The organism is Actinomyces sp. W5033 (assembly GCF_051303165.1).
The window spans coordinates 1-115343 of record NZ_JBPPGD010000009.1; the positions used below are offsets into that span (position 1 = coordinate 1).

A 115343-nucleotide genomic window follows, 5' to 3' on the forward strand; every position below is an offset into this window, starting at 1 on the left:
GACCGGCGCGCCCCGGACGCGCCGGTCGCACCGCCCCGTAGGCTGAGCAGGGACCCCGCGCAGGCCGGGGCAGAACCGGAGGAAACGTGGCACGCAGCGCTGAGAGCGTCGATCTTCTCAAGTGCTCCTTCTGCGGCAAGAGCCAGAAGCAGGTCAAGAAGCTCATCGCCGGTCCGGGCGTCTACATCTGTGACGAGTGCATCGAGCTGTGCAACGAGATCGTCAACGAGGAGCTGGGTGACTCCGGCGCGGGGGTACCCCTCGAGCTGCCCAAGCCGCAGGAGATCTTCAGCTTCCTCAACCAGTACGTCATCGGCCAGGAGAGCGCCAAGCGCGCCATGAGCGTGGCCGTCTACAACCACTACAAGCGTGTCCAGGTGCGTGAGCGCGCCGTCGCCGAGGGCGACGGCCTCGAGCTCGGCAAGTCCAACATCCTCCTGCTCGGTCCCACCGGCACCGGCAAGACGCACCTGGCCCGCACCCTCGCCCGCTACCTCGACGTTCCCTTCGCCATTGTTGACGCCACGGCCCTGACCGAGGCCGGCTACGTGGGCGAGGACGTGGAGAACATCCTCCTCAAGCTCATCCAAGCCGCCGACGGTGACGTCAAGCGCGCTGAGAAGGGCATCATCTACATCGACGAGATCGACAAGATCGGGCGCAAGAGCGAGAACGCATCCATCACCCGCGACGTCTCCGGTGAGGGTGTCCAGCAGGCCCTGCTCAAGATCATCGAGGGCACCACGGCCTCCGTCCCGCCCGGCGGCGGGCGCAAGCACCCCCACCAGGAGTTCCTGGAGATCGACACGACGAACATCCTGTTCATCGCCGCAGGGGCCTTCGCCGGCATCGAGGACATCGTCCGCCAGCGCCAGCGCAAGGAGTCCGGCGCCTCCTCCCTCGGATTCGGCGGGGTCCTCGCCCAGAGCGGCACGGAGGCCCTCACCTCCCAGGTGCGCCCGGAGGACCTGCACAAGTTCGGTCTCATCCCGGAGTTCATCGGCCGCCTGCCCGTCATCGCCACCGTCCAGGACCTCGGCGTGCCCGAGCTCGTGCGAGTCATGACCGAGCCGCGCAACGCCCTCGTCTCGCAGTACCAGTACCTCTTCAGCCTCGACGGCGTCGAGCTCGAGATGACACCCGAGGCCATCGAGGCCATCGCCCGCCTCGCCCTGGCCCGCAAGACCGGTGCCCGCGGACTGACCAGCATCGTCGAGGAGGTGCTCGGTGAAGCCATGTTCGAGGTGCCCTCGATGCCGGAGGTGGGCCGCGTCGTCGTGGACGTCGATGCCGTCTCTGGGCGCTCACGCCCCCGTTACGAGGCGGGCTCGGGAACCCTGACCTCCACCAGCAAGGGCGAGCGGAGCCGGACCGCATGAGCGTGCCAGCGCCCGGGAGCAGCCAGGAGCAGGAGCGCGCGCCTGCGCGCGGGGCGGAGCGCGTCGAGGGGCCGGCCACGGGGGTGCCGCCACAGCTGGCCGCCTACCGCGCCACCATCGACAACCTCGACGCCGCCCTCGTACACCTTCTGGCGGAGCGCTTCCGCTGCACCCAGCAGGTCGGCATGCTCAAGGCCGAGCTGGACCTGCCGCCCTCCGACCCCGCGCGCGAGGAGCGTCAGGTCAGGCGCCTGCGTGCCCTGGCCGAGGACTCCGGGCTCGACCCGGTCTTCGCGGAGAAGTTCTTCGCCTTCATCGTCGAGGAGGTCATCCGCCACCACGAGGCGATCCGCGACGCCCACGCGTCGGCCTGAGACACGCCTGGGCCATCGCCCGGCCGACTGGCCCTGGCGCTCACCGGCCCTGGGGGCGCCAGGGGTCAGCCGCGCGTGGTCGGGGCCGAGGGCACCTTGGTGTAGAGGTCGTCGATCTCCTGGGCGAAGCGTGAGACCGCCTCGGCCCGACGCACCTTGAGTGAGGGCGTCAGCAGCCCGTTCTCCACCGTGAAGTCAGTCGGCAGCACCGTGAAGGTACGAATCGACTCGGCGCGTGAGACCGCCTCGTTGGCGCGCGCGACCGCCTTCTCCAGGGCGGCGAGCACGCGCGGGTCCGTGGCGGCGGCCACGGGGTCCATCGGCTCCAGAGAGTGGGAGGACAGCCACAGGGGCAGCATCTCCGCGTCCAGGGTCACGAGGGCTCCGATGCACGGGCGGTTGTCGCCGACGACGAGCACCTGGCTCACGAGGGGGTGGGCCCGCAGACGGTCCTCCAGGATGGCCGGGGCGACGTTCTTGCCGCCGGCGGTGACGATGAGCTCCTTCTTGCGCCCGGTGATGCGCAGGTGCCCACCGGGCGCGAAGGAGCCGATGTCACCGGAGCGGAACCAGCCGTCCTCGGTGAAGGCCTCGGCGGTGGCCTGGTCGTTGCTGTGGTAGCCGCGGAACAGCCCGATGCCCTGGATGAGGATCTCGCCGTCCTCGTCCAGACGGATCCGGGTGCCCGGCAGCGGCAGGCCGACAGAGCCGATGAGGATGTCGTCGGGCGGGTTGACCGTGCAGGGCGCGGTGGTCTCGGTCAGGCCGTAGCCCTCGAGGACGACGACGCCGGCGCCACGGTAGAAGTGACCCAGACGCTCGCCCAGGGGCCCGCCGCCGGAGACGACGTGGCGCACCCGCCCGCCCATGAGGCCCCGCAGCGTGCGGTAGACGAGGCGGTCGAAGGCGGCGTGCTGGGCGCGCAGGGCGCGGCTGGGGCCCTCGTGCGTGTCCAGGGCCCGTGAGTAGGCGATGGCGGTCTTGGCCGCCATACGGAAGACCTTCTGCCTGGCACCCTGGGCGCGGGCGTCGGCAGCGTTGTAGATCTTCTCGAAGACGCGGGGCACTGCCACGACGAAGGTCGGGCGCAGGGTCGCCAGGTCAGTCACGAGGTTCTTGACGTCGGGGGAGTGGCCCAGCACGCCGTGGTCGGAGCAGACCACCGTGACCTCGATGAAGCGGCCGAGCACGTGCGCCAGGGGCAGGAAGAGCAGCAGGCGCACGTCCGTGCCGCCCAGGACCTCGGGCACGTGGGCGCAGGTGTTGTAGCCGATGCCCACGAGGTTGCCGTGCGTGAGCTCGGTGCCCTTGGGACGGCCGGTGGTGCCCGAGGTGTAGACGATGGTCGCCAGGTCCTCGCTCGTGAGCCCCGCGGTGCGCGCGTCGAGCTCGCAGTGGTCCACACCCTTGCCCTCAGCCATGAGGTCAGTGACGGCGTTCTTGGACAGGGTGAGGACCTCAAGCTCGTGCAGGCTCGTGCCGGGCTGGGCCGCCGAGGCCAGGGCACGCAGCATCGTCTCCATGGCCTCGTTCTCGACGATGGCCAGGCGCACGTGGGCGTCGGAGAGGATCCACTCGGCCTGCTCGGCGGAGGAGGTCTCGTAGACGGGGACGACGACGAGACCGGCCTCCCAGGCGGCGAAGTCCATCAGCGTCCACTCGAAACAGGTGTGCGCCATGATCGCGACGGTGTCGCCCGGACGCAGACCGCGGGCGACGAGTCCTGCGGCCACCTCACGCACCTGGGCGCGGAAGGCGGTCGCGCTCATGTCGCGCCAGCTGCGGCCCAGGGAGGACTTACGGGCAAAGAGGGTGCCGCGGGGGTTGCGGCGCACGCGCTCCGCCAGGGCCCAGGGGGCGGTCATACCGGTGTGGATGGGAACGAGCAGCTCGGTGGAGTACTCGCGGGCCGTGGTGGGGCGACGCCCCGTCGTCTCGGGAGCGGTGGCGGCAGTGGATTCGGTCATGACAACCAGTGTGGGCCCTGAACGGCTGTCATGGGGGCTGATGACCTGCAAGGTATCGGGGCCGGGTCCTGTGGAATCCACGGGAGCCGTGGCCAGCGGGGCGCGTGCCAGGACACGTGCCCCGCTGGTGCTCACACCTCCTTGGGACCCTTGCGGGTGGAGGCGTAGATGTCCGCCACGGCGTCGGCGTGCACACGCATGACGGCGGAGCGCTTGACCTTGAGCGAGGGCGTGAGCAGCCCGTTGGCCTCGGTGAAGTCCGTGGTGAGCACCCGGTAGGCGCGGATGGACTCAGCACGCGAGACGGCCCGATTGGCCCGCGCCACGGCCCGGTCGAGGGCGGCGAGCACCTGGGGGTGGCGCGAGGCCTCGACGACGTCCATCTGCTCGAGCCCGTGGTTGACGAGCCACTGCGGCAGCATCTCCTTGTCGAGGGTGATGAGCGCGGCGATGAAGGGCTCGCCATCGCCGACCACGACGACCTGGCTCACGAGCGGGTGCCCCCGCAGGCGGTCCTCGAGGACCGCCGGGGCGACGTTCTTGCCGCCGGCGGTGACGATGAGCTCCTTCTTGCGGCCGGTGATGCGGATCCAGCCGTCCTCGTCGATGGAGCCGATGTCACCGGTGCGGAACCAGCCGTCCTCGGTGAAGGACTCGGCGTTGGCGGCCGGGTTGTTGTGGTAGCCGGAGAAGACGCCCAGGCCCGTGACCTCGATCTCACCGTCGGCGGCCACACGCACCCGGTTGCCGCACACGGGCGGGCCCACGGTGCCGATCTTGTTGCGGATGTCGAGGTTGACGCTGGTGGGGCCGATGGTCTCGGTCAGACCGTAGCCCTCGAGGATGATGAGGCCCAGGCCCCGGTAGAAGTGGCCCAGGCGCTCTCCCAGGGGACCGCCGCCGGAGATCGCGTAGCGGGCGTTGGGGCCCAGGAGCGCGCGGATCGTGCGGAAGACGAGCCGGTCCGCCGCGGCGTGCTGCGCCTTGAGGGCCACGGAGGGGCCCTGGGGGGTGTCCAGGGCGCGCGAGTAGGCGATGGCCGTCTTGGCTGCCCAGCGGAAGATCTTGAGCCTGGCGCCCGACCCGGCCTTGGCGTCGGCGGCGTTGTAGATCTTCTCCAGCACGCGGGGCACGGCCAGGACGTAGGTGGGGCCGAAGGCCGTGAGGTCCGGCAGCAGGGTCTTGGGGTCGGAGTGCCCCAGGACGCCGTTGCCGGCCAGGGCCAGGGTCTGGAGGAAGCGTGCGTAGGAGTGGGCCAGCGGCAGGAAGAGCAGCAGGCGGGTGTCCTCGGAGAGCAGGACGTCCGGGATCCACCTCACGCCGTTCCACGCCAGTCCCGCCACGGTGCGGTGGGACAGCTCGACGCCCTTGGGACGGCCGGTGGTGCCGGAGGTGTAGATGATGGAGTAGACGTCCGAGGCGCGCACGGCGGCGGTGCGGGCGTCCAGGGCGGCGCGGCTGATCTCCGCTCCCGCCGTGGCCAGGTCCGTCAGGGCGTCGCGGTCCAGGGACAGGACGTCAACGCTGTGGGCGTCCTCGTGGGCCGTGGAGTAGGCGCTGATGGCCTGGCGGACGATCTCGGCCAGGGCGGTGGACTCGGTGATGATGAGCCTGAGGGCGGCGTCCTGGAGAATCCACTCGATCTGCTCGGCGGAGTCCGTCTCGTAGATGGGCACCGAGATCAGGCCTGCGCGGGCGATGGCCATGTCGAGCAGGGTCCACTCGTAGGAGGTGTGCGCCATGAGGCCGACGGTCTGCCCGGCCTCGAGGCCCAGGCCCATGAAGCCGGAGGCGATACGGGCAACCTCCTCGCCGAAGGAGCGGGCGCTGACTGCGACCCACGAGTTGCCGAGGGGGGACTTGCGCTCGATGATCGTGCGCTCGGGCGCTCGCTCGATGCGGTCGGCCAGCAGCCACGGGACCGTCCAGGACTCCTCGGGCTCCGCGATGAGGGGGCTGAGGGCGACGCCGTCGACCACCTGGGGTGAACCGGCGGCGGAGGGGGTTCCCGTGGACATAGGGGCGCGCTGCGCGGAGGTGTCGGTCATCCGCGCATTGTCTCAGCACCCGTCATGGCTGCGCACGGGGCGCACCGAGGAAAGTCCGTCTGGCTCTTGGAGGAATCGACTGAACGGGGACGGCGGGCGTGAGGCAAACCACAGCGCGCGAGGGGCGCGCCCGGTCCACCCGGGTGCGCCCCTCGCGCGCTCAGAGGCCCCGGCTCACCTCGCCGGCTTGGCCGGCGGCTCGCCCAGGACGTGCTCCGTGACGACGACGGCGGCGCCCGGCTCCTCGCCGTCGGCCGGGGCGGCCGGGGTGAGGGTGAGCGGCCCGGTGACCTTCGCGGCCTCGACCAGGTCCGCGCGCACGGCCTCGACCGCTGTCGCCAGGCCCGCGGCGACCACCAGGGTGACGGACTCCAGCGGCGTCTTCTGCGAGACCTTCGCCTCCGACTTGACCTTGCGCAGCGCGGCCAGCGCCAGGCCGGCGTGACCCACCAGCGAGGCGTCCACGCCGTCGGCCGCCTCACGCAGGGGGGTGGCCGACGGCCAGGCCGAGCGGTGCACGGAGCCGGTGCGGTACCAGGACCACACCTCCTCGGTGACGAAGGGCAGGAAGGGAGCCAGCAGGCGCACGAAGGTGTCCACGGCGACCGCCAGCGTCGTGCGCGCCGAGCGCACCGCAGCGGCCTCGTGCGTGCCCGAGGCGTTGTTGGCCCGCTCCTTGACGAGCTCGATGTAGTCGTCGCAGAAGGTCCAGAACAGGGACTCGGTGACCTCCAGGGCGCGGGCGTGCTCGTAGCCCTCGAAGGCGGCCGTCGCCGCCTCCACCACGTCCGCCAGGGCGGCGAGCAGGGCCCGGTCGATCTCCTCGGTCACCTCACGGGCGTCCAGGCTCGGCGCCGGCACGGCAGCCAGGGCGGCCTCGTCGGCGTCCCAGGGCACCCCCATCGACAGGGCGAACTTGGAGGCGTTGAGCACCTTGATGGCCAGGCGGCGGCCGATCTTGATCTGCGTCTCCTCGAAGGCCGGGTCGAGGCCCAGGCGGGCGGAGGACGCCCAGTAGCGCACGGCGTCGGAGCCGTAGGTGTCCAGCAGCCCCTTGGGGGTGACGACGTTGCCCTTGGACTTGCTCATCTTCTTGTGGTCCTTGTCGAGGATCCACCCGGAGATGCCCGCGTGCCGCCACGGCAGGGCCCCGAACTCGAGGTTGGCGCGCACCACGGAGGAGAAGAGCCAGGTGCGGATGATGTCCTGGCCCTGGGGGCGCAGGTCCATGGGGTAGACGCGCGAGAAGAGGTCCTCGTCGTCGAGCCAGCCGGAGACGAGCTGGGGCGACAAGGAGGAGGTGGCCCAGGTGTCCATGATGTCGAGCTCGCCGACGAAGCCGCCGGGCACGCCGCGCTGGTCCTCGCTGTAGCCGGGGGCCGGGTCCGAGGAGGGGTCCACCGGCAGGGCGGACTCGTCGGGGACGATGACCTCGTCGTACAGGGGCTGACCCTCGTCGTCGAGCCTGTACCACAGGGGGAAGGGGACGCCGAAGAAGCGCTGGCGTGAGATGAGCCAGTCGTTGTTGAGGCCCTTGACCCAGTTCTCGTAGCGCACGCGCATGAAGTCCGGGTGCCAGGCGAGCTCCTGCCCGCGCCCGAGCAGCTCGGTGCGCAGATCCGCACCCGAGGCCGGGTTGGTCCAGGCGGTGCCGCCGTTGCGGATGTACCACTGGCGGGAGGTGACGATCTCCAGGGGCTTGTCGCCCTTCTCGAAGAAGTTCGTCTGGCGCAGCGTCTTGGTGGGCTCGCCGCGCATCTCACCGGTGGCCGCCAGGCGCTCGACCAGCGCGGCGCGGGCGGAGAAGGTCGTCTTGCCGGCCATCTGGGCGTACATGGCGCGGCCGGCCTCGTCGGTGACCCACTCGGGGGTCTCGGTCTCCAGACGGCCGTCCTTGCGCAGGATGGCGCGCAGCGGCAGGCCCAGGTCCCGCCACCAGTCGATGTCGGTGGTGTCGCCGAAGGTGCAGCACATGGCAATGCCCGCGCCCTTGTCCTTCTCCGCGGCCGGGTGGGCCAGCACAGGCACCTCGACGCCGAAGACGGGGGAGGCGACCGTCTGGCCGAACAGCGGCTGGAAGCGCTCGTCGTCAGGGTGGGCGACCAGGGCCACGCAGGCCGGCAGGAGCTCGGGGCGGGTCGTCTCGATGCAGATGTCGGCGGTGCCCTGTGGGCCCTCCTCGATGGGGGCGCCAGCGGCCTTGGCGGCGGCGGCCGCCTCGGCGTCGACGACGTGGAAGGCCAGGCGGTGGTAGTGGCCGGGGTACTCGCGCGACTCGAGCTCGGCCTGGGCGACGGCCGTCTGGAAGGTGACGTCCCACAGGCCGGGGGCGGCGGCCTGGTAGGCCTCGCCGCGCGCGAGGTTGCGAAGGAAGGCCGCCTGGGCGACCTTGCGGGCGCGCGGGCCGATGGTCTGGTAGTTCTGCCGCCAGTCGACCGAGAGGCCGAGCTGGCGCCACAGGGCCTCGAACTGGGCCTCGTCCTCGACGGTGAGGCGCTCGCACAGCTCGACGAAGTTGCGTCGCGACACGGGCACCTGGTCCGCGGCCTTGATCGACTTGCCCTCACCACCGGTGTGCGGGGGCTCGAAGTCCGGGTCGTAGGGCAGGGTGGGGTCGCAGCGCACACCGAAGTAGTTCTGCACGCGGCGCTCGGTGGGCAGGCCGTTGTCGTCCCAGCCCATCGGGTAGAAGACGGACTTGCCGCGCATGCGCTGGTAGCGGGCGACGGTGTCGGTGTGCGTGTAGGAGAAGACGTGCCCCACGTGCAGGGAGCCGGAGACCGTGGGGGGCGGCGTGTCGATGGAGTAGACCTCCGCGCGCGCGGCGGAGCGGTCGAAGGCGTAGGTGCCCTCGGCCTCCCAGCGCTCGCCCCAGGTGGCCTCCAGGCCGTCGGCGCTGACCCTCGCGGGCACGCGGGGGCTGTGGAGCTCGGAGGGCAGGATCCGGGGGGAGTGCTCAGGTGCAGACATGGGCCCGATTCTGTCACGGGCCGACACTGGGCCTCTGGGCGGGCCGGGGCTGCCGCCCTGTGAGGTGGGCTACGGGTGCGAGGAAGAGAACCTCGCTGTGCACAGTTGCGGGAGCGGCGGCAGAAAGGGCGGCCCTCGGGCCGCCCTTTCACTCACACCGTATTGGTGCTTCGGCTATAGGCCACCAAGGCCCACGCGTTGACACAGATCATACTCCACAGTCTTCTCAGGTCTCAAGGGCGGTACTGGTCCCCGGCAGGGGCGTCTGCGCCTCCTTGTGCTGGTAGACAGCGAGTGAGAAGCGGCCGTCAGGTGACCGGAACCCGTCCAGGACGGACGAGGCGCCCATACGTGTGCGTATGTAGGCTGCTAGCAGAGCTTTGTGGTTGCTCGTCGAAGCGAGCCCGACGCTCGCACGGAACTCGAAGGCGGCGGCCGAGGTGAGCAAGTCCACTGCCTGGATGCCGTCAGATGACCGAGAGTCAAGACGTGCGACGTTCGCGACTGCGAGACGGCGCAGCCGGTGGTTGACGTTGTACTTGAGCTGTTCCTCGAACAACACGTGATCTGGGGTTGTGTAGCTGTCAGCGAGAACCGTGGCGATCTCGTGCGGACGGATGAGAGCGACGATGAGCTGCTCCGCCATCTTGAGATAAGCGTCCCACTGGTTCCCGAAGCGCTCGACAGGATCGTGCACCTTGCGGTCGGCGATGAACATGTAGAACGAGCTCTGTCCCTGGTTGAGGACAATATCCGCAAGACCTCGATACAGGTCCTGGTCCATGCGACGCATTCCTCCGAAATGGAACTCGTCGAAGAAGCGCTTCTGTGAGCGGTGCTTCGTCACGGCGCGCAGCATCTCGGAGGGTATGACGAGCTTGAGGGCGCCGATGGCGAAGAAGCGGTCGCCGGAGACAGACCCCGTCTCGTCGAGGAAGATGAGAGAGCACGGATGGTCGGGTGGCAGGCTCTTCTTGGAGGACAACGTAATTCCTGGGTGATGCGGGAGCCCGGGCAGGGGATGATCCTTGCTGGAGCGAAGGCTACCCGGTGTCGTGGGTCATACGTCTGAGATGGGGAGGCGGTTGTCGTCCGTGGAGCGCGTGTCCGCGCCCGGCGCGGGCACCGGCAGCAGCCCGCCCCCGCCGTGGATGGAGCGGCGCGACAGACCCCCCGACGTCCAGGACCGCGGCGGGGAGCGCACGAGTGGCAGACGGCGTTGGTGCCGACGGCCTGCGCCTGCTGGATGCTCGTGCCCAGCACATGGCTCATGGCGTCGAGCTCGTGGCAGGCCTTGTGGACGAGCAGTCCTCCTGAACGCGCCGACTCGGCGTGCCAGTCCTTGACGTAGTAGTCGCCGCCGTGGCCCACGAAGTGGTGGCACCAGGTGGCCTTGACCTCGCCGATCCTGCCGGCGCGGATGATGTCGCGCACGGTGCGCACGACGTTCATGTGGCGCATGCTGTGGCCGACGTAGAGCCTGGTGCCGGTGCGGTAGGCGGTGGTGAGCACGCGGGTGGCGTCATCCAGGTCGGTGGCGAGCGTGAAGCCGGAACGGGCTCCGACGCCCCCGACGCCGACGCGCAGCGTGCGGTGGGGGCCTGAGGGTGGTGGTCATGGTGGTGTGCCGGCTTTTCTCAAGCGTGGACAGGAAGAGTGAGGTGCCCGTGAGCGTGACGGGGAGCGGTCGCGGGGTACCGGTCAGCGCCTGGTCGGCGGCGGCCAGGGCGAGGTGGGTCGCTCCGACGACGCCAGCCGCCCAGCCGAGCGCGCTGACCTCCGCGGCGAAGGAGAGGGTGGAGGGGGGCCTCAGGGCGCTGAGCGCCTCCAGGACCCGGGTGACGGTGCCCCGGGAGGACACGGAGGAGGAGAAGACGATGGCGTCGGGATCGACGACGGCGCCGACGCTGGCGGTGGTGAGGACGGCACGGGTGACCCAGGAGCCGCTCACGTGGGTGTCCTCGTCCAGGTGCAGGGCGAGGAAGTCGGCGATCTCACCGGCGTTGAACTCGTGGCCACGGTGGATGGCACCGCCCAGGACGAGACCGGTGTGCAGCCCGCGGGCGAGCTGGACGAAGAGCAGGACCCCGTTGGGGCGGATGCGCCCCTGCTGGCGGCGGGCATGGAACTCGCCCAGGGCGGCGGCGTTGATGTCGTTGTCCACGACCGCGGGCACACCCAGCTCCGCACTCAGGCGCTCGGCGAGGGGGAAGCCTGTCCACACGGGCACGAGGTCGGTCTGCAGGACGGTGCTGCCACCACCGACCCTTCCGGTGGCGGAGGCTGCGACGGCGCGCAGCGGCCCGTGGCGGCCCAGCCCGGCGATCAGGCACCGGACGGCGTGGTTGACGGCCTCCAGGCGCTCCTGGGCGCGTGAGCCGGGCAGGGGGGACGGGCTGTGAGGCCAGGACGTGGCAGCGCATGCCGGCGGCGGCGACGAGGGCGGAGCCCGGCAGGAGGTCGAGGCCGACGACGAGGCCAGCCTCCGGGCACAGGTCCCAGGTGCGAGCGGGACGGCCGACCGCCTGCTCCTCGGGCACGGACTCGGTGGCGACTCCTGCGGCGGCGAACGCTGACAGGACCGCGGTGACCGTGGGAGGCGAGAAGCCGGTGGCGGCGGCCAGCGCGCTGACGGTGGCGGGCGCGCTGTGGCGCAGGGCGGCGAGGACGGCGTCGGTCTTGTCCGACGGGTCCTGGGGGCGACGGTGGAGGGGGCCGCGGCGCTGCGTGCTCATCCTTGAGCATTCCTCGTGGCCACCTGGGGTTGTGCACGTCACGAGCTGGAGAGGCAGGGGAGCTTTAGCAATGTTCCTTTCGTCATGCAACGTGCTTCGGTGGGGCGGGGTGGCGTCGCACCCAGAGCCCGTCTCAGGCGCCCAGCTCCTGGTCGCGCGCCACCGTCGCCCTAAAGCCCTCGATGACCGCGCTGGAGAACCCCGCCCGCTCCATCGCCACGAGCCCGGCGACCGTCGTGCCCCCCGGCGAGCACACGGCGTCCACCAGGTCCGCCGGAGTGCGGCCGCCCTCGGCCCTCGTGGCCGCCTGCACGGTCAGTGCCGAGCCGAGCACCGCCTGGGCGACGATGTCCACCGCCTGCACCTTGGGGACGCCCGCCAGGACGCCTGCCCGCGCCAGCGCCTCGATGAAGGTGAGGACGAAAGCGGGCGAGGAGCCCGCCAGGCCCACGAAGGCTGAGAAGTCCCGCTCCGCGATCCGGGTGGTGCGCCCCACCGCCCCCATGAGCCCCTCCGCCAGGAGCAGGTCCTGCTCGCCCGCCTGCGAGCCCGCTGCCAGTGCCGTCATCGACGCCCTCACGGCCGCCGCCATGTTCGGCATCGCCCGCACCACGCGCGAGCCCTCGGGCAGCAGCGCCTCCAGGCGGGCGAGGGGCAGGCCCGCGGCCAGGGAGACGACCAGCGCCTGGTGCTCAGCGAGCACCGTGCGCAGCGCTTCGAGCACCGCTGGCACGACGTGCGGCTTGACCGCGAGGACGACGACGTCGCTGGCGCGCACGAGGTCCGGCGCCTGCGCCACGTGCTCGACCCCCTGGTCGGCCAGCTCCTGGGCGAGGGCGGCGGCTGAGCCGTGCGCGCTGGTCACGAGCAGGCGCGTGGCGCCCGGGCCCCGGGTCAGTCCCGCGTCTACCGCCCCGCGCACGATCGCGCCCGCCATGCTGCCTGCGCCGATGAAACCGACCGCCGTGCCGGGCGGCAGCGCCGTGCCGGGGCGGCGGTCGGGGGTGCGGGGTGCTGCGGGCGTGGCTGGTGCTGCCTGGGAGGTCATGGCCGTCAGGCTACCGGCCGCCGTCGCGCCCGCGTGGGCGGCCCCGCGAGGCGGTGCGCGGCGCCTGCCGGCCGCTGCTCACAGGGCGGTGGTGATGAGGTACAGGCAGGAGGCCACCGTGAGCACGGTGACGATCCTGTTGAAGAGGTCCTGGTCCATGCGGGTGGCCAGCCGTCGTCCGGCGAGGGCCGAGGCCAGCACGACGGGCACCAGCACGAGGTCGATCCACAGGGCCTCGGGACGGATGACGCCCAGGGCGATGGAGAAGGGCAGCTTGACGACGTTGACGATGAAGAAGAACCAGGCCGAGGTCCCCAGGAAGGAGGTCACCGCGAAGTCTGAGGCCAGCAGGTACATGCTCATCACCGGCCCGCCCGCGTTGGCCGACATCGTCGTGAAGCCTGCCAGCGTGCCGTAGACCGCGCGTCCCACCCGACCCTGGACCCGCGGCGGCTGCGGGCGCCTCATGAGCACGAGCGTGACGGCGATGAGCACGAGCAGCAGCACGCCGATGAACACCGCGGTGAGCCGGTCCGGGGCCACCGCCAGGAAGGCGCTGCCCAGCAGCACCCCGGTGAGCACGCCGGGCACGAGCCGGCGCAGCGTGGCCCAGTCGGCGTCGCGCCGGTAGGTGGTGATCGCGACCATGTCCGCCACGAGCAGAAGCACGAGGATCGTCCCTGTGGAGGCCTTAGCCGGTAGGACCGCGGCGAACAGCGCCACCGCCAGCGTCGTCACCCCGGGCAGGGCAGTCTTTGACACGCCGATGGCGGCCGCACCAACGGCCAGCAGGACCCAGGCGCCTGGGGACAGGGAGGACAGCATGGTGCCAGCCTAGGTCTCCGCAGCGTCGACATCCTCCGTTTTGTCAGGACAACTTGGCTGTGCGTCCTGCGGTGGCGCCGTGCCCGCGCCTCAGGCGAGCACCGCCCAGCCCGTCGGCGGCAGCACCACGCCGCCGTCCACCGGCCGCGCCGGATCCAGCCCGTGCGCGCCGGCCAGCACCCGCCCCCTGCCGCCGGTGGGCAGCCACGCCTCGTGGTCCTCCAGGCTCAGCACGAGGACGACGCCCCCCGCCTCCTCCTGCGCGGCCACGCAGGAGCCCTCGCGCGGCCGCAGCGCCAGCGACAGGAGCCGGTTGTCCAGGTGCAGGCGCTCGATCACGGCGTCGTGCAGCCACGGCAGGCGCCGCCGCAGGGCGATGAGCTCGGCGTGCAGGTGACGCGTGGGCGCCCCCGGGCTGTGCTCGTCCCACTCCGCCGCGGGCAGCGGCGGGCGGATGGCGTCGTCACCGCCCAGACGCTCCTCCTTGACGGCCTCCAGCCCCTCCTCGTCCCCGTAGTACACCGCCGGCGTTCCCGGCAGCAGGAGCAGCAGCGCCAGGGCGTGGCCCAGCAGGCGCCGGCTGCCGACAGCGGAGGCGATGCGGGTCGTGTCGTGGTTGCCGACGAAGGTCCACGGCACGAAGCGCTCCAGCATCTCGGCGTGCCGCGTCAGCGTCCAGTCCAGCTCGTAGAGGTTGGCGTCCGCCAGCGAGTGCCACACCGCCTGGCGCAGCTCGTACTGCGTCACGGCGTCCATCCCCGAGGCCTGCACCACGCCCGCGTAGTCGCCGTGGATCACCTCCCCGTAGACGTACACCTGCGGGAACCAGGCCCTGACCCGGGGCAGCACCGAGCGCCAGAACACCGGGTCCACCGCGTAGGCGGCGTCCAGGCGCCAGCCGTCCACCCCGCGCTCGCACCAGTGCTCCATCACCCCGGCCACGAGATCGGCCACCTCGGGTGAGGCGTGGTTGAGGGCAGGCAGCCAGTCCTGGCCCTCGAAGCGCTCGTACCCGGGCGCCGTCCCCGGCGCCCACGCCTGCTCGCCGCCCGGCCAGGTGAGCCGGTACATCCTGGCGCCGGCGCTCGAGGGCCCCTCCTGCGCCAGGCGGGCGAAGGCCGGGTGGGCGATGCCGGTGTGGTTGAACACGCCGTCGAGCATGACCTTGACGCCGCGCGCGTGGGCCTGGCCGATGAGCGTGAGCAGGTCCTCCTCCGTGCCCAGCCGCGGGTCCACCCGCAGGTAGTCCACCGTGTCGTAGCCGTGTGACATCGAGTCCAGCACCGGCCCCAGCTGGAGCACGTTGGCCCCCAGCCTCACGAGGTGGTCCAGCCACGGCACGAGCCGCAGCAGACGGTGCTCGCCCGCTGCCGCCCCGGCGGGGGAGGACGGGTCCGCCGGGTCCCCCTCGGGACGCAGCGCCTGGGCACCGACCGCCCCCAGTGGGAACACGTGCCAGGCGATCGCGTGGCGCACCCAGGCGGGCTCGTGCGGAACGAGGGGGACGGCGTCGTCGCTCATCGGGCCAGAATACGGCCATGACCCCTTCCACCACCGCCGCCCGCCGCGCCCTCGTCACCGGAGCCTCCACCGGCATCGGGGCCGCCACCGTCCGCCTCCTGGCCGCCCACGGATGGGAGGTCGTCGCCACCGCCCGCCGCGTGGAGCGCCTGGCGGCCCTGGCCGCCGAGACCGGTTGCCAGTGGGTGGCCGCCGACCTCCAGGAGCAGGGCGACATCGACCACCTCGCCGAGCGGGTCCTCGACGGCGGGCGCCTGGACGCCGTCGTCAACAACGCCGGAGGGGCCCTGGGTGCTGACCTCGTCGCCGACGGCAAGGTCGAGGAGTGGCTGACCATGTACGAGCGCAACGCGCTCGCCGCCCTGCGGGTGAGCCAGGCCTTCCTGCCCGCCCTGCGCGAGAGGGGCGGGGACCTGCTCTTCCTCACCTCGACCGCCGCCCACGGCACCTACCCCGGTGGGGGCGGCTACGTCGCCGCCAAGCACGCCGAGCGGGTCATCGCCACCACCCTGCGCCAGGAGCTGGTCGGCGAGCCGGTGCGCGTCATCGAGGTCGCCCCCGGCATGGTCGCCACCGAGGAGTTCGCCCTCAACCGCTTCCACGGGGACCGGGCCCGCGCCGAGGCCGTCTACGCCGGGGTCGCCGCGCCCCTCGTCGCCGAGGACGTCGCCGAGTGCGTCGTGTGGGCCCTCGAGCGCCCCTCCCACGTCAATATCGACTGCCTCGTCGTGCGCCCGCGCGCCCAGGCGACCAACACCCTCGTGGCCCGCGGCTGAGCGGGGCGCCCGGCTCGGCCGGCCCGCGCCGGGCGTGCCGACGCGGGCCGGGCGTGCCGACGCGGCCGGGCGTGCCGACGCGGCCGGACGTCGCGGTGGCGGTGTGTCCAAGCCGACGCCCCGGCGCGCCGGCCCCGGCTGGCCCGCGCTCGCGGCCCCTGGCTACACTCCCGGCAACCAGGCAGTGACCCGGCCGGGTGCGACGCACCCGGGCATCACCGGCGAGCCTCCCGGAAGAACAGGCCCTTGGTGCCCCACTAGACCCGGGCGGGAGGGGCCCGCACAGCCCCCAACGAAGCGGCCCTGCGCCGCCGCCACCGGCGGCACAGGGCAAGCGAGGTGGTACCGCGGTACCGCCGCCCCACGGGGCGGTCGGCGTCGTCCTCGTGACACTCAGACGTTCACGAGAGGCACACACCCATGGCACAGTCCGCACCGGCCGCCGGCGACTCCTTCCACCCCCGGGGATACCCTCTGCACCGCGACGGCCAGGGCGTCAACCCCTCGCCCTCCTTCCCGGCCATCGAGGAGGACGTCCTGGCCTACTGGAAGGCCGACAACACCTTCCAGGCCTCCATCGACAACCGTGACGAGACCTGCGACGAGTTCGTCTTCTACGACGGCCCGCCCTTCGCCAACGGCCTTCCCCACTACGGCCACCTGCTGACCGGCTACGTCAAGGACGCGGTCGGCCGCTTCCAGACCCAGCGCGGCAAGCGCGTCGAGCGCCGCTTCGGCTGGGACACCCACGGGCTGCCCGCCGAGCTCGAGGCCCAGCGCCTGCTCGGCATCGACGACGTCACCGAGATCACCCGCCCCGGCGGCATCGGCATCGAGAGGTTCAACGAGGAGTGCCGCACCTCCGTGCTGCGCTACACCAAGGAGTGGGAGGACTACGTCACCCGCCAGGCGCGCTGGGTTGACTTCGACAACGACTACAAGACCCTCGACCCGCACTACATGGAGTCGGTGCTGTGGGCCTTCAAGCAGCTGTGGGACAAGGGCCTGGCCTACCAGGGCCACCGCGTCCTGCCCTACTGCTGGCACGACCGCACTCCTCTGAGCAACCACGAGCTCAAGATGGACGACGACGTCTACCAGGACCGTCAGGACAACACCGTCACCGTGGGCCTGCGCCTGGTCGAGCGGCTGAGCGACCTCCCCGCCGCCGACGGCACCGACCGGCCCGAGCTGGCCCTCATCTGGACGACGACGCCCTGGACCCTGCCCTCCAACTCCGCCGTCGCCGTCGGGCCGGAGGTCGAGTACAGCGTCGTGCGTGTGGGCGCCGACCTCGACTCCCCCCTCGCCGGCCAGGACGTCATCATCGCCAGCGAGCTCGTGGGCGCCTACGCCCGTGAGCTCGGCGAGGAGCCCGAGGTCCTGTCCACCCGCCCGGGCCGCGAGCTCGAGGGCCTGGCCTACCACCCGATCTACGACTACTACGACGACGAGGCCCACCGCGCCGAGGGCGCCGCACCCGGCCCCGCGGCCTGGACGTTCCTCCTTGCCGATTACGTCACCACCACCGACGGCACCGGCCTGGTCCACCAGGCCCCCGCCTTCGGTGAGGACGACATGCTCATCTGCCAGGCCTACGGCATCGGCACCGTCATCCCCATCGACGACGGCGGCGTCTTCACCTCAGAGGTCCCCGACTACGCCGGCACCCAGATCTTCGACGCCAACAAGCCGATCATCGCCGACCTGCGCGACGGCACCGGGCCGCTGGCCCGCCGCGAGGAGCACCAGCGCGCCGTCCTCGTGCGCCAGGCCTCCTACGTGCACTCCTACCCGCACTGCTGGCGCTGCCGCAAGCCGCTCATCTACAAGGCGGTCTCCTCGTGGTTCGTGCGCGTCACCGCCATCCGTGACCGCATGGTCGAGCTCAACCAGGGCATCGACTGGTACCCCGCCCACATCAAGGACGGCATCTTCGGCAAGTGGCTGGCGGGTGCCCGCGACTGGTCCATCTCGCGCAACCGCTTCTGGGGCGCCCCCATCCCCGTGTGGGTCAGCGACAACCCCGACTACCCGCGCACCGACGTCTACGGCTCCTACGCCGAGCTCGAGGCCGACTTCGGGGTCAAGGTCACCGACCTGCACCGGCCCTTCATCGACACCCTCGTGCGGCCCAACCCGGACGACCCCACCGGCCAGTCCACGATGCGCCGCATCCCCGACGTCCTGGACTGCTGGTTCGAGTCCGGCTCCATGCCCTTCGCCCAGGTGCACTACCCCTTCGAGAACGTCAACTGGTTCGAGTCGCACTACCCGGGCGACTTCATCGTGGAGTACATCGGCCAGACCCGAGGCTGGTTCTACACCCTGCACGTGCTGGCCACGGCGCTGTTCGACCGTCCCGCCTTCACCTCCTGCGTCTCCCACGGCATCCTCCTGGGCAACGACGGGGCGAAGATGAGCAAGTCGCTGCGCAACTACCCGGACGTGTCCATGGTCCTCAACCGCGACGGGGCCGACGCCATGCGCTGGTTCCTCCTGTCGGCGCCGGTGATGCGCGGAGGCAACCTCGCCGTCACCGACCAGGCGATCCGCGACACCGTCCGCCAGGTCCTCCTGCCCCTGTGGAACACCTGGTACTTCTTCGCGCTCTACGCCGGCCGGGCCGAGGACGGCGCGGGCTACACCACCCAGGGCGTGGACCTCGACGACGCCAGCCTGTTCGGCCCGCGCGGACGCCTGGACGTCATGGACCGTTACGTCCTCGCCCGCGTCAAGGACCTGACGCAGACCGTCGGCGCGCAGATGAGCGCCTACGACATCACCGGTGCGACCGCCACCGTCCGCGAGTTCATCGACGTGCTCACCAACTGGTACCTGCGCACCTCGCGCACGCGCCTGACCAGCGCCGACGCCGCCGTGGCCCGCCCGGCCTTCGACACGCTCGCCACCGTGCTGCGCGTGCTCACCGAGGTCATGGCCCCCCTCGCCCCGCTCGTGAGCGAGGAGATCTGGCGCGGCCTGACCGGCGGGCGCTCGGTGCACCTGACCGACTGGCCGACGCTGCCCGAGCACGTCGCCGACCCCGCCCTCGTCAGCGCCATGGACGAGGCCCGCGACGCCGTCTCGGCGACCCTGAGCCTGCGCAAGGCTGAGAGGCTGCGCGTGCGCCAGCCGCTGCGCAGCCTGACGGTCGCCACGGCCGACCCCGCCGGCCTGGCGCCCTTCCGTGCCCTCATCGGCGAGGAGGTCAACGTCAAGGAGGTGCGGGTCCTGGACGCCGCCACCGCCGGCTACGAGGTGAGCGAGGAGCTGACCCTCAACCCGCGCGCCTTCAGCCCCGAGGTCCGCAAGATGACGAGCCGCCTCTTCGCCGCCGTCAAGGCGGGGGAGTGGACCCTCACCGAGGACGGCGACGTGCGCTTCGACGAGCTGCTGCTCGACGGCGTGCCCGTGGTCCTCGAGGCCGAGGACTCCGCCTTCACCCTCACGAGCCGCATCGACGTCCGCGACGAGTCACTGTCCGCCGCGATGCTGGCCTCGGGCGCCTTCGTCGTGCTCGACACGGCGCTGGACGAGGAGCTCGAGGCCGAGGGCTGGGCCCGCGACCTCATCCGCCTCATCCAGGACGAGCGCAAGGCCTCCGGCCTGAGCATCGGTGAGCCTGCCGTCGTGACCCTCACGGTCCCGGCGGAGCGCCAGGCCTGGACCGGCGCGCACCTGAGCCTCATCGCCTCCGAGACGATCTGCTCCGTGCAGGTCGTCGTGGGCGAGGGCGAGGCGAGCGCGACGGTGACCCGGGCCTGAGCGCGCCACGCGCGCACGCACGCACACGAAGGAGCAGCATGGACAAGCACGAGGGCGCCGCCTTCGGCATCCCTGAGGGGGCCAGCGGCGAGGAGGTCGTCGACGCCGTCTTCGGTGACGGCCTGCACGAGGGCGGCCTGGCGGCCCTGCGCCGCCAGGCCACGGGGACCGAGGGCGTGGACCCGGAGCTCCTGCCCTACATCGAGGCCGCCGACGCCCCCGACCTGTCCGTCACCGACGTGCGCGAGGCCGGGGCCGATCAGGCCGGGCGCCTGGCCGAGCAGGACGCCGAGGACCTTCAGGCCCTGCGCGAGCTCGTCGCCCGCAACATGCTCGGCGCCGACAGCCTCGACCAGCTCGACGCCCTGCTGGCCGAGGTCGATGAGGACGGCTCCGACGACTGGGAGCAGTGGGACAGCGTCCTGCCGGACCCGCCCGACGAGCAGCAGGCGCACCGGGCCTCGCTGCGTGCCGCCGCGCGAGCCGTGGAGGTCAGCGCCCGCATGCGCCAGGTCGAGGCCGAGATCCTGGCGCGCGCGCCCGAGCACAGGGTCCAGCCCTCCCTGTCCCGGGTCGAGGCCGTCCTCGACCTCCTCGGCCACCCCGAGCGCGCCTACCGGGTCGTCCACGTCACCGGCACCAACGGCAAGACCTCCACGGCCCGCATGACCGAGCGCCTCCTGGCCGCCACGGGCATGCGCACCGGGCGCTTCACCAGCCCCCACCTGGCCACGATCCGCGAGCGCATCAGCCTCGACGGCGAGCCGGTCAGCGAGGAGGGCTTCATCGCCGCCTGGGAGGACGTCGAGCCCTACGTGCGCATGGTCGATGAGCGATCGGTGGCAGAGGGCGGGCCCCGCCTGAGCTTCTTCGAGGTCCTCACCGTCATGGCCCTGGCCCTCTTCGCCGACCACCCGGTGGACGTCGCCGTCATCGAGGTCGGTATGGGGGGCACCTGGGACTCCACGAACGTCGTCGCCTCGCAGGTCGAGGTCATCACGCCCATCGGGCTGGACCACGCGGCCTGGCTGGGAAGCACCCTGCGCGAGGTCGCCCAGAACAAGGCCGGCATCATCAAGGACGGCGCGACCCTCGTCACCGCCGTGCAGCCTCCCACGGCGCAGGAGGTCATCGCCGCGGCGGCCGCGCAGCACGGCGTCGTGTGGCGTCGTGAGCCCGACCCGGAGGAGGACCCCCAGGCGCCCGGCGCGGGCACCCTGCGCGTGCTCGACCGCACGCTCGCCGTCGGCGGGCAGATGGTGAGCCTGGCGACCTCCGCCGCCGTCTACGAGGACGTCTTCATCCCCCTGCACGGGCACTTCCAGGCGCACAACGCGCTGCTGGCGCTGGCTGCCGCCGAGGCGGTCTTCGCCGGGCGGCCCCTGCCCGCCAAGGTGGTTGAGGACGGCTTCGCCTCGGTCACGAGCCCGGGCCGGCTCGAGGTGCTGCGCTCCTCCCCGACGGTCCTGGTCGACGCCGCCCACAACCCGCACGGGGTGGGCGCCCTCGTGCCGGCGGTCGAGGAGGCCTTCGGCTTCCAGCACCTCGTGGCCGTCATGGGCATCATGGCTGACAAGGACGCGGAGGGTGTGCTGTCCGTCCTCGAGCCGGCCACGGACGCGGTCGTGGTGGTCCCGGTGGACTCCCCGCGGGCGATGGACGTCGAGGCGCTGGCCGCGACGGCGCGCGAGGTCTACGGCGATGACCGGGTGGTCGTCGCGCAGGACCTGGCCTCCGGCATCGACCAGGCGGCCAGGCTCTCGGAGGGCTCCGGGGCGCCCCTGACGGCCTCCGGGGTGCTCGTCCTGGGCTCGGTGGTGCTCGCCGCCCAGGCGCGCGCGCTCTTCGGCCGGGCTTGACCCCGCCACGGACCGGGCCCGGGTCTCCAGCCGCCGGGGGCGGTCATGGAACAATGGGCGCAGCCACGCGCGTGAGCGCCCACCGTCACCGTCGAAGGAAGCACCATGCCTCTTGACGCCTCCTGGGCCGAGTCCTGGATCCGCCTGTCCGCGCAGGCCGTTGCCGAGCACCGTGAGGAGCTCACCGCCCTCGACACGGCCATCGGCGACGGCGACCACGGCACCAACCTCGACCGTGGCCTGCGCGCCGCCGTGACAGCCCTGCAGGACGCGGGCGAGCTGCCCACGCCGGGGGCGGTCCTCAAGCGCGCCGCGACAGTCCTCATCTCCACGGTGGGCGGTGCCGCAGGCCCCCTCATCGGCACGGCCTTCCTGCGCGCGTCCCGCGAGGCCGACGCGCCCGTGCTCGACGCGTCGGGCACCGCCCGGATGGTCGTGGCCGCCTGCGAGGGAGTCCTCGCCCGGGGGCACGCCGAGGTGGGGGACAAGACGATGGTGGACGCCTGGACGGCCGCCGCCCGCGCCGCCCAGGAGGCCGTGACCCGGGTGGGTCAGTCCGCCGACGCCCCGGCTGTGGTCCTCGAGGCGGCCGCAGGGGCCGCCGCCGCAGGGGCAGCCGCCACTGAGCCGATGCGGGCGCGCCGAGGCCGGGCCTCCTTCCTGGGCGAGCGCTCGCGCGGGCACCGGGACCCGGGCGCCGAGTCCACCTCCCTCATCCTGGCGGCCGCGGCCCGAAGCGCCCGGCAGGCCTGCGAGGTGAGGGGTTGAGACGGTGACCGCCCTGCCCTCCTGCGCCGAGCGCGCCCGCCAGGCCCCCGACGGCCACCACGCCTCGCACGAGCGGCCCTCGCCCCGTGACGGCCGGCCCCTGACGGCGGTCCTCGTCGTGTCGCACTCGGTCCAGCTGGCCGAGGGCGTGGGGGAGATCATCACCCAGATGGCCCCGCAGGTCCTCGTGCGGGCAGTGGGAGGCGGCCCCGACGGCGGAGTCGGCACCGATCCTGCAGCCGTGGAGGCCGCGGTGCGCGAGCTGCTCGAGGCGGGCCACGAGGTGCTCATCACCACGGACCTCGGCAGCGCCCTCATGGTCGCGCAGATGGCGGTCGAGACGGTCCTCGCGGAGGAGGGCGCGCCGGGCCCAGGTGTGGACGGGGCCCAGCCCGCGGTCGTCGTCGACGTCCCGGTGGCCCAGGGCAGCCTGGCCGCCGCGGTGGAGGCCTCCTGCGGGTCGGGCGCCACAGCCTGCGCCAGGGCGGCCCGCACGGTCATGGCCCTGTGGGACGACGCCGCCCGCGCCCACGCGCCTGCCCCGCAGCAGGAGCCGGCCGCCTCGCGCCCGCTGTACGTCAGCGACCCGGCCGGTCTGCACGCCCGGCCCGCCGCCCAGCTGGCCGTGCTCCTGGAGGCCGAGCGCTCACACCTGTGGATCGAGGGACGGCCCGCCACGACGCTGGCGCAGCTGCTCGTCACCGGCGTCACCGGCGCGGGCAGGGTCGAGGCGACGGCCGTCGGCCCCGACCCCGCCACGACCCTTGAGCGCGTCCAGCGCCTGCTGGCCGGTGAGGTGGGCCCCGGTTCCGGGCGGGTCCCGGATGCCGCTGACGAGCCGCCCGGGCAGGGCGCGGCCCCGCTGTCACCGCGGCCCTGAGCACGCGCGGTGACGGCCTGCGCCGCCCCGGCGCCTGTCCAGGCCGCGGGCAGGCAGCCGGCCGGGCCAGGCCGGGGCTAGGCTGCGCCGCGTGAGTGAGCGCAGCGGCACCCGGCGCATCGGGCCTCGACGCCCTCGCGCACAGCTCATGGCCCTTGCCCTGGCCTCCTTCCTCGCGCTCGCGGCCTGCGCCGAGCTGCTCGAGCTGCCCGGCCTGTCCTACTCGCTCATGCTGGGCACCTGGGGCCTGGACATCCTCCTGGCTCTGCTGCTCCTGACGCTCCTTGCCACCGCCTGCGCCCTGCGCCCCCACCGGGCCGGGCGCTCACCCGCCGGCCCCGGCACCCGGCTGCGTGCGGCCACCGCGGCGCTGCTCGCCCTGGCCACCGCCGTCACCGGGGGCGTCGCAGCCGCCCAGCTCTCCTACGTCACCGCCCAGGGCACCGACATCGACCTGCTCGCCCTGACGGGCCTCGGCCAGGCCGGCTCCGCACCCGACCGCGAGCCGGTCGTCCTCGACGACGCCGAGACCGGCCAGCTCCTGCGGGCCGGCGTGTGGTACCCGCGTGGCGCCGACGGCACGCCCCAGACCCCCGACCAGGTGCGCTCGGCCCACCCCGAGGGCGTGCCCGTCGTCGTCCTCGTCCACGGCGGCGGCTGGTCCAACGGCGATCGGCTCAACCCCATGACACGGGGACAGGCCGACTGGCTCGCCCGGCAGGGCTACCTGGCCGTCGCCGTGGACTACCCCCTGTCCACCACCGGCCTGCCCACCTGGCAGCTCGCCGAGTCGCGCACCGCCTGCGGCCTGGCCTGGGTCGGGGCGCACGCCAGCCAGTACGGGGGCGACGCCCAGCGCCTCGCCCTCGTCGGTGACTCCGCCGGAGGCCACCTCGCCCTCGCGCTGACCTACCGTCAGGCCCTCGGGACCCTGCCCGAGCACCCCGCCGCCTGCGGGGGTCAGGTCCCCGGCATCGACGCGGTCCTCACCGAGTACCCCATCGCCGACCCCGTCGGCTTCCACGACAACACCGACCTCGTCATGGGGCCCTTCGTGTCCGAACGGGCCCAGCGCTACACCGGCGGCACCCCCGACGAGGTCCCCGGGCGCTATGAGGCCATCGACCCCGTGGCGCTGCTCAGGCAGGTGGCCGACGCCGGGCTCGCTCAGTCCCTGCCACCCACCCTGGTGGTCGCCGGGGAGCGGGACCACGTCGTCCCCGTGGCCGGGACGCTCGCGCTGGACGCCGAGCTCAACGGCGCCGGCGCCGCGCACGAGACCCACGTCGTGCCCTACACCGACCACGTCTTCGACCTCAACCCGGGCTCAGCCGTCTCCCAGATGTGGCGTCACCGGTCCCTGGTGGTCCTCCGGGAGGCCGGGCTGGGGCTGTGACCCTGGGGCGGGAGCCCCGGAGCGCCCGCTGCCGCCCGACGGCTATCGTGGCCCCGTGCACCTCAAGACGTTGACGATGAAGGGGTTCAAGTCCTTCGCCTCGTCCACGACCCTGCGCCTGGAGCCCGGCATCACCGCCGTCGTCGGACCCAACGGCTCGGGCAAGTCCAACGTCGTCGACGCCCTCACCTGGGTCATGGGTGAGCAGGGCGCCAAGAGCCTGCGCGGCGCCACGATGTCGGACGTCATCTTCGCCGGCGCCGGATCACGCCCCGCCCTGGGCCGCGCGGAGGTCTGCCTCACCATCGACAACACCGACGGCGCCCTTCCCATCGACTACAGCGAGGTCACGCTCACCCGCACCCTCTTTCGTGGCGGAGGCTCCGAGTACCAGATCAACGGCAGCCCCTGCCGCCTGCTCGACGTCCAGGAGCTTCTCAGCGACACCGGCCTGGGCCGCCAGATGCATGTCATCGTCGGCCAGGGCCAGCTCGACGCCGTCCTGACGGCGAGCCCCGAGGAGCGCCGGGGCTTCATCGAGGAGGCCGCCGGCGTCCTCAAGCACCGGCGGCGCAAGGAACGCGCCCTGCGCAAGCTCGACTCCATGGCCACCGACCTCACCCGCCTGACCGACCTCACCACCGAGCTGCGCCGCCAGCTCGGCCCCCTGGCCCGCCAGGCCGCCGTCGCCCGCCGGGCGCACACCATCCAGGCCGAGGTCCGCGACGCCACCGCCCGTCTCCTGGCCGACGACGTCGTCCAGACCCAGTCCCTCCTCGAGGCCGGGCACGAGGACCAGGCCCTCCTCAAGCGCCGCCGTGCCCAGGCCGAGGACTTAGAGCGCGAGGCCCGCGCCCGCCTGGCCGCTCTGGCCGCGGCCGAGGCCACCAGTGGCCAGCGCCTGGCCCGGGCCACCGGCGTGTGGGAGGAGCTGAGCGCAGCCGCCCAGTCCTTCTCGGCGCTCGCCGACGTCGCCGCCGAGCGCGTGCGCGGCCTGGTCGGCATACCCCGCCCCGCCCGCGGCACCGACCCCGACGAGCTGGAGCGCCGCGCCGAGGCGGCGGCCGCCGAGGAGGACGCGCTGTCAGACGCCATCGAGCAGGCCCGCACCGCCCTGGCTGAGGCCACGCGTGCGCGTACCGACGCCGAGGCCGCCGAGAGCGCCCGTGAGCGCACGCTCACCGACATCACCCACCGCCAGGCCGAGCGCCGCGAGCGGCTCGCCCGCGCCGGGGGGCGCGTGGCCTCCGCGCGCTCGCGCCACGAGGCGGCACTGGCCGCTCTGGAGCAGGCGCGCAGCTTCCTGGTTGCCGCACAGGAGCGCGCCGACGCGGCCCGCCTCGCGCTCGTCGCGCACACGGGCGAGCCCGTCCAGACCGTGGGTGGGCAGGCCGTCGAGCCCACCGGCGCCCCGGCCCCCGCCGCCGGGACGCCTGAGCAGGAGCCGACGGCGCAGGAGAGCGCGGCCCGGGCCCACGAGGACGCCACCAGGGACCTCGCGCGCGAGCGCGAGGCCGTCTCCGCCGCCACCGACGCCCGCCGTGAGGCCGCCGCCGAGGTCGCCTCCTGGACCTCGCGCCGTGACGCCCTGGCCCTGTCCCTGCGCGGCCAGGACGGCACGGTCGGGCTGTGTGCCAGCGGTCTCGAGGGCGTCCTCGGCCCGCTCGCTGAGGAGCTCAGCGTCGAGCGGGGGTGGGAGAACGCCATCGCCGCCCTCATGGGAGACATCGCCGGGGCCGCGCTCGTCACCGACGAGGCCGCGGCCCTGCGCGCCCTCGGGCACGCGCACCGTGAGGACGTCGGCTCCCTCAGGCTGGCGGTCCAGGAGGTCACCGACCGGCCCTGCGACCCAGCCGGCTCCACCGACGGGCAGGCTGGTGGAGCCGGGGCGGCCAGCGGCCCGCAGGACGTCGCCGGGGCGCGCCGTGCCCTCGACCTCGTTCGGGCCCGTGCCCTCGACCTCGACGCCCTGCTCACCACCCTCCTGGCCGACGCCTGGGCGGTGGCTGACCTGGAGGCCGCCACCGCTCTGCGCGAGCGCCGTCCCACCGCCGTCGTCGCCACACGTGACGGCGAGCTCCTCGCGCCCGGGCGCGCCTCCTGCACCGGACGGGGCAGTGCCAGCGTGCTCGAGCTCGTCGCCGCCCACGAGGAGGCGGACCGTCGGGCCCAGGACGCAGCGCGTGCCGAGGCCGCCGCGGGCCAGGCCCTGGCGCGGGCCCGGGCGGGAGAGGAGCTGGCCCGCCACCGTGTGAGCCAGGCCCTGGCCGCCCTGCGCAGCGCCGACGCCGCCGCCGCGCGCGTCGCCGAGGAGACCGCCCGCCTGACCTCGGCCGTGCGTGCCGCCGACGACGAGGCCGGCCGTGCCCAGCGCGTGTGCGAGCGTGCCGAGGCCGAGGCCGCCCAACGCACCGCCGAGCTCGCCGCAGCCAGCACGGCTATGGCTCTCACCGAGGCGGAGCCCGTGGGGCCCGAGCCCTCCGGCGCCGGGGACCTGGAGACCCTCCTTGAGACCGCCCGCCGAGAGCGCGAGACCGCCCTGGCCGCCGCCCGCACCGCCCGTGCCGCCGAGACCGAGGCCCGCCTGGCCCTGCGCACCGCCGAGGAGCGCGAGCGCGCCGGACGCGGCCGCGCGGACTCCCTTCGCGCCGCAGCCCGGCGTGAGCGGGAGGCGCGTGCCGCCGCCGAGCGGGCCGAGGCCCGCCGCAGCGCCCAGCTCGAGGTCGCCAGCCACGTGCGCGACCACGCCCGCCTGGCCGCCGACGTCTGCCGGCAGTGGGTCGCCGAGGCCCAGGCCGTGCGCACAGCCCTCGAGCAGGAGCGCGCCGCCTGCCTGGGCGCGACCACGCAGGCCCGTGAGGAGATCGACCGCGTCACCGCCGAGATCTCCCGGCTGACCGACGCCGCCCACCGTGACGAGGTGTCCCGGGCCGAGCAGCGCATGCGCCTTAAGGCGCTCGCGGACCGGGCCATGAGCGAGCTCGGGCTCGAGCTCGAGGCCCTCGTCGAGGAGTTCGGACCCCACATGCCCGTGCCCGACCCGCCTGAGGAGGACCCCGAGGACGGTGGGGAGCCCCAGGCCCGTCCGGGACGGCCCTACGTGCGCGCCGAGCAGGACCAGCGTCTGGCCCGCGCCACCCGCGACCTGGCCCGCCTGGGGCGCGTCAACCCCCTCGCCCTGGAGGAGCACGCCGCCCTGGAGCAGCGCCACCAGTTCCTCGCCGAGCAGCTGGCGGACCTCAGGCGCTCGCGGGCGGACCTGCTGCGCATCGTCGAGGAGATCGACGCCCGTGTCCTGGAGGTCTTCACCAGCGCCTGGCAGGACACGGCCCGTGAGTTCTCCCTCGTCTTCGACCGGCTCTTCCCCGGCGGGCAGGGCAGGCTCGTGCTCACCGACCCCGAGGACATGCTCACCACCGGTGTCGAGATCGAGGCGCGCCCTGCGGGCAAGAAGGTCAAGCGCCTGTCCCTGCTGTCGGGCGGGGAGCGCTCGCTGGCGGCGGTCGCCCTGCTCATCGCGATCTTCCGGGCGCGTCCCTCGCCCTTCTACGTCATGGACGAGGTTGAGGCGGCCCTGGACGACACCAACCTCGGGCGTCTGCTGGACATCCTCTCCGAGCTGCGCGAGTCGAGCCAGATCATCCTCATCACCCACCAGAAGCGCACGATGGAGGTGGCTGACGCCCTGTACGGCATCACCATGCGTGACGGCGTCACCCAGGCCGTGAGCCAGCGCCTGGCTCGCACCCAGCCGTGACACGCCGGCGGCAGCGTCGGGCATGATGAGGGCATGGATCCGCTCCTTTACGTCCTCATCGCCGTCCTCGTGGTGCTCGCTACGGGCATCACTGTCCTGCTCGTGCGCCGCCACCGCGCCCAGCTGCCTCCCGCGCCCGAGCGCGAGCAGATCACGGGCCCCGAGGAGGCCGCCGAGCCCGTCCTCCACGAGATCCCCGAGTCCATCCCCGGGCGCATGCAGCGCCTGCGGGCCCGCCTGGCCGGCTCGGGCGGCTTCGGCCGGGCCGTGCTGTCGGTGCTCTCGCGCGGGGACCTCACCGAGGCGGACTGGGAGGAGATCGAGGACACCCTGCTCACCTCCGACCTCGGCATCGAGGTCACCACCACCCTCATGGAGGAGCTGCGCACCCAGGCGAAGGTCCTGGGCACCAGTGACCCGGAGGCGGTCCGGTCCGTCCTGCGCGCCGAGCTCCTGCGCCTGGTGGACCCCACGATGGACCGCTCCCTCAACCTCACCAAGCCCGCTGCCGCCGAGGGCTTCAACGGTGACGGCGCCCCCGCGGCCGCCGTGCTCATGGTCGGGGTCAACGGCACCGGCAAGACCACCACCTGCGGCAAGCTCGCCCGCGTGCTCCTCGCCCAGGAGCACAGCGTCGTCATGGGCGCGGCGGACACCTTCCGCGCCGCTGCCGCCGAGCAGCTGGCCACCTGGGGCGAGCGCGTCGGCGTCGCCGTCGTGCGCTCCGACAGGCAGGGCGCGGACCCCGCCTCGGTCGCCTTCGACGCCGCCCAGGAGGCCGCCGCCCAGGGGGTCGATGTCGTTCTCGTGGACACTGCCGGGCGCCTGCAGAACAAGGCCGGCCTCATGGACGAGCTCGGCAAGATCAAGCGCGTCATGGGCAAGATCGCCCCGGTGGGCGAGATCCTGCTCGTCCTGGACGCCACCACCGGGCAGAACGGCCTGCGCCAGGCCCAGGTCTTTTCCGAGGCCGTCGGTGTCACGGGCATCGTGCTGACCAAGATGGATGGCACCGCCAAGGGCGGCATCGTCGTGACGGTCCAGCGCGAGCTGGGTGTGCCGGTCAAGCTCGTGGGCCTGGGGGAGGGGGCGGACGACCTCGCCCCCTTCGACCCCGAGGCCTTCGTCGATGCCCTGTTGGCCTGAGGACGTGGTCGCAGTGGAGATCACCGCCTCCGACCGTGCCCTGGCTGAGGCCCTCATGACCCTGCCGGGCACCCGGGCCGTGGCCATCGGCGGCTCGCGGGCCTCCGGCCTGGCCGATGCCGCCTCGGACACCGACGCCTACGCCCTGGTGTCCGGCCCCGTGCCCGCTGCCGGGCTGCGCGCCCAGGCCCTGCGGGCGCTGGCCGACGACGCCACCGTGAGCGCCCATGAGGCCTTCGGGCCGGAGGACCACCTCGTCGTCGGCGGTCGGCTTGTCGAGGTCGTCTACCTCCAGACGGACGTGCTCAGCGAGCAGGTGGCTGCCGCCACCGGCGAGGGCCTCATGAGCGAGGGCTTCACGACCTGCTTCCTCCACACGCTCGCCACCTGCGTGCCCGTGGCCGACGACGGGGCCCTGGCGGGCCTGCGCGCACAGCTCGCCACCTACCCCGAGCCCACCCGACGGCGCGTCCTCGCCCAGACACCCGAGATCCTGGGGGAGTGCCTCAAGCAGCTGGTGACGGCGCTCGAGCGCGGGGACGTGCTCATGGTCACGCACCGGAGGGCCTCGGTGCAGGCGCTGTGGTTCAACATGCTCTTCGCCCTCAACCGCGTCTACCACCCCGGTGAGAAGCGCCTGCTGGAGCACGCGTCCCGGCTGGGCACCGTGCCGGCGGGCTCAGGTGAGGCCTGGCGCCGGGCCGCGCTGCTCGGTGCCGACGACGAGCGCCTGGCCGCGGTGCTCACCGGGCTCACACGGGACCTGCTCGCGCTGGTCGAGCGCGAGCAGGAGCCCGAGCCCGGCGCCTGAGCCCGGGGTCTGGCAGGAGGCCGGGGTCGCGGGCCGCCACCGGGCCGCTATCCTGAGTGGCGGCCACACCCGGGCGTCACCGGACCGAGAGGTCCGGCGCCGTCGGGCTCGATCACCACCCGGCGCCCCGGGCGCCGAGGGAAGGACCTCGCGTGTTCGGCAACCTCTCCGACCGTCTCACCGCCTCGTTCCAGTCGCTGCGCGGCAAGGGACGTCTGACCGACGCAGACATCGACGCCACCGTCTCCGAGATCCGCCGGGCGCTGCTCGAGGCCGACGTCGCGTTGCCGGTGGTGCGCTCCTTCACCTCCGCCGTGCGGGACAAGGCCAAGGAGGCGGTGCGCTCACAGGTCCTCAACCCCACCCAGCAGGTCGTCAAGATCGTCAACGACGAGCTCGTCGAGATCCTCGGTGGCGCCACCCGCGACATCCGCTGGGCGGACCGCGGTCCCACCGTCATCATGCTCGCGGGCCTGCAAGGCGCCGGCAAGACCACCCTGGCCGGCAAGCTCGGCAAGTGGCTCACGGGTGAGGGCCGGCGCGTGCTGCTCGTCGCCAGTGACCTCCAGCGCCCCAACGCCGTCACCCAGCTGAGCGTCGTCGCCGAGCGCGCCGGGGTGGACGTGTGGGCCCCCGAGCCCGGCAACGGCGTGGGCGACCCGGTCCAGGTCGCCCGCACCGGTGTGGAGCAGGCCCGTGCCCACGGCTACGACGTCGTCGTCGTCGACACTGCCGGGCGCCTGGGCATCGACGCCGAGATGATGGACCAGGCGGTGCGCATCCGCGACGCCGTCCAGCCTCACGAGATCCTCTTCGTCCTGGACGCCATGGTCGGCCAGGACGCCGTCAACACCTCCGTCGCCTTCCGCGACGGCGTCGGCTTCACCGGCGTGGTGCTGTCCAAGCTCGACGGCGACGCCCGTGGCGGTGCGGCGCTGAGCGTGCGCGGTGTCACCGGCGCCCCGGTGCTGTTCTCCTCCACCGGTGAGGGGCTGGAGGACTTCGAGCGCTTCCACGCCGACCGCATGGCCAGCCGCATCCTCGACATGGGTGACCTGCTCACCCTCATCGAGCAGGCCCAGCGCGTCTTCGACGAGAAGGAGGCAGAGGCCGCCGCCGCCAAGATGGCCTCGGGCACCTTCACCCTCGAGGACTTCCTGTCCCAGCTGCGCCAGGTGCGCCGGATGGGCTCGATGAAGAAGCTCCTGGGCATGATGCCGGGCATGGGGCAGATGCGTGAGGCCCTGGAGAACTTCGACGAGCGCGAGGTGGACCGCGTCGAGGCGATCGTGTGCTCGATGACCCCCGCTGAGCGCCGGGACCTGTCGATCCTCAACGGCTCGCGCCGCGCCCGCATCGCCAAGGGGTCGGGCACCTCCGTCCAGGCGGTCAACGAGCTCGTCACCCGCTTCGAGGCTGCTAAGAAGATGATGGAGGCCATGGCCCAAGGCGGTCTCGGGGACAACGGCATGGTGCCGGGCATGGGCTCCCTGCCGGGCATGGGCAAGCGCGCCAAGGCCCGCCAGGCGCCCAAGGCCAAGCAGGGCAAGGGCGGCAGGAAGGGCCGGTCCGGAAACCCGGCCAAGGCCGCCCGCCAGGCCCGCGAGGCGGCTCGCGGCCGTCAGGAGGCCCAGGCCCCAGCGGCACCGGTGGCGGGCTCCGCCTTCGGGCTGGGTGCCGCGGGCCAGACGGCCCCCGGTGGACACTCCACCGTGCCCGGCCAGCAGGGCGTTGCGGACCGTGACGACGTCGCCAGCGCCATGAGCGCCCTTCCGGAGGACCTTCGCCGCACCCTGGGGCTGTGAGAGCAGGCCCTGGGGCGTGGACGTGAGCCTGCCCGGCCCGGGGTGAGGTAGCCTCGCCGTCGTCCCCGCACCGGCCTGCGCGCCGGATCCCCGCAACGGACGGACTCCCGTGATGACAGCGCTCCCCGCCTCCCTCACCACGACGCTGACCTCGGCCCTGTCCTCCTTCGAGGGCATCGTGTCGGGACGCGTCCTCATCTGGGTGCTGCTTGGCACCGGCCTCTACCTCACCCTCGGCACGCGCGGGGTGCAGCTGCGGCTCTTCGCCCGCACCGTGCGCCTGGTGGCGCACTCGCGCCACCAACGCGGCTCCCTGTCCTCCTTCCAGGCCTTCGTCATCGGCCTGGGTGGGCGCGTGGGCACCGGCAACATCGCTGGCGTGGCCCTGGCCATCACCCTGGGTGGCCCCGGCGCGCTGCTGTGGATGTGGGTCGTCGCCCTGCTGGGCATGGCGACCTCCTTCGCCGAGTCCACGCTCGCCCAGGTCTTCAAGGTCCGCAACGCCGACGGCATCTTCCGCGGCGGCCCCGCCTACTACATGCAGCGGGGCCTGGGCCTGGCCGGCTTCGGCGCCACCGGCAGGGCCATGGGCCTGGTCTTCGCTGCCATGCTCGTCTTCTCCTACGGGCTCATCTTCCCCATGGTGCAGTCCAACACCATCGCCTCCACCCTCCAGGAGGCGCACGGCCTGCCGGCCGGGGCCACCGCCATCGCGCTCATGGTCCTGACCGCCCCCATCCTCCTGGCGGGCATGCGCGCCGTCGCCCGGGTCACCGAGTGGCTCGTTCCCCTCATGACGCTGCTGTACCTCGCGGTCGTCGCCGTCGTCATCCTCGTCAGTCTCGACCGGGTTCCCGCCGCCCTGTCCGACGTCGTCGCCGGGGCCTTCCACCTGCGCGCCGGCCTGGCGGGCACCGGCGGCGGCCTGTTCGCCACCTTCCTCAACGGCACCAAGCGCGGCCTGTTCTCCAACGAGGCGGGGCAGGGCTCCTCACCCAACGGCGCCGCGACGGCCGACGTCGCCCACCCGGTCGTCCAGGGGCTCATCCAGGGCTTCGGCGTCTTCGTGGACACGATCGTCATCTGCACGGCCACGGGCCTGACGGTCCTGCTCGCCTCCCCGGCCGTCTACACCCCCGGCGTCGAGCCCCAGTGGGCTGAGACCACCCTCGTCCAGCACGCCCTGGCCGACATCCTGCCGGGCGGCTGGGTCGTGTGGTTCATGAGCGTCGTCGTCCTCACCTTCGCCTACTCCTCGGTGCTCGGCTACTCGACCTTCGCCGAGGTCAATGTCTCCTACCTGGGTGGGGGACGGCGCTCGGGGGTCGTGCTGCGCCTGGCGATGACGGCGGCCACGGGGCTGGGCGCCGTCGTCGCCCTTGACCTGGCCTGGGTCATGGCGGACATCGCCCTGGCCCTCATGACGATCCTCAACCTCGTGGCCGTCCTGTGGCTGAGCCGCTGGGTCTTCGGCGTCCTACGCGACTACGACCGCCAGCGTGCCGAGGGCGTGGCCGAGCCGGCCCTCATCGCCCCCGGCAACCCGCTGCTGCCTGCCGAGCTGCCCGGGGACGTGTGGACTCCGGACCGGGCGGGCGAGCGCGTCGCGAGCCTGGACGAGGGCTGAGCGGGGCTACAGCCAGCCGTTGGCCTCCGCGGTGCGAGCCGCCTCGGTGCGGTTGCGCGCTCGCGTCTTGGCGATGGCGTCGGAGAGGTAGTTGCGCACGGTCCCCTCACCCAGGTGCAGCACGCCCGCGATCTCGTGGACGTCGGCGCCGTCGGCCGCCGCCCGCAGGACGTCGCGCTCACGCGCCGTCAGGGGGTTCGGGCCGAGGAAGACCGACTCCTGGGCGAGGGTCGGGTCAACGACGCGCCCGCCCGCGTGCACCGTGCGGATCGCGACCGCCAGCTCCCCGGGCGGCGTGTCCTTGACGATGAAGCCCGCCGCGCCAGCCTCCAGGGCGCGCGAGAGGTAGCCCGGCCTGCCGAAGGTCGTCACCACGAGGCTGCGGCAGGCCAGTCCCGAGGCGCTCAGCTGCGCGACGGCGGCCAGACCGTCCACCTGCGGCATGTCGATGTCCAGCAGCGCGACATCGACCTCGTGCTCCCGGACCGCCTCGACCACTCCGGCTCCCGTGCCCAGCTGGGCGACGACCTCGATGTCCTCCTCCAGGCCCAGCAGCGTGGCCAGGGCGCCGCGCACGAGGGCCTGGTCGTCGACCAGCAGCACGCGGATCGGACGGCTGGACGCGGGGCGGGTGGCATCGGTGCTCATGGGAGCCGGACCTCCAGGACGGTGCCGACGGCGCGTGCGGCGCCCCCGGGTGCGGGACTGGTGAGGGTGAGGCTGCCGCCCTCGGCCTCGATGCGCGAGCGCAGCCCCATGAGCCCGTTACCGACGCGGTGCTCGCCGGCGTCCTCCCCGGCCGGGCCCAGGCCGACGCCGTCGTCACTCACCCGCAGGAGACCGGTGGCGATCTCGACCTCCACATGTGAGGCCCCGGCGTGGCGCACGACATTCGTCGTCGCCTCCCGCAGCGCCCAGGACAGGAGCGGGCGCTGGCGCTCGGGGACCTCCTGGGCCGAGCCGTGCAGCGACAGCGAGACCGCGGCGGCGCTCAGGGCGGTGCGGGTCGCCTCCACCTGGCCGGCGAGGTCCGGGGCCCGCAGGCGGGTGACCGTCGAGCGCACGTCCGCCAGCGAGGCACGTGCCAGGACGATGATCTCGTCGAGCTCGCGGGCCGCGCGCTGCGGCTGCGTGTCGAGAAGACGGCGGGCCACCTCGGCCTTGAGGGTGAGGACCGTGAGCGAGTGGCCCAGCAGGTCGTGGATGTCACGGCTGATCTCGTCGCGGGTGCGGGCCGTGGCCCGCTCCTGCGCCGTCGCCGCACGCTCGCGGGCAGCGGCAGCAGTGCGCGCGTCGCTCTCCGCGGCCAGACGGCCCAGGGCGATACCACCGCAGGACAGGCACGTGCCCATCCCCGCACCCAGGAACGGCTGCCCAGGGTGCCCGAGGTAGATGGTCACGAGTGCGGCTGCGGTCACGAGCCCCGCTGCGACGAGCCCGGTGCGCAGGCGCGTGAGGAACAGGATGTAGGCGGCGAAGTAGGGGGTGTAGCACACCCACCACCAGCCGACGGCCGGCAGGGAGACGAGGGCGCACACGGTCATGGCGAGCAGCGGCGGGGCCACCATGCGCAGCTCCTGGGCCACCGAGGCGCCCGAGGGGACCGCGAGCCACGAGCGCTCGTAGGCGAAGGCATGGGTGTAGACCGCCGAGAAGACGAGGATGGCGCTCACGCCGAGGACCCGCACCTCCACCGTACGGGGCTCGACGAAGACCGCGACGACGAGGAAGCCGAGCAGGACGAGCCAGCCGACGGCCTGCCAGTTGAGGTAGGACGGCTGGTGTTCGGCCTGCTCGGCCCGTTCAGGGTGGCTCACCGGCGCACCGTCGCGCGGTGGCGCAGCGCCACCATCGGCAGGGCGAGCAGGACGGTCCATGCCACCAGGTTAGCCACCGCCATCCACAGCTCGTCCTGGACGAGCTCGGGCACGTCGATGACGTAGGTCTTGCCCTCCAGCAGCGGCCACCGCACGAGCGCGACGGGCCCGTACATCGGGGTGAAGCGCCCGATGTTCATCATCGTCTCGTTGAGCGGCATGAAGGCGTTGCCGAGGAAGCCGAAGAAGGAGACCATCGTGGGGGCGACGCCGTAGGCCACCTGCGGAGGCAGGAGGAGCCCGGCGACCATGCCCCACAGGATCATAGGGACGACGGTCACCAGGGCCAGCACGAAGCTGAGCACCCAGGTGCGTGCGTCCAGCTCCGCCGTCGTCAGGGCGCCGGCGATGAAGATGACGACGACCGGGATGGTGGCCTGCACGAAGGCGGTGGACGTCTTGACCGCCCAGAAGGTGCGCATACCGCCTGCGGTGACGGCCAGCTGCCTGCCCCACCCGGCCTGCAGCTCGACGGCGGTGCCGGTCGCCGTGGAGGTGGCCGCCAGGCAGGCGCTGAAGCAGGCGATGGCGAGCATGGTCGAGGCCGAGAGGTTGCCGTGCTCACTGATCGCCATCGACCCCTTGCCCTCGATGTTGCCGAACATGAGGTAGAGGCCCAGGGGGAAGGCGATGACGAAGAACAGGTTCGCCGGGTGACGCACGGCGCGCAGCTGCTCCAGCAGCGCGAAGGTCAGGACGGGGTGCGCCGGGCGCACGGACGGGACGGTGGCGGAGGTCATGGTGCTCTCTCCTTGCGTGGTCGGTGGTGGGTGGCCTCAGGCGGCGTGCTGGCCCGCGTGCTGGGCGGGGGAGGCGTCGTCGGTGAGGGAGGTGAAGACCTCGTTGAGGCTGACGGTGCTGATCCCCAGGTGCACGGCCGGTGTGGCCGTCAGCAGCCAGCGGGCGACGTCGTCGGGGGCGCTCGTGCGGATCTCGACGTGTCCTCCGCGCAGCGCCGTGCCCAGGACAGCGCCTGTGAGGCCGGAGTCCTCCAGGCTCCGGGCCAGGAGGGCCTCGTCCAGGCCCTCCCAGGTGGCGGACACGACGGTGCCCTCGCCCAGCGCCCGGATCTCGTCCACCGTGCCGTCGGCCACGAGGCGGCCCCGGGCGATGATGACGATGCGGTCGGCGAAGGAGGCGGCCTCCTCCAGGTAGTGGGTGGCGAAGAGGATCGTGCGCCCGCCGTGCGCCTGCTCGCGCATCGTGTCCCAGAAGGCGGTGCGGGCGGTGACGTCCATGCCGGCGGTCGGCTCATCCAGGACGAGGAGCTCGGGGGCGGCGACGAGCGCCAGGGCCAGGCGCAGCCGCTGGAGCTCACCGCCCGAGCAGCGCCCCACCTGGCGGTGCAGCACCGGGGTCAGGCCGGTCGAGGCGGCGAGCGCGCCGAGGTCGCGGGTGGCGCTGGCACCCTGGAGGGAGGCGATGGCGCGCAGGGTCTCGGCGACCGTGTAGTCGGTGATGAGCCCGCCGGTCTGGAGGACGACGCCGAGGCGGGCGCTGGCGGCCGCCTGCCGGGGCTGGGTGCCGAGCACCCGCACCTGCCCCGCGGTCGGGTTCGTCAGTCCCAGCAGCGTGTCGAGGATGGTGGTCTTGCCGGCCCCGTTGGGGCCGAGGAAGGCGACGATCTCGCCCCGGTCGATGGTCAGGCTCACGCCGTCGACGGCGCGCACGGTGCGGGCGCCGGTGCCGAAGACCTTGGTCAGGTCCGTTATCTCGACGGTGGGGCTGGAGTCATGCGTGTTCATGCCACCAGGCTCGCGGGGCCGCAGCGCGGGCGGTACTGAGGTGCGTCACCGGATGCGTGTGACGCATGTCAGACGTATCCGGCCCGGCGGCGGGGAGGGCTGTAGGCGGCGGGCCGTTGGGGGTGCCGCTGGCGCCTGCGGGCGACTGTGGGCGATCTCGCAGTGGCGGGGGCGCACGGGGGCCGGTGCCGACTCGCCCGCCCTCGTGCCCGTCTGGCACAATGCCGGTTTGTACTCGGACGTGTGACGGTCCCTCTCCCCGACCTCGTCCCAGTCTCGGCTCTCACCGCGCTCCGTTGCTTGACCCCACCGGAGGTCGGCGCGGGCCAACCCATCCAGAACCAGGAGTTCCACCAAGTGGCAGTCAAGATTCGCCTCAAGCGCATGGGCAAGAAGTTCCAGCCCTTCTACCGCGTCGTCGTCCTCGACGGCCGCAAGAAGCGGGACGGCCGTGTCATCGAGGAGATCGGTCTGTACGACCCGATGCAGGAGCCCTCGCTCATCCGCATCGACTCCGAGCGCGTGCAGTACTGGCTCGGTGTGGGCGCCCAGCCCTCCGACACCGTCTTCAACCTTCTCAAGATCACCGGCGACTACCAGACCTTCAAGGGTCTGCCGGGTGCCGAGGGCCGGCTCAAGGTCCGCGACGCCGAGGCCGCCGCCACCGCCAAGGCCGACGCCGTCAAGGCCGCCGCCACGGACGCCGAGAAGCGCAAGGCCGCCGCCGCCGAGGCGAAGGCCAAGGCTGAGAAGGAGGCCGCCGAGGCCGCCGCGGCCGAGGAGCCCGCCGAGGCCCCGGCCGAGGAGGCCTGACGTGCTGGCCGACGCGCTCGAGCACCTCGTGCGTGGCATCGTCGACAACCCCGACGACGTCACCGTCACCTCCCGGTCGCTGCGCCGCGGCGACCTGCTGGAGGTGCGCGTCAACCCCGAGGACCTCGGTCGTGTCATCGGCCGCTCCGGACGTACGGCCCGTGCCCTGCGCACGGTCGTCGGAGCGCTCGCCGACTCACCGGTGCGTGTCGACGTCGTTGACACCGACCGCCGCTGACAGGAGCTGGACAAGACCAGAGCCAGTCAGTGCAGCAGGCGCCGTCCGCGTGCGTGCGCCCTGGTGGCCCAGCGCACGCCCCCGACAGCCGTCCCGCCCAGGCGGTCGCGGTAGGTTGAGGCCGTGCTCCTCACCGTCGCCGTCATCGGCCCAGCCCACGCCCTCAAGGGAGAGGTCCGCCTCGACATCCGCACGGACGACCCCGAGGGGCGTCTTGAGCCTGGCACCGTCCTGCCGACCGAGCCCGCCGCCGCCGGCCCCCTGACGGTCGCGCGCCTGCGCTTCGACGGCCAGCGCTGGTACGCGGCCTTCGCCGAGGCCCAGGACCGCACCGCAGCCGAGGCGCTGCGCGGCGTGCACCTGCTGGTTGAGACCGACGGCGAGGACGAGGACGACGACGGCTGGTACGCCCACGAGCTCATCGGGCTGACGGCCGTGCGCCTGGCAGGCGAGGCCTCGGGCGACGGCCCCCAGGTCCTCGGCGTCGTCACCGACCTCGAGCCCGGCGTCGCCCAGGACCGCCTCGTCGTGCGCACCCCGCAGGGCGAGAGCGTCGCCGTGCCTTTCGTTGAGGCGCTGGTGCCCGCACTCGACCTCGAGGCCGGGACCGTGACCCTCGACCCTCCTGGGGGCCTCTTCCCGGGCCTGGGCGAGGCGCAGGAGGTGCGCTGATGGCCGCCGACGTGCCCCAGGCGCCGGCCCCCGCCCAGCCGGCCCCCGACCGGGTGGACGCTCCTGTGACCGCCTCCGGGAGCCTGCGCCTGGACGTCGTGACGATCTTCCCCGACTACCTGCGCGTGCTCGAGCTGTCCCTCATCGGCAAGGCCGCCGGCACCGGCCTCATCGACCTGGCCGTCCACGACCTGCGCCGGTGGGCCCACGACCGCCACCGCACCGTTGACGACACCCCGCTCGGCGGCGGCGCGGGCATGGTCATGCGGCCCGACGTCTGGGGCGAGGCCCTGGACACCGTCCTCGACCTGCCCGCCGAGCGCGCCGCCGCCCGCGAGGCGGCCACCGGCCGCCGCCGCGCCGGGACCCGCCAGGTCCTCGTCGTCCCCACGCCCGCGGGCGAGGTCTTCACCCAGCGCACCGCCGAGGACCTGGCCCACGCGGACCAGGTGGTCTTCGCCTGCGGGCGCTACGAGGGCATCGACGCCCGCGTCCCCGAGCACTACCGCCAGCTCGGCGTCGAGGTGCGCGAGCTGAGCATCGGCGACTACGTCCTCAACGGGGGAGAGGTTGCCGCCCTCGTCATCATCGAGGCCGTCGCCCGCCTGCGCCCCGGAGTCCTGGGCAACCCGGACTCCGTCGTCGAGGAGTCCCACTCGCGCGCCGGCCTGCTGGAGTACCCCGTCCACACCCGTCCGGTGTCCTGGCGCGGGCACGACCTCGCCACGAGCTGGCCCGGCCTGCTGTCGGGCAACCACCCTCGTGTCGCCCGCGAGCGGCGCGAGAGGGCCATCGCCCGCACGGCCGACCGCCGCCCCGACATGGTCGCCCGGCTCGACGCCCAGCACCTCGACGGGAAGGACCGCGCCGCCCTGGCCCACAACGGCTGGGCAGTGCCTCGCGGGGCCGCCCACCCCGTGCCCCTGAGCCTGCGGCGGGCGCTGGCCGAGGACGTGCCCGGCCTCGTCGTGCTCGCCAGGCGCACCTTCCCTGACGCCTGCCCGTCCTTCCTCACGACCGAGCAGGTCACTGAGCACATGGACCGCCACCTCACCGCCGAGCGCCTGGGAGCCTGGCAGGCGGACCCCCGTGTCATCGTCACCCTCGCCTGTCTCACTGAGGACACCCCTGCTGAGGCCGGTCCCGTGCGCGCGGGCGAGCCGGTCGGCTACAGCGTCGTCATCCTGGAGGCCGAGGACGACGCCGGCGCCCTGCCTGCCGGCCTCGACCCCCGGCCCGCGGCCGTCAACGTCCCCCATCGTCCGGCAGGAGGCCCGGGCCTGGCCGCCGAGCTGAGCAAGGTGTACGTCGATGCCCGCCTGCGCGGCTCGGGCCTCGTCGACGTCCTGCTGTCCGAGGCCGTCCGCGGGGCCTGCGCCCTCGGCGTCACCACCCTGTGGCTCGGGACCCACGACGGCAACCGCCGCGCCCACAAGGCCTACCGCCGCAGCGGCTTCGTCAAGGTCGGCACCCGCCGCTACGACGTCGGCGGTCAGAGCTGCCGCGACGTCGTCATGACCCTCAGCCCGGGTGCGTGCGACCCGCAGCAGCCGGTGTGGAGCGGCCGGTGAGCACGAGGAGCGCGCTGGGTCCGCGGGCCGGGCAGGGGCCGCGCCGCCTGATCCGCGTCGTCGGCCCGCCCCTGGCCGTCCTCGCCGTCATCGTCCTTGTGCGCAGCCTCGTCCTGCAGACCTTCGTCATCCCCTCCGCCTCTATGGAGGACACGCTGGTGGCGGGCGACCGCGTGGTGGTGACCCTGTATGACGTCGGTGACCTCGAGCGCGGCGACGTCGTCGTCTTCCATGACCCGGGCGGGTGGCTCACGGTCCCCGAGCCGACCGGGCTGCGCGGCGCGGTCCAGGACCTGCTCGTTGCCCTGAGGGTCCTGCCCGAGGATCCCGGGCACCACCTCATCAAGCGGGTGGTCGGGGTGCCGGGGGACCGTGTGGTGGCGGACGGCTCGGGGACGGTGAGCGTCAACGGGGTGGTCCTGGACGAGGGGTACGTCAAGGAGGGCCGCTCGGCCTCGGACGTGGCCTTCGACGTGGTGGTGCCGGAGGGTTTCGTGTGGGTGATGGGGGACAACCGGTCCAACTCGGCGGACTCGCGCTTCCACCAGGACGACGCGCACGGCGGCTTCGTCCCCGTCAGCGAGGTCGTCGGCGTCGCCAAGGTCGTCGTGTGGCCGCTGGGCAGGCTCGGCACCCTGTCCGGTGGCCGGGAGGCCTTCAGTGCCGTCCCCGCCTCCTGACCGCAGGCTCGCGGGGCGTCGGCTGAGGGCGCTGGCCGGGGGTGCCGGGCGGGGCCGCTGGATGCGTGAGGTCGGGCACGTCGCCATCGAGGGGCTCGCCGCCCCGTGCGGCGCTGTGGCACACTGGCCGGGCCCTCGGGCCTCAGAGCGTCCCTGCCACTGGGGGGACGCCCATCGGGAAGGACCCCAGGGCGCCAGCACACGGCGCAGCCCCCTCAGCCCCGGCTCGGTGGGGGCGCGGCGCCACCGACCGATCGCCCCTGACCAGTGGCACGAGCGTGTGGAGATACTCCTATGAGCAACCTGATCGACGAGATCAACGCCCAGTCGCTTCGAGACGACGTCCCCGCCTTCCGTCCCGGCGACACCCTCAAGGTGCACGTCAAGGTCGTCGAGGGCAGCCGCAGCCGTGTCCAGGTCTTCCAGGGCATCGTCATCGGCCGCCAGGGCGCGGGCGTCGCCGAGACCTTCACCATCCGCAAGGTCTCCTTCGGCGTCGGCGTCGAGCGCACCTTCCCGCTCCACACCCCCTCCATCGAGAAGATCGAGGTCGTCTCCCGCGGTGACGTGCGTCGCGCCAAGCTGTACTACCTGCGCAACCTGCGCGGCAAGGCAGCCAAGATCAAGGAGCGTCGCGAGGACTGAGCCCCGGCTCGCCCCTCAGCTCATCGGCGTCGCCCGGTGCCCCTCCGGGTGCCGGGCGACGCCGCGTCCCAGGCGGGCACCCTCCCGCCGCCGTCCCTCCCGCAGCCCCGATGAGAGGGGGCCCGCATGACGAGCACCAGTGACCGCTCGCGCCACCAGGCCGGTGACACCAGTACCGCCGCCGGGGCCGGCGTCGAGGCCCCCGGCACCACGGGCTCGGCGCCGGCCGACGCGGGGACACCCACCCACGCCCTGCGCACCGCGGACACCCCCGACGCCGCCCCCGACGACCTGCCGGCCCCCACCCTTCCCCCCTCGTACCCGCCCGCGCGGCGGGCCAGGCCGCACGTCAGTGCTGTCCAGGCCCCCGCCCAGGGCCGACGTCGCAGGCGCCCGCGTGTGGCGGCCCTCGTCGCCGTCCTGGCGGTGCTCGTCGTCACGGCCTTCGTCAAGACCTTCGTGGTCCAGTGGTTCGAGATCCCCTCCGCCTCCATGGAGGACACGCTGGTGGCGGGCGACCGCGTGGTGGTGACCCTGTATGACGTCGGTGACCTCGAGCGCGGCGACGTCGTCGTCTTCCGCGACCCCGACCACTGGCTCGACACCCAGGACCCCACCGGGCTGCGCGGCGCGGTCCAGGACCTGCTCATCCTCATGCGCCAGCTTCCCGAGGACACCGGGCACATCCTCATCAAGCGGGTGGTCGGGGTGCCGGGGGACCGTGTGGTGGCGGACGGCTCGGGGACGGTGAGCGTCAACGGGGTGGTCCTGGACGAGGGGTACGTCAAGGAGGGCCGCTCGGCCTCGGACGTGGCCTTCGACGTGGTGGTGCCGGAGGGTTTCGTGTGGGTGATGGGGGACAACCGGTCCAACTCGGCGGACTCGCGCTTCCACCAGGACGACGCGCACGGCGGCTTCGTCCCCATGGAGGACGTCATCGGGGTGGGCGTCGCCGTCGTCTGGCCCGTCTCGAGCTGGAAGGGACTGGGGCAGGGCGCCCGCGCCTTCGACCTCGTGCCCGAGCCCGGACAGGCCCCGGCCCCTGCGCAGCCGGCCCCCGAGGAGGGCGCGTGAGCGCCCCGCACCTGCTGCCGGACCGTGTCCTGGAGCTCGAGGAGCTGGCGCGTCACAGCCTGGTGGGAGGCATGGACGAGGTGGGACGCGGCTCGCTCGCCGGCCCGGTCACCGTCGGCCTCGCCGTCGTCTCGCGCAGCACCCCGGACGCCTTCCCACAGGGCCTTGCCGACTCCAAGCAGCTGACCGCCCGCCGCCGTGAGGCCCTGGCCGGACCCTGCCGACGCTGGGTGCTGGACTGGGCGGTCGCCTCCTCCAGCCCCGCCGAGATCGACGCCCTGGGGATCGTTGGTGCCCTGCGCCTGGCTGGAAGGCGTGCCCTGGACGAGGCCGCCCGCCGCGGACACGCGCCCGGCCTCGTCATCCTCGACGGCACCTCGGACTGGCTCAGCCCGCCACAGGCGGACCTGCTCGGCACCCTGCCTGACGTCGGGCTGGGCGGGCAGGTCCCGGGGCTCGGCGCGGGGGCCCGGCTGCGTGTGGCTGTGCCGGCCGTGCGCACACAGGTCAAGGGCGACGCCCGCTGCGCCGTCGTCGCAGCGGCCTCCGTCCTGGCCAAGGTGCACCGTGACACGCTGATGAGCGCCCTCGAGGACCCCGGCTACGGCTGGGCCTCCAACAAGGGCTACGCCAGCGCCGCCCACGTCGCCGCCCTCGCCCGGCTGGGGGCCAGTGAGCAGCACCGGCGCAGCTGGCACCTGCCGGGACTGGGGCGCCCGGGCCCGCGCGGCTGACAGGCGCGGTGCGGCCGGGGCGCGGACCGCGGCCGGGACGTGTCCAGGCCCTCCCGACGCGCCCGGCGGGCGCCGTGGGCCCGTGCGCCCGGCGTGCGGCATGATGGCCCGGTGAGCGCTGAGGACCTTGAGGCATACGAGAACGACCTGGAGCTCGAGCTCTACCGCGAGTACCGGGACGTCGTCTCGCTCTTCGCCTACGTCGTCGAGACGGACCGGCGCTTCTACCTGGCCAACTCCGTGGACGTCCAGGTGCGCACCAACGGCGGGGAGGTGTTCTTCGAGCTCACCCTGGAGGACGCCTGGGTGTGGGACATCTACCGTGCCTCGCGCTTCGTCAAGTCCGTGCACGTCGTCACCTTCAAGGACGTCAACGTCGAGGAGCTGACCAAGCCCGAGATGGAGATCCCCGCCTGAGACCGGCACCGCACTGAGGCGCGTCCGGGCGCCGCACGCACCCGCTGACGGCGGGGCGGCCGGGCTCCACAGGCTCGGGCCGTGACGGGTGCCGACGCGGCTGTCCACAGCACGGCTGCCGCTGCCTCGCCCCGCGGCACCACCCTGACCCACGCTGGGGGCGGAGGTGGTCAGCATGACGGTGAGCACGGTGCCGGTGAGGGACGGTGGCACGGTTGCCGGCCCGGCGCTCGCGCCGCGCAGGGCGCAGGACGCGCGCACCGGCCGGCTCGGGGAGCAGATCGCGGCCCGCTACCTGCGCGACCGGGGCTGGCGGCTCCTGGGGCGCAACTGGCGGCCCGGCCCCGGCTCCGGCCTGCGCGGTGAGCTCGACCTCGTGGCCCTCGAGCCCGGCAGCGGGCACGACGCCGTCCTCGTCGCCCTCGAGGTCAAGACCCGTCGCGGCCTCGCCGTCGGCACCCCCGCTGGGGCCGTGACCCCCACCAAGCTCGCCCACCTGCGCGCCCTGGCCGGACGCTGGGCCGAGACCCACCGCCCGCCCGGCACCGCACCTGGGCTGAGGATCGACGTCGTCAGCGTCCTGCTGCGTGCGGGCGCCCCGGCCCAGCTGCGCCACCACCGTGGGGTGACGCTGTGAGCGGCCTCGCCCGGACCCTGGCCGTCACCCTCACCGGCCTGGAGGGCCATCTCGTTGACGTCGAGGCGCACGCTGCCGGGGGACTGCCCTCCTTCACCCTCGTCGGCCTGCCCGACGCCGCCGTGCGCGAGTCGCGCGAGCGCGTGCGCGCTGCCCTGTCCACCTGCGGCACCTCCTGGGGGGAGAAGCGCCTGACCGTCAACCTCTCCCCGGCGGACCTGCCCAAGAGCGGCACCGGATTCGACGTCAGCCTCGCCCTCGCCGTCCTCGCCGCCCGGGGCGACCTGCCCGCCCGGTCCCTGCCGGTCCTGGCCCGCACCCTCTTCATCGGAGAGCTCGGCCTGGACGCCTCCATCCGGCCCGTGCGCGGGATCCTCCCCGCCGTCAGGGCCGCAGCCGGCGCCGGGGTGAGCAGGGTCGTCGTCCCCTCCGGCTGCGTGGCCGAGGCCCGGCTCGTGCCCGGAGCCCGGGTCATCGAGGCGCGGCACCTGGCCAGCCTCATCACCGCCCTGGGTGGGCACCTTCCCGCACAGGTCCTGGCCCTGGCCGAGGCCACCGAGCCGCGCGGCGCCGTCATCACCGGGCCCGCTGCCACGCCGGGGTCCGGGGCGGACCTCGCCGACGTCGTCGGGCAGGAGGAGGCGCGCCACGCGCTCGAGGTCGCCGCTGCCGGCGGCCACCACCTGCTCCTGGTCGGGCCGCCCGGCGCGGGCAAGACGATGCTGGCCGAGCGCCTGCCCTCGATCCTGCCCAGCCTGACCGACGACGACGCCGTGACCGTGACCTCCCTGCACTCGGTGGCCGGGGCCTTCGACCCCGAGCACGGGCTCATCCGCACCCCGCCCCTGCGCGCCCCGCACCACACGGCCACGCGCGCCGCCGTCATCGGCGGAGGCTCCGGCCTGCCCCGTCCCGGGGACGTCTCGCTCGCCCACCGGGGCGTGCTCCTGCTCGACGAGGCCCCCGAGTTCCCCTCCGGCGTCCTCGACTGCCTGCGCCAGCCGCTGGAGTCCGGCCGCGTCACCATCGACCGTGCGCTCGGGCGCGCGACCTACCCGGCGGCCTTCCAGCTCGTCCTGGCCGCCAACCCCTGCCCCTGCGGCCAGGGCTCGGGGCGGGCCCTGGGGTGCACGTGCAGCTCCCTGCAGCGCAGACGCTACTTCTCACGCCTGTCCGGGCCGCTGCTGGACCGGGTCGATATCCGGCTCGAGGTCGGGCCCGTCACCGCGCAGGACCTGGCAGCAGGGGGCGCGGGAGAGGCCAGTGCCGACGTCGCCGCCCGCGTCCTCCAGGCCAGAGGCCGCGCCGCCCACCGCCTGGAGGGCACGCCCTGGCGGCTCATGGGGGAGGTCGCGGGCTCGTGGGTGCGTGAGCGCACCACAGCCGAGGACCCACGGCTCGTCCTGCCCCTCATGGACGCCCTTGACCGCGGTGACCTCAGCCTGCGCGGGGTCGACCGGGTCCTGCGCCTGGCCTGGACGCTTGCCGACCTCGCCGGTGAGCAGCGTCCCGGTGCGGCCGAGCTGGGCACCGCCCTGTCCCTGCGAACGAGAGGAGCCCGCCCATGAGCCTGAGCCTGCCCTTCGACCACCACGACCGTGTGCTGGCCGCAGCCGCCTGGTCCCGCCTGGCCGAGCCCGCGGACCGCGCCGCCAGCGCCCTGGTGGGGGCGCTGGGTCCTGGGCCGGCGCTCACCTGGCTGCTGGAGGAGGCCCATGACGCCGTCGGCGCTCTGCGCGCCGACCCCCGTCCGCCGCGTCCCCTGCGCGCACAGGCGGGCGGCGCAGGCGCGAGCGCCGCCTGGGCGCGTGCCGCCGCCCGCTGGGCACCTCGACTCGCCGGGCTCGAGCCCCGGCGCGACCTCGACCTGCTCGAGCGCCTGGGCGGAAGCCTTGTCCTGCCGGGGGACCCGTGGTGGCCCGCAGGCCTGGACGAGCTCGAGCAGCCTCCCTTCTGCTTGTGGGTGCGCGGCGACCCCGCCCTCCTGGCGCGCCGCGACAGTGGGCCGCCCGCCCCACAGGGCGCAGCAGCAGGGACCGCGGCGCCCGGGCGGCAGGACCGTGTGCCTGCCGGGCCGGGCAGCGGGCTCGCCCTGGCCCTGGTCGGCTCGCGGTCCTCAACCCGCTACGGGGAGCAGGTCGCACGCGGGATGGCCAGGGACGTGGCGCGGGCCGGGGCCGTCGTCGTCTCCGGGGGCGCCTTCGGCATCGACGCCTGCGCCCACGCCGGCGCCCTGCGAGGTGGCCGGACCGTGAGCGTGTGCGCCGGAGGCGTTGACCGCCTCTACCCGGCCGGCAACACCCGGCTGCTTCAGGAGGTCCTGGGCTCCGGGGCGCTGGTTGCCGAGGTCCCTCCCGGCTGCCAGCCGGCCAGGCACCGTTTCCTGTCACGCAACCGTCTCATCGCCGCCATGACCGACGCCACCGTCGTCGTCGAGGCCGCCTGGCGCTCAGGGGCCCTGTCCACCGCCCGGCACGCGCGCGACCTCGGCCGCCCTCTTGGGGCGGTGCCGGGGCCCGTGCTCTCACGCGAGTCCGTGGGCTGCCACCGGTTGCTGCGCGAGGGGGCGGTGTGCGTCACCGACGCCGACGACGCCCTCGAGCTCATCACCCCGGTGGGGACCATGGACCCGGACGGCGCGCGCTCGCGGGCCAGCGACAGCGGGCCCGCGAGCCTGCTGGACGGCCTCGAGCCGACCGCCGCCGCCGTCCTGGACGCCATGCCCGTGCGTGCCGCGGCCGAGGCCTCCGGGATCGCCCGGGCCGCGGGGCTCAGCGAGCGGGAGGTGCGCAGCGCTCTGGGACTGCTCGAGCTGGCGGGCCGGGTGCACCGTGATGGAGGGCGCTGGCGGCGGAGCACCTAGCCTGGGGTCATGACTCAGCAGGCACCGCTCACCCGGGGAGAGCTCCTTGACGCCTGGTTCCGCCACCTCACCCACCGGCGGGGCCTGAGCGAGCACACGGTGCGCGCCTACACCGGTGACCTGGAGGATCTGCTCACCTTCCTCGGTGCCGGGCCGCAGCAGAGCGCGCCCGTCACCGATGCCCTGGCCGGGCTCGACCTGGCGGGGCTGCGCGCCTGGCTCGCCTGCCTGGACGCCTCGGGCTGCTCACGGGCCACCATCGCGCGCCGAAGCGCTGCCATCCGCACCTTCTCCTCCTGGGCCGCACGTGAGGCGCTGACCTCCTCTAACGTCGCCGCCCGTCTGCGCTCGCCGCGCGCCGACAACCGCCTGCCCAACGTGCTCACCCCCGCCCAGGCCCGGGCCCTGCTCGATGCGGCGGCGCAGGAGGCCGAGCAGGCCCGCGAGCACGCCGAGGCCGCCGGTACTCGCAGCGCCGAGCGGGAGTGGGCGACCTCGCTGCGCGACGCCGCCATGCTCGAGGTGCTGTACGCCACCGGGGTCCGGGTCTCCGAGCTGTGCGGGCTCGACCTACCCGACGCCAACCGCCGTGAGCGCACGCTCACGGTGCTCGGCAAGGGCGGCAAGGAGCGCGTCGTGCCCTACGGAACCCCGGCCGCCCGGGCGCTGGAGGCGTGGCTGGCCCAGCGCAGGGTGCTTGTCTCACCGCGCTCGGGCGACGCCCTGTTCGTGGGGGCGCGGGGCGGGCGCGTGGACCCGCGGGCCGTGCGCGGGCTCGTGCACCGCATGGCAGCGCGTGCGGGGGCGCCGGACCTGGGCCCCCACGGGCTGCGCCACAGCGCCGCCACGCACGTGCTGAGCGGCGGAGCGGACCTGCGCAGCGTCCAGGAGCTGCTCGGCCACTCCTCACTGGCCACGACCCAGCGCTACACGCACGTGACCCCCGAGCGGCTTCGCGCCGTCTACGACCAGGCCTTCCCCCGCGCGTGAGCGGCCGGCGCCCGCTCGGAGGCGGCGTCCCGCGCCCGCGGGCCTCAGCACGGGGCAGGCTCACGGCCCCGGCCGGCGACCGAGGGGCTTGAGGCGGATGACCGGAGGCTCCAGCAGCCGCAGTGGGTTGACATAGCTCTTGGGCCCGGTGCGCGCGCCCCAGTGGAGCGCGTCGGCGCCGTCCGGGCGGTGCCCGGCCACGAGCAGGCCGATGACCTGGCCCGCCTCGACCCGGTCCCCGGCTCCGACCACCGGCTCCACGGGCTCGTAGGTGGTGCGGACACCACCCTCGTGGTCGATGGACACGAGCGGACGCCCCGCGACGCTCCCCGCGAAGGCCACGGTCCCAGCACCTGCGGCGAGGACGGGCGATCCGGCGGGCAGTGCCAGGTCAACGCCGCGGTGCCCGGCTCCCCAGGCCTGGGCCGGCGGGGTGAAGCCCTCGAGAACCGGGGCAGGCTCCCCGGTGGGCCACTGCCAGCTGTGCGCCGGCGCGACGCGGCCTGCGCCGGGACCGTGGGGCGGGCTCTCGTGGACCGCGGCCCCTGCTCTCGTCGGCGCCCCGGCGCCGAGCACGAGGCCGGCCAGGAGCAGGCAGGCCACGAGCCTGCGCAGCGCGGTGGCCGCACGTGCCGGGACGGAGGCGGCGGGCGGAGAGGTACTCATGACTCCAGGGTGCCGACGTCGGCACGGCGCGCCAGCCTGAGCGGCACGCTCCTGTGGACCGCGCGGCATGAGGATGGTGCGGCGCCTGCCTGTGGAGCCCGGCGGCCCCGGGCAGGCGGCGGCGCAGCTGCGCCGAGGTGACGCGCACGACACCGGTGACAGGGACCTTTGGGCGTCCCGGCGCGGAAAGGTCCTCGTGGCCCGTGATAGTGTCGCCGACGCAGTCTGTGCGGGACCTCCCGCACCGGGCTGACATCGCGTGCCCGCGCCCGCGAGCCCGCCCCACCTGACGGCCCTGCCGCCAGGTGCCCGGAGGGTGAGTGGGATCGTCCTTTCGGACGCCACGGCCGAGGTCCCGCAGCCCGTCTGCGGGTGGCCGGGCGTCGCGGGCACCAGGCCCCGTCCGCAGCCTCTTGGCCGCGGAGCCCGGACCGCTCGCGCGGCTCGAGGTCAACGGGGGACAACCACTCACGGGACGCCGTCGGAGCGCCGCAGGGGCGCAGCCCGGCCCGTCCCCCTCACTGCGCGTGCGGGGCACCCTCCCCGCCCGCGTCGAAAGGACCGTCATGGCCATCGTCACCATGCGTCAGCTCCTCGAGTCCGGCGTCCACTTCGGCCACCAGACCCGCCGCTGGAACCCCAAGATGAAGCGCTTCATCCTCACCGAGCGCAACGGCATCTACGTCATCGACCTCGCCAAGAGCGTCGAGGGCATCAACGTCGCCTACGACTTCGTCAAGGAGACCGTCGCCCGCGGCGGCAACATCCTGTTCGTCGGCACCAAGAAGCAGGCCCAGGCCGCCGTCGCCGAGCAGGCCCAGCGCGTGGGCATGCCCTTCGTCAACCAGCGCTGGCTGGGCGGCATGCTCACCAACTTCTCCACCGTGCGCGCCCGCCTGGACCGTATGAAGGAGCTCGAGCAGATCGACTTCGACGACGTGGCCGGCTCCGGCCGCACGAAGAAGGAGCTGCTCATGATGCGCCGTGAGAAGGACAAGCTCACCAAGACCCTCGGTGGCATCCGCGACATGTCCAAGCTGCCCTCCGCCATCTGGGTCGTGGACACCAAGAAGGAGCACCTGGCGATCGCCGAGGCCCAGAAGCTGGGCATCCCGGTCATCGCCATCCTCGACACCAACTGCGACCCCGACGAGGTCACCTACGGCGTCCCCGGCAACGACGACGCCATCCGCGCCGTCGAGCTGCTCACCCGCGTCGTCGCCGACGGCGTCGCCGACGGTCTCGTGTCCCGCTCCGCCGGGCGCGCCCGCACGGGCGAGGAGGCCGAGGTCCCCGCCGCCGACGCCGAGCCGCTGCCCGAGTGGGAGGCCGAGCTCCTCGCCGGCACCGAGGCCGCTCAGGCGCCCGCGGCCGAGGACGGCGAGGCCTCCGAGCAGGCCTGAGCCCTCCACCGACCACCACCGCTAGCACAGCTTCCAAGGAGAACATCCATGGCGAACTACACCACCGCCGACATCAAGGCCCTGCGTGAGCAGACCGGCGCCGGCATGATGGACGTCAAGAAGGCGCTCGACGAGGCCGAGGGCAACCTTGACAAGGCCGTCGAGATCATCCGCGTCAAGGGCCTCAAGGGCATCGCCAAGCGTGAGGGCCGCGCGACCGGCGCCGGCCTCATCGCTGCCCAGGTCATCGACACGGCCGAGGGCCAGGTCGGCATCCTCGTCGAGACCAACGCCGAGACCGACTTCGTCGTCAAGAACGAGAAGTTCATCGACTTCTCCAACAAGGTCCTCGCGGCCGCCGTCGCCTCCGGGGCCGGCAGCGCCGAGGCCCTGGCCCAGGTCGAGGTCGAGGGCGAGACCGTCCAGGCCCTCACCGACGGCATGCAGGCCGTCATCGGCGAGAAGATCGTCGTCTCGCGCGTGGCCCGGCTCGCCGCGCCGAAGGTGGACCTCTACCTCCACCGCACCAACCCGGACCTGCCCGCGCAGGTGGCCGTCCTCGTCGGCACGGACGACAAGGCCGCCGAGGTCGCCCACGACGTCGCGATGCACATCGCCGCCTACTCCCCGACCTACCTCACCCGGGACGAGGTCCCGGCGGAGGTCGTTGAGAAGGAGCGTGCCATCGCCGAGGAGACCACCCGCGCCGAGGGCAAGCCCGACAAGGCTATCGCCAAGATCGTCGAGGGGCGCCTGGGCGGCTTCTTCAAGGAGATCTGCCTGACCGAGCAGGCCTTCGCCAAGGACCCCAAGACCACGGTCGGCAAGGTCGTGGCGGCCACCGGTGGCGAGGTCACCGGCTTCGTGCGCCTGCGCGTGGGCGCCTGACACCTGTCAACAGGACGTTCCCGCCGTGCCCGAGGGCGCGGTGGGGGACGTGGACGGCCGGGGGCCGGGTAGTGCTGTCTACCTGGCCCCCGGCCGTCGTCCTGTGCCGACGCGGGCCTTGTCCAGCCCGCCCGGCAGCCGCCGGTCCCGGCCGCTGCCCGGAGGCCCCTCGGGGCGGCGCAGCCGCCACCGAGGCGCTGTGACGCCCTCCGACACACACTTGAACTCTGATGTCAGATGTATGATGATCCGGGCGTGGCTCAACGACGAACCACATCCCTTCTGACCATGTTCGCCGCGCTGGCGCTGTGTCTTCCCGCAGCGCTCGTGCCCTCCCTGAAGGCTCACGCCGAGACCTTTGATCTGGCGACGATCGACCTTGCCCTGGCCGGGGTGCCTGCCAACGGCACGTCCTGGGTCGAGGGGGAGCAGGTCCCGCTGGACATCACCATCACCAACACCTCCGACCAGAACCTCGGTTTCCGCCCCTCCGACGCCAACCTCACGGGTCACGAGGCCTGCCGCTGGCACTGGATGGCGCCCAACAGCCCTCAGACCTGCAGTGGCCGGGCGCGTTATACCGTCACCGCCGAGGACGTCGCCTCGGGCACCCTCAAGCCCTCGGTGGCCTACGAGGCATTCCGCATCCGCGGCTACCAGGGCGATGAGGAGCTCGTCGGCACCGTCACCACCGAGCTACCCGTTGTCTACCAGCAGGACCCCAACGACCCCGGCGCTCCCGTCCTGACGGCCAAGGTCGAGGCCCTCACCCCGGCCCCCGCCGACGGCTACGGCCTTGGGCAGGTCATCGACCACCGACTGACCGTGACCAACACATCCACGAGCGCCCGCTCCGCCTTCGTCAGCGCAACGAACCTCGATGGCACCGCCAACTGCCGTTGGCGCAACATCGCGCCCCACCACGCGTTCGGGCGCCTACCACATCCGCATTCCCGCCATCGCTGTGGCCTCCAACGGTGACCTGCTCGCCGCGTACGACCGCCGCCCGATGGACGGCGGGGCCGGCGGCGGCGACTCGCCGAACGCCAACTGGATCGTCCAGCGCCGCTCCACCGACGGTGGCCGCACCTGGCAGCCGGAGACGGTCATCGCCCAGGGAGACACCGCTGCCGCGACCCGCCTGGGCTTCTCCGACCCCTCCTACGTCGTGGACGCCACGACGGGCACCATCTTCAACTTCCACGTCCAGAGCTTCGACTCCGGCGTCTTCGCCAACAACCCGGCCTACACCCGCGGCGCCGACGGACGCATCGACGAGACCGACCGGCACACGATGAACCTGGGCCTGTCCGTCTCCACCGACAACGGCCACACCTGGAGCCAGCGGGTGGTCACCGCCCAGGCCCTGCACGACAAGACGGACCTGCGCTCGTGCTTCGCGACCTCCGGCGCCGGCATCCAGAAGAAGCAGGCCCCCCACGCGGGCCGGCTGGTACAGCAGATCGCCTGCGTGCGCACTGACGGACGGGTCGTGGCCATGTCCATGTACTCCGACGACCACGGCCAGAGCTGGGCCACCGGTGCCTACACCCCCACCGACCGCGGCGTTGGCGAGGCCCCGTGGCGCTTTGACGAGAACAAGGTCGTCGAGCTCTCCGACGGCCGTCTTATGCTCAACTCGCGCACACCCAAGAGCGCGCCGGGTGGCGGCCACCGCATCATCTCCGTCTCCGACGACGGCGGGGCGACCTGGGGCCAGCCCTATGTCGAGACCCAGCTCATCGACTCCGGCAACAACGCCCAGATCATCCGCGCCTACCCCAACGCCGTCCCCGGATCCGCGCGCTCACGCGTCCTGCTGTACTCCGGTGCCTTCAACGCCAGCGCCAGGACGAACGGCACCGTGCTCGCCTCCTGCGACGACGGCCAGACCTGGAGCCACAAGCGCGAGCTCATTGTCGCCGGCACCGCGGCCCAGAGCCTGACCGACGGCCAGGATGAGGCCGCCATTGACGTGAGCACCAGCGGCGGGGACCCGGCGCTGGAGGACACGGTCACCGTCACCGGCCTGCCCGCTGGCCTGGCCTACGACCCCCAGACCCGCACCATCAGCGGCCGTGAGGCGGCGGGCATCACGGAGCAGAAGGACTACCAGGTCACCGTGAGCGTCATCGAGGAGGAGGACGGCACCGGGCTGGACGCCCGCACGGCCACCACCACCTTCACCCTGACGCTGAAGCCCAACCCGGCACCCACCCCGACCGCGAGCCCGACCGACGACACGACCGCAGGCCCGACCGCGGCGCCGTCCCAGCCGAGCGCCCAGTCGAGCCGGGGCCACAGCCTCGCCCGCACGGGCGCCGCAACCGTGGCGCTGCTCACCGCCGCCGGAGCCCTGGGCGCAGGAGGCCTTCTGCTGCGCCGCCGCGCCGAGCGCTCCTGAGCCGACAGGCCACACCGAGGGCCGCTGCCACCAGCCACGTCCTGTGGCCGGGGCAGCGGCCCTCGTGCATGTGGACGCGCCTGCTGGCGCGGCGCCCGGCGGCCTGCGAGCGGGTAGGCTCGCCCGAGGGCGTGCGCGCCCGTCAGCCCGGACCCGGGACCCACGACCGAGGAGAGCCATGAGCGCCACAGCGGACACACCCAGCACGCACCCCCGCCCGCGTCGTGTCCTGCTCAAGCTCTCCGGCGAGGTCTTCGGCGGAGGCAGCGTCGGCCTGGACCCCGACGTCGTCTCCGACGCCGCCCGCCAGATCGCCGAGGCCGTGCGCCAGGGCGTCCAGGTCGCCGTCGTCGTCGGTGGTGGCAACTTCTTCCGCGGCGCCGAGCTGTCCCAGCGGGGCATCGACCGCGCCCGCGCCGACTACATGGGCATGCTCGGCACCGTGATGAACGCCCTGGCCCTGCAGGACTTCATCGAGCAGGCCGGTGTGCCCGCCCGCGTGCAGTCCGCGATCGCCATGACCCAGGTCGCCGAGCCCTACCTGCCGCTGCGCGCCATCCGCCACATGGAGAAGGGCCGCGTCGTCGTCTTCGGGGCCGGTGCCGGGCTGCCCTACTTCTCCACCGACACCGTCTCCGCCCAGCGCGCCCTGGAGTCCCACTGCGACGAGCTCCTCGTGGGCAAGAACGGCGTGGACGGCGTCTACACCGCCGACCCGCGCAAGGACCCCAGTGCCAGGCTGCTCGACACGCTCACCTACGAGCGTGCCCTGTCCGACGGGCTGCAGGTGGTCGATGCCTCCGCCTTCGCCCTGTGCCGGGACAACAACCTCGCCATGAGGGTCTTCGGCATGGGCGAGCCCGGCAACATCACCCGCGCCCTGCTCGGGGAGAAGATCGGCACCCTCGTCACCAGGGCCTGAACCGGCCACGCACCGCACCCACCCCACGAACACCGAAGGAAGACTGATGATCGACGACGTCATGCTCGAGGCCGAGGAGAAGATGGAGGCCGCCCTCGAGGCCGCCAAGCGCGAGCTGGCGGCCATCCGCACCGGCCGCGCCAACCCTGCCATGTTCAACACCCTCATGGTGGACTACTACGGCGCCCCCACCCCGCTGCAGCAGCTCGCCGGGATCACCATCCCTGAGGCCCGCACCGTCATCGTCAGCCCCTTCGACCGCTCCGCGATGAAGGCCATCACGACGGCGATCCGTGAGTCCGACCTCGGCGTCAACCCCACCGACGACGGCACCGTCATCCGCGTGACCCTGCCGGCCCTCACCGAGGAGCGCCGCAAGGACTACGTCAAGCTCGCCCGCACCCGCGCTGAGGACTCGCGCGTCCAGGTCCGCGGCATCCGCGGCAGGTCGAAGAAGGAGCTCGAGGCCATCAAGAAGGCCGGGGAGGCCGGGGAGGACGACGTCAAGCGCGCCGAGTCCGAGCTCGATGCCCTCACCAAGCGCTTCGTCGAGTCCGTTGACACCGCCCTGGCCGCCAAGGAGTCCGAGCTCCTCGAGGTCTGAGACCCAGGCCCCCCGACCGGACGAGACCGCCCGTGAGCCTGCTGAGCACCCTGCTGGCCCCGCCGCCGACGCGCAACCACACGCCCTTGCCCTCCACCGGGCGGGCCGGGCGCAACCTGCCCGCCGCCATCGGGGTGGCAGCCGTCCTCATCGCGGTGGTTCTCGCCTCCTTGCTCGTCAAGAAGGTCGTCTTCGTCGGCCTCGTCGTCGTGGCGGTGTGCGGTGCCCTGTGGGAGCTCGCCGGCGCCGTCGCGCGCAAGGGCATCCGGCTGCCCCTGGCCCCCCTGTGGCTCGGCACGCTCGGCATCGCCGTGTGCGCCTGGACCCTCGGCGCGGAGGGGGCCTTCGGCGCCTACATCGCCACCTCAGGCGCCTGCGTCCTGTGGTGCTTCCTCGACCAGGCGGAGGCGGACTCGGGGACCCTGCTCGAGGCTGCCGGCCACGACGACGTGCCGCGCACTCACGCCCATGACACCGTGCGCCGCTCACGCTCGGTCACCGCGGCCGCCGCGGTGCTCGCCGCCAGCTACCTGCCCTTCCTCGCCGGCTTCGCCGTCCTGCTGGTCTCACAGGACCAGGGGGCGGGCAAGATCATCACGCTCATCGCCCTGCCGGTCGCCAATGACACCGGTGGCTGGCTCGCCGGCATCACCTTCGGCAAGCACCCCATGGCGCCGAGCGTGTCACCGAAGAAGTCGTGGGAGGGTTTCGCTGGCTCAGTCGCCGCCACGGTGCTCGCCGGGAGCCTGTGCGTGCGGGCCCTGGACGGGCCCCAGTGGGCAGGTGCCCTGCTCGGGCTCGTCATCGTCATCGTCTCCACCCTGGGCGACCTCGGCGAGTCGCTGCTCAAGAGGGACCTGGGCCTGAAGGACATGGGCACGCTCCTGCCCGGGCACGGCGGCCTCATGGACCGGCTCGACTCCATCCTCGTCGCCGCCCCCGTGGTCTACGTCGCCACCCTCCTGATGCGCTGAGTCACGTCCGGGCGAGGCGTGACGAGGACGTGGGCGCGCGTGTGACCCCCGGCGCGGCGCAGTGGCCCGCAGACCGGTAACCTCGGCAGCCGCGAACCCCGCCCCGAGCACCCACCGACCCGGTGAGAGGAGCCTCAGCCTCGTGAGCCCCGCCCGCAACCAACCACGCCGCACGGCCCAAGCCGCGCCCCCCTCGACCCCCTCGGGGCGGGCCCGCACCCCGGCACCCGTGCCCGTGGGCCTCAGGCGCCGCCGTCCCGGGGAGGTCCAGGTCATGCCCACGGACCAGGCCCCCGAGGGCGCCACGAGCCCCGACGCCAGGCCCCGGCTGTCCTTCGCCGTGCCCGTCGCCCGTGGCAAGGCGCCCCGGCACCTGGCGGACCTCGACCTGTCGGCTCGAAAGAGCGCTCTCGCCGACGCCGGACTGCCGGCCTTCCGTGCTGACCAGCTCTCCCGTCACTACTTCACGCACTTCACACGCGAGGCAGCGGACATGACGGACCTGCCCGCTGCCCAGCGCGAGCAGATGGCCGCCGAGCTCCTGCCGGAGCTCATCACCGAGGTGCGTGCCCTGAGGGCTGACGGTGGGCGCACCATCAAGCACCTGTGGCAGCTGCACGACGGCGTGCGTGTGGAGTCCGTCCTCATGCGCTACCGCGAGCGCACCACCCTGTGCGTGTCCTCCCAGGCCGGCTGCGGCATGGCCTGCCCCTTCTGCGCCACCGGCCAGATGGGGCTCACCCGCAACCTGTCCACCGCGGAGATCATCGAGCAGGTCCGTCACGCCGCCCTGGCCTCCCAGCGCGGCGACCTCACCGGCGGGCCTGCGCGCCTGTCGAACGTCGTCTTCATGGGCATGGGCGAGCCGATGGTCAACTACAAGAACGTCGTCGCCGCCCTGCACCGCATGACCGACCCGGCGCCGGAGGGCTTCGGCCTGTCCGCCCGAGCGATCACCGTCTCCACGGTGGGCCTCGTGCCCCTCATCCGCCGGCTCGCGGGGGAGGGCATCCCGGTGACGCTGGCCGTGTCCCTGCACGCCCCCGACGACGTCCTGCGCGACGAGCTCATCCCCGTCAACTCCAAGTGGAAGGTCGGTGAGCTGCTCGACGCCGCCCACGACTACTTCGAGGCCACCGGGCGGCGCGTGTCCATCGAGTACGCCCTCATCAAGGACATGAACGACCACGCCTGGCGGGCTCAGCTGCTCGCCGACGAGCTCAACCGGCGCGGGCGGGGCTGGGCCCACGTCAACCCCATCCCCCTCAACCCCACCCCCGGCTCCATCTGGACCTGCTCCGAGCCGGACGTCCAGGACCGCTTCGTGGATACACTGCGCCAGGCGGGTGTCACCACGACGGTGCGCGACACCCGCGGCAGCGACATCGACGGCGCCTGCGGCCAGCTGGCCGCCGAGGTGCTGGGCCAGGAGAGGTCGAGGACACAGCAATGAGCGGCATGTTCCCCACAGTGGGTGCCCTGCGCCGGGGCTACCGGCCCGAGCAGGTCGATCGCTACTTCAGCAGCGCGCACGAGATCTACGAGGCCGGGGAGCTGGAGGAGATGGACTCCGAGGGCGTGCGCGCCGTCGCCTTCGACGTCGTCCACGGCGGCTACCAGCCCGAGGCCGTTGACGCCGCCCTGGACCGTCTGGAGGCGGCCTTCCTCCAGCAGCGCCGTGCCGACGTCGTCTCCCGGCTGGGACGCGAAGCCTGGATGCGCCAGGTGGCCGAGCTCGCCACGAGCCTGTACCCCAGGCTCCTGCGCCCTGCGGGGGCGCGCTTCGCCCCCGCCCGGGGCCGCGGCTACAGCCGTGACGAGGTGGACGCCCTCATGGACCGCGTCGCCGCCTACTTCGACTCCGGCACCACGCTCAGCTCCGGGCAGATCCGTTCCACCCTGTTCACCTCCGCACGCGGCACCAGGGCCTATGACGAGCGCAGCGTGGACCGCTACCTCGCCCGCGTCATCGAGGTGCTGCTCTGCGTCGAGTGAGCGCCCGGGCCGTCCTCCAGCCCAGATCACAGGAGACCGTCGCATGAGCGCCACCCTCGCCTACGTCCTGGGCGTCCTCGTCCTCGTCGTCGGTATCGCCCTGTCCGTGGCGCTGCACGAGCTGGGTCACATGCTGCCGGCCAAGGCCTTCGGGGTGAAGGTCACCGAGTACTTCATCGGTTTTGGGCCGCGCCTGTGGTCCGTCCACCGCGGTGGCACCGAGTACGGCGTCAAGGCGGTGTGGCTGGGCGGTTACGTGCGCCTGCTGGGCATGCTGCCGCCGGCCCGGCCCGGCCACCCGGACAGGCCCGGCTCCATGGTGGCCCAGGCCCGTGAGGAGTCCCTGGCCGAGCTCGGCCCCGACGAGCAGCACCGCGCCTTCTACCGCCTGAGCGTGCCCCGCAAGCTCGTGGTCATGGCCGGAGGTATCCTCACCAACCTCGTCCTGGGCGTGGTGCTGCTGGCCGTCGCCCTGGGCGTCGTCGGGCAGCCGGGCTACACCGCCACCGTCGCCACGGTCGCGCAGTGCGTCACCTCCGACCCCTCGGCCGACTGCGCCAGCACGGACCCGCTCTCGCCGGCGCGCTCCGCCGGCCTCGAGCCGGGTGACCGCCTGCTGACCTGGGCGGGCGACCCGCTCGCGAGCTGGGCCGAGGTGCAGTCCGCCATCGCCGCTCACGGGGCGGGCCCTCAGGAGGTGGTCGTCGAGCGCGGTGGCCAACGGCTCACCCTCACCGTCACCGCCGTCGAGGTCGAGCGGAGCGTCTACGACGAGGCCGGCCGGCCGGTCACGGGCGAGGACGGGGCGCCGCTGACCCGTCCGCGTGCCTACGTCGGGATCAGTCCGGCCCTGGGAACCGTGCGTGTGCCCGCCGACGAGGTCGCGGGACAGGTCGCGGGCGCCGTCGGCCAGACCCTCAAGGCCATCGCCTCCCTTCCCGTCGGCGTCTACCACGCGGTCCTGGCGGGCCTGGGGACGCAGGAACGCAGCCAGGACGGCCCGGTCAGCCTCGTGGGCGTCGGGCGCATCGCCGGGGAGGTGTCCTCGGCGGGCACCGGCACGGGGCGCGTGCCCTTGTCCGTGCGCCTGTACTCGATGATCAGCCTCCTGGGCTCGCTCAACCTCGCCCTGTTCGCCTTCAACCTCGTTCCCCTGCTGCCGCTGGACGGCGGGCACGTGGCCGGAGCCTGCTGGGAGGGGCTGCGCCGAACCTGGGCGCGTGCCACCGGCCGGCCCGACCCCGGCCACGTGGACACGGCCCGCATGCTCCCCGTCGGCCAGGTGGTGGCCGGGCTGCTCGTCGTCCTGGCGGTTGTGCTCGTCTGGGTGGATCTCGTCGCCCCCCTGTGAGGAGCACTGTGCGCCTGACGCCCCGTACCTCCCGGCTCCTGGTTCCCGTGTCCCAACGGATGACCGGGGGGCTGCTCTCCCTGTGCGCCCTGGACCCGGTGGCCGGCGTGGGCCTGGCCGGTCAGCTGGGCCGCTGGCCGACATGGGGCAGCGGCGACGTCGTCGCCCTGGGCCGTGCCGGGCAGCCCGACGGCGGGGCCTGGGCCACCAGCTCTCTCCTTCCCCTCGGCCTCGCCGCCCGGCCGGCCCTGGGCCACCCGGGCTCCAGCAGCGCCCAGGTGCGTGCGCTGGCCGAGCACGCCCGCCGGCGCCTGACCCGCAACGGCTCCGTCTACGGCCCCGTCGAGGACGTCGAGCCCGTGTGGGGCGAGCTGGCGGGGATGGGGGTGGCCAGCCGTGAGGAGAGGTGGAGCCAGCCGCTGCTCGTGGCGCCCCACCCGCCCGGTGGCCTGGCCGCTGCCGTGCTCCGACGGCGCCGGGAGGCCGGATGGGTGGCCGCGCTGCTGCACGCGGCCACGAGCCCGCAGGAGCCTGCCGTGCTGGAGGCCTCGGTCGCGATGTTCCGCGCGGAGCTCGGCTACAACCCGACGGACTCAGGCGGCGCCTACGCTCGTCACGTCTCCTGGCTCGTGGGCGCCGGGCGCAGCTACGTCGTCCTCGATGACGGTGCGGGGCGTGCGTCGCTGCCGGGCGGGCCGAGGGCCGTGGCCTTCAAGGCGGACGTCGGCGCCCTGTGGCACCCGCCCCACGGGCGCGGCGGCGTCGCCCTGATCACCGGCGTGTGGACCCGCAAGGACCTGCGCGGCCAGGGGGTGGGCAGCGTGGCCCTGGCCGCCGTCGTCGATGCGGTGCGCGCCGAGCACGTGGGCCACCACGGCACTGTGTGCCTGTACGTCAACGACTACAACACGCCGGCCCTCGGCCTGTACCGGGGGCTGGGCTTCGAGCGCGTGGGGACCTACGCGACCGTCCTGCTGTGAGGACGCGCCTGCTCAGCCCTCACCGGCCGCGGCACGGACCTGGGCGAGCAGCCGGCGGGCGGTGTCCTGGTTCATGCGCTCCGCGGACCGCAGCAGCTCGGCGACCTGCTCGATCTGCTCACCGCGTGCGCCCACGGTGATGGCCAGGGCACGCGAGTGCATCGACATGTGGCCCTTCTGGATCCCGTCGGTGACCAGCGCCCGCAGGGCCGCGAGGTTCTGCGCCAGGCCGACGGCGGCGACCACCCGCGCCACCTCGGCGGCGTCCTCGGCCCCGATGAGCCCGAGCGCGGCCTCGGCCTGGGCCAGGGCGTGGATCGTGCCCCCGACGCTCGCCAGCGGCAGCGGCACGCTCATCTGCCCGTGCAGCACCGCGGCGCCCTGCGGGCGCGTGAGCGACCACTGCGACAGGCCCCGGTAGCGCCCGTCACGCGCGGCCCAGGCGTGACAGCCGGCCTCCACGGCACGCGTGTCGTTGCCGATGGCGAGCGCGGCGGCGTGGACCCCGTTCATCACGCCCTTGTTGTGCGTCACGGCGCGGGTGGTATCGACCTGGGCGAGGTCGGAGGCCAGGGCGATGCGGCGGGCGGTGCGCTCCGCCAGGCCCGCCAGCTCCTCGCCCTCCAGCCCGCGGGCGGCGCGGGCCGGCACGAGCAGCGCCGCCGGCAGGTCGCAGGAGACCTCCACGAGGGAGCCGACGGCGTAGTTGGAGATGATCGCCATGAGCACCTCCTCGTCGGGGAAGCGCTCACGCAGGACGGCGGCCACCGCCTCGCCGATGGTGTCGATGATGTTCGCGCCCATGGCGTCGCGCACGTCCACGCTCAGGTCCACGCTGACGAAGCCGCGTGTGCCGGCCGCGCCGCCCGCCGGGTCCGCGGGCGGCAGGTCGCGCACGCGCAGGTCGCGCAGGCCTCCGCCCCGGGCGATGATCGAGGGGTGCGCCTGGGCCGCGGCGGCAAACAGCTCCTCGCGGCACTGCCCGATGCGCTCGGCGAGCCGAGGGTCGCGTGGCTCGGCCACCACCACCTGGCCTGTCATGAGGCGCGTGGGGGTCACGGCGGTGAAGCCTCCCGCCATGCGCACGATCCTCGCGCCGTTGGCCGCGGCGGCCACCACGGAGGCCTCCTCGGTGCACAGGGGCACCGTGTACGTGCGGCCGTTGACCAGCACCCCCGGCACCACCCCGATGGGCAGGTGCAGCTGGCCCACCTGGTTCTCCACGAGCCGGGAGGCGGTGTGCGGGTCCAGGCCCACGGGGGCGGCCAGGAGCTCGTCCGCCTCGGGCGTCAGCCGGCCCTCGGCGACCATCTGCTCGCGCCGCTCGGCGGGGCTGAGCTCGTAGAAGCGGCGGCTCACCGGGCCTCCTGCGCCACGGGGCGGGCCAGGGACTCGACGAGCACGGCGATGCCCATGCCACCGCCCACGCACAGCGAGGCGACGCCCCGGTGCAGGTTGTCGCGGCGCAGCCGGTGCACGAGGGTGACGAGGATGCGGGCGCCGGAGGCGCCCAACGGGTGCCCGAGCGCGATGGCCGAGCCCATGGGGTTGACCGTCTCGGGGTCCAGGTCCAGGTCCTGGCTCACGGCCAGGGAGGTCGCGGCGAAGGCCTCGTTGATCTCGTAGGAGTCGATGTCCGCCGTCGTCAGCCCCTGGTGGGACAGCAGGTCCCGGATCGCGGTGGTGGGGGAGAAGCCCATGATCCGCGGGTCGATGGCGATCTCCGAGGAGCTCGACATCACGGCGAGCACGTCCAGGCCGTGACGGCGGGCGTAGTCCGCGGAGGTCAGCACGAGGGCGGCCGCGCCGTCGGCCACGGAGGAGGCGTTGCCGGCGGTGACGGTGCCGTGCTCGGCGAAGACGGGACGCAGCCCCGCCAGCCGCTCCTCGTCCGTGTCCGGGCGGATCGGCTCGTCGCGGTCCAGGCGCTCGCCGTCGGGCAGGTCCACCGGGGAGATCTCCTCGGCGTACAGGCCCTCGCGGGTGGCGCTGGCGGCCCGCTCGTGGGAGCGCAGCGCCCAGGCGTCCTGGCTCGCGCGGTCGATGTCGTGCTGCTTGGCGACCTCCTCGGCGGTGACCCCCATCGCCTCGCCACTGAAGGCGTCCGTGAGCCCGTCCACCATGAGGGAGGGCTGGGGGTCGAGGTAGGAGCGGGTCTCCGGGTCGTAGGCGGACACGAGCGCGGCCCGGGTCATCGACTCCGTCCCGCCGGCGACGACGACGTTGGCCCGGCGCAGGCGGATGAGCTGCTCGGCGAGGATGACGGACTTCAGACCGGAGCCGCAGACCTCGTTGACGGTCATCGCCGGCACCCGCACCGCCAGCCCGGCTCCCAGCGCGACCTGCCGCGCCACGTTCTGCCCGGCCCCGCCCTGGTAGACGTTGCCGAAGATGAGCTGGGCGACGTCGTTGGCCACTGCCGGGACCCGCTCCAGGGCCGCGCGCACCGCGTGGGCGCCGAGCTCGGCAGCGGTCATGTGCGACAGGCTGCCGCGGCGGCGCCCCGTCGGTGTGCGCATCGCTGAGACGATGACGGCGGCACTGCCCTCGAGGTGGGCGAGGTCGCGGCGGGTGTCGTGCATGGAGCCCCCGTTCATGAGGTGGTGTCTGGGGCGTAGTCTAAACTGCTGCGGTGCCCGGGGCGTCGTGCGCTCTGCCGCGTCAGCGGCGTTCCGACGCCGTCGTGACGGCCTGACCGCCCCCGCCCACCGACCCCTGGAGGCCCGCGTGCTCATCGGCATCGACTCGCTCGAGATCGCCACCCCGGAGCTGTACCTCGACATGACCGACCTCGCGGTGGCCCGCGGCGTGGACCCCGCCAAGTTCCACACCGGTCTCGGGCAGGACCAGATGGCCGTCGCGCCCGCCACCACCGACGTCGTCACCCTGGCCGCCCGTGCCGCTGCCGCCGTCCTGGACAGGGCGGAGGAGGCTGACACCGCCTCCCTCGGGCTCGTCGTCGTGGGCAGCGAGTCCGCCGTTGACGCCTCCAAGGCGATGGCCGTCATGGTCCACGGGCTGCTCGGCCTGCCCGAGGGCGTGCGCGCCTTCGACATCCGTGAGGCCTGCTACGCCGGCACCGCCGGGCTCATGACCGCGGTGGACTACGTCGCCGCCCACCCGGGGCGCACCGCCCTCGTCATCGCCTCCGACCTGGCCCGCTACGGGCTGGGCACCGGTGGGGAGCCCACCCAGGGCGCGGGCGCCGTCGCCATGCTCGTGCGCCAGGACCCGCGGCTGCTCGTCATCGACCCGGCCTCGACCGCCCGCACCCAGGACGTCTACGACTTCTGGCGTCCCGAGGGCGAGAGCGTCCCGCGCGTGGACGGCCACCTGTCCAACCGGTGCTACACGGACATGTTCGCCCGGGTCCTGGCCGCCCACCAGGAGGCCAGCGGCCTGGGGCTGGAGGACTTCGCGGCCCTGTGCTTCCACCTTCCCTACACCAAGATGGGCCGCAAGGCGCTGGCCGGGGTGCTGCCCCCCGAGGAGGCCGAGGCCCGCGGGCTGGGCCACCTGCACCGCCGCTACGACGACTCCCTGGTCTACTCGCGCCGGGTGGGCAACTGCTACACGGCCTCCCTGTACCTGGGCGTGGCCTCCCTGCTCGACCACTGCGACCTGCGCGCCGGCGACCGGCTGGGACTGTTCTCCTACGGCTCGGGCGCGGTGGGCGAGCTCGTCACCGTCACGGTCGTCGAGGGCTTCGGCGCGCGCCGGGACCCTGGCGCGACCGTGTCCGCGCTCGACGCGCGCCGGCGCCTGGGTGTCGAGGAGTACGAGTCGGTGCTCACCGAGTCCCTGGGGCCGGTCGGTGAGGACGCCTCGGCCACGCTCCTGCCGGACGAAGGCCCCTACGCCCTCACCGGCGTGGTGGACGGCGTGCGCCGCTACCGCAGGCCCTGAGCCTCGTGCGCCCGCGGGCCGCCGGGGCCAGCCCGCCCGCGGGCCGCCGGGGGAGGGACGCATTTCATGGGCTACCTCATAGGACGTCGTACCTACTGGAGGCGGTTGGGCGCATAGAGTCCTGGCGTGTACCACAACGCCTCCACGAGTGCTGACCTGCCCCAGGCACCCCACATCGAGGTCTGGAACGACCTCGTCAGCGCGCGCGACCTCGTCCTGTCCCTGGCCCTGTGCTCCGCCTGCGCCTGCGGAGCCCTCGCCGTCGCCACCGTCACGGGTGGCCAGCTCCTCTTCTGGGGCCTGGGCGGCTGCGTCCTCGGCTTCACGCTCAGCTGCCTGATGGTGCGCCCCAAGCGCGAGGTGAGCGTCGTCGAGACTGAGGACGACGCAGCGCCCGCTGAGGCCGCAGCCACCGCCGAGCGCACGGAGGCGCAGCAGTGACCCTCACGATGCTCGCCCTCATGCTCCTGGCCGTCCTGGCCGCCGTCGTCCTGTACTCCTTCATCGGCTTCATCCCCGGCACGGACGAGACGAGCGTGCTCGCCCCCATCACCCTGACCCTCGTGCTCTCGGGCGCCGGCGCCGAGGTGGTCCTGTCCTTCTTCATCTCCGCCATCGTCACCCTCAACCTCATGAACGCCATCCCGACGGCCCTGGTAGGCCTGCCCGGCGGCGTCATGAGCGCCCCGCTCATGGAGCACGCGGTCCTGCTGCGCTCCAAGGGCATGGCCTCGACGACGATCCGCAAGATGGCCGTCGGCTCGGCCATCGGCACGCTCGTGTCGATCCCGCTGGCCTTCCTCCTGGCCGCCGCCGTCGCCCCCCTGGCCGGGCCCATCAAGGAGCAGGCTCCGCTCATCCTCGCCCTGGGCGCCTGCCTGCTGGCTGTGCTGGGACAGAACCGGGTCCTGGCGCTGCTGTCCATCGTGCCCATGGCCTTCCTCTTCAGGGGCCTGCCGGCCCTGTACGAGGCCAAGGGCGTCATCGAGCCCGGCGACAGCGTCAACATCTCCTTCTTCCTCGGCATCACCGTCGGCCCGCTGCTGGTCACCCTGCTCGAGCTGCTCAACCGGCGCCGCCGCGAGGCCCTGCCGCACGGCACCCTGACCCAGGCGCGCCTGAGCGCCGACGGCTTCCGCTCGCGCGAGCTGCGCCCCCACCGGCTCGTCACCGCTGGCGAGGGCGCGTGGAGCGCCGCCATGGCGGCCGCCTCCACGCCCCTGTTCGTCCTGTCCCCGGTGGGCCTGACCTTCCTGCTCGGCGAGGCCTCAGCGGCCCGGCTCAAGGACCCGGTGGAGCGGGCCAAGCGGGCCGTCACCGTCATGAGCTCGCTCACGCACTCGACCTACCTGGCAGGCGTCATCATCCCGCTTGTCGCCCTGGGCATCCCGATCTCGGGCGTGTCCGCGGGACCGGCAGGCCCCCTGTTCGAGGCCGACGGTGTCTACAGCCTCGAGCACAACATCCACCACCTGCTGAGCCTGCCGCAGTTCGTCCTGGCCACGGTGCTGGGCGCGCTGGTCGCCGTCGTCGTCACCTACGTCGTGGCTGTGCGCTGGTCCAGCCAGATCACGCACTTCGTCATCAGGCGCGTGCCCCACGAGGCCGTCCTGTCCCTGTTCGTGTCCCTCATCGTCGTGCTGGCCTACATCGACGCCGGGGTGGCCAACGTCTTCGGCGTGCTGCTCGTGGGCATCGTGTGCGGCTCGCTCAACCGCCTGGGCGTGTCCTACGGGGTGCAGTTCATGACGCTGTACGCCTCGCCCGGTATCGTCACCTGGCTCGCCTCCCTCTGAGGCCGGTGGCGCCAGCGCTGTGGCCGGCGCCACCGGCCGGGCGCCGGGCCTGTGCGCTGGGCCGGGTGCCAGCCTAGGCGGAGCGGCGGGCCAGGGCCGGCAGGTCCACTCCCAGCAGGCGGGCGCGCTCAGCGGTGGCGCCCGTGACGAGCAGGTCCGTGCGGGCCAGGTCCGCCACCCGTGAGGCCCCCAGCAGCGCCATGATCCCGCGCACCTGCTGCGTCCAGGAGACGAGCTCGTCGACTAGGGCCTCGGGGCCTGACTCGGTGAGCGTGCGCATGAAGTGGCCCGAGACCCCCACCGCGCGCGCCCCCAGGGCCAGGCCCCGCACGACGTCCAGGGGACTGCGCACGGCGCCGGAGGCCAGCACCTCCACCGGGGGCGCCCCGGCCGGCCCGTGCAGGCACTCGAGCAGGCACAGGGCCGCGCTCTGGCCCCAGCCGATGAGGTCCCGGTAGGCGCCGTCCTGGCGCCGTGAGGTCTCGATGGCCACGAAGTCCGTGCCCCCGTTGCCGGCCACGTCCGCCGCCGCCACGCCCAGGAGGGCGAGCCGGTCCACGGTGCGCCGCGACAGGCCGAAGCCGACCTCCTTGACCACCACCGGCACCTCGACGGCGTCGGCGATCTGCGCGATGCGCTGCCCCCAGCCGGAGAAGTCCCGGTCCCCCTCGGGCATCGGCACCTCCTGGGCGACGTTGACGTGCACCTGCAGGGCGTCGGCCTCAAGCATCTCGACGGCGCGAAGCGCCTCCTCGGGGCCGACCGTGGGCCCCACGTTGGCCAGCACGAAGGCCTCGGGGGCCGCACGGCGGATGACCCGGAAGGTGTCCTCGCGCGAGGGGTCGCGCAGGGCCACGTGCTGCGAGCCCGAGGCGATGGCCACGCCCGCGGCCGCCGCGGCCTCGGCCAGGGCCGCGTTGAGCCGGCCCGTGGCCTCGGTCCCGCCCGTCATCGCGTTGACGTAGAAGGGCAGCGGCCAGCGCCCGCCCAGGACCTGGGTGGACAGGTCCACGGCCTCGGTGGCCGTCTCCGGCAGGGCGTGGTGGAGGAAGCCGACGTCCGCCCAGGGGGTCGTCCTGCCGGGACCGTGCAGGTCCATCGCCAGGCGCACGTGCTCGTCCTTGCGCTCGCCGTGCTGGCTCACGGCTGCGCCGTGCCGGGGCGCCGCGTCGGCTGCGGGCTGGGTGACGGGGCTCATAAGGCCTCCTCGCTACGGGTCCAGGCAGCCAGGTCAAGGGGGACGATGCCGGCCGCGGCCCAGGCCGAGCGCAGGGCCGCCGTGCTGGTGGCGGGACCGTGCAGGGCGATGCCGCAGTCCCCACCGCCGGCCCCCGAGCTCTTGGCGGCCGCGCCGTGGGCGCAGGCGATCTCAACCAGGCGCGAGAGCCCGGGCGTCTCGATGACGACGCCGCTCATCCGCGACAGGTCCGCCAGGAGCCGGCGGTGCCCGGCCACCTGACGGCGCACCCCCGCCAGGTCCCCGGCCTCCAGGGCGGTGACGAGCCCGGCCAGGCAGTGCTCGGAAGCGGCGAGGAACTGCTCATAGGTCCTCGCCTCCGGCGCTCGCGTCGAGGGCCCGGAAGGGCCACCGGAGGCAGGGGACGGCGTTGGGGCGGCTGGGCCCGCTGCCGGGGCTCTTGGCTGGAGACGGGACTGGACGTGGGAGACGAGGCTGGCCGTCGAGGCCGGCTCACCGGTCCAGCCGACCAGCAGGTCGATCCCGTCCGCCTGCGGCATCCGGCGCACCGCCAGCCCGGGCCAGCACGCCTGGAGCAGCGCGCCGACGCCACGCACGCGCCGCTGGCGCCGCAGCCAGTGCCGGTCAGGGGAGGAGTACAGCACCCAGCCCGACAGGGCGCTCGCCGCCAGGTCCCCGCCGGAGCCCACCGGCTCGACGGCGTCGGAGGCCAGCAGCGCGAGCTTGAACACGTCCAGGTCGCTCAGGTCCAGTGCGTGGAAGCCGGCCACGGCCCGCACGGTGGCCACCGTCACCGCCGCGGAGGAGCCCAGGCCCAGCTTGCGCCCGGAGGCGTCGTCGAGCTCGCTGAGGACGTCCAGGTGCACCATCGCGGGCTCCCGGCCCTGCTCGCGCACGAGCTCCTCGACCACGCGCAGCGCGGAGATGACGTAGTCGGTCGCGCCGGTGCTCGGCACGGCCAGCCCCCGCGCGTCGCGCTGCCAGGTGCGCTCACCGCCGTCGTACAGGGCGGAGGACACCCGGGCACGAGGGCCCGCGGCCGTGGCCGCCGTCACCGTGATGAAGCGGTCCACGGCCACGAGCAGGGCCGAGTGACCGCTCTCGACGACCGCGTACTCCCCGGCGACGTACAGCTTGCCCGGGGCCTGGCACGTGACAGACCGACTCATGGCCCCAGCCAATCAGGACCCCGGCTGCTCATAGCGGATCCCCTCACCGCCGCGCCGCACCGTCACCGACGCCCCGGGAAGGAGACCGGCCAGGGCCTCGGCCGCCGCACCGGCGTGAGCGGTGTCGGTGAGGACCTTGACGTTGGGGCCCGCGTCCATCGTGGCCCACACCGGCAGGCCGTCCCGGCGCAGCCGCTCCACCTCGTGCAGGACCGCGACCGTGCCCGGACGCCAGTACAGGACCGCCGGGCGCGCCGCCACCATCGTGGCATGCATCCCCAGGGCGTTGGCCTGCGCCACCGCCCCCAGGCGCTCGAGGTCACCCGAGGCGGCCGCCTCAAGGGCCTCAGCCAGGTCCGCGGCGCTGGCCTCGACCCACGCCGGGTACAGCGGCGAGGTCCGCATCGTGTGGCGCATCGCCACCGTGGAGGACACCGCCTTGGCGCCGGCGTCCAGGGCGATGACGACCATGGCCAGGTCCAGGGCGCAGGGCACCGGCTCCGCGAAGGAGGAGGCGTCGTCCGTCCCCCGGTTCCAGCGCACCAGGCCCCCGAAGACGGAGCGGGAGGCCGAGCCCGAGCCCCGACGCGCCAGGCACGACAGCGCCCGGGCATCCAGGTCCAGGCCCGCGGCGCGCGAGGCGGCCCCCGCCAGGGCTGCGAAGCCCGCGGCGGAGGAGGCCAGGCCCGCCGCCAGCGGCACCGTCGAGGTTGACACCACGCTCGCGGCCTCGTCCTGGCCCAGGCCCGCGCGCTCGCGCACGAGGGACAGGAAGCGGTGCACGCGCTCGCGGGCGGTGCCCTCGACACCCACACCGTTGATCGTCACGACGTCCTGGCCGTCGGCGCCGCCGTCGAAGGAGACGGTCGTCGTCGTCCACGTCTCGTCCAGGGTGAGCGACAGGCTCGAGGTGGTTGGCAGGTGCAGGAGGTCGTCCGTCTTGCCCCAGTACTTGATGAGGGCGATGTTGGAGTTCGCGCTCGCCGTCGCCGTGCGGGCCGTCGCGGTGCCCGCGCTCACTGCGCCGTCCCGCTCGCGCGCAGCTGGTAGGTCCAGGTGCGCGCCGCACCGGCCTCGCGCAGGGCGGTGCACACCGCTGCGGCCGTCTGGGGCGAGTCCGTGAGGCTGATGAGGCAGCCTCCCAGGCCCCCGCCGGTCATCTTCGCGCCCAGAGCCCCCGCCCGGCGCGCCGCCACGGTGAGCGAGTCCAGCAGGTCCAGGCTCACCCCGATCTCGGAGAGCACCTCGTGCGCCGCGTTCATCATCTCGCCCAGGACCTGCGCCTCGCCGTCGGCCAGGGCCCGGATGGAGCGGTGGGTGAGCTCGCCCAGCCGGTTGATGCGGGGGCCGTAGAAGCCCGGGTCCGCCTCGTAGCGGCGGCGCAGCCCACCCACCGCCTCACGGGTGGAGCCGTGGACCCCGGAGTCGGCGATGACCAGCTGGACGTCCTCGATGCGCTGGCTCAGCAGGCGCATCTCGCCGGACTGGAAACGGATGGGGGAGGGGGCCGTCGTCGCCGCGGCGTCGAGCCCCGAGGGGCGGTCGTGGGCGATCTGCTCGGCCTGGTGGATGAGTGGCAGCAGCTCCTCACGGGTGGCCTGGCGCCCGCAGGCGTCCAGGACCGCACGGATGATGGCGCCCGCGGAGGCCGCCGAGGAGCCCAGTCCCCTCTCGTGGGGGAAGTCGCTGGTGGTCGTCAGCTCGAAGGACTGCCCCAGGCAGCCGGAGCGCTCGCGGGCCACCTCGAAGGCCCGGGCCACGCAGGCGAAGTGGTGGCCGGCCGCGCGCAGCGGGCCGTCATAGTCCAGGGAGCGCAGCCACGAGGGGCCGTCGGTGGGGGTCGCGGTGGCCTGCATCCGCAGGTCGTGCAGGGGCACGGCCACCGCCGGGTGGCCGTAGACCACCGAGTGCTCACCGATGAGGATCGCCTTGGCCCAGGTGCGTCCGTGCCCCACGCGAATGGGCTGTCGATCCATGCTCAGCGTTCCCTTGTCGTCGGTCACCGGTTGCGGCCCTGCTGCCTGGACGGCGCAAGGAAGGGCGCTGCCGAGGCTAGTGACCCGCTCGGAGGGCCCGCAAGCCGGTGTCTGCTGCGCGCGGCCCGCGGGCAGCGCGCCACGTCGTCGGCACAGGAGCCGCCCGGGTGGGGCAGGAAGGAGGGACCGTCGCCGGGCCCGGAGGCAGGATACGAGATGAGGGCCCGCCCCCGTGCCCGAACGGGCCCGGGGCGTGAGCGGCCCCGCCCCCGGGCCACGACGGCGGGCGCCCGGCGAGCACGTAGGATCGTGCCGTGCTTCAGACGATGTCCACCGCCTTCATCCGTACCCTCCGTGAGGACCCGGCCGACGCAGAGGTCGCCAGCCACCGGCTCCTCGTGCGCGCCGCCTACGTGCGCCGCACCGCACCGGGCATCTACACCTGGCTGCCACTCGGGCTGGCCGTCCTGCGCAAGATCGAGGCCATCATCCGCGAGGAGATGAACCGCATCGGTGCCCAGGAGGTCCACTTCGCCGCCCTGCAGCCGGCCGAGCCCTACAAGGACTCCCACCGCTGGGACGAGTACGGTCCCACCCTCTTCCGCCTCAAGGACCGCAAGGGCGGCGACTACCTGCTCGCCCCCACCCACGAGGAGATGTTCACCCTCCTGGCCAAGGACCTGCTCAGCTCCTACAAGGACCTGCCGACGGCGCTGTACCAGATTCAGACGAAGTACCGCGACGAGGCCCGCCCCCGCGCCGGGATCATCCGGGGCCGCCAGTTCATCATGAAGGACTCCTACTCCTTCGACCTCGACGACGAGGGCCTGGAGGCCTCCTACCAGCGCCACCGCGCCGCCTACGAGCGCATCTTCACCCGCCTGGGCCTGGAGTACGTGCCTGTCAACGCCATGGCGGGGGCGATGGGCGGCTCCCGCTCGGAGGAGTTCCTGCACCCCTCCCCGGTGGGGGAGGACACCTTCGTGCGCTCGCCCGGGGGCTACGCCGCCAACGCCGAGGCGGTCGTCACCCCCGTGCCCGACCCGGTTGACGCCTCCGAGGTCCCGCCCGCCCGCGTCGTTGACACCCCCGACTGCCCGACCATCGACACCCTGGTGGACCTGCTCAACACCGACTACCCGCGCCCGGAGCGTGCCTGGACCGCGGCGGACACGCTGAAGAACGTCGTCGTCACCCTCACCCAGCCTGACGGCTCCAAGGAGCTGCTCGTCGTCGGGCTGCCCGGTGACCGCGAGGTGGACCTCAAGCGCCTGGAGGCCGCCCTCAGCCCCGCCGAGGTCGCTGTGGCCGAGGACGCGGACTTCGCGGACCACCCCGAGCTCGTGCGCGGCTACATCGGCCCCACCGCCGTCGGCCCCTCCTCCCCGGCCCGCCGGGTCGAGACCGACGAGCACGGTCACGAGGTCCTGGTGGGCTCCGTGCGCTACCTGCTCGACCCCCGCGTCGTCGATGGCACGAGCTGGGTGACCGGGGCCAACGCGGACCGCAAGCACGTCCTGCACCTGGTCAAGGGCCGCGACTTCGAGGCCGACGGGACCATCGAGGCCGCTGAGGTGCGTGCGGGAGACCCCGCCCCGGACGGCTCTGGCCCCCTGGAGATCGCCCGCGGCATCGAGCTGGGGCACATCTTCGCCCTGGGCCGCAAGTACGCCGACGCCCTCGGCTTCACCGTCCTGGACGACAACGGCAAGGCGCGCACCGTCACCATGGGCTCCTACGGCATCGGCGTCTCGCGCGTCATGGCCGCCCTGGCCGAGGCCAGCTGCGACGAGCACGGCCTGGCCTGGCCGATCCAGGTCGCCCCCTACCATGTGCAGGTGCTCGCCACCGGCAAGGACGACGAGGTCTTCTCCACCGCCGCCGCGCTGGCGACCGAGCTCGACCAGGCCGGTCTCGAGGTCCTCTACGACGACCGCCGCAAGGTCTCCGCGGGCGTGAAGTTCGCCGACTCCGAGTTGCTGGGCGTGCCCTTCACCGTCGTCGTGGGCCGCGACCTCGCCCGGTCCGGCACGGTCGAGATCCGCGAGCGCCGCTGCGGCGAGCGCCGCTCGGTGCCCGTCGACAGCGCAGCGGAGCAGATCCGCTCCACCGTGGTGGCGGCCCTGGAGGCCGTCCCGACGGGTGAGGGGCTCTGAGCCGCCGGGCCCGGAGACGGGCCCCACGCCACCAGGTGACGGCCGGCCGCTGCGGCGGCTGCGGCTCGGCGCGTCCCTGCGCCCCTACCAGCGTGAGCTCCTCGACGCCGTCGAGCCGCAGGACGGCGCCCGCCTGCACCTGGTGGCGCCACCGGGCGCGGGCAAGACCCTCCTGGGCCTGGAGCTGGCACGCCGCAACGGCCGCCGTGCCCTGGTCCTGGCCCCCACGACGCTCATCCGCGACCAGTGGGCGGCCCAGGCGCGCAGGTTCCTGCGGCCCGACGACGCCGGCCCGCCCGAGCACACCGCCTGCCTGACCAAGGCCGCCGGCCTGGCCGAGGACGCCGCGCCCGAGGGCCTGACGGTCCTCACCTACCAGTCGCTGACCGTCGTGGACGGCGCCGGACCCTGGCAGGACGCCGCTCGCAGGCGCTGGGCTGCCGAGCGCGTCGAGGAGGGTATGAGCGCTGGCGCCGCTGAGGGCTGGCTGAGCCGCCTCGAGGCGGAGCACCCCGCGGCCTGGCGCCGGGGAGTGGCGGCACGCGCCGGACGTCTACGCTCCCACGTCGATGAGCTCGACGACACCGCCGTCGAGAGCCTGCTGGCCCCCGGGGCGCGACGACGCCTCGACGCCCTGGTGCGCAGCGGCACCGCCACCGTCGTCCTGGACGAGTGCCACCACCTCACGGCGCACTGGGCGGTCGTGGTCCAGTACCTGCTGCGCCGTCTGAGCGCCGCCGGCGCAGCGCCGACCCTCATCGGCCTGACCGCCACGCAGCCCAGCACCGAGGACTCCTCCTGGTCTCGCTACCACGCCCTGCTCGGTGACGTCGACGCCGAGATCCCCCTGCCTGCCGTGGTCCGTGCCGGGCACCTGGCCCCTGCCCGCAGCCTGGTGTGGTTCACCACCCCGACAGCGCAGGAGACGGCCTTCCTGGAGGCGCGCGGCGCCGAGCTGCGCGCCAGGGTGGCCCAGACGCTGCTGGCCCCCGACGGCATCGACTTCCTCCTGGACCTCGTGGCCCCCGTCCCCGAGGGGCGCGCCCCGGGCCAGGCCGGGCACGCAGCGCCGGCGTCGGGCGCCGTGCAGCGGGCAGGAGCGCCGGTGCCCGCCAGCCGTGAGGAGGTCCTGGCCCGCCTGGCTGCGGGAATCGACGCCGATCCTGTGCTGGCGACGGCCGCGGCCGCCGTCCTGCGGCGCACCGGCACCTACACGCCCACGGCCCTGAGCGTCCTCGTGGTCCCCGAGCTGCCCGACGTCGGGTCGCTGGGGCTGGAGGACGAGCTGCGGCTCGTGGGCCGCTACGCCCTGGAACGGGTGCTGCCGGACCCCTCCCGGCGCGGCGAGTGGCAGGGGCTGCGCGACCTGCTGGGTGGACTGGGGGTGAGCCTCACCGACTCCGGCCTGCGCGCCGGGCGCTCGCCCCTGGATCTCATCGCAGCCAGCACCCGGGCCAAGGACACGGCCGTCGTCGAGGTCCTGCGTGCCGAGCTCGACGCCCTGGGTGAGCGGTTGTGCGCTGTCGTCGTCACTGACGCCGCCGAGCGCTCCGCCACCCACAAGGCCCTCGACGTGCTGGCCGGGGCCCACAGCGGGCGCCCCGTCGGCGGCGTGCTGCGCTGCCTGGAGACTGTGCTCACCGACCAGCGGCTGCGTGCCCTGCACCCGGTGGCGCTGACCTCCTCGCACCTGCGCCTTGCCAGCGGCGAGGAGAGCCTGCTGGAGCGGCTGCGCACCGAGACCGGTCTGCCCCTGAGCGTCACGGACGACGGCTGGACCACGCGCGTGACCGCTCCCGCCGGGCGGGCCTCAGGGCTGGTGCTCGCCGTCTGCCGCCTCGTGGCCGCCGGGCAGGTCCGTCTGGTGCTGGGGACCCGGGGCCTGCTCGGGGAGGGGTGGGACTGCCCGCAGGTCAACACCCTGGTGGACCTCACCACGGCCACGACGGCGACGGCGGTCTGCCAGCTGCGCGGTCGCACGGTCCGGCTGGACCCGGCGTGGCCGGGCAAGGTGGCCCACACCTGGTCACTGGCCTGCCTGCTGCCCACCGAGGCCGGCCTGGCGCAGCAGCCCGACCTGGCGCGCCTGGAGCGCAAGCTCGACCACCAGTGGTCTCTGCGCGTGCAGGACCCGGGCGCGGGTGACGGCAGCGGGCGGCCGGCGCTCATCACGACCGGTCCGGCCGGGGTGCTGGAGCCTGAGCAGGTCGCGGTACTCGACGCCCTGGCCGGCGCGGCCCCTCAGCGGGCGCCGCTGGGCACGGCGGCGGCCGTGGCCCGTCTCAACGCGGGTACCGTCGCCAGCCTGTCCGACCGCGCCGGGGAACGGCAGGCCTGGCTGGCGGGCGCCGGCGCGGCCCACGCCGCCGGGAGCGGCGCCACCGGCAGCGAGGACGGGCTGCGCCCGGGCACGGCTGTGGAGGCGGTCGAGATCCGCCTGCGCCCGGGCCTGTTGCGCCGGGGCACGCCCGAGGGGCTGTGGACGGCGCTCGTGCGCGTCGTGGCCGAGGTGCTGGCTGAGCGCACAGGCGCGCCCCTTGAGGAGGGGCAGGTCGTGTCCCTCACCGACCGTGACGCCGTCGTCGTGGGCCTGGCCGGGGTGGAACAGCGCCACGCCCAGGCGGTGGCCGAGGCCGTGGCGGCCCTGCTGGGTCCTGCGGCCACCGCACCGCGCTTCGTCCTGGAGGTCGCCACCGGGTCCTGGAGCCGGCGGGCCGGCAGCAGGCTCGGCGTGCTGCGGCGCCTGCTGTCGCGCCTCGAGGCGGCCCTGTGGCGCGGTCCCGACCGGGTCATCATGCTGGCGGTGCCCGCCTCGCTGGTGCGCTCGCGCACCCAGGCGGTGGCGCTTGTGGACGCCTGGAGCCGTCTCATCGGCCCCTGCCGCCTGCGCCTGGTGAGGGACGAGGGCGACGCCGCCGCGCTCCTGGGGGCGTGCGCCAGCACGAGGGGTGTGAGCGTCAGCCGCCTGCGCTGGTGGGTCGAGGGGCCGCAGCCGGCAGGCCGGCTCAGTGCCCCGGAAGGGCGCTGACGTCCGCGCCCCAGGAGACGGCCGTCAACGCCGCCGCCACGGCCGCGTCCAGGGCCTCGGCGCGCGCCCGGCCCGTGGTGGTGGACACGGCGACCACCTCGGCGTCGGCCACACGTAGCCACACCTGGCGGGCCCAGGTCACCTCGGCGCTCGCACCGTCCTGGGCGCCAGGCGCGGCGTAGGCGGCGAGCCGCGTGTCCTCACCGCCCAGGGCGACGGAGGCGTTGACGAGGTCGTCGGCCCCGGCCGCCTGCGCCTGGGCGCGTGAGCGGGTCTCCTCGTCACCGCGCGCCGCCACCTCCTCCAGGGCGTAGCGGGCGGCGTCGTAGGCCTGGAGCAGGGCACCGGGCAGGGGCTCGGAGGTCGGCGTGGCGCGACCCTCGGCCCCGGCGGTGCCGGGCTCAAGAGCCTCCAGCGCCACCGACCAGGACACGGCCACGGCGGCGTAGAGCGAGGCCTCCTGTGCCTGGGCGGCGGTGAGGCAGGCCTCACGTGCCTGCGCGGCGCCGGCGGTGAGGGCCTCGACCAGGGCGTCGCGCGAGGCCCCCGCTGCGGCCGTGGCGACCGGGGAGGCTGTCGGGAAGGTCGAGGGCACGGGTGCCGTGTAGGGCTCCCACACCCCGCCCAGGGCCTCGAGCTGGACGGCGGTGTCCGTCACGAGGGCGGAGGCGATGCCGGCGGCCGGGTCCTCGGGGAAGGCGGCCAGGAAGGAGGAGGCGGTTGAGGCCACGAGCACGGTGCGGCGGGCGAGGCCGTCGCGCACGGACTCCTGCTCGGAGGCCGAGGGGAGGGTCCGGGGTGCCGCCTCACCGATCCTCAGCCCGCAGCCGGTGGTGCCGACGGCGAGGGCGCACACGGCCAGGAGCGCGGCCGTGCGGCCAAGGGGCGTGAGGCGGTCGGCGGGGCCTGTGGGGATGCTCGTCACGCGGTGATCCTGCCACGGACGGGTAGCATGGGCGCGTATGACCACGCCCGCGGGCTGGGCGCCTGCCCGCCCGCGGGCGCCACCGACCCTGGAGGGACACCCATGGCCGACGCTCTCGCCACCCGGCTCACCGAGCTGCTCACCCCCGTGGTGGAGGGCGTGGGGCTCTTCCTCGAGGGTGTTGAGACCACGAGGGCCGGGCGCCACTGCGCCGTCCGCGTCGTCGTTGACCTTCCCGACGGCGAGGGCGACATCGACCTGGACATGGTGACCGCCGCCACCGGGGCCGTCTCCGCGGCCCTGGACGCCGCTGACCCGGTCAAGGGCCAGTACACCCTCGAGGTCCTCAGCCCCGGCGCCGAGCGGAGGCTGACCACCCCGCGCCACCTGCGCCGCGCCGTCGGCCACACCGTCGCCGTCACCACGGCCGGCGCGACGCTCACCGGAACGCTGCTCGCCACCGACGCGGACACCCTCACGCTTGACGTCGACGGGGCCGCCACGACGCTCCCCCTGGACGAGGTCACCGAGGCCCGGACCGTCGTCGTCCTCTGACACCCCGACCACCAGACACCTGCGGCCGGGCGGCCGCGCACCGGGCCCGAGCGCCCCACCAGACGAGAGAGGACACCCAGGACACCATGGACATCAACATGCCGGAGCTGCGAGGCGCGGCCGACGAGCTGGGCATCGACCTGGACGACCTCCTTCCCGCCATCGAGGACGCCATCCTCACCGCCTACCTCAAGGTCCCCGGCGCGATCCGCGGCTCCCAGGTCGAGATCGACCGCCGCAGCGGGCACATGACCGTCCTCGCCCCGGAGCTGGACGAGCAGGACCAGCCCACCGGTGAGTTCTTCGACGACACCCCGGAGGACTTCGGGCGCATCGCCCAGGCCACGGCCCGCTCGGTCATCGTCCAGCGCATCCAGGACCGTCGCGACTTCGAGGTCCTGGGGGTCTTCAAGGACAAGGCGGGGGAGCTCATCTCCGGCACCGTCGAGCAGGGGCGTGACCCCCGCCTTGTCTACGTGCGCCTGGACGAGGAGCACGAGGGGATCATGCCGCCACACGAGCAGGTCCCCGGCGAGCGCCACCGCCACGGCGACCGCGTGCGCGTCTACGTCACCGAGGTCTCGCGCGGCCTCAAGGGGGCCCAGATCATCCTCTCCCGCTCACACCCGGGCCTGGTGCGCAAGCTCTTCGAGCGCGAGGTCCCCGAGATCGGCTCCGGCGACGTCGAGATCGTCGCGATCGCCCGCGAGGCCGGCCACCGCACCAAGATGGCCGTGCGCTCGCGCGTCAAGGGTGTCAACGCCAAGGGCGCCTGCATCGGTCCGATGGGCCAGCGCGTGCGCGCCGTCACCTCTGAGCTCGGTGGCGAGAAGATCGACATCGTGGACTACTCCGAGGACCCGGCGCGCTTCGTCGCCAACGCGCTGTCGCCCGCGCGCGTGTCCGAGGTGCGCATCGTGTCGATGGAGGACAAGACGGCCCGTGCGACCGTCCCGGACTTCCAGCTCTCGCTGGCCATCGGCAAGGAGGGGCAGAACGCCCGCCTCGCCGCGCGCCTGACCGGCTGGAAGATCGACATCCACGCGGACTCCGAGTCCGGGCGGGTCGTGCCCGGCACCGGCTCGCGCGCTGACGACGTGACCGGTCCCTCACAGCCCGGCGACGAGGCCTGAGCGGGCCGCCGGTAAACTTGACGCGGACCCTGCCAGCCTTGGGTGCGGCCTGCCGTGCACAAGGCGCCCGGGCAGGATGAGCGGAAGGACACGCGTGACGGCCACGAGCACCTCACACGTGCCCGAGCGCACCTGTGTCGGGTGCCGCGGCAAGGGTCCCCGGGCGCAGCTGCTGCGTCTGGTCCTCGACGGCGGCGGGCTCGCCGTCGACCCTCGGGCGGTGTCGCCCGGGAGGGGCGCGTGGATCCACCCGGACCCCGCGTGCCTGGAGCTCGCTGAGCGCAGGGGCGCCCTTGGGCGCGCGCTGCGCACCCGTGGGCCGTTGGATGCGGCCCCCGTGCGCGACTGGCTCTCCCGCAAGGGCAGGGCCTGAGCGCATGACACCGGTCCTGGGACCGGGAACACCGATTGCAAAGGCGGGTAGGAAGCCGATGGGCACCCGATGAGTACCCAGCGATGAGCTGCCTCTACTAGCGCCTGCTCCTGGTCAGGAGCAGGCAACCTGACAGGAGAAATGTGGCTAAACCACGCGTTCACGAGCTCGCCAAGGAGCTCGACCCCACTGGCAAGAAGATCACCTCGAAGGTGATCCTGGCCTGGCTCAAGGACCAGGGAGAGTTCGTCAAGGCGGCCTCCTCCGCCGTTGAGCCCCCGGTGGCGCGCCGCGTGCGCGAGCACTTCGGGCCCAGGGCCGAGGCGGGCGCCAAGCCTGCGGCCCGTCCGGCCGCGCCCAAGCCCGCCGCCAGGCCTGCCGCGCCGCGCCCGGCTGCGCCCGCTGCCCCGGCCACCGCCGAGGCCCCGTCGCCGCGCCCGGCCCCCGGGCCGCGTCCGGCCGCGCCCCAGCGAGACACGGCCCCCGCTGAGCGCCGCAGCGCCCCGACTCCGGGCCCGCGCCCGGGTGCGCCGCGTCCGGGTGCGCCGCGTCCGGGTGCGCCGCGTCCGGGCAACAACCCCTTCGCCTCCTCGCAGGGCATGCCCCGTCCGGGCGGCTCGCGCGGCCAGGGCGGCCAGCCGGGCCAGGGCGGTCCGCGCCCGGGTGCCCCGCGCCGTCAGGGTGCTGGCGCCGGCGCGCCTCGTCCCCAGGGAGCCGGGCCGCGCCCGCAGGGCGGTGCCCGTCCGGGTCCGCGCCCCGGTGGCCTGCGTCCCAACCCCGGCATGATGCCGGGCACCTCCTCCGTGGGGCGCCCGGGTGCCCCGGCGCGCGGCGGCCAGGCCGGCCGCGGTGGCCGGCCGGGAGCTGCCGGCCGTGGTGGCCAGGGCGCCGGTGGCGCCGGACGTCCCGGCGGCGGCTTCGGCGGCGGCCCTCGTGGCGGCCGCGGCGGGCGCGGCTCGACGCAGGGCGCCTTCGGGCGTGGTGGCGGCGCGCCCCGCGGGCGCAAGTCCAAGCGCGCGAAGCGGCAGGAGTTCGAGCAGCAGAGCGCACCGTCGCTGGGCGGCGTCATCGTCCCGCGCGGTGACGGCTCGACCCCGGTGCGCATCCGCCAGGGCGCGACCCTGACGGACTTCGCCGAGAAGATCAACGCGAACCCCGCCGCCCTTATCACCGTGCTGTTCCACCTCGGTGAGATGGCCACGGCCACCCAGTCCCTGGACGAGGACACCTTCCAGCTCCTGGGCGTCGAGCTCGGCTACAACGTCGAGCTCGTCTCCGCCGAGGACGAGGACCGCGAGCTGCTCGAGTCCTTCGACATCGACCTCGAGGCCGAGGAGGCCGGCTGGTCCGACGAGGACCTCGAGTCCCGTCCGCCGGTGGTCACCGTCATGGGCCACGTCGATCACGGTAAGACCAAGCTGCTCGACGCCATCCGCTCCACGGACGTCGTCGCCGGCGAGGCCGGTGGCATCACCCAGTCCATCGGTGCCTACCAGGTGCGGGTCTCCGTCGGTGACGAGCGCCGGTCGATCACCTTCATCGACACCCCCGGTCACGAGGCCTTCACCGCCATGCGTGCCCGAGGTGCCGAGGTCACCGACATCGCCATCCTCGTGGTGGCCGCCGACGACGGTGTCATGCCGCAGACCATTGAGGCCCTCAACCACGCGCAGGCGGCCAACGTGCCGATCGTCGTCGCGGTCAACAAGATCGACAAGGAGGGCGCCAACCCGGACAAGATCCGTGGCCAGCTCACCGAGTACGGCCTGGTGCCCGAGGAGTACGGCGGCGACACGATGTTCGTTGACATCTCCGCCAAGCAGCGCCTCAACATCGACGAGCTGCTTGAGGCCGTCGTGCTCACCGCCGACGCCGCCCTGGACCTGCGGGCGAACCCGAGCAGTGACGCCCGCGGTGTCACCATCGAGGCCAAGCTCGACAAGGGCCGTGGCGCCACGACGACGGTCCTCGTCCAGCAGGGCACCCTGCGGGTGGGCGACCCCATCGTCGCCGGCTCCGCCTACGGGCGCGTGCGCGCCATGTTCGACGAGCACGGCCAGAACCTGGAGGAGGTCGGTCCCGCGCGTCCGGCCCTCGTGCTGGGCCTGACCAGCGTGCCGAGCGCCGGTGACTCCTTCATCGTCGCCCCCGACGACCGCACCGCCCGCCAGATCGCCGACAAGCGTGAGGCCGCGGAGCGCGCCGCCCTGCTGGCCCGGCGCCGCAAGCGCGTGTCCCTGGAGAACCTCACCGACGTCCTCAAGGAGGGCAAGGTTGACACCCTCAACCTCATCCTCAAGGGCGACAGCTCGGGTGCGGTCGAGGCGCTGGAGGACTCGCTGCTCAAGATCGACGTCGGCGACGAGGTCGCGCTGCGCATCATCCACCGCGGTGTCGGTGCGATCACGCAGAACGACGTCAACCTCGCCACGGTGGACTCCGCCGTCATCATCGGCTTCAACGTGCGCCCCGCGGTGCGGGTCGCCGAGATGGCCGACCGCGAGGGCGTGGACATGAAGTTCTACTCGGTCATCTACGCGGCGATCGAGGACGTTGAGGCCTCGATGAAGGGCATGCTCAAGCCCGTCTACGAGGAGGTCGAGCTCGGTACTGCCGAGGTCCGTCAGGTCTTCCACTCCTCGAGGTTCGGCTCCATCGCGGGCTCCCTGGTGCGCTCGGGCGTCATCCGGCGCGGGGCCAAGGCGCGTCTGGTGCGCGACGGCGTGGTCGTCAACGGCGACCTCACCATCGAGACCCTGCGTCGTGAGAAGGACGACGTCACCGAGGTCCGCGAGGGCTACGAGTGCGGTATCAACCTGGGCTTCAAGGACATCGCCGAGGGCGACGTCATCGAGACCTGGGAGATGCGCGAGAAGCCGCGCGACTGAGCGCCGCTGAGCTGGGCCGGGGGGAAACCCCCGTGTGGTGGGCGGCCCCCGGCCTGCCCCGTCACCGCTTCGAGGTTGCCGACGGCGAGCCGCCCAGCACACGCATCTGCGTCGCCAGGTCCACGGAGAAGATGACCGTCGCCACCACGATGAGCGACATGGCCGCCCAGCGGGCCGGGGAGATCGTCTCGCCGAGCACGAGCCAGGCCAGGAGGAACTGCATGAGTGGGGAGAAGAACTGCACGATGCCGACTGTGGACAGTGGCACGCGTCGGGCTCCTGCGGCGAAGAGCAGCAGCGGCGCCGCCGTCACCGGCCCGGCGAGCACGAGCAGGGCGGCCAGGCCGGCTGAGCCCTCAGGCCCCTGGAGCGTGGAGGTCCCGGTGAGGGCGAGGTGGGTGAGGTGGCCCAGGCCCAGCGGCAGCACCAGGCAGGTCTCTAAGGTCAGTCCCGTCAGCGCGTCCACCCGCACCTGGTTCTTCACCAGCCCGTACAGGCCAAAGGTGGCCGCCAGCGCCAGGGAGATCCAGGGCAGGCTGCCCTGGGCGGTCACGGCGACGGAGACCACCGCCAGCACGATGGCCACCTTCTGGGCACGGCGCAGGCGCTCTCTGAGGACCAGCGCCGCCAGGGCCACTGTCACGAGCGGGTTGATGAAGTAGCCCAGGGCGGCGTCGGCCGTGCGGCCCGTGTTGACGCCGTAGACGTAGGTGAGCCAGTTGAGGGTGATGAGCACGCCGGCGGCGGCGAGGGCCAGCAGCTGGCGCGGGGCTGCGAGCACGGCGCGCACCCGCGCCCAGGCGCGGGTCACGGTCACGAGCAGGAGGCAGGTGAGCGCGGTGAAGGTGATCCGGTAGCTGAGGATCTCAAGGGCTCCCGCGGCGTCCAGGAGCCGGAAGTAGAGCGGGAAGAGTCCCCACAGGGCGTAGGTGCCCAGCACGAGGGCGGTGCCGCGCTGCTGGGAGGCGGTGGACGGTGAGGTGGGCGAGGGCATACGGGCTCGTTCCTGGGACAGTGGGCAGATGCTAACGGTGTGAGGCGTGAGGCTGCGCACCTGGCAGGTATCTGAGACAATCGCCCGCCGGCACTCCCGCCGACGTGCCCCGCTGACCCTAGGAGCTTCCATGGCTGACGCCGCCCGCGCCCGCAAGGTCGCCGACCGTATCCACGAGACCGTCGCCCGTATGCTCCAGGGACGGATCAAGGACTCGCGTCTCGGCTTCGTCACCGTCACCGACGTGCGGGTCACCGGTGACCTGCAGCAGGCCACGGTCTTCTACACGGTCTACGGCTCTGAGCGAGAGCGCCGCGAGACGGCCGCCGCCCTGCGCTCGGCGACGGGCCTCATCCGCTCAGAGGTCGGCAGGGCGCTCGGCATCCGCCTGACCCCGTCGATCACCTTCCAGCTCGACGCGCTGCCCACCCAGGCCCGCACCTTCGAGGACGCCCTCGCCCAGGCGCGCGCCAAGGATGAGCAGATCGCCCGCACCTGTGCGGGGGCCTCCTACGCGGGCGAGGCGGACCCCTACCGTCACGACGACGAGGACGGCGAGGGCGGCGCCGACGACGAGGACGCCCCCACCGGCGAGCCGGGCACCCGGGCGTGAACGGCCGCACCGGCGCCGCCCGGAACCGTCCTGCGGTGCCCCGCGGCACCGTCACCGCCCCAGACGGCCTGCTGCTCATCGACAAGCCCAGCGGCCTGACGAGCCACGACGTCGTCGCCATGACCCGCAGGCTCGCGGCCACGCGCAAGGTCGGCCACGCCGGGACCCTCGACCCCATGGCCACGGGCCTTCTCATCATCGGCCTGGGCAGGGCGACCCGGCTGCTGACCTACCTCGTGGGCGCGGACAAGACCTACACCGCCACCCTGAGGCTGGGGCAGGAGACCGTCACCGACGACGCTGAGGGCGAGGTCACCGCCCGCCACGGCTGCACGCCGCAGGAGGACCTGCCCGCGCGCCTCGACGCCGCCCTGGCCCGCCTCACCGGGGACCTCATGCAGGTGCCCAGCGCCGTCAGTGCCGTCAAGGTTGACGGCGTGCGCGCCTACGCGCGCGTGCGTGGGGGCCAGGACGTCGCCCTCGCAGCCCGCCCGGTCACGGTCCACGCCCTGACCCGGGCCGGCGGCCCGCGCCCCTCGACGGCGCCCGACGGCACCGACGTCGTCGACATCGACCTGTGCGTCTGCTGCTCCTCAGGCACCTACGTGCGCGCCCTGGCCCGCGACCTCGGGCGGGCGCTGGGCTGCGGGGCGCACCTGACGGTCCTGCGGCGCACGGCCGTCGGCCCCTTCGACGTCGGTGAGGCCCTCACGCTCAAGGCCGCTGCCCGGCAGGTGGAGGCCGGGGCCGACGCCGAGCCGCCGTCGGGACTGCGCACGATGAGCCTGAGCGCGGTCGCCCGGCGCTGCTTCCCGGCCGTGGCGCTGGACGAGGACGAGGCCCGCGCCCTCGCCTACGGCCAGGTCCTCGGTGAGGACGTCGCCGCCCGTGCCGTCACCCCCGAGCGTGCCGTGGTCCCCAAGGAGCGGCGCCCGGACGGCGCCCTCAGGGCGCGCCCCGTCCTCGCGGGTTTCGCTCCCGACGGTGAGGTCGTGGCACTGTTGACCACCGGCAAGGGCCGCACGCGGCCCGTGCTCGTCCTCGCCCCCGCCATGGGGCCGGGACACGCTGACACGCAGCCGACCGCCGGTGAGCCCGGCGACCTAGGAGAGCCATGAGCGAGCAGGACGAGCAGACGGACCGGGCCGGCACGGGCGCCGCGCCCGGCGGGTGCGGCGGGCACCACCGAACCGCGCGGCAGCAGGAACGGCCCGGTGAGGCACCCGCCCCGGCGGGCGTCGTCCCCGGGCGCAAGGCCGGCAACCTCCTGGGCCTGCGCGACGTCTCCGCGCCCGCTCCCTCCCAGGGTGGAGGCTGCGGCTGCGGGGGCCACGGGCACGGCGGCCGGCACGCACACGGCCGCTGCGGCTGCGGCTCCCACTGAGCCCCGTGGAGGTCTGGTACGGCGCCGAGCAGGTGCCTGAGGAGCTGCGGGACCCCTCGGGGCCCGGCTCGGTCGTCACCATCGGGGTCTTCGACGGCGTCCACCGAGGGCACCGGGCGGTGCTCGCACGCCTGGCCGCGCGCGCCGCGGACCTCGCCTCCCGTCGTCCCGGCACCGCTCGCCCCCGCACGGTCGCCGTCACCTTCGACCCGCACCCGGCCCAGGTCCACCGGCCGGGCCAGCACCTGCCGATGGTCGCCTCGCTGGCCGACCGCCTCACCCTGCTGGCCTCCACGGGCCTGGACGCGGTCCTCGTCGTGCACTACACCCTCGACTTCGCCGACCAGGGCGCCGAGGACTTCGTGCGCACGTGGCTCGAGGGCCTGCTCGGGGCACGGGCCGTCGTCGTCGGCGACGACGTGCGCTTCGGCCGGGGCAACGAGGGCGACGCCCGCACCCTGGAGCAGATCGGGGCCGCGGACGGCCTCGAGGTGGAGATCGTCCGCGACGTGCTCGCCCCCTGCGGGCGGCGCTGGTCCTCGACCTGGGTGCGCCAGCTGCTCGAGGAGGGCGACGTCGCCGGGGCCGCCGAGGTCCTCGGGCGGGCCCACCGCCTGCGCGGCACCGTCGTGCACGGTCACAAGCGCGGCCGGGAGATCGGCTTCCCGACGGCGAACCTTGAGGCCGCGACCGCCGGCGTCGTGCCGCCCGACGGGGTCTACGCGGGCTGGCTCGTGCGCTCGCCGGGCTCCGGTGAGGACCAGGCTGCGGGGGAGGAGCGGCTGGCGGCCGCCGTCTCGATCGGTACCAACCCCACCTTCGACGACGTGCCCGAGCGGGTTGTCGAGGCGCACGTGCTGGGACGCACGGACCTGGACCTGTACGGTGAGGTCGTGGGGGTCGAGCTCGTCGAGCGCCTGCGCCCCATGCTGGCCTTCGACGGGCTCGAGCCCCTGCTGGCGCAGATGCGCCGCGACGTCGTCAGCTGCGCCGCCGTCCTGGGGGTGCCGGCCCCCGGCCCCCTGCGGCCCGAGGACGTCACGGCCTGAGCCCCGGCCGCTCCCGCGGGTGCCTGTGCCCGGTCCCACAGGCCCGCACGGCCCTGGGGCGGCGCCTCCCGGCGCGGGCGCTGGTATCGTGAGCGGGCCGTCGATCGGCCACGGACGTGTCATGCCCGGGAGGACAAGCCCCGGCGCTCCGTGCAACGAGAACAAGGAGTCCGCATGTCGATTTCCGCCGAGCGCAAGACCGAGCTCATCGCCGAGTACGCCACCCACGAGGGTGACACGGGCTCCCCGGAGGTCCAGGTCGCCGTCCTGAGCGAGCGCATCAAGAACCTCACCGAGCACTTCAAGACCCACACCCACGACCACCACTCGCGTCGTGGCCTGTACCTCCTCATCGGTAAGCGTCGTCGTCTGCTCGACTACCTCATGAAGGAGGACATCGAGCGCTACCGCTCCCTCATTGCCCGCCTCGGCATCCGTCGCTGAGCGAGCGCCGCGGGCACAGCGCCCGCACCGACCCGCCGAGGGCCCTGCCACGAGCTGGCGGGGCCCTCGCCCTGTCCACGGGGCGCGGCCCATCTCACGCACCCCGGCCATCCGCCGCCCAGCCATCGTGGGGGCCGGGAGGCTAGGATCGAGGCGTTCGCATTGACTGAGAAAGAGACACGTCACAGATGTTCATTGACGACCCCGAGGTCACCGCTGCTGAGGCCGTGATCGACAACGGCGCCTTCGGCACGCGCGTGGTCCGCTTCGAGACCGGCCGCCTCGCCAAGCAGGCCGCCGGCTCCGCCATGGCCTACCTCGACGGCGAGACCGCGATCCTGTCGGCCACCACCGTGGGCAAGCACCCCAAGGACCAGTTCGACTTCTTCCCGCTCACCGTTGACGTGGAGGAGCGCCAGTACGCCGCCGGCCGCATCCCCGGCTCCTTCTTCCGCCGCGAGGGCCGCGCCGGCACCTCCGCCATCCTCGCCTGCCGCCTCATCGACCGCCCGCTGCGCCCGTCCTTCGTCAAGGGCCTGCGCAACGAGGTCCAGGTCGTTGAGACCGTCCTGGCCATCCACCCTGACGACGCCTACGACGTGCTGGCCATCAACGCGGCCTCCATGTCCACCCAGATCGCGGGCCTGCCCTTCGCCGGTCCCGTGGCCGGCACCCGCCTGGCCCTCATCGACGGACAGTGGGTCGCCTTCCCCCGCTACAGCGAGCTCGAGCGCGCCACCTTCAACATGGTCGTCGCCGGCCGCGTCCTCGAGGACGGCGACGTCGCCATCATGATGGTCGAGGCCGGCGCCACCGAGAACGCCTTCGACCTCATCGCCCAGGGCGCCACCGCCCCGACTGAGCCGGTGGTCGCCTCCGCCCTCGAGGCCGCCAAGCCCCACATCAAGGCCCTGTGCGAGGCCCAGATGGAGGTCGCCGCCCGCGCCTCCAAGCCCACGGCCGAGTTCCCGCTCTACCTGGACTACTCCGACGAGCAGTACGCCGCCGTCGAGAAGGCCGCTGAGGCCCACGACCTCGCCTCCGCCATCGCCACCGAGGGCAAGCAGGCCCGCGACGCTGCCACCGACGCCGTGCGCGACGCCGTCCTGGCGGACCTCGCTGCGGACTTCCCCGCCGAGGAGGACACCAAGGCCCTCAAGGCGGCCTTCCGCTCCGTGACCAAGAAGCACGTGCGCCACCGCACCCTCACCGAGGGCATCCGCATGGACGGGCGTGGCCTGAAGGACATCCGCACCCTGGGTGCGGAGGTCGAGGTCCTGCCCCGCGTGCACGGCTCGGCCATCTTCGAGCGCGGCGAGACCCAGATCCTGGGTGTCACCACCCTCAACATGCTGCGCATGGAGCAGCAGATCGACGACCTGTCGCCGGTGACGCACAAGCGCTACATGCACCAGTACGTCTTCCCGCCCTTCTCTACCGGTGAGACCGGCCGCGTCGGCGCCCCCAAGCGCCGCGAGGTGGGCCACGGCGCCCTGGCGGAGCGTGCCCTGGCCCCCGTCATCCCCAACCGCGACGACTTCCCCTACGCGATCCGCCAGGTCTCCGAGGCCCTGGGCTCCAACGGCTCGACGTCGATGGGCTCGGTGTGCGCCTCCACCATGTCCCTGCTCAACGCCGGTGTGCCGCTCAAGGCCCCCGTCGCGGGCATCGCCATGGGACTCATGCACGAGGTCATCGACGGTGAGACGAAGTGGGCCACCCTCACCGACATCCTCGGCAGCGAGGACGCCTTCGGCGACATGGACTTCAAGGTGGCCGGCACCCGCGAGTTCATCACCGCCCTCCAGCTCGACACCAAGCTCGACGGCCTGCCCTCCGAGGTCCTGGCCGGCGCGCTCGGCCAGGCCCGCGACGCCCGCTTCTACATCCTCGACGTCATGGAGCAGGCCATCGACGGACCGGACGAGATGGCCCCCACGGCCCCGCGCGTGCTCACGGTTCACATCCCGGTGGACAAGATCGGCGAGGTCATCGGCCCCAAGGGCAAGATGATCAACCAGATCCAGGAGGACACCGGCGCGGACCTGACGGTCGAGGACGACGGCACCGTCTACATCGGCGCCTCCGACGGCCCCTCCGCCGAGGCGGCCCGCGACGCGGTCAACGCCATCGCCAACCCTCAGATGCCGGAGATCGGCGAGCGCTTCATCGGCACGGTCGTCAAGACCACGACCTTCGGCGCCTTCGTGTCCCTGTCGCCGGGCAAGGACGGCCTGCTGCACATCTCGCAGATCCGTCGTCTCGTGGGCGGCAAGCGCGTGGAGAACGTTGACGACGTCCTCACCGTCGGTGACAAGGTCCAGGTCGAGCTCGCCGAGATCGACCAGCGCGGCAAGCTCAGCCTGCACGCGGTCCTCACGGAGGAGCAGCTGGCGGCCGAGGAGGAGGCCCGTGGCTCGCGTGAGGATGGCGAGGGCTCTGAGCGCCGTGAGCGCCGCCCGCGCCGTGAGCGCAGCGAGGCCGACGGCGAGCGCCGTGAGCGCCGCCCGCGCCGCCGTCGCACTCGCACCGTGGAGGACTGCGCGGACGAGGACTGAGGCTCGCGCGGTGCTGACGCCGGCACCGGCCGCCGCCAGGCGGTGAGCAGCTGATCCGGTGGGGCCGGGTGGGGACAGACCCACCCGGCCCCACCGCGTGCGCAGCCGGGTTCTTGCCCGGGCGGGCGGCACCGTTAGGCTCGCCCGGTGACCGCATCCTCCGCCCCTGCCCCGTCCCCGCGCCCCACCGGCGCCTCCTACGCCGAGGTCGCTCTTGAGCGCGGCGTCGCCGGCGACCCGGCCACCGAGCTGGCCCTGGTTGACGACGGTGCCCTGCTGCGCCGCTCCGTCCTGCCCGGAGGGGTGCGGGTCATCACGGAGTCCGTGCCGGGGCTGCGCTCGACGAGCATGGGCATGTGGTTCGGCGTCGGCTCCCGCGACGAGGTGGCCGGCCAGGAGGGCTCGACCCACTTCCTCGAGCACCTGCTGTTCAAGGGAACGGCCACGCGCGACGCCCGCGCCATCGCTGAGGCCTTCGACATGATCGGCGGCGAGTCCAACGCCGCCACGGCCAAGGAGCACACCTCCTACTACGCGCGTGTCCAGGGGCAGGACTCCATGGAGGCCCTCGACGTCATCACCGACATGGTGACCTCCTCGCTGCTGGATCCCAAGGAGGTGGAGACCGAGCGCAGCGTCATCGTCTCCGAGCTCGCTGACGCCGCCGACGACCCCCAGGACGTCGCCCACGAGGCCTTCGCCCGCGCCGCCTTCGGTGAGGGGACCCCCCTGGGCCGCCCCATCGGCGGCACGCCGGAGACGGTCACCGCCGTGCCGCGTGACGCCGTGTGGGAGCACTACCGGCGCACCTACGCCTCGGACACGCTCGTCGTGGCGGTGGCCGGCGCCGTTGACCATGAGCAGGTGTGCGAGCGCGTCGCCGCCGACCTCGCCGTGGCCGGCTGGGACGCCAGCGCCGGCGCTGCGCCGCGCGAGCGCCGTTTCGAGGTGGAGCCCTTCACCGCGCTGGAGGTCCGGGACGTCACCATTGAGCGCGACTCGGAGCAGTCGCACGTGTACCTGGCCTGCCAGGGCATCGCCGTGCGCGATGAGCGGCGCTGGACCATGAGCGTGCTCACGACGATCCTCGGCGGGGGCATGTCCTCGCGCCTGTTCCAGGAGGTGCGTGAGAAGCGCGGCCTGGCGTACACGACCTACGCCTTCGACGCCTCCTACGCCGGTGCGGGAGCCTTCGGCCTGTACGCCGGGTGCGCGCCGGGCGACGTCGAGGAGGTCTGTGCCGTCATGGTCGGTGAGTTCGAGGCCCTGGCGGCGGACGGGCCGACGCAGCGCGAGATGGCCCGGGCTCGCGGCCAGATCGGCGGGGCGATGGTGCTCGGGGGTGAGGACTCCTTGGCGCGCATGGGGCGCCTTGGGCGAGCAGAGGTCGTCACGGGACGTCTGCGCTCCATGGATGAGAACCTGCGCCAGCTCGAGGCGGTCACGGCAGATCAGGTGCGTGAGCTGGCGGTCTGGCTCGCGGGGCAGGCCCGCACCCGCGTCCTCGTCGGCCCCCGGTCCTGAGCGACACCTGCTGCGCTCGCCGCCCCGATAGGCTGGTGCCATGACCATCCGTGTTGCAGTGACAGGCGCCGCTGGGCGCATGGGATCGACCGTCTGCCGTGCCGTTGAGGAGGCGGAGGGCCTTGAGCTCGTCGCCCGCCTCGATGCCGGCGACACCATCAGTGCCCAGGCCCTGTGCGGCGCCGACGTCGCCGTGGACTTCACCGTCCCGGCCGTCACCGAGGCCAATGTCCACGCCCTCATCGACGCCGGCGTCGATGTCGTCGTGGGCACCACCGGCTGGGACGAGGAGTCCTACGCCCGGGTGCGCGAGCACCTGGCGCGTCCCGAGGCCGCCGGGCGCAGCGTGCTCATCGCCCCCAACTTCGCCCTCTCCGCCGTCCTGGCCATGCGCTTCGCCGCTATGGCCGCGCCCTACTTCGAGTCCGTCGAGGTCATCGAGCTGCACCACCCGAACAAGGTCGACGCCCCCTCCGGCACCGCCGTCGCCACCGCCCGCGCCGTCGCAGCCGCCCGCGCGGCCGCCGGCGTGGGACCCTCACCCGACGCCACCGAGTCCGACCCCCTGGGCACCCGGGGCGGTCTGGTGGACGGCGTGCGCGTCCACGCGGTGCGCCTGCGGGGCCTGACCGCCCACGAGGAGGTCGTGCTCGGCAACCCCGGCGAGCAGCTGACCGTGCGCACCGACTCCTTCGACCGCTCCTCCTTCATGCCCGGTGTCGTCCTGGCCGTGCGCGAGGTCGGCTCCCGCCAGGGCCTGACCATCGGCCTGGACGCCGTCATGGACCTGTGAGGCCCTGAGCCCCGGTGCCACAGCCCCTCCACCCCGGCACGCCTCTGTCACAGGTCTGCGACCCACAGCTCCTCGACGACGCCCTCACCCACCGGCAGAAGCCGGTGGGACTCGGTGCGCTGCATCCCCGTGCCCGTGAGGAAGGAGGCCAGGGAGGAGTCCCCGCGCAGCACCCAGGCCAGCAGGACGTTCGCACCGTCCTCGCGGGCCAGGTCGCTCGCCGCCGCCAGCAGCCGCGAGCCGTGGCCCTGGCGCTGGTGGGCCGCAGACACACCCAGCGCCGTGACCTCCGCCGCCCGCTGGGGCGCACCCGCGGCCGGGGCCCCCTCCTCGTCGACGGCGAGCCCCTCGGTGGGGGCCAGGCCCACCAGGCCGACGACCTGCTCGCCGAGCGTGGCCACCAGCACGTGGTGCCGGGCCGAGGGCGGCTCGAGCACGGCTCGTTCCCAGCCGGCGGCCAGCACCGGCGGCGCCACCATCGCCTCGACGCCCGCCGGCAGCGGTGCGCCGTCGTGCTCGGCGCCGTGGGCCGCCCGCAGGGAGGAGGTCATCGTGGAGGCCTGTACCCGCCCGATGGCTTCGAGGTCCGCCCCAGACGCCGGGCGCACGGAGGGCGGTGCACCCACGGCGGGGGAGGGCAGGCGGTCGCTGGCGGAGCGGGGCAAGGTCATACCCGCAGCCTATGCGCACCGCCGGCGCCGGCTGTGACGGCCGTGACCCCACCTCCTTCGGCTCGCGGGCCGGACGGTACGCTGAGCCCATGAGTGCTCTTCCCCCCCGGTCCTTCGGCTCCGTCGGCGTCGCCATGGTCACGCCCTTCCACGCCGACGGCTCCATTGACGTCGAGGCCGCCCAGGCACTGGCCGTCAGCCTCGTTGACGACGGCGCCGACCTCATCCTCCTGGCCGGCACCACCGGGGAGGCCCCCACCACCCACCTGCCGGAGAAGCAGACGCTGCTGCGCGAGGTCAAGGACGCCCTCGCCGGGCGCGCCATGCTCATGGCGGGCGCCGGCTCCAACGACACCGCCCACGCGGTGCGTATCGGCGTCGGCTCCCAGGAGGCCGGGGCCGAGGCGCTGCTCATCAACGCCCCCTACTACAACCGGCCCAGCCAGGAGGGCGTCCACCAGCACATCATGGCCGTCGTTGAGGCCACGGACCTGCCGGTCATGCTCTACGACATCCCCGGGCGCACCGGGGTGAGGATCCTCGACGAGACTCTCGCGCGCCTGGCCGAGCACCCCCGCGTCAAGGCCGTCAAGGACGCCACCGGGGACGTCGAGCAGGGCTTCGAGCGCATGGAGGCCACCGGTCTGGAGTACTACTCCGGTGACGACGGCCTCAACTTCGCCTGGCTCGCCCACGGCGCCTCCGGCGTCGTGTCCGTCGTCGCCCACGCCGACGCCCACTCCTGGCGTGAGATGATCACCGAGGTCGACGCCGGTGACCTCGACGGCGCCCGCAAGGTCGCCCAGCGCATCCGCCCGCTCGTGCGCGCCATCATGGGCGGCGGCCAGGGCGCGGTCATGGCCAAGGAGGCGCTGGCGCTCCAGGGGCGTCTGCCCGAGGCCACCGTGCGCCTGCCGCTGGTGCGCGCCGAGGCCGCGGAGGTCGCCGCCCTGCGTGAGGTGCTCCAGGCCCAGGGCCTGCTCTGAGCGCACCCGCTCTGAGGTGACCGGGGCGACGCCCCGGTCACCGGTGCGTGCGGGACCTGCCCTCCCCGTCGCCCGGGCCGCCCCTGCGCTCCCGCCCGCCCTCGCCCAGCCTCTCGACGATGCTGGAGGCGACGGCGTCGGAGGCCGCGGAGGCCGCCTCCCGGGCGGCGAGCAGCTCCTCACGCACCACCCGGCGCAGGATCTTGCCGATCTGGGAGCGCGGCATCTCCGTGAGGATCTCCACCTGCCTGGGCAGGGCGTAGTGGGACAGGGTCCGCTCGGCCCAGGCGCGCACCTGCTCCAGGCTCACCGTCTGGCCCTCCTTGGGCACGATGGCGGCCACGACGCGCTCGTTGCCGGCCTCCCCGGGCAGGCCGACGACGGCGACGTCCTCGACCTGGGGCATCGAGCGCACCGCCGCCTCGACCTCGGTGGGGTAGATGTTGAAGCCGCCCGAGATGATGAGCTCCTTGCGCCGGTCGGCGATGACGTAGAAGCCGTCGGCCTCCTGACGCACGAGGTCGCCGGTGCGCAGCCAGCCCCCGGGCAGGAGCACCGCGTCGGTCTCCTCCGGGTTCTCCCAGTAGCCCACAAAGACCTGCGGGCCTCGCACGAGCAGCTCGCCGACCTCGCCGGGGGCGACCTCGGTGCCGGGGTCCTCCGGGTCAACGATCCGCACGTCCGTGGAGGGGAAGGGCACGCCCAGGGCTCCGGGGCGCCGCTCGGGGGAGATGGGGTTGCCCAGGGTGATGGGGGAGGACTCGGTCATGCCGTAGCCCTCGATGATGACGCCCCCCGTGGCCTCCTCCCAGGCCTCGGCCACCGCCCGCGGGTTCGCCGCCGCGCCGCACACGGCGATCTTGCACGAGCTCAGGTCCGCGCCGGTGGCGTTGGCGCGCGAGACGATCCGGTCGAACATCACCGGCACGCCCGGGAAGAAGGTGGCCGGGTGGCGCTTCCACGCCGACAGGACCATGTCGGCGCTGAACTTGGGCAGGATGACCTGGGTGGCCGCCAGTCCGACGGCGCACAGCAGCGACAGGCTCAGGCCGAAGGCGTGGAAGAACGGAAGCACCGAGTAGAAGGTTTCCTGTCCGTGCTCGCAGGTCTGGGAGGCCCAGGCCAGGCTCATCTCGGCGTTGGAGCGCAGGTTGCGGTGGGTGAGCTTGACGGCCTTGGGGGTGCCGGTGGTGCCGCCGGTGTAGAGCAGGACGGCGACGTCGTCAACATCGGGCAGCCGGTGGCCAGCGGGCAGGGGGGTGCAGGCGGCCACGAGGTCGTCCCAGGAGCGCACGCCGGAGGGGACCGGGCCGCGCAGCTCCGAGCGCTGGGCCCGGGCGGCGGCCACGGGCAGGCTCAGGGCCAGGCGGCTGGTCCAGGGCAGGTGGCGCGAGAGGTCCACCGACAGCACGCGCCGGCCGGTGAGCCCCGCCGCGCTGAGGGAGCCAGAGGCCTGCACGAGGCGGGCGAGGGTCTTCTCCCAGGCGATGATGACCTGGCCCCGGTGGATCTCGATCTGCTCGCGCAGCTGGGCGGCGGGGGCGAGCGGGTTGTGCTCGGCCAGGATGGCGCCCAGGCGCCACACGGCGTAGGCGATGACGACGTGCTGGGGGCAGTTGGGCAGGATGACGCCGACGACGTCGCCGGGGCCCACCCCCAGGGCACGCAGCGCCTCAGCCGCCTGGGCGACCTGACGCGACAGCTGGGCGTAGGTGGTGGAGGCGCCCAGGAAGTCGAGGGCGAGGCCGTCGGGGTGGCGGCGGGTGGCGTCGTCGAGCATCCGGGACAGGGGCTCGGTGACGGGGGCGATAACTCCGGGGACCCCGGGGGCGTAGTGGGGGCGCAGGTAGCGCTCGGAGGTGTCGCCGACGTGCTCGCTCATGAGGCTTCCTTCCCGGGAGGCGGTCTGGGGCGGTGCGGCCCCACGCAACCGTAACCTACGGTTGCGTAACCACGCGCCCCCGCCGTCCCGGCCGCCCTTGGTGGCCGGGACGGTCAGGCCGTCCGCTCCCGGCCGGTCACGCCGTCGGTCAGGCCGTCGGGCAGGCCCTCGGGCAGCCGGTGGCGTGAGACCAGGTGCAGTCGGCGCGTTGGCCTGGTCATCGCCACGTAGAGGTCGCCCGGGCTGCGCTGGCCCACCTCAGCGGCCTCCACGAGCACCACCGTGTCGAACTCCAGCCCCTTGCTCGTCACCGGGGACATCACCGCCAGGCGGGCGCGCAGCACGTCCCCGCCGGGCGCCTCCATGGCGGCCTCCAGCACCGGCTCCTGGGCCAGCACACGGGCCACCGCGGCCGGGTCTGGCGCGATGACGGCCATCCGCCCGCCCCCCGCGCCGACGCTTGCGTCCAGGGCCTGCGACTCAGCCAGCACCACCGCGCGCAGCAGCCGCTCCCACTGCTCGTCGTCGGTGTCCTGCCCTGACGGGCACGTCGCCGCCAGGCAGCCATCGAGGTCGCGCGCCGAGCTCACCGGGTACACCGGCGGGTGTCCCAGCATCTGCGCCACGGACTCCGCGGCCGCCATGATCGTCGCCGGCGTGCGGTAGCAGACGGTGAGGACCTCCTCGCGCAGCGGCGTCGAGCCGCCCGTCCTGGCGCCGTGCCCCCGGCGCCGCCGGCCGGGGCGGGGAGCCTGCCCGCTGCCGGTGGCTGCACCGGCGCCCAGGGCGGAGAGCGCCTGTGCCCAGGAGGAGGGCGCGTGCGGCCCCGAGTACTGGGCCAGGTCCCCGACCACGGTGAAGGAGCGCACCGGGCAGCGCCGGGCCAGCGCCCGCCACGCCATCGCCCCCAGCTCCTGGGCCTCGTCGACGACGACGTGCCCGTAGGTCCACGTCCGGTCCGCCCGCGCCCGCTCGGCCAGCGTGAGCGAGGGACCCGTGTCCGCCATGCGGTCCGCCAGCATCTCGGCGGTCACCATGCCGTCGCCCAGGTCCTGGGAGGCGATGGCCTGGGCGGCGTAGGAGACCAGCTCCTCACGGCGCCGCGCCTCCACACGCGCCCGCTGCGCCTGGGCGTCCTCGCTGGGGCCCAGCAGCTCGCACAGCTCGTCGATGAGCGGCACGTCCGCCTGGCTCAGCTCCGAGCCCGCCGGGCGCGCGAGCAGGGCCCGCTCGGCGGCCGTGAGCTCGGGCGCCAGGCGCTCCAGGAGCGCTGGCCTGGCCCACAGGCGCTCGAGGAGGCCCACCGGCGTCGTCGGCATCCAGCACAGGTTGATCTCCCGGCGGGCGTCGCGTGCGGTGCGGATGTCCTCACGGATCCACGCGCGCGTGTCCGCGTCCGAGGCGTCCTGGCGGGTGGCGCGCGCGTACTGGTCCGTCAGGCGCTCGAGCAGCCACAGCACGAAGGTCTCGCGGGCGAGGTTGTGGGGCCTCCCGGACCGGCGCGCCCGGCTCACCGCCTCGGCCACGTCCGCGGGCCGCAGGGTCAGGCGCACCCCCTCGACGACGATCTCGCGCGGCTCGGCGGGCACCCGTTGCAGGTCGCGCACGGCGCGCCGCAGGACCTCGGCCCACAGGGCCCGGCCCTTGAGCTCGTGGACCGCCGGTGCCTCAGTGCCTCGTGCCCGCAGGCCGGGCACGAGGTCGCCGACCGTCGTCGCCACTACCCCCGTCTCACCGAGGGAGGGCAGCACCTGCTCGACGTAGCGCAGGAAGGTCCTCGACGGGCCCACGAGCAGCACCCCCGAGCGCTCCAGGCGTGCGCGCTCGGAGTAGAACAGGTAGGCGACGCGGTGCAGGGCCACCGCCGTCTTGCCTGTGCCCGGGCCGCCCTGGACGACGAGCACGCCCTTGCCGTCACTGGTGACAATGCGGTCCTGCTCCGCCTGGATCGTGGCGACGATGTCGCCCATGCGCCCGTCGCGGGCGGCGCTCATGGCCGCGATGAGCGCGCCCTCGCCCTGCAGCCCCTCCACCGCCGCACGGGAGCCGGACCAGGCGTCGTCGCCCAGGGCGCTGACGTCGATGACCTCGTCCTCCAGCCCGACGACGCGGCGCTGACGGGTGTCGATGTGGCGCCGGCGCACCAGGCCCATCGGGTCGCGGGCCGTGGCCTGGTAGAAGGCCCGGGCCAGGGGCGCGCGCCAGTCGAGGACGACCTCGCGGCGGCGCCCGTCCTGCAGCCCCGTCCGCCCGACGTAGTGGCGTCGGCCGCCGTCGGTCACCCCAGCGCTTGTGGCGCCGGCCTCGACGGCCTCAGGGGACAGGTCCATGCGGCCGAAGACGAGCCGGTCCTCGACCCCCTCCAGGGAGGCGACGAGTCCCGCGTAGTGGGCGGCGTAGGCGTCGCGCTCGCCCCGCGACTGGTGGGTGCCGCTCGCTCCTGCCGCCTCCGTGCGCGCCAGCGCCTGGCGGGCGGCCTCGAGCTGGCGGTCGAGCTCGCCGTAGGCCGTGTCCAGGAACACCTGCTCGGCCTGCACCTGCCTCACACGTTCCGACTCGGCGCTGGTGCGCACGCCGTCGGGCACGGAGCAGGTCTGGGGGGGCTGGGTCACGTGATCTCGCAGACTGGGCCCTTGCGGAGGTGCCCGGGGTGCTCGGGGGTCGGTGCGCGCAGGCGCGCGGGGCCGTCCATTATTGTCCCAGCGTGGGCACCCGTGCCGACGCCGACGCCGACGGCGAACACCGGGCCTGTGCTCATGGGCACCCGCGCCGGCCACGGCCCGCGGGAACAGGAGGCAGCCCGGCCGTGTTGCACGTCAGGGACACCACGACGGGCGCCTGTGGACCGACGACGCCCGTGGACCGACAACCGCCCGGAAGGAGGACAGGATGAGACCCCTGTACAGCGTGGAGCACCCCTGGGACGAGCCGGTCGCGCCGCGCGTCCTGCTCTACCAGCTGGCCGGAGCGATGGACGCGGGCCACGCGGGCCGGCTCGCCGTCGAGCAGCTGCTCATGACCCTGCCCTCCGAGCGGATGGCCACCTTCGACACCGACTCCCTCATCGACTACCGGGCCCGCCGCCCGATGATGGTCTTCGACACCCACTCCTACACGGGGGTCGAGATGCCCGAGCTCGTCCTGGACCTCCTCCAGGACGACGAGGGCCGTGACCTGCTGCTCCTGTACGGCGCCGAGCCCGACTACCGCTGGGAGGAGCTCGCCGGCGCCGTCACCCACCTGGCCCTGACGATGGGGGTGACGCAGGCGGTCTCCATGGCCGGCATGCCCATGGCGGTGCCCCACACGCGCCCCACCTACGTCCACCACCACGGCAACCGCCCCGAGCTCCTGCCCGAGCAGCCCGACTTCTTCGGCCGCGTCGAGTTCCCGGGCTCGATGAGCGGCCTGCTGGAGCTGCGCCTGGGCGAGTCGGGCCTGGACTCGCGTGGGCTGACGGTCTCGATCCCGCACTACGTGGCCCGTGACGACTACCCGGCCGGCGCCGCCGCGCTCCTGTCGGCCGTGGCCGAGACCACCGGCCTGGCGCTGCCCCTGGGGGACCTCGAGGCCGCGGCCGCCGTCAACCGTGCTGAGATCGACGCCGAGGCCGCCTCCCAGCCGGAGGTCGCCGCCGTCGTCGCCGCCCTCGAGGCCCAGTACGACACCTACGCGCCCCCGAGAGCCGACGCCGACGAGATCTCGCGCCTGCTCGACGTGCCCACCGCTGAGGAGATCGGCGCCCGTCTGGAGGCCTTCCTCGAGGCCAACGACGCCGCCGAGGAGGGCCCCCAGGGGAGGTAGGAGCGCGGCCGGCCGCAGCGCCCCGGGACGCTGCCCTTGGAGCGCCGCCGGCCGGGGCGGCTCAGGCGCGCGGCAGGGCGGGGTCGTCCAGGGACCAGGCACGCACCGGCAGCGGCAGCCGCCTGACCGCGCGATCGACCTCCTGCACCTGCCCGGGCGTCAGGGGGCTGCGGCCGGCCACGACGACGAGGTTGCCGCGCCTCCTGCCCCTGACGCAGGCGGCGTCCGCCACGACGATCCCCCCGCCGAAGACCCGGCGCACCGCCGCCAGCTCGGCCCCCGCCTCCTGACGGGGCGCCGAGACCGTGTTGGCCAGGTACACCCCGTCCGGCGCCAGCGCCCTGCGGCACGCCCGCATGAGCTCCTCGGTCCGGCAGGAGGCCGGCACCCGACCTGCCGTGAAGACGTCGCGCACCACCACGTCCCACTCGCCCTCGCGCAGCGACGGGGCCACCTCAGCGGCGTCGCCCACCCGGATGCGCAGCCGGGGCGCGCGTGGCAGGTCGAACCACTCGCGCACGCGCTGGGCGAGCACGGCGTCGATCTCCACCGCCAGCTGGGTCGAGCCCGGCCGCAGCGCCTCCCAGGCGCGGGCCAGCGCGCAGCCCGCCCCGCCCAGGTGCGCCGCGCGCACGGGCACCCCGGGCAGCAGCACGTCCAGGACGGCGTTCATCTGCTGCTGGTACTCGAAGTCCAGGTGCGTGGGGTCCACCAGGTCGATCCAGGACGACTCGGTCCCGTCCAGCAGAAGGAGGACCCCCTTCTCGCGCCGCTCCAGGCGCGCCACGCCCGTGGATGTCGCCACGTCTCCCACCGGCAGCGCCGCCAGGCACGGCGTGGCGCCGGGGCGCGACGTGGCGCCGCGTGCGCGCCTGCTGCTCCGACCTGCCACGGCAGGCAGGTTAGCCTGGACGCATGAGCCGGGCACCCAGGAACGAGGCCGCGCGCCGCTCCTGGGGCGAAGACGACAGTGCCACGAACATCCTGCACGTGGACATGGACGCGTTCTTCGCCTCCGTCGAGCTCCTTGAGCACCCCGAGCTGTGCGGGCGCCCCGTCATCGTCGGAGGGACGCACGGCCGTGGGGTCGTCAGCGCCGCCACCTACGAGGCCCGCGCCCAGGGCGTGAGCTCGGCCATGAGCATGGCCGAGGCGCTGCGCCGCTGTCCCCAGGCCGTCGTCCTGCCCGTGCGCCACGGCGTCTACAGCCGTGTCTCCGCCCAGGTGATGGAGGTCCTGGGCGAGGTCACGCCCGTGCTTGAGCAGGTGAGCGTCGATGAGGCCTTCCTCGACGTCTCCGGCTCGCGACGGCGCATGGGAGGACCGGTCCGCATCGGCCACTGGGTGCGTGCCGAGCTGCGCCGGCGCCTGGGCCTGCCCGCCAGCGTCGGCATCGCCTCCACCAAGCTCGTCGCCAAGCTCGCCTCCGCCCACGCCAAGCCGGACGGGCTGCTGCTCGTGCCCGCCGACGCCACCCAGGACTTCCTCGACGTGCTGCCGGTGGGTGCCCTGTGGGGCGTGGGGGACAAGAGCGCCCAGGCCCTGGCCCGCTGGGGCATCACCGATGTGCGCACCCTGGCCGCCACGGAGGTGCGCCGGCTGGAGCGGGTCCTCGGGCCCGCCACCGCGCGCCACCTGCACGACCTGTCCCACGGCATCGACCCGCGCCCGGTCGTCGTCAGCCGGGAGGACAAGAGCGTGGGCACCGAGTCCACCTTCTTCGACACGATCACCAACCGCGAGGACGCCCGCCGCGTGCTGCTGGACCAGTGCCACCAGTGCGCCGGGCGCCTGCGCCGGGCCGGCGCCCGGGGACGCACCGTGGTCCTCAAGGCCCGCGGCGCTGACTTCGTGACGGTGACGCGCTCGCGGACCCTGAGCGTCCCGACGGACCTGGCCCGTGACGTCTTCGCGGTGGTGGAGGAGCTCTTCGAGGCGCTGGGGGACCCCGTGGGCGGCTTCCGCCTGCTGGGGGTGCGGGTCGAGGGCCTGTCGCGGGCCGACGACGGCGTCCAGCTCCTCCTGGACGACGACGGGCGGCGGGGCGCCCCGGAGCGGGCGGCCGACGCCGTGCGGCAGCGGTGGGGCAGGGCAGCGGTCTCCCCGGCCAGCCTGCTGCGCCCCTCTCACCCGGCGCAGGGCTGAGACGCCGCGCGGCGGGGCGTGCGCGCTCGGCGGGGCGTGGACACGTTTTCCTCTGCCGCACGCCTGCGCATATCCTGTCCGCACGAGCGGGACCGCCTGGGCCCGTGCGCCGTCCTGGTGGCGGCGGCGGGCTGGTCGCAGGTCCCTCAGGAGCGCCGAGCGTGGGGGAGCCCGCGCCAGGAGGGAAGCCATGGCACTGTCGGAGCGTGAGCAGCAGGTGCTGCGCGACCTCGAGCGCCAGCTCCACGAGGACGACCCCGGTCTCGCCAGCTCGATCGAGCAGGCGGGCCGCACGCCGGGGCGGCTGTCGCCGCGCCACGTGGGCTACGGAGTGGCGCTCGTGCTCACCGGGCTCGCCGTCGTCATCGGCGGGGTCAGCGTGGGCCACGGCATCGTGTCCATGGTCATCGGCGTCGTCGGGTTCTCCCTGGCGGTGTGGGGTGTCACGCTTGTGCTCACCCGCCCCCAGGCCCCCTCTGCCGGGGCCAGGCGGGGCCGGGGCTTCATGGAGCGCCAGTCCGAGCGGTGGGAGCGCCGCCGCGAGGACAACCGCTGAGACCTCGTCCCCTGCGGCCGCGCTGACCGCCCTGCTGGTCACCCAGCGCTGAGGGCCGTCGTGCGGCCGCGTCGCTCGCCGTCCAAGGGGCCCTCGCACGTCCCCCCCCACCTTCCTCCACCTTGCTCCCACCTCCTCGTGCCGGTGCCCGCACGAGACCCGCTCCGCAACACCCGCCCAGCGTCCCCGCCATCCTCACGATGGCGGGGACGCCGCCGTGTGGAGCCCTGTCAGGGCCGTGCCCGGCCATCGGCGGCGCAGGTGCGCGGTGGGTGGCAGGCCCCCGCGCCCCGGCGCCGCACCGGGGTCCCGGGCGCGCCGCGTCCTCCACTTCCCTCCACCTGAGTAATCGGCGCGATGGTGCGGTCCGTGACCCAGATGTGACCGCCCGTCGCTCCCTGGGTGGGTGAAAGTGGGGGGGAGTGGGGTACTGTGGGGCGCACTGGGTCGTCGAGGGGGAAGGAGCGGACCTCATGTTCCTGGGTACGCACGCCCCGCGCCTGGACGACAAGGGACGTCTCATCCTCCCGGCCAAGTTCCGTGAGGAGCTGGCCGGGGGCGTCGTCCTCACCCGCGGGCAGGAGCACTGCGTCTACGCCTTCTCCACCGCGGAGTTCGAGCGCATGTACGCCCAGCTGCGTGAGGCTCCCCTCGCGCAGAAGCAGGCACGCGACTACGTGCGCGTCATGCTCTCCGGCGCGGACTCCCAGATCCCGGACAAGCAGGGCCGCATCACCCTGCCCGCCCCGCTGCGCGCCTACGCGGGCCTCGGCCGCGACCTCGCCGTCATCGGCGCCGGTGCCCGCGTCGAGATCTGGGACGCCGGCGCCTGGGAGCGCTACCTCGCCGCCCAGGAGCAGGTCTTCGCCGACACCGCCGAGGAGATCATCCCCGGCTTCTTCTGAGCCCACCCGGCGGGCCGCCGCCGCGACCCGCCAGCACACAACTGCACACCGGGACCGCCAGACGGCTCTCGCCGAGCGAGGTCCCCTCCCGCCACGCGTCCGACGTCCCTTCCCCGGCGCCGGAACCTGCGGGAGGAGTCCTGGCCCGACGAGCCCGCCTGGGCCCACCGCACCCGACGGCACCCGCACAGGAAGGAGGAGGACGTGCCCCGCACCAGTGAGCACGAGGCTGACGCCCCCCGGGCGCCGCTCGCCACCGAGGCCGCCCAGCGGCACACCCCCGTCCTCCTCCAGCGCTGCCTCGACCTGCTCGCGCCGGCCCTCGAGGGTGCCGACGCACCCGCCCACCCCGTCCTCATCGACTGCACGCTCGGCATGGGCGGGCACAGCGAGGGCGCCCTGAGCCGCTTCGCCGCCCTCACCGTCATCGGCATCGACCGCGACCCCGAGGCCATCGCGCTGGCCAGCGCCCGCCTGGCCCCCTTCGGTGAGCGCTTTCGGGCCGTGCGCGCCACCTACGACCACGTCCACGAGGTGGCTCGCACCGCCTCCCCCTACGGTGACGGCACCGTGGACGCCGTCCTCATGGACCTGGGTGTCTCCTCCCTCCAGCTCGACGACGCCGGGCGCGGCTTCTCCTACTCCCGGCCCGCCCCGCTGGACATGCGCATGGACCAGACCACCGGCACCACCGCGCAGCAGCTGCTCGACACCGCCGACGAGCACGAGATCACCCGGATCCTGCGCACCTACGGCGAGGAGCGCTTCGCCTCACGCATCGCCGCCGCCCTCGTGCGCCGCCGCGAGGCGGGCAGGCCCGTGCGCGACACCGCCGACCTCGCCGAGCTGGTGCGTGACAGCGTCCCCGCCGCCGCCCGGCGCGCCGGCGGGCACCCCGCCAAGCGGACCTTCCAGGCCCTGCGCGTCGCCGTCAACGCCGAGCTCGAGGTCCTCGAGCGGGCCGTGCCACGTGCCCTCAACTCCATCCGGGTCGGCGGACGCCTGGTCGTCGAGTCCTACCAGAGCCTCGAGGACCGCATCGTCAAGCAGGCGATCACCGCGGGCACCACGACCCGCGCCCCGGAGGGCCTGCCCTTCGTCCCCGGCTGCGCCGCGCCCTACCTCGCCGCCGTCACCCACGGCGCCGAGAGGGCCGACGACGACGAGCTGTCCCGCAACCCCCGCTCTGCCCCTGTGCGGCTGCGCGCCGCCACCCGCGTGCGCCCCGCCTGCGACGCGCCGGCCCCCGAGCCGCAGGGTGGCGGCGGGGCAGGACCCGGCCCACGCCGCAGCCGGCCGCGTCCGGCCAGGGCTGACCGCACGAGGAGGACCACCCAAGGAAGGACACGCAGATGAGCGCCGCCCACGCCTACGCGCCCGGGCCGTCCGGCCGCTCCCTGCCGCGCGCCGAGCACGCCCCGCGCCCCGTGCTCCACGTCGTGCGCGGCGTCGCGCCCGCGCGCGGGCGCCTGCCGGTGCTGCTCCTGGTCCTCGTCATCCTCCTCACCCCCTTGTTCGCCTCGACCTACCTCAACGCAGCCATGGCGGACACCGCCTTCAAGATGCACGACGCCCAGCAGCGGCTCGCCGCCGTCAACGAGCACATCGACACCGTCAACGGTCTGCTGCGGGAGGCCTCCGCCCCCGACTCCCTGGCCCAGCGCGCCACCGAGCTCGGCATGGTCCCCGCCGGCGCCCCTGGGGTCGTTGACCTCACCACCGGCACCGCCTCCGGCGGCTCAGCGGCCAAGCGGGGGTAGGAGAGCGTGTACCCCAGCCGACGTCGGGTCCTGCAGGCCGCGGGCGTGGCGGCCTTCGCCACGGTCACCGGGCGCACGGCCTGGCTGCAGCTCGTCAAGGGCCGCGACCTGGCCGAGCAGGCCCTGGCCGAGCGCACCGAGACCTGGGTCAACCGCGCCCTCCGCGGGAGGATCCTCGCGGCGGACGGCACCGTCCTGGCCGCCTCCTCCGTCTCCTACGACATCGGCGTCAACCAGGGTCTCATCTCCCAGTACGAGCACTACGTCTTCCACGACGACCCTGAGACCGGGGAGAGGACCGCCGAGCTCGTCGGGCACGGCGCCGCCGAGGTCGCTGCGCAGATCGCCCCGCTGCTGGGCGTGGACGCCCAGGAGCTCGGCGCCCTCATGGTCGGCAACAGCACCTACGTCGTCATCGCCGATGCCGTCAACCCCGAGATCTGGCGGCAGATCAAAGCCCTCGACATCCACGGCATCGAGCCCGACCAGCACCCCCACCGCTCGTACCCGGCGGGTAAGGTAGCCGGCAACATCGTCGGGTTCAGCTACGAGGACCCGCCGCGCGTGCTCGTCGGTGCCAACGGGCTCGAGTACTCCCAGAACGAGGTGCTCACCGGCATCGACGGCCGCGGCAGTGTCGAGCGCACCCCGGGTGACGTCAACATCCCCACCGGGCACCACGAGGAGGTCGAGGCCGTGGCGGGCACCGACGTGCGCACCACCCTGGACGCCGACCTCCAGACCGTCGCGCAGCAGGCCATCGATGAGGTCGTCACGGCCCAGGGCGCCGAGTGGGGCTGCGTCGTCGTCATGGAGCCGTCCACCGGCAAGGTGCTCGTCATGGCGGACTCCAACGCGATGGACCCCTCCGACCCCCTCGCCTCGGCCCCGCAGGACCGGGGCTCGCGCTGCGTCGAGGCGGTCTTCGAGCCCGGCAGCGTCGGCAAGGTCATGACCTTCGCGGCGGCCCTCGAGGAGGGCGTCGTCACTGCCGGGGACACCTTCACCGTGCCTGACACCTGGACCGCCGCCAACGGCCAGGTCTTCGAGGACTCCCACGAGCACGAGGTCCAGCGCCTCACGGCGGCACAGGTCCTGGCCGAGTCCTCCAACGTCGGCACCGTCCAGATCGGCGAGCGCGTCTCCGACGAGCGGCGCCACCACTACATCGAGGCCTTCGGCTACAACCAGCTCTCCGGCATCGAGCTGCCCGGTGAGTCCTCCGGGCTGCTGTCCGACTGGACCGAGTGGGACGACCGCACCCGCTACACGACGATGTTCGGCCAGGGAGTCGCCGGCACGGCCCTGCAGTCCGCCCAGGTGCTCGCCACCGTCGCCAACAAGGGCGTGCGCGTGGCCCCGCGCGTCATCGACGCCTTCATCGCCCCCGACGGCACCGAGACCCTCCAGCCCCGGGCACAGGGCGTGCGCGTCATCTCCGAGCAGACCGCTGCCGCGCTCACCGAGATGCTCATCGGCGTCACCCAGGAGGGGGGCACCGCCGAGGCCGCCTCCCTCGACGGCTACCTCGTGGCGGGGAAGACGGGCACCACCGAGATCCTCACGGGCTCGGGCACGGTCGCCTCCTTCGTCGGCTTCGTCCCCGCGCGCGACCCGGCTATCGCCGTCGCCGTCGTCGTCAACCGCCCCAGTGGCACCTACGGCGGTACCGTCGCCGCACCGGTCTTCCGAAAGATCGCCCTGGCCGCCATGCACTCGCTCGGCATCGCCCCCGATCCTCTTGTCATCGCCGCCCAGGCCGCCGCCGAGGCCGACGCCCAGGCTACAGCCCAGGCCACAGCCCAGGCCGACGCAGGCTGAGCCCGTGAGGCCCGCGCCGCGGTGCCCGCACGCCTCAGAGCCATCCCGCCTCCAGCCACGCTAGATTGAGGAGCCATGAGCAACCACGCCTACGAGTCAGCCGCTGCGCTGCGACCGCACCGCTGCGTCCCCACGGCGCTCGCCGACCTCGCCGAGCGTTTCTCGTTCACCCCCGCCCCCGGGGACGAGCAGGTCCTGGCGGCACTGAGCGTCGGCGGCGTGAGTGTGGACTCAGCCGACACCGCCCCCGGTGAGCTCTTCGTCGCCCTGCCCGGCTTCCGGCGCCACGGCGCGGAGTTCACCGCCGAGGCCGTCGCCCGGGGGGCCCTGGCCGTGCTCACCGACGCCGCCGGGCTGGGTACCGTCCGCCGCGAGGCCCCCGGCACCCCGGTGCTCATCCACCCCGACCCGCGCGCCGTCGTCGGCCCCCTGTCCGCCGAGGTCTACCACCACCCCTCCCGGCGCCTGGTCACCACCGCAGTCACCGGGACCAACGGCAAGACCACGACCTCCTACTTCCTGGACGCGGTCCTGGCCGCCCACCTGGGCGGCTGCATGGTCGCCGGCACTGTCGAGCTGCGCGTGGGCCCCACCTCCGTGGAGTCCCCCCGCACCACCGTCGAGGCGCCCGTCCTGCAGCGCATGATGGCCCTGGCCGTCGAGGAGGGCGTCGGCGCCGCCAGCCTTGAGGCCTCCAGCCACGCCATCGTCCTGCACCGCCTGGACGGCACCGCCCTGGACGTCGTCGGTTTCACCAACCTCCAGCGCGACCACCTCGACTTCCACAAGACGATGCAGGGTTACCTTGACGCCAAGGCCCAGCTCTTCACCCCTGAGCACACCCGCCACGCCGTCATCTGCGTCGATGACGAGTGGGGGGCCCAGCTTGCCCGCCGCACCCGCCAGGCGGGACTCATCGGGGTGGATCGCGTGCGTGCCTACCCGGTTGAGGGCGACCCCGCCCAGGGCACCGACTGGTGGGTCACCGACGCCACCGTCTCCATGACCGAGGCGGCCACCACCTTCGTCCTGCACGGTCCCGACGGCGAGCGCATCGAGGCCTCCTGCCCGCTGCCCGGCCTCGTCAACGTGCAGAACGCCGCCCTCGCACTCGTCATGGCCCTCAGGGCCGGGGTCCCGGTGGCCACCGCCGTGGCGGCCCTCGCCCACGCCCACAACATCCCCGGCCGCATGCAGCGCATCTGCCAGCGCGACGGCGTGCGCGGCACGTGCATCGTGGACTTCGCCCACACGCCCGACGCCATGGAGCTCACCCTCCAGGCCGTGCGCCAGATCACGCCGGGACGCCTCATCGTCGTCTTCGGCTCCGACGGCGACCGCGACCAGGGCAAGCGGCCCATGCTCGGGGAGGTCACCGCACGCCTGGCCGACCTGCTCGTTGTCACCGACGAGAACCCCCGCAGTGAGGACCCCCAGCTCATCCGCGACGCCGTCCTGGAGGGCGTGCGCCGCGTGCGCCCCGACCTCGAGGGCGTGGAGGAGGTCACCACCTGGCGCGGTGACGCCGTGCGCCGCGGTGTCGAGCTGTGCGGAGCCGAGGACACCGTCATCGTCACCGGCAAGGGCCACGAGCCCTTCCTCGAGGTGGCCGACGAGTTCATCCGCTACAACGACGCCCCCGTCATGCGTGAGGCCGTCGAGGCCAAGTGGGGGCCGTTGGCATGATGACCCGCACCCTGCGCGAGCTCGCCGCCATGGCCGGCGGCACCCTCATCGCTCCCCCCGAGGCCCTGGAGGAGGTGGCCGGGCGCGCGGTCAGCGAGGTCGTCACCGACTCGCGCCGGGCAGGCCCCTCCAGCCTGTTCGTCGCCATCTCCGGCGAACGCACCGACGGGCACGCCCACGTGGGCGAGGTCGCCGCCCAGGGTGGTGCCGCCGCGCTCGTGTCCGACCTCGGCGCCGCCCGTGGGGCACTGGCGGCGGCAGGCACCGCGCCCGAGGCGCTGCCCCTCGTGCTCGTCGCGGACACCGTCGAGGCCCTGGGCGCCCTCGCCCGCGCCCACCTGGCGGACCTGCGCGAGCGCGCCGCGGCGCGTGGCCAGGCCCTGACCGTCCTCGGCGTGACCGGCAGCGTCGGCAAGACGACGACCAAGGACCTCACCCGCCGGCTCCTCGCCGCCCAGGGGCCCACCGTGGCGCCGGTCGCCTCCTTCAACAACGAGATCGGCCTGCCCGTGACCGTGCTGGCCGCCGACGAGTCCACCCGCTACCTCGTCCTCGAGATGGGTGCCTCCGGGCCGGGCCACATCGACTACCTCACCGGCCTGGCCCCCCTCGACGCGGCCGCCGTCCTCATGGTCGGGCACGCCCATATGGCCGGCTTCGGCTCCGTTGACGGTGTCGCCGCCGCCAAGGCGGAGATTCTCCACGGGCTGGTGCCCACGGGCACCGCCGTGCTCAACCTCGACGACCCGCGCACCGCCGCCATGGCCCCCCTCGCCCCGGCCACGGTCCTCACCTTCTCCGCCAGCGGGAACGAGGCGGCGCACATACGCGCCACCGACGTCGAGCTCGACGCCCAGGCCCACGCCGTGCTCGACCTGCACCTGCCGGGCCTCGCCGGGCCCCGCCGGCTGCGTCTGGCCGTGCCCGGCGCCCACAACGTCGCCAACGCCCTGGCCGCCGCCGGCCTCGCGCTGGCGGCCGGGGTGCAGGCCGAGGCCGTCGCCACGGCCCTGGGCTCAGCCCGCCTCGAGAGCCCTCACCGCATGGACGTCCACGAGGTCCACCTCGAACCTGGCGCTGAGGGCGCCCCCGCCATGGACCTGCTCGTCATCGACGACTCCTACAACGCCAACATCGACTCCATGACGGCCTCGCTCGCCGCGCTGCCGGCCCTGGCCGGCGGGCGTCGTCGCGTCGTCGCCGTCTCCGAGATGCGCGAGCTGGGCGAGTCCTGCGACGCGGACCACACCCGCACCGGTGAGCTCGTGGCCCAGGCCGGCGCCGCCCTGCTGCTGACCATCGGCCCGGCCGCCGCCCCCGCCGCGGCAGCCGCCCGGGCCCGCGGGGTCGAGACCATCGAGGTGCCCGACGCCGACGCCGCCATCGCGCTGGTCAGCTCGGCCCACACACCCCTGCGCGACGGCGACGCCGTCCTCGTCAAGGGGTCGAACGGCTCAGGCGCCTGGCGCCTGGCCGACCACCTGAGCGCCTGTGCGAAGGAGAAGTCCCCCCGATGACCGCGATCCTCGTGTCAGCCCTCGTCGGCCTCGTCGGCACCCTGCTGGGCACACCCCTGCTCATCCGCTTCCTCCAGCGCCGCCACTACGGCCAGTTCATCCGGCAGGACGGGCCCGAGGGGCACATCACCAAGCGCGGCACGCCCACGATGGGCGGCCTCATCATCATCATCTCCACCGTGCTCGGCTACGCGGCCGCCAACCTCATCGAGACGCGTGTGCCCCGGGCCTCCGGCGTGCTCCTGCTCTTCCTCGTCGTCGGGCTGGGCCTCATCGGCTTCATGGACGACTTCGCCAAGATCGCCAGGCAGCGCTCCCTGGGCCTGAGGGCCTGGCAGAAGGTCCTCGGGCAGGCCGTCATCGGCATCGTCTTCGCCGTCGCCGGGCTGGGCTTCGCCGACCGCAACGGCCTGACCCCGGCCTCGACCGCCATCTCCTTCGCCCGTGACTCCCACCTCGACCTGGCCGCCGGGGGAGTGGTTGTCGGGGTCGTCCTCTTCGTCATCTGGGCGAACTTCCTCATCACCGCCTGGTCGAACGCGGTCAACCTCGCCGACGGCCTCGACGGCCTCGCCGCCGGCTGCTCCGCCATGGTCTTCGCCGCCTACACGCTGATCGGCGTGTGGCAGTCCAACCAGTCCTGCCTGCACGCCCACCCCGACGTCGTGGCGACCATGTGCTACGAGACCCGCGACCCGCGAGACCTGGCGATGATCGCCGCCGGCCTCATGGGGGCCTGCTTCGGCTTCCTGTGGTGGAACGCCTCCCCGGCGAAGATCTTCATGGGCGACACCGGCTCCCTCGCGCTGGGCGGCGCCTTCGCCGGGCTGTCGATCCTCACGCGCACCGAGTTCCTGGCCGTCGTCATCGGCGGTCTCTTCCTCGCCGAGGTCCTGTCTGACGTCATCCAGGTGATCTCCTTCAAGACCACCGGCAGGCGGGTCTTCCGCATGGCCCCCTTCCACCACCACTTCGAGCTGGGCGGCTGGACCGAGGTCAACGTCGTCATCCGCTTCTGGATCATCTGCGGGGTGTGCGTCGTGGCGGGCCTGGGCCTGTTCTACGCCGAGTACCTCGTGTCCTGAGCCGTCGCAGCCGGTCCCGGGCGCGTCGGGGGCGCCCGCGCGCCGACCTGGCCTACGGTCGGGGACGGCGGGCCCGGCGTCCACCACCCACCACGACCATGAGCGAGGAAACGTGAGCAGCACCGCCGTAGGCACCGGCCTCCTGGGTGACCTGAGGCACGCACGGGTCGGCGTCGTCGGCCTCGGGCGCACGGGCCTGGCCGTCATCGACGTCCTCGCCACGCTCGGTGCCCGGGTCAGCGCCTTCGACGCGCGTGCCGAGGCCCTCGAGGCCCTGGGCGCGCGCGCCACCGGGCCGGTCGTCGAGACCAGCGCGGGCGACGACGCCCAGGTCGCGCACGCTGTGGCCCAGGCGGACCTGGACCTGCTCATCGTCTCCCCGGGAGTGGCCGCCACCGGACCCGTCATGGGGGCCGCGGCCGCGGCGGGCACACCGGTGTGGAGCGAGGTCGAGCTCGCCTGGCGCCTGCAGCAGGCCACCCGTCCGCAGGTTCCCTGGATCACCGTCACCGGCACCGACGGCAAGACGACGACCGTCGGCATGCTCGCCTCGGTCCTGGGCGCCGCGGGACTCGAGGCGCCGGCGGTGGGCAACATCGGTGTCCCGGTGGTCAGCACCGTCGCCGAGGGCCGCAGTGACGCCCTCGCGGTCGAGCTGTCCAGCTTCCAGCTGCACACCACCCACACGCTCAGCCCGCTGGCCGCCGCCTGCCTCAACGTCGCGGCCGACCACCTCGACTGGCACGGCAGCCTGGCGGCCTACACGGCTGACAAGGCACGCGTCTACGCCCGCGCCCGCCGCGGCGCCGTCTACAACCTGGCCGACGCCGCCACTGTGGACATGGTCGAGCAGGCCGACGTCGTCGAGGGCTGCCGCGCCATCGGCTTCGGCCTGGCGGTGCCGGGCGTGGGCCAGGTCGGCCTCGTCGAGGACGTCCTCATCGACCGCGGCTGGCACGGCGACCGCCGCAGCGCCGGGCTCGAGCTCGCCACCCTGGCCGACCTCGCCCACCTCGCTCCCGGCGGCGACGTCGGCCGGCTGCCCGCCCACGTCGTCGCCGACGCCCTGGCGGCCGCGGCCCTGGCGATGAGCCACGACGCCGTCCAGGCGGACCCGGGCGCGGTCGCCCGGGGGCTGCGCGCCTTCGCGCCCGGTGCCCACCGCCTCGTCACCGTCGCCCAGGCCGACGGCGTCACCTGGGTGGACGACTCCAAGGCCACCAACACCCACTCCGCCCAGGCTGCCCTCACCGCTGTGCCTGAGGGCAGTGCCGTGTGGCTCGTGGGAGGCGACACGAAGGGCGCTGACCTGCACGATCTCGTCGTGGACGTGCGCTCGCGCCTGCGTGCGGCCGTCGTCCTGGGACGCGAGCAGGAGGCCGTCGTCACCGCCCTGCGGGACGGGGCCCCCGGCCTGCCCCTGGTGCAGGTGCCCGACGGCGAGGGCGGGGCCGTCATGGACGCGGCCGTGCGTGCCGCCCGGGCCCTGGCCCGCTCCGGCGACACCGTCATCCTCGCTCCCGCAGCCGCCTCGTGGGACCAGTTCAGCTCCTACGCCGAGCGCGGTGAGCTCTTCGCCACCGCAGCGCGGCGCCTGGCAGGCGACGGGACGGGGCAGTGAGCACGCCGGCCGCCCCGGGCACCCCCGGCGGCTCACGGCGCGGCCGTCCCGTTCAGCGCCTGTGGGCCCGGCTCGCTCGTCGCCTGAGCGCCGACGGCCCCGTCGAGGGCGAGCACGCGGTGCTCTCCTACTACATGCTGCTCGCCGCCACGATCGTCCTGCTCATCGTGGGGGGCGTCATGGTGTTCTCCGTGCAGTCCGTCGCCGAGGCCGCCAAGGCCGTCGAGTATGCCCAGGCGCATGACCAGGAGATCTCGGACGGCAGCCTCCCCCTGGGCTTCTTCACGCGCAACCTGCTCATCATGGGCGCCGGCGTCGTCGCCATGGGCCTGGTCTCGAGGGCCCCGGTGCTCTGGATCAGGCGCATGTCCATCGTCATGCTGGCGATCTCGGTCATCGCCCAGGTCTTCGTCTTCGTGCCTGGCCTGCGCTACTGCGGCGGAGGCAACTGCAACTGGGTGAGGCTTCCCGGAATCGGCACCGTCCAGCCCTCAGAGCTCGTCAAGCTCGGGATCGCCCTGTACATCGGCTGGGTCGCGGCCAGGAGACCGCAGTGGCTCGAGAGGACGCGGTCAGTGCTCCTGCACGTGCTGGCTCCCGTGGGGCTCGCGGTCGGCCTCGTCATGGGCGGCGGTGACCTCGGCACCGTCGTCGTGCTCACCCTCGTCACGGCCGCCAGCCTGTGGATGGCCGGGCTGGGACGGGGCTGGTTCCTCAGCCTCGGCGCCCTGGGTGCCCTCGGTCTGACCGCGGCCACGATGCTCTCGCCCAACCGCCGCGAGCGTATCCGGGCCTGGCTCGACCCCGACGGCGCGGACCCCCTCGACATCGGCTACCAGCCGACCCACGGCCGCTACGCCCTGGGCACGGGAGGCCTCACCGGCGTGGGACCGGGAGCCTCACGCCAGAAGCTGGGCTACCTCACCCAAGCGGACTCCGACTACATCTTCGCGGTGCTCGGCGAGGAGATCGGGTTCATCGGCACCCTGCTGACGATCTGCCTGTACATGCTCATCGGCTGGTGCTGTCTGCGGCTCATGCGCCGCACGAGCGAGATCTACGTCATGGTGGTCACCGGCGGCATCATGACGTGGATCGTCGGTCAGGCGCTGGTCAACATGAGCGTCGTCGTCGGGCTGCTACCCGTCCTCGGGGTGCCGCTGCCACTCATCAGCGCCGGCGGCTCCTCCCTCGTCCTCGTCCTGCTCGCCATCGGGGTGCTGCTCGCCTTCGCCCGGAGCGAGCCGGGGGCCGCCGAGGCCTTTGCCGCCAGACCGGGGGCGGTGCGCCGTACCCTGGCGGTCATCTCACCGCGTAGGAGGAACCGTGCCTCATGACACCACTGCCACCGGCCCGCTGAGCGCGGCCGAGGGACCGGCCCCTCTGCGGGTCCTGCTCGCTGGGGGAGGCACGGCCGGCCACGTCAACCCGTTGCTCGCCACCGCCGCCGCCCTGAGGGACCCCGCCACAGGCGGTGACCCGCGCACCGCCGTGCTGGTCCTGGGAACCGCGGTGGGGCTGGAGGCGCAGCTGGTCCCCCAGGCCGGCCACGAGCTGGCCCTCGTGCCCCGCGTGCCCATGCCCCGCCGGCCCGGTCTCGAGCTGCTGCGCCTGCCCGGGCGGCTGGCCGGCGCCGTGCGCGCCGCCTCGACCGCTGTCGAGCAGGTGGGGGCGGACGTCGTCGTCGGCTTCGGGGGCTACGTCTCCACCCCCGCCTACCTGGCCGCCCGCCGTGCCGGCGTGCCCGTCGTCATCCACGAGCAGAACGCGCGTCCCGGCCTGGCCAACCGCCTGGGGGCCCGTTGGGCGGCAGCCGTTGCCCTCACCTTCGCCTCCACCCCTCTGGCCGCCCCGGCCCGCCGGGGCGGGCGCACGGTGACCACCGGCCTGCCGCTGCGCCCGGCCGTCGCCGGGCTCGTCGCCCGCCGTGCCACCCAGGAGGGGGCGCGCGCCGCACGGGCCGAGGGCGCGGCCGCCCTCGGCCTGGACCCGGCGCTGCCCACGCTCCTGGTCACCGGAGGCTCGCTCGGGGCCCTGCGCCTCAACGAGGTCATGGCCCGGGCCATGGAGGGCCTGCCCAAGGACCTGCAGGTCCTGCACCTGACGGGCAAGGGCAAGGACGCGCCCGTGCGCGCCGCCCTCGAGCGTGCCGTCGCCTCAGGCCGGGCGGCCGCGGACCTTCCCGGGCGCTACCACGTCATGGACTACCTCACCGCCATGGAGCAGGCCTACGCCTGTGCCGACGGCGTCATCTGCCGCTCCGGTGCGGGCACCGTCGCCGAGCTCACTGCCCTGGGCCTGCCCGCCCTGTACGTGCCCCTGCCCGTGGGCAACGGGGAGCAGCGCCTCAACGCCGCTGACTGCGTGGCCGCGGGGGGCGGGCTCCTCGTCGCCGACGCAGATCTTTGCGACAGTGACGTCACGGGCTTCACGGCGCTGCTGGCGGACCCGGCCCGGCGCCGCGCCATGTCCGAGGCCGCCGCCTCCACCGGTGTGCGCGACGGCGCCGCGCGCCTGGCCGACCTCATCCGAACCGTCGCCGCCCACCGCGGCTGAAGGAGACCCAGCATGAGCGCAGCCCACCCTAAGGACCTTCCACTCGCCGGACGCGCCTTCCACCTCATCGGGGTGGGGGGCGCGGGCATGAGCGTCGTCGCCGAGCTCCTGGCCGAGCATGGGGCCCGCGTCACCGGCTCGGACGCCAACGGCGGCACGGCCTTCGAGAGGCTGGCCGAGCGTGGCCTGGGGGTGGTCCTCGGCCACGCGGGAGCCAACGTGCCCGAGGACGCCGTCGTCGTCGTCTCCACCGCCATCCGGGACACGAACCCGGAGCTGGTCACCGCCCGTGAGCGGGGCCAGGAGGTGCTGCACCGCTCCCAGGCCCTCGCCCTGGCGGCCACCGGCCGTCGCTTCGTCGCGGTCGCGGGCGCCCACGGCAAGACGACCACCTCCGGCATGCTGGCTGAGGCCCTGACCCAGGCGGGCGAGGACCCGTCCTTCGCGGTCGGGGGAGTGGTGAGCGCGCTCGGCAGCGGTGCGCACCTGGGCTCGGGCGATGCCTTCGTGGCGGAGGCGGACGAGTCCGACGCCTCCTTCCTCAGCTACACGCCCGCGATCGAGCTCGTGACGAATGTCGAGCCGGACCATCTCGACCGGTACGGCACGACGCAGGCCTTCGAGCAGGCCTTCGTCGACTTCGCCCACAGGCTCGTGCCCGGCGGGCTGCTCATCGCCTGCTCGGACGACCCCGGTGCCCTGCGCCTGGCCGTGAGCAGTGCTGGGGAGGGGCTGCGCGTCGTGACCTTCGGCGCCGGCGCCCCCGACGCCCTGCCCGGTGGGCGCCTCGTGGGCGAGGGGCACACCCAGCTGGCCGTCCTCGGGCGCAGCGGGGGCTCGACCCGCTCGCGCCTGACCCGGTGGGTCACCGGGCCCGATGGCCAGGCCGTGGCCGGTGAGAGCGTCGAGGTGCGCCTGGCGGTCCCGGGCGACCACGTGGCCCTGGACGCGGCCGGGGCCTGGACGGCGGGACTCGAGCTCGGCGTGGACGCCGACGTCATGGCCGCTGGGCTGGCGGCCTTCGGGGGCACGGGGCGGCGCTTCGAGGACCGCGGCGAGGTCGCCGGGGTGCGGGTGGTGGACGACTACGCCCACCACCCCACTGAGGTCGCCGCGCTGCTCACCGCGGCGCGCGCGGTGGCCCAGGAGCGTGGTGGCCGGCTGCTCGTGCTCTTCCAGCCGCACCTGTTCTCCCGCACCCTCAGCTTCGCCGACCGGTTCGGCCAGGCCCTGGCACTGGCCGACGAGGTCGTCGTCACCGCGGTGTACCCGGCACGTGAGAC

At 73.7% G+C, this 115343-nt stretch carries 95 protein-coding genes and 1 pseudogene (1 of these 96 running past the window's edge); 70 read left to right on the forward strand and 26 right to left on the reverse strand.

All coding sequences use genetic code 11. The features are described 5' to 3' along the window. The first annotated feature begins 86 nt into the window (after positions 1-86). Together clpX and ACSJJR_RS07330 are read left to right on the forward strand one after the other, a co-directional pair. Positions 87-1379, forward strand: a complete 1293-nt coding sequence (gene clpX, locus ACSJJR_RS07325) for an ATP-dependent Clp protease ATP-binding subunit ClpX (RefSeq protein ID WP_435942921.1) — start codon at positions 87-89, stop codon at positions 1377-1379. Further along, the gene (locus ACSJJR_RS07330; protein WP_435942922.1) at positions 1376-1753 is read left to right on the forward strand and encodes a chorismate mutase; all 378 of its coding nucleotides are present in this window, start codon (positions 1376-1378) and stop codon (positions 1751-1753) included. The genes clpX and ACSJJR_RS07330 overlap by 4 nt, the downstream gene beginning before the upstream one ends. 65 nt (positions 1754-1818) lie before the next feature. Here the strand turns inward: ACSJJR_RS07330 and ACSJJR_RS07335 are convergent, their stop codons facing one another. From ACSJJR_RS07335 to ACSJJR_RS07360, 6 genes and pseudogenes are all read right to left on the reverse strand, one after another. Continuing rightward, positions 1819-3720 (reverse strand): AMP-dependent synthetase/ligase, encoded by a 1902-nt coding sequence (locus ACSJJR_RS07335; RefSeq protein ID WP_435942923.1) that lies wholly within the window; start codon positions 3718-3720, stop codon positions 1819-1821. Between the two features lie 131 nt (positions 3721-3851). Continuing rightward, the gene (locus tag ACSJJR_RS07340) at positions 3852-5738 is read right to left on the reverse strand and encodes an AMP-dependent synthetase/ligase (RefSeq protein WP_435942948.1); all 1887 of its coding nucleotides are present in this window, start codon (positions 5736-5738) and stop codon (positions 3852-3854) included. A gap of 204 nt (positions 5739-5942) precedes the next feature. Continuing rightward, positions 5943-8738 carry a valine--tRNA ligase gene (gene valS, locus ACSJJR_RS07345; protein ID WP_435942924.1) on the reverse strand — a complete coding sequence of 932 codons (2796 nt, stop codon included), beginning with the start codon at positions 8736-8738 and terminating at the stop codon, positions 5943-5945. A 226-nt stretch (positions 8739-8964) separates the two neighbouring features. Continuing rightward, complete coding sequence (locus ACSJJR_RS07350; protein WP_435942925.1) at positions 8965-9723, reverse strand: DUF3800 domain-containing protein; 759 nt, start codon at positions 9721-9723, stop codon at positions 8965-8967. Positions 9724-10013: 290 nt separating this feature from the next. After that, positions 10014-10199: pseudogene (locus tag ACSJJR_RS07355) on the reverse strand (Gfo/Idh/MocA family protein); the annotation flags it as partial. Positions 10200-10260: 61 nt separating this feature from the next. Next, positions 10261-11220, reverse strand: a complete 960-nt coding sequence (locus tag ACSJJR_RS07360; protein ID WP_435942949.1) for an ROK family protein — start codon at positions 11218-11220, stop codon at positions 10261-10263. Between ACSJJR_RS07360 and ACSJJR_RS07365 the strand changes: the two genes are divergently transcribed. Further along, on the forward strand, positions 11150-11314 hold the full coding sequence (locus ACSJJR_RS07365) for a hypothetical protein (protein ID WP_435942926.1): 165 nt from the start codon (positions 11150-11152) through the stop codon (positions 11312-11314). The two genes, ACSJJR_RS07360 and ACSJJR_RS07365, sit on opposite strands and share 71 nt — an antisense overlap. Before the next feature lie 292 nt (positions 11315-11606). On the opposite strand, the gene proC is transcribed toward ACSJJR_RS07365, so the two are convergent. The 3 genes from proC to ACSJJR_RS07380 form a co-directional block, all read right to left on the reverse strand. Continuing rightward, positions 11607-12521, reverse strand: a complete 915-nt coding sequence (gene proC, locus ACSJJR_RS07370) for a pyrroline-5-carboxylate reductase (RefSeq protein ID WP_435942927.1) — start codon at positions 12519-12521, stop codon at positions 11607-11609. 78 nt (positions 12522-12599) lie between these two features. Then, on the reverse strand, positions 12600-13346 hold the full coding sequence (locus ACSJJR_RS07375) for a sulfite exporter TauE/SafE family protein (protein ID WP_435942928.1): 747 nt from the start codon (positions 13344-13346) through the stop codon (positions 12600-12602). 90 nt (positions 13347-13436) lie between these two features. Continuing rightward, entirely contained in the window at positions 13437-14867 is a 1431-nt protein-coding gene (locus ACSJJR_RS07380) for an alpha-amylase family glycosyl hydrolase (RefSeq protein WP_435942929.1), read from the reverse strand. A gap of 17 nt (positions 14868-14884) precedes the next feature. Between ACSJJR_RS07380 and ACSJJR_RS07385 the strand changes: the two genes are divergently transcribed. The 11 genes from ACSJJR_RS07385 to ACSJJR_RS07435 all read left to right on the forward strand — a co-directional run bounded on the left by ACSJJR_RS07385 (position 14885) and on the right by ACSJJR_RS07435 (position 33460). Next, entirely contained in the window at positions 14885-15643 is a 759-nt protein-coding gene (locus ACSJJR_RS07385; protein WP_435942930.1) for an SDR family oxidoreductase, read from the forward strand. 420 nt (positions 15644-16063) lie between these two features. Continuing rightward, positions 16064-19411: an isoleucine--tRNA ligase gene (ileS, locus tag ACSJJR_RS07390; protein ID WP_435942931.1), complete on the forward strand. Its 3348-nt coding sequence runs from the start codon at positions 16064-16066 to the stop codon at positions 19409-19411. Positions 19412-19449: 38 nt separating this feature from the next. Further along, entirely contained in the window at positions 19450-21270 is a 1821-nt protein-coding gene (locus ACSJJR_RS07395) for a bifunctional folylpolyglutamate synthase/dihydrofolate synthase (RefSeq protein WP_435942932.1), read from the forward strand. A gap of 105 nt (positions 21271-21375) precedes the next feature. Beyond that, on the forward strand, positions 21376-22038 hold the full coding sequence (gene dhaL / locus ACSJJR_RS07400; RefSeq protein ID WP_435942933.1) for a dihydroxyacetone kinase subunit DhaL: 663 nt from the start codon (positions 21376-21378) through the stop codon (positions 22036-22038). A 4-nt stretch (positions 22039-22042) separates the two neighbouring features. After that, complete coding sequence (locus ACSJJR_RS07405) at positions 22043-22918, forward strand: HPr family phosphocarrier protein (RefSeq protein WP_435942934.1); 876 nt, start codon at positions 22043-22045, stop codon at positions 22916-22918. 91 nt (positions 22919-23009) lie between these two features. Next, on the forward strand, positions 23010-24314 hold the full coding sequence (locus tag ACSJJR_RS07410; RefSeq protein WP_435942935.1) for an alpha/beta hydrolase: 1305 nt from the start codon (positions 23010-23012) through the stop codon (positions 24312-24314). Positions 24315-24369: 55 nt separating this feature from the next. Then, positions 24370-28071: a chromosome segregation protein SMC gene (smc, locus tag ACSJJR_RS07415; RefSeq protein ID WP_435942936.1), complete on the forward strand. Its 3702-nt coding sequence runs from the start codon at positions 24370-24372 to the stop codon at positions 28069-28071. Positions 28072-28104: 33 nt separating this feature from the next. Then, the gene (gene ftsY / locus ACSJJR_RS07420) at positions 28105-29217 is read left to right on the forward strand and encodes a signal recognition particle-docking protein FtsY (RefSeq protein WP_435942937.1); all 1113 of its coding nucleotides are present in this window, start codon (positions 28105-28107) and stop codon (positions 29215-29217) included. A 13-nt stretch (positions 29218-29230) separates the two neighbouring features. Further along, positions 29231-30028: a DUF4037 domain-containing protein gene (locus ACSJJR_RS07425; protein WP_435942938.1), complete on the forward strand. Its 798-nt coding sequence runs from the start codon at positions 29231-29233 to the stop codon at positions 30026-30028. 152 nt (positions 30029-30180) lie between these two features. Then, positions 30181-31833, forward strand: a complete 1653-nt coding sequence (ffh, locus tag ACSJJR_RS07430) for a signal recognition particle protein (protein WP_435942939.1) — start codon at positions 30181-30183, stop codon at positions 31831-31833. 112 nt (positions 31834-31945) lie between these two features. Beyond that, a complete protein-coding gene (locus tag ACSJJR_RS07435; RefSeq protein ID WP_435942940.1) occupies positions 31946-33460 on the forward strand; it encodes an alanine/glycine:cation symporter family protein in 1515 nt (504 codons plus the stop codon). Positions 33461-33466: 6 nt separating this feature from the next. On the opposite strand, the gene ACSJJR_RS07440 is transcribed toward ACSJJR_RS07435, so the two are convergent. The 4 genes from ACSJJR_RS07440 to ACSJJR_RS07455 are packed head-to-tail and all read right to left on the reverse strand — an operon-like array spanning position 33467 to position 37082. Next, complete coding sequence (locus ACSJJR_RS07440; RefSeq protein WP_435942941.1) at positions 33467-34108, reverse strand: response regulator transcription factor; 642 nt, start codon at positions 34106-34108, stop codon at positions 33467-33469. Continuing rightward, the gene (locus ACSJJR_RS07445) at positions 34105-35277 is read right to left on the reverse strand and encodes a sensor histidine kinase (protein WP_435942942.1); all 1173 of its coding nucleotides are present in this window, start codon (positions 35275-35277) and stop codon (positions 34105-34107) included. The genes ACSJJR_RS07440 and ACSJJR_RS07445 overlap by 4 nt, the downstream gene beginning before the upstream one ends. Next, a complete protein-coding gene (locus ACSJJR_RS07450; RefSeq protein ID WP_435942943.1) occupies positions 35274-36077 on the reverse strand; it encodes a hypothetical protein in 804 nt (267 codons plus the stop codon). The genes ACSJJR_RS07445 and ACSJJR_RS07450 overlap by 4 nt, the downstream gene beginning before the upstream one ends. A gap of 36 nt (positions 36078-36113) precedes the next feature. Next, the gene (locus tag ACSJJR_RS07455) at positions 36114-37082 is read right to left on the reverse strand and encodes an ABC transporter ATP-binding protein (RefSeq protein ID WP_435942944.1); all 969 of its coding nucleotides are present in this window, start codon (positions 37080-37082) and stop codon (positions 36114-36116) included. 357 nt (positions 37083-37439) lie between these two features. On the opposite strand from ACSJJR_RS07455, the gene rpsP reads away from it, so the two are divergent. The 13 genes from rpsP to ACSJJR_RS07520 all read left to right on the forward strand — a co-directional run bounded on the left by rpsP (position 37440) and on the right by ACSJJR_RS07520 (position 48416). Then, entirely contained in the window at positions 37440-37895 is a 456-nt protein-coding gene (gene rpsP / locus ACSJJR_RS07460) for a 30S ribosomal protein S16 (protein ID WP_435942945.1), read from the forward strand. Between the two features lies 1 nt (position 37896). Next, on the forward strand, positions 37897-38133 hold the full coding sequence (locus tag ACSJJR_RS07465; RefSeq protein WP_003786440.1) for an RNA-binding protein: 237 nt from the start codon (positions 37897-37899) through the stop codon (positions 38131-38133). A 123-nt stretch (positions 38134-38256) separates the two neighbouring features. Next, on the forward strand, positions 38257-38805 hold the full coding sequence (gene rimM, locus ACSJJR_RS07470) for a ribosome maturation factor RimM (RefSeq protein WP_435942946.1): 549 nt from the start codon (positions 38257-38259) through the stop codon (positions 38803-38805). Positions 38806-38888: 83 nt separating this feature from the next. Then, the gene (trmD, locus tag ACSJJR_RS07475) at positions 38889-40376 is read left to right on the forward strand and encodes a tRNA (guanosine(37)-N1)-methyltransferase TrmD (protein ID WP_435942950.1); all 1488 of its coding nucleotides are present in this window, start codon (positions 38889-38891) and stop codon (positions 40374-40376) included. After that, entirely contained in the window at positions 40340-41056 is a 717-nt protein-coding gene (gene lepB, locus ACSJJR_RS07480) for a signal peptidase I (protein WP_435942947.1), read from the forward strand. The genes trmD and lepB (ACSJJR_RS07480) overlap by 37 nt, the downstream gene beginning before the upstream one ends. A gap of 294 nt (positions 41057-41350) precedes the next feature. Continuing rightward, positions 41351-41701: a 50S ribosomal protein L19 gene (gene rplS, locus ACSJJR_RS07485; protein ID WP_435942814.1), complete on the forward strand. Its 351-nt coding sequence runs from the start codon at positions 41351-41353 to the stop codon at positions 41699-41701. 126 nt (positions 41702-41827) lie between these two features. Continuing rightward, a complete protein-coding gene (gene lepB, locus ACSJJR_RS07490) occupies positions 41828-42775 on the forward strand; it encodes a signal peptidase I (protein ID WP_435942815.1) in 948 nt (315 codons plus the stop codon). Further along, positions 42772-43509, forward strand: a complete 738-nt coding sequence (locus ACSJJR_RS07495) for a ribonuclease HII (protein ID WP_435942816.1) — start codon at positions 42772-42774, stop codon at positions 43507-43509. The genes lepB (ACSJJR_RS07490) and ACSJJR_RS07495 overlap by 4 nt, the downstream gene beginning before the upstream one ends. 111 nt (positions 43510-43620) lie before the next feature. Further along, positions 43621-43926: a DUF2469 domain-containing protein gene (locus tag ACSJJR_RS07500; protein WP_435942817.1), complete on the forward strand. Its 306-nt coding sequence runs from the start codon at positions 43621-43623 to the stop codon at positions 43924-43926. Positions 43927-44101: 175 nt separating this feature from the next. Next, complete coding sequence (locus ACSJJR_RS07505; RefSeq protein ID WP_435942818.1) at positions 44102-44563, forward strand: YraN family protein; 462 nt, start codon at positions 44102-44104, stop codon at positions 44561-44563. Further along, positions 44560-46131 (forward strand): YifB family Mg chelatase-like AAA ATPase, encoded by a 1572-nt coding sequence (locus ACSJJR_RS07510; protein ID WP_435942819.1) that lies wholly within the window; start codon positions 44560-44562, stop codon positions 46129-46131. The genes ACSJJR_RS07505 and ACSJJR_RS07510 overlap by 4 nt, the downstream gene beginning before the upstream one ends. Continuing rightward, a complete protein-coding gene (locus ACSJJR_RS07515; RefSeq protein WP_435942820.1) occupies positions 46128-47426 on the forward strand; it encodes a DNA-processing protein DprA in 1299 nt (432 codons plus the stop codon). The genes ACSJJR_RS07510 and ACSJJR_RS07515 overlap by 4 nt, the downstream gene beginning before the upstream one ends. 9 nt (positions 47427-47435) lie before the next feature. Further along, a complete protein-coding gene (locus tag ACSJJR_RS07520) occupies positions 47436-48416 on the forward strand; it encodes a tyrosine recombinase XerC (protein ID WP_435942821.1) in 981 nt (326 codons plus the stop codon). 60 nt (positions 48417-48476) lie between these two features. Here ACSJJR_RS07520 and ACSJJR_RS07525 read toward each other — a convergent pair whose 3' ends face one another. Next, complete coding sequence (locus ACSJJR_RS07525; RefSeq protein ID WP_435942822.1) at positions 48477-49082, reverse strand: M23 family metallopeptidase; 606 nt, start codon at positions 49080-49082, stop codon at positions 48477-48479. Between the two features lie 566 nt (positions 49083-49648). Between ACSJJR_RS07525 and rpsB the strand changes: the two genes are divergently transcribed. From rpsB to ACSJJR_RS07580, 11 genes are all read left to right on the forward strand, one after another. Continuing rightward, the gene (rpsB, locus tag ACSJJR_RS07530; RefSeq protein WP_435942823.1) at positions 49649-50485 is read left to right on the forward strand and encodes a 30S ribosomal protein S2; all 837 of its coding nucleotides are present in this window, start codon (positions 49649-49651) and stop codon (positions 50483-50485) included. A gap of 48 nt (positions 50486-50533) precedes the next feature. Beyond that, complete coding sequence (gene tsf, locus ACSJJR_RS07535) at positions 50534-51373, forward strand: translation elongation factor Ts (RefSeq protein WP_435942824.1); 840 nt, start codon at positions 50534-50536, stop codon at positions 51371-51373. 288 nt (positions 51374-51661) lie between these two features. Then, positions 51662-52354 carry a hypothetical protein gene (locus ACSJJR_RS07540; protein ID WP_435942825.1) on the forward strand — a complete coding sequence of 231 codons (693 nt, stop codon included), beginning with the start codon at positions 51662-51664 and terminating at the stop codon, positions 52352-52354. After that, entirely contained in the window at positions 52254-53777 is a 1524-nt protein-coding gene (locus ACSJJR_RS07545) for a sialidase family protein (protein ID WP_435942826.1), read from the forward strand. Before ACSJJR_RS07540 ends, ACSJJR_RS07545 begins: the two co-directional genes overlap by 101 nt. Before the next feature lie 178 nt (positions 53778-53955). Then, positions 53956-54699, forward strand: a complete 744-nt coding sequence (gene pyrH / locus ACSJJR_RS07550) for a UMP kinase (RefSeq protein ID WP_435942827.1) — start codon at positions 53956-53958, stop codon at positions 54697-54699. Between the two features lie 46 nt (positions 54700-54745). Then, positions 54746-55303 carry a ribosome recycling factor gene (gene frr / locus ACSJJR_RS07555; protein WP_435942828.1) on the forward strand — a complete coding sequence of 186 codons (558 nt, stop codon included), beginning with the start codon at positions 54746-54748 and terminating at the stop codon, positions 55301-55303. A gap of 41 nt (positions 55304-55344) precedes the next feature. Next, the gene (locus ACSJJR_RS07560) at positions 55345-56277 is read left to right on the forward strand and encodes a phosphatidate cytidylyltransferase (protein WP_435942913.1); all 933 of its coding nucleotides are present in this window, start codon (positions 55345-55347) and stop codon (positions 56275-56277) included. Positions 56278-56551: 274 nt separating this feature from the next. Beyond that, a complete protein-coding gene (gene rlmN / locus ACSJJR_RS07565) occupies positions 56552-57730 on the forward strand; it encodes a 23S rRNA (adenine(2503)-C(2))-methyltransferase RlmN (RefSeq protein WP_435942914.1) in 1179 nt (392 codons plus the stop codon). Continuing rightward, positions 57727-58272, forward strand: a complete 546-nt coding sequence (locus tag ACSJJR_RS07570) for a DivIVA domain-containing protein (RefSeq protein WP_435942829.1) — start codon at positions 57727-57729, stop codon at positions 58270-58272. The genes rlmN and ACSJJR_RS07570 overlap by 4 nt, the downstream gene beginning before the upstream one ends. Positions 58273-58315: 43 nt before the next feature. After that, positions 58316-59623 carry a M50 family metallopeptidase gene (locus tag ACSJJR_RS07575; RefSeq protein ID WP_435942830.1) on the forward strand — a complete coding sequence of 436 codons (1308 nt, stop codon included), beginning with the start codon at positions 58316-58318 and terminating at the stop codon, positions 59621-59623. A 59-nt stretch (positions 59624-59682) separates the two neighbouring features. Beyond that, entirely contained in the window at positions 59683-60603 is a 921-nt protein-coding gene (locus ACSJJR_RS07580; RefSeq protein WP_435942915.1) for a GNAT family N-acetyltransferase, read from the forward strand. A 12-nt stretch (positions 60604-60615) separates the two neighbouring features. Here the strand turns inward: ACSJJR_RS07580 and ACSJJR_RS07585 are convergent, their stop codons facing one another. Next, positions 60616-61962, reverse strand: a complete 1347-nt coding sequence (locus ACSJJR_RS07585) for a hydroxymethylglutaryl-CoA reductase, degradative (RefSeq protein WP_435942831.1) — start codon at positions 61960-61962, stop codon at positions 60616-60618. Further along, positions 61959-63200 (reverse strand): thiolase family protein, encoded by a 1242-nt coding sequence (locus tag ACSJJR_RS07590; protein ID WP_435942832.1) that lies wholly within the window; start codon positions 63198-63200, stop codon positions 61959-61961. Before ACSJJR_RS07590 ends, ACSJJR_RS07585 begins: the two co-directional genes overlap by 4 nt. A gap of 130 nt (positions 63201-63330) precedes the next feature. Between ACSJJR_RS07590 and ACSJJR_RS07595 the strand changes: the two genes are divergently transcribed. The 3 genes from ACSJJR_RS07595 to ACSJJR_RS07605 all read left to right on the forward strand — a co-directional run bounded on the left by ACSJJR_RS07595 (position 63331) and on the right by ACSJJR_RS07605 (position 66305). Next, positions 63331-64509, forward strand: coding sequence for a hydroxymethylglutaryl-CoA synthase (locus ACSJJR_RS07595; RefSeq protein WP_435942833.1), 1179 nt, complete (start codon positions 63331-63333; stop codon positions 64507-64509). 126 nt (positions 64510-64635) lie between these two features. Next, on the forward strand, positions 64636-64950 hold the full coding sequence (locus tag ACSJJR_RS07600; RefSeq protein ID WP_435942834.1) for a hypothetical protein: 315 nt from the start codon (positions 64636-64638) through the stop codon (positions 64948-64950). After that, the gene (locus ACSJJR_RS07605; protein ID WP_435942835.1) at positions 64947-66305 is read left to right on the forward strand and encodes a tripartite tricarboxylate transporter permease; all 1359 of its coding nucleotides are present in this window, start codon (positions 64947-64949) and stop codon (positions 66303-66305) included. Before ACSJJR_RS07600 ends, ACSJJR_RS07605 begins: the two co-directional genes overlap by 4 nt. A gap of 73 nt (positions 66306-66378) precedes the next feature. On the opposite strand, the gene fni is transcribed toward ACSJJR_RS07605, so the two are convergent. The 4 genes from fni to mvk are packed head-to-tail and all read right to left on the reverse strand — an operon-like array spanning position 66379 to position 70648. Next, a complete protein-coding gene (fni, locus tag ACSJJR_RS07610; RefSeq protein ID WP_435942836.1) occupies positions 66379-67503 on the reverse strand; it encodes a type 2 isopentenyl-diphosphate Delta-isomerase in 1125 nt (374 codons plus the stop codon). Next, positions 67500-68672: a phosphomevalonate kinase gene (locus ACSJJR_RS07615; protein WP_435942837.1), complete on the reverse strand. Its 1173-nt coding sequence runs from the start codon at positions 68670-68672 to the stop codon at positions 67500-67502. The genes fni and ACSJJR_RS07615 overlap by 4 nt, the downstream gene beginning before the upstream one ends. 12 nt (positions 68673-68684) lie before the next feature. After that, entirely contained in the window at positions 68685-69692 is a 1008-nt protein-coding gene (gene mvaD / locus ACSJJR_RS07620; protein ID WP_435942838.1) for a diphosphomevalonate decarboxylase, read from the reverse strand. Further along, a complete protein-coding gene (mvk, locus tag ACSJJR_RS07625) occupies positions 69689-70648 on the reverse strand; it encodes a mevalonate kinase (protein WP_435942839.1) in 960 nt (319 codons plus the stop codon). Before mvk ends, mvaD begins: the two co-directional genes overlap by 4 nt. Before the next feature lie 314 nt (positions 70649-70962). Between mvk and ACSJJR_RS07630 the strand changes: the two genes are divergently transcribed. Then, positions 70963-72804 (forward strand): proline--tRNA ligase, encoded by a 1842-nt coding sequence (locus tag ACSJJR_RS07630; protein ID WP_435942840.1) that lies wholly within the window; start codon positions 70963-70965, stop codon positions 72802-72804. Beyond that, positions 72791-75832 carry a DEAD/DEAH box helicase gene (locus tag ACSJJR_RS07635; protein WP_435942841.1) on the forward strand — a complete coding sequence of 1014 codons (3042 nt, stop codon included), beginning with the start codon at positions 72791-72793 and terminating at the stop codon, positions 75830-75832. Before ACSJJR_RS07630 ends, ACSJJR_RS07635 begins: the two co-directional genes overlap by 14 nt. Here ACSJJR_RS07635 and ACSJJR_RS07640 read toward each other — a convergent pair. Beyond that, entirely contained in the window at positions 75810-76757 is a 948-nt protein-coding gene (locus ACSJJR_RS07640; RefSeq protein ID WP_435942842.1) for a hypothetical protein, read from the reverse strand. The genes ACSJJR_RS07635 and ACSJJR_RS07640 overlap by 23 nt on opposite strands. A gap of 102 nt (positions 76758-76859) precedes the next feature. Between ACSJJR_RS07640 and rimP the strand changes: the two genes are divergently transcribed. From rimP to infB, 4 genes are all read left to right on the forward strand, one after another. Beyond that, positions 76860-77312, forward strand: a complete 453-nt coding sequence (gene rimP, locus ACSJJR_RS07645; RefSeq protein WP_435942843.1) for a ribosome maturation factor RimP — start codon at positions 76860-76862, stop codon at positions 77310-77312. Positions 77313-77398: 86 nt separating this feature from the next. After that, on the forward strand, positions 77399-78445 hold the full coding sequence (gene nusA, locus ACSJJR_RS07650) for a transcription termination factor NusA (RefSeq protein ID WP_435942844.1): 1047 nt from the start codon (positions 77399-77401) through the stop codon (positions 78443-78445). 94 nt (positions 78446-78539) lie between these two features. Then, positions 78540-78818 (forward strand): YlxR family protein, encoded by a 279-nt coding sequence (locus ACSJJR_RS07655; RefSeq protein ID WP_435942845.1) that lies wholly within the window; start codon positions 78540-78542, stop codon positions 78816-78818. Positions 78819-78961: 143 nt separating this feature from the next. Beyond that, positions 78962-81706 carry a translation initiation factor IF-2 gene (infB, locus tag ACSJJR_RS07660; RefSeq protein WP_435942846.1) on the forward strand — a complete coding sequence of 915 codons (2745 nt, stop codon included), beginning with the start codon at positions 78962-78964 and terminating at the stop codon, positions 81704-81706. Between the two features lie 61 nt (positions 81707-81767). Here infB and rarD read toward each other — a convergent pair whose 3' ends face one another. Continuing rightward, positions 81768-82700: an EamA family transporter RarD gene (gene rarD / locus ACSJJR_RS07665; protein WP_435942847.1), complete on the reverse strand. Its 933-nt coding sequence runs from the start codon at positions 82698-82700 to the stop codon at positions 81768-81770. Positions 82701-82830: 130 nt separating this feature from the next. Between rarD and rbfA the strand changes: the two genes are divergently transcribed. The 8 genes from rbfA to dapB all read left to right on the forward strand — a co-directional run bounded on the left by rbfA (position 82831) and on the right by dapB (position 91065). Next, entirely contained in the window at positions 82831-83313 is a 483-nt protein-coding gene (gene rbfA / locus ACSJJR_RS07670) for a 30S ribosome-binding factor RbfA (protein ID WP_435942848.1), read from the forward strand. 35 nt (positions 83314-83348) lie between these two features. Continuing rightward, entirely contained in the window at positions 83349-84431 is a 1083-nt protein-coding gene (gene truB / locus ACSJJR_RS07675; RefSeq protein ID WP_435942849.1) for a tRNA pseudouridine(55) synthase TruB, read from the forward strand. Further along, positions 84428-84697 (forward strand): hypothetical protein, encoded by a 270-nt coding sequence (locus ACSJJR_RS07680; protein WP_435942850.1) that lies wholly within the window; start codon positions 84428-84430, stop codon positions 84695-84697. The genes truB and ACSJJR_RS07680 overlap by 4 nt, the downstream gene beginning before the upstream one ends. A gap of 5 nt (positions 84698-84702) precedes the next feature. Then, complete coding sequence (locus tag ACSJJR_RS07685) at positions 84703-85746, forward strand: bifunctional riboflavin kinase/FAD synthetase (protein WP_435942851.1); 1044 nt, start codon at positions 84703-84705, stop codon at positions 85744-85746. 174 nt (positions 85747-85920) lie between these two features. Continuing rightward, positions 85921-86190 carry a 30S ribosomal protein S15 gene (gene rpsO / locus ACSJJR_RS07690; RefSeq protein ID WP_435942852.1) on the forward strand — a complete coding sequence of 90 codons (270 nt, stop codon included), beginning with the start codon at positions 85921-85923 and terminating at the stop codon, positions 86188-86190. A gap of 188 nt (positions 86191-86378) precedes the next feature. Continuing rightward, positions 86379-88748: a polyribonucleotide nucleotidyltransferase gene (locus tag ACSJJR_RS07695; protein WP_435942853.1), complete on the forward strand. Its 2370-nt coding sequence runs from the start codon at positions 86379-86381 to the stop codon at positions 88746-88748. A gap of 147 nt (positions 88749-88895) precedes the next feature. Then, positions 88896-90272, forward strand: a complete 1377-nt coding sequence (locus ACSJJR_RS07700) for a M16 family metallopeptidase (protein WP_435942854.1) — start codon at positions 88896-88898, stop codon at positions 90270-90272. A gap of 40 nt (positions 90273-90312) precedes the next feature. Beyond that, the gene (gene dapB, locus ACSJJR_RS07705; protein ID WP_435942855.1) at positions 90313-91065 is read left to right on the forward strand and encodes a 4-hydroxy-tetrahydrodipicolinate reductase; all 753 of its coding nucleotides are present in this window, start codon (positions 90313-90315) and stop codon (positions 91063-91065) included. A gap of 47 nt (positions 91066-91112) precedes the next feature. Here the strand turns inward: dapB and ACSJJR_RS07710 are convergent, their stop codons facing one another. Further along, the gene (locus tag ACSJJR_RS07710; RefSeq protein WP_435942856.1) at positions 91113-91736 is read right to left on the reverse strand and encodes an N-acetyltransferase family protein; all 624 of its coding nucleotides are present in this window, start codon (positions 91734-91736) and stop codon (positions 91113-91115) included. An 89-nt stretch (positions 91737-91825) separates the two neighbouring features. On the opposite strand from ACSJJR_RS07710, the gene dapA reads away from it, so the two are divergent. Continuing rightward, positions 91826-92722: a 4-hydroxy-tetrahydrodipicolinate synthase gene (dapA, locus tag ACSJJR_RS07715; protein WP_435942857.1), complete on the forward strand. Its 897-nt coding sequence runs from the start codon at positions 91826-91828 to the stop codon at positions 92720-92722. A 37-nt stretch (positions 92723-92759) separates the two neighbouring features. Here the strand turns inward: dapA and ACSJJR_RS07720 are convergent, their stop codons facing one another. Both ACSJJR_RS07720 and ACSJJR_RS07725 read right to left on the reverse strand, forming a co-directional pair. Continuing rightward, positions 92760-94604 carry an AMP-binding protein gene (locus ACSJJR_RS07720; RefSeq protein WP_435942858.1) on the reverse strand — a complete coding sequence of 615 codons (1845 nt, stop codon included), beginning with the start codon at positions 94602-94604 and terminating at the stop codon, positions 92760-92762. 113 nt (positions 94605-94717) lie between these two features. Beyond that, positions 94718-97216, reverse strand: coding sequence for a HelD family protein (locus tag ACSJJR_RS07725; RefSeq protein WP_435942859.1), 2499 nt, complete (start codon positions 97214-97216; stop codon positions 94718-94720). A 277-nt stretch (positions 97217-97493) separates the two neighbouring features. Between ACSJJR_RS07725 and ACSJJR_RS07730 the strand changes: the two genes are divergently transcribed. Continuing rightward, positions 97494-98408 carry a proteasome assembly chaperone family protein gene (locus tag ACSJJR_RS07730; RefSeq protein WP_435942860.1) on the forward strand — a complete coding sequence of 305 codons (915 nt, stop codon included), beginning with the start codon at positions 97494-97496 and terminating at the stop codon, positions 98406-98408. A gap of 61 nt (positions 98409-98469) precedes the next feature. Here ACSJJR_RS07730 and ACSJJR_RS07735 read toward each other — a convergent pair whose 3' ends face one another. Beyond that, entirely contained in the window at positions 98470-99213 is a 744-nt protein-coding gene (locus ACSJJR_RS07735; RefSeq protein WP_435942861.1) for a spermidine synthase, read from the reverse strand. A 110-nt stretch (positions 99214-99323) separates the two neighbouring features. Here ACSJJR_RS07735 and dinB point away from each other — a divergent pair, with 110 nt between their 5' ends. From dinB to murC, 13 genes are all read left to right on the forward strand, one after another. Further along, the gene (gene dinB, locus ACSJJR_RS07740) at positions 99324-100553 is read left to right on the forward strand and encodes a DNA polymerase IV (protein WP_435942862.1); all 1230 of its coding nucleotides are present in this window, start codon (positions 99324-99326) and stop codon (positions 100551-100553) included. 190 nt (positions 100554-100743) lie between these two features. Continuing rightward, on the forward strand, positions 100744-101109 hold the full coding sequence (locus tag ACSJJR_RS07745) for a DUF3040 domain-containing protein (protein WP_435942863.1): 366 nt from the start codon (positions 100744-100746) through the stop codon (positions 101107-101109). Between the two features lie 473 nt (positions 101110-101582). Further along, positions 101583-102014, forward strand: a complete 432-nt coding sequence (mraZ, locus tag ACSJJR_RS07750) for a division/cell wall cluster transcriptional repressor MraZ (protein ID WP_435942864.1) — start codon at positions 101583-101585, stop codon at positions 102012-102014. Between the two features lie 204 nt (positions 102015-102218). Then, positions 102219-103370 (forward strand): 16S rRNA (cytosine(1402)-N(4))-methyltransferase RsmH, encoded by a 1152-nt coding sequence (gene rsmH / locus ACSJJR_RS07755; protein ID WP_435942865.1) that lies wholly within the window; start codon positions 102219-102221, stop codon positions 103368-103370. Next, complete coding sequence (locus ACSJJR_RS07760; protein ID WP_435942866.1) at positions 103367-103774, forward strand: hypothetical protein; 408 nt, start codon at positions 103367-103369, stop codon at positions 103772-103774. The genes rsmH and ACSJJR_RS07760 overlap by 4 nt, the downstream gene beginning before the upstream one ends. Positions 103775-103780: 6 nt before the next feature. Then, positions 103781-105595 carry a peptidoglycan D,D-transpeptidase FtsI family protein gene (locus tag ACSJJR_RS07765; protein WP_435942867.1) on the forward strand — a complete coding sequence of 605 codons (1815 nt, stop codon included), beginning with the start codon at positions 103781-103783 and terminating at the stop codon, positions 105593-105595. Between the two features lie 75 nt (positions 105596-105670). After that, positions 105671-107281 (forward strand): UDP-N-acetylmuramoyl-L-alanyl-D-glutamate--2,6-diaminopimelate ligase, encoded by a 1611-nt coding sequence (locus tag ACSJJR_RS07770; RefSeq protein ID WP_435942868.1) that lies wholly within the window; start codon positions 105671-105673, stop codon positions 107279-107281. After that, entirely contained in the window at positions 107278-108798 is a 1521-nt protein-coding gene (locus ACSJJR_RS07775) for a UDP-N-acetylmuramoyl-tripeptide--D-alanyl-D-alanine ligase (protein WP_435942869.1), read from the forward strand. The genes ACSJJR_RS07770 and ACSJJR_RS07775 overlap by 4 nt, the downstream gene beginning before the upstream one ends. Further along, positions 108795-109883, forward strand: coding sequence for a phospho-N-acetylmuramoyl-pentapeptide-transferase (gene mraY, locus ACSJJR_RS07780; protein ID WP_435942870.1), 1089 nt, complete (start codon positions 108795-108797; stop codon positions 109881-109883). The genes ACSJJR_RS07775 and mraY overlap by 4 nt, the downstream gene beginning before the upstream one ends. A 112-nt stretch (positions 109884-109995) precedes the next feature. Next, complete coding sequence (gene murD, locus ACSJJR_RS07785; RefSeq protein WP_435942871.1) at positions 109996-111504, forward strand: UDP-N-acetylmuramoyl-L-alanine--D-glutamate ligase; 1509 nt, start codon at positions 109996-109998, stop codon at positions 111502-111504. A 134-nt stretch (positions 111505-111638) separates the two neighbouring features. Further along, on the forward strand, positions 111639-112841 hold the full coding sequence (locus tag ACSJJR_RS07790; RefSeq protein WP_435942916.1) for a peptidoglycan glycosyltransferase FtsW: 1203 nt from the start codon (positions 111639-111641) through the stop codon (positions 112839-112841). After that, positions 112831-114060: a UDP-N-acetylglucosamine--N-acetylmuramyl-(pentapeptide) pyrophosphoryl-undecaprenol N-acetylglucosamine transferase gene (locus ACSJJR_RS07795; RefSeq protein WP_435942872.1), complete on the forward strand. Its 1230-nt coding sequence runs from the start codon at positions 112831-112833 to the stop codon at positions 114058-114060. The genes ACSJJR_RS07790 and ACSJJR_RS07795 overlap by 11 nt, the downstream gene beginning before the upstream one ends. Before the next feature lie 12 nt (positions 114061-114072). After that, positions 114073-115343, forward strand: partial view of a UDP-N-acetylmuramate--L-alanine ligase gene (murC, locus tag ACSJJR_RS07800; protein ID WP_435942873.1) — the 5' portion only. The gene runs 208 nt beyond the window's last position; 1271 of the gene's 1479 nt are visible here — the first part of the coding sequence; it begins with the start codon at positions 114073-114075; its stop codon lies off the right edge, out of view.

Coding starts and splice junctions, on each gene's coding strand:
- ACSJJR_RS07435 (WP_435942940.1), top strand. CDS start 31,946: ATGACAGCGCTCCCCGCCTCCCTCACCACGACGCTGACCTCGGCCCTG.
- rpsO (WP_435942852.1), top strand. CDS start 85,921: ATGTCGATTTCCGCCGAGCGCAAGACCGAGCTCATCGCCGAGTACGCC.
- mraY (WP_435942870.1), top strand. CDS start 108,795: ATGACCGCGATCCTCGTGTCAGCCCTCGTCGGCCTCGTCGGCACCCTG.
- pyrH (WP_435942827.1), top strand. CDS start 53,956: ATGAGCGCCACAGCGGACACACCCAGCACGCACCCCCGCCCGCGTCGT.
- ACSJJR_RS07760 (WP_435942866.1), top strand. CDS start 103,367: ATGAGCGCCGCCCACGCCTACGCGCCCGGGCCGTCCGGCCGCTCCCTG.
- ACSJJR_RS07695 (WP_435942853.1), top strand. CDS start 86,379: ATGTTCATTGACGACCCCGAGGTCACCGCTGCTGAGGCCGTGATCGAC.
- ACSJJR_RS07380 (WP_435942929.1), bottom strand. CDS start 14,867: ATGAGCGACGACGCCGTCCCCCTCGTTCCGCACGAGCCCGCCTGGGTG.
- mvk (WP_435942839.1), bottom strand. CDS start 70,648: ATGGATCGACAGCCCATTCGCGTGGGGCACGGACGCACCTGGGCCAAG.
- rbfA (WP_435942848.1), top strand. CDS start 82,831: ATGGCTGACGCCGCCCGCGCCCGCAAGGTCGCCGACCGTATCCACGAG.
- ACSJJR_RS07335 (WP_435942923.1), bottom strand. CDS start 3,720: ATGACCGAATCCACTGCCGCCACCGCTCCCGAGACGACGGGGCGTCGC.
- ACSJJR_RS07575 (WP_435942830.1), top strand. CDS start 58,316: ATGAGCGCCACCCTCGCCTACGTCCTGGGCGTCCTCGTCCTCGTCGTC.
- ACSJJR_RS07385 (WP_435942930.1), top strand. CDS start 14,885: ATGACCCCTTCCACCACCGCCGCCCGCCGCGCCCTCGTCACCGGAGCC.
- ACSJJR_RS07615 (WP_435942837.1), bottom strand. CDS start 68,672: ATGAGTCGGTCTGTCACGTGCCAGGCCCCGGGCAAGCTGTACGTCGCC.
- dapB (WP_435942855.1), top strand. CDS start 90,313: ATGACCATCCGTGTTGCAGTGACAGGCGCCGCTGGGCGCATGGGATCG.
- ACSJJR_RS07505 (WP_435942818.1), top strand. CDS start 44,102: ATGACGGTGAGCACGGTGCCGGTGAGGGACGGTGGCACGGTTGCCGGC.
- ACSJJR_RS07525 (WP_435942822.1), bottom strand. CDS start 49,082: ATGAGTACCTCTCCGCCCGCCGCCTCCGTCCCGGCACGTGCGGCCACC.
- ACSJJR_RS07395 (WP_435942932.1), top strand. CDS start 19,450: ATGGACAAGCACGAGGGCGCCGCCTTCGGCATCCCTGAGGGGGCCAGC.
- ACSJJR_RS07770 (WP_435942868.1), top strand. CDS start 105,671: ATGAGCAACCACGCCTACGAGTCAGCCGCTGCGCTGCGACCGCACCGC.
- ACSJJR_RS07340 (WP_435942948.1), bottom strand. CDS start 5,738: ATGTCCACGGGAACCCCCTCCGCCGCCGGTTCACCCCAGGTGGTCGAC.
- ACSJJR_RS07570 (WP_435942829.1), top strand. CDS start 57,727: ATGAGCGGCATGTTCCCCACAGTGGGTGCCCTGCGCCGGGGCTACCGG.
- ACSJJR_RS07455 (WP_435942944.1), bottom strand. CDS start 37,082: ATGAACACGCATGACTCCAGCCCCACCGTCGAGATAACGGACCTGACC.
- rlmN (WP_435942914.1), top strand. CDS start 56,552: ATGCCCACGGACCAGGCCCCCGAGGGCGCCACGAGCCCCGACGCCAGG.
- rplS (WP_435942814.1), top strand. CDS start 41,351: ATGAGCAACCTGATCGACGAGATCAACGCCCAGTCGCTTCGAGACGAC.
- ileS (WP_435942931.1), top strand. CDS start 16,064: ATGGCACAGTCCGCACCGGCCGCCGGCGACTCCTTCCACCCCCGGGGA.
- nusA (WP_435942844.1), top strand. CDS start 77,399: ATGGACATCAACATGCCGGAGCTGCGAGGCGCGGCCGACGAGCTGGGC.
- ACSJJR_RS07590 (WP_435942832.1), bottom strand. CDS start 63,200: ATGAACGGGGGCTCCATGCACGACACCCGCCGCGACCTCGCCCACCTC.
- tsf (WP_435942824.1), top strand. CDS start 50,534: ATGGCGAACTACACCACCGCCGACATCAAGGCCCTGCGTGAGCAGACC.
- ACSJJR_RS07745 (WP_435942863.1), top strand. CDS start 100,744: ATGGCACTGTCGGAGCGTGAGCAGCAGGTGCTGCGCGACCTCGAGCGC.
- rarD (WP_435942847.1), bottom strand. CDS start 82,700: ATGCCCTCGCCCACCTCACCGTCCACCGCCTCCCAGCAGCGCGGCACC.
- dapA (WP_435942857.1), top strand. CDS start 91,826: ATGAGTGCTCTTCCCCCCCGGTCCTTCGGCTCCGTCGGCGTCGCCATG.
- ACSJJR_RS07710 (WP_435942856.1), bottom strand. CDS start 91,736: ATGACCTTGCCCCGCTCCGCCAGCGACCGCCTGCCCTCCCCCGCCGTG.
- fni (WP_435942836.1), bottom strand. CDS start 67,503: ATGAGCCCCGTCACCCAGCCCGCAGCCGACGCGGCGCCCCGGCACGGC.
- ACSJJR_RS07720 (WP_435942858.1), bottom strand. CDS start 94,604: ATGAGCGAGCACGTCGGCGACACCTCCGAGCGCTACCTGCGCCCCCAC.
- dhaL (WP_435942933.1), top strand. CDS start 21,376: ATGCCTCTTGACGCCTCCTGGGCCGAGTCCTGGATCCGCCTGTCCGCG.
- ACSJJR_RS07730 (WP_435942860.1), top strand. CDS start 97,494: ATGAGACCCCTGTACAGCGTGGAGCACCCCTGGGACGAGCCGGTCGCG.
- rpsB (WP_435942823.1), top strand. CDS start 49,649: ATGGCCATCGTCACCATGCGTCAGCTCCTCGAGTCCGGCGTCCACTTC.
- ACSJJR_RS07680 (WP_435942850.1), top strand. CDS start 84,428: ATGAGCGAGCAGGACGAGCAGACGGACCGGGCCGGCACGGGCGCCGCG.
- proC (WP_435942927.1), bottom strand. CDS start 12,521: ATGACCTCCCAGGCAGCACCAGCCACGCCCGCAGCACCCCGCACCCCC.
- ACSJJR_RS07520 (WP_435942821.1), top strand. CDS start 47,436: ATGACTCAGCAGGCACCGCTCACCCGGGGAGAGCTCCTTGACGCCTGG.
- ACSJJR_RS07375 (WP_435942928.1), bottom strand. CDS start 13,346: ATGCTGTCCTCCCTGTCCCCAGGCGCCTGGGTCCTGCTGGCCGTTGGT.
- ACSJJR_RS07540 (WP_435942825.1), top strand. CDS start 51,662: ATGTTCGCCGCGCTGGCGCTGTGTCTTCCCGCAGCGCTCGTGCCCTCC.
- lepB (WP_435942815.1), top strand. CDS start 41,828: ATGACGAGCACCAGTGACCGCTCGCGCCACCAGGCCGGTGACACCAGT.
- frr (WP_435942828.1), top strand. CDS start 54,746: ATGATCGACGACGTCATGCTCGAGGCCGAGGAGAAGATGGAGGCCGCC.
- ACSJJR_RS07440 (WP_435942941.1), bottom strand. CDS start 34,108: ATGAGCACCGATGCCACCCGCCCCGCGTCCAGCCGTCCGATCCGCGTG.
- ACSJJR_RS07775 (WP_435942869.1), top strand. CDS start 107,278: ATGATGACCCGCACCCTGCGCGAGCTCGCCGCCATGGCCGGCGGCACC.
- rimP (WP_435942843.1), top strand. CDS start 76,860: ATGGCCGACGCTCTCGCCACCCGGCTCACCGAGCTGCTCACCCCCGTG.
- dinB (WP_435942862.1), top strand. CDS start 99,324: ATGAGCCGGGCACCCAGGAACGAGGCCGCGCGCCGCTCCTGGGGCGAA.
- ACSJJR_RS07330 (WP_435942922.1), top strand. CDS start 1,376: ATGAGCGTGCCAGCGCCCGGGAGCAGCCAGGAGCAGGAGCGCGCGCCT.
- ACSJJR_RS07790 (WP_435942916.1), top strand. CDS start 111,639: ATGCTGCTCGCCGCCACGATCGTCCTGCTCATCGTGGGGGGCGTCATG.
- valS (WP_435942924.1), bottom strand. CDS start 8,738: ATGTCTGCACCTGAGCACTCCCCCCGGATCCTGCCCTCCGAGCTCCAC.
- ACSJJR_RS07580 (WP_435942915.1), top strand. CDS start 59,683: ATGACCGGGGGGCTGCTCTCCCTGTGCGCCCTGGACCCGGTGGCCGGC.
- ACSJJR_RS07515 (WP_435942820.1), top strand. CDS start 46,128: ATGAGCCTGAGCCTGCCCTTCGACCACCACGACCGTGTGCTGGCCGCA.
- ACSJJR_RS07545 (WP_435942826.1), top strand. CDS start 52,254: ATGGCACCGCCAACTGCCGTTGGCGCAACATCGCGCCCCACCACGCGT.
- ACSJJR_RS07450 (WP_435942943.1), bottom strand. CDS start 36,077: ATGACCTCCGCCACCGTCCCGTCCGTGCGCCCGGCGCACCCCGTCCTG.
- mraZ (WP_435942864.1), top strand. CDS start 101,583: ATGTTCCTGGGTACGCACGCCCCGCGCCTGGACGACAAGGGACGTCTC.
- ftsY (WP_435942937.1), top strand. CDS start 28,105: ATGGATCCGCTCCTTTACGTCCTCATCGCCGTCCTCGTGGTGCTCGCT.